At 73.3% G+C, this 97,156-nt stretch carries 81 protein-coding genes; 57 read left to right on the top strand and 24 right to left on the bottom strand.

All coding sequences use genetic code 11. The features are described 5' to 3' along the window. Positions 1 to 205: 205 nt before the first annotated feature. The 8 genes from glmS to ACIGW4_RS11580 all read left to right on the top strand — a co-directional run bounded on the left by glmS (position 206) and on the right by ACIGW4_RS11580 (position 8,787). The gene (glmS, locus tag ACIGW4_RS11615) at positions 206 to 2,053 is read left to right on the top strand and encodes a glutamine--fructose-6-phosphate transaminase (isomerizing) (protein WP_123454709.1); all 1,848 of its coding nucleotides are present in this window, start codon (positions 206 to 208) and stop codon (positions 2,051 to 2,053) included. A gap of 7 nt (positions 2,054 to 2,060) precedes the next feature. Next, positions 2,061 to 2,429 (top strand): holo-ACP synthase, encoded by a 369-nt coding sequence (locus ACIGW4_RS11610; RefSeq protein ID WP_123454711.1) that lies wholly within the window; start codon positions 2,061 to 2,063, stop codon positions 2,427 to 2,429. Between the two features lie 692 nt (positions 2,430 to 3,121). After that, positions 3,122 to 4,573 (top strand): NAD(P)H-hydrate dehydratase, encoded by a 1,452-nt coding sequence (locus tag ACIGW4_RS11605; RefSeq protein ID WP_123454713.1) that lies wholly within the window; start codon positions 3,122 to 3,124, stop codon positions 4,571 to 4,573. A gap of 138 nt (positions 4,574 to 4,711) precedes the next feature. Further along, complete coding sequence (locus ACIGW4_RS11600; protein ID WP_398710183.1) at positions 4,712 to 5,605, top strand: L,D-transpeptidase; 894 nt, start codon at positions 4,712 to 4,714, stop codon at positions 5,603 to 5,605. Positions 5,606 to 5,625: 20 nt separating this feature from the next. Then, positions 5,626 to 6,774: an alanine racemase gene (alr, locus tag ACIGW4_RS11595; RefSeq protein ID WP_399579916.1), complete on the top strand. Its 1,149-nt coding sequence runs from the start codon at positions 5,626 to 5,628 to the stop codon at positions 6,772 to 6,774. Positions 6,775 to 6,780: 6 nt separating this feature from the next. Continuing rightward, the gene (locus ACIGW4_RS11590; RefSeq protein ID WP_398710187.1) at positions 6,781 to 7,944 is read left to right on the top strand and encodes an alpha/beta fold hydrolase; all 1,164 of its coding nucleotides are present in this window, start codon (positions 6,781 to 6,783) and stop codon (positions 7,942 to 7,944) included. A 10-nt stretch (positions 7,945 to 7,954) separates the two neighbouring features. Beyond that, on the top strand, positions 7,955 to 8,518 hold the full coding sequence (gene tsaE / locus ACIGW4_RS11585) for a tRNA (adenosine(37)-N6)-threonylcarbamoyltransferase complex ATPase subunit type 1 TsaE (protein WP_359590974.1): 564 nt from the start codon (positions 7,955 to 7,957) through the stop codon (positions 8,516 to 8,518). 110 nt (positions 8,519 to 8,628) lie between these two features. Continuing rightward, on the top strand, positions 8,629 to 8,787 hold the full coding sequence (locus ACIGW4_RS11580; RefSeq protein ID WP_185094609.1) for a hypothetical protein: 159 nt from the start codon (positions 8,629 to 8,631) through the stop codon (positions 8,785 to 8,787). Positions 8,788 to 8,887: 100 nt separating this feature from the next. Here the strand turns inward: ACIGW4_RS11580 and ACIGW4_RS11575 are convergent, their stop codons facing one another. Continuing rightward, positions 8,888 to 9,430 (bottom strand): hypothetical protein, encoded by a 543-nt coding sequence (locus ACIGW4_RS11575; RefSeq protein WP_123454723.1) that lies wholly within the window; start codon positions 9,428 to 9,430, stop codon positions 8,888 to 8,890. 120 nt (positions 9,431 to 9,550) lie between these two features. Between ACIGW4_RS11575 and tsaB the strand changes: the two genes are divergently transcribed. From tsaB to ACIGW4_RS11535, 8 genes are all read left to right on the top strand, one after another. Next, entirely contained in the window at positions 9,551 to 10,207 is a 657-nt protein-coding gene (gene tsaB, locus ACIGW4_RS11570) for a tRNA (adenosine(37)-N6)-threonylcarbamoyltransferase complex dimerization subunit type 1 TsaB (RefSeq protein WP_123454725.1), read from the top strand. A gap of 32 nt (positions 10,208 to 10,239) precedes the next feature. Continuing rightward, complete coding sequence (gene rimI, locus ACIGW4_RS11565; protein WP_185094776.1) at positions 10,240 to 10,704, top strand: ribosomal protein S18-alanine N-acetyltransferase; 465 nt, start codon at positions 10,240 to 10,242, stop codon at positions 10,702 to 10,704. Further along, on the top strand, positions 10,704 to 11,804 hold the full coding sequence (gene tsaD, locus ACIGW4_RS11560; RefSeq protein WP_123454727.1) for a tRNA (adenosine(37)-N6)-threonylcarbamoyltransferase complex transferase subunit TsaD: 1,101 nt from the start codon (positions 10,704 to 10,706) through the stop codon (positions 11,802 to 11,804). The genes rimI and tsaD overlap by 1 nt, the downstream gene beginning before the upstream one ends. Positions 11,805 to 11,815: 11 nt before the next feature. After that, a complete protein-coding gene (locus ACIGW4_RS11555; RefSeq protein WP_185094777.1) occupies positions 11,816 to 12,070 on the top strand; it encodes a hypothetical protein in 255 nt (84 codons plus the stop codon). Between the two features lie 46 nt (positions 12,071 to 12,116). Then, entirely contained in the window at positions 12,117 to 12,965 is an 849-nt protein-coding gene (locus ACIGW4_RS11550) for a polysaccharide deacetylase family protein (RefSeq protein WP_123454731.1), read from the top strand. A 98-nt stretch (positions 12,966 to 13,063) separates the two neighbouring features. After that, positions 13,064 to 13,429 carry a YciI family protein gene (locus ACIGW4_RS11545; protein WP_123454733.1) on the top strand — a complete coding sequence of 122 codons (366 nt, stop codon included), beginning with the start codon at positions 13,064 to 13,066 and terminating at the stop codon, positions 13,427 to 13,429. A 64-nt stretch (positions 13,430 to 13,493) separates the two neighbouring features. Beyond that, a complete protein-coding gene (locus ACIGW4_RS11540; protein WP_123457443.1) occupies positions 13,494 to 14,717 on the top strand; it encodes an RNA polymerase sigma factor in 1,224 nt (407 codons plus the stop codon). Between the two features lie 70 nt (positions 14,718 to 14,787). Then, complete coding sequence (locus ACIGW4_RS11535) at positions 14,788 to 15,453, top strand: hypothetical protein (RefSeq protein WP_123454735.1); 666 nt, start codon at positions 14,788 to 14,790, stop codon at positions 15,451 to 15,453. On the opposite strand, the gene ACIGW4_RS11530 is transcribed toward ACIGW4_RS11535, so the two are convergent. Beyond that, complete coding sequence (locus ACIGW4_RS11530; RefSeq protein ID WP_399579908.1) at positions 15,392 to 16,582, bottom strand: SAM-dependent methyltransferase; 1,191 nt, start codon at positions 16,580 to 16,582, stop codon at positions 15,392 to 15,394. The two genes, ACIGW4_RS11535 and ACIGW4_RS11530, sit on opposite strands and share 62 nt — an antisense overlap. A 100-nt stretch (positions 16,583 to 16,682) precedes the next feature. On the opposite strand from ACIGW4_RS11530, the gene ACIGW4_RS11525 reads away from it, so the two are divergent. The 4 genes from ACIGW4_RS11525 (at position 16,683) to groL (ending at position 20,143) form a co-directional block, all read left to right on the top strand. Further along, entirely contained in the window at positions 16,683 to 17,630 is a 948-nt protein-coding gene (locus ACIGW4_RS11525; RefSeq protein WP_185094611.1) for a polysaccharide deacetylase family protein, read from the top strand. Continuing rightward, on the top strand, positions 17,627 to 17,941 hold the full coding sequence (locus ACIGW4_RS11520) for a hypothetical protein (RefSeq protein ID WP_398710192.1): 315 nt from the start codon (positions 17,627 to 17,629) through the stop codon (positions 17,939 to 17,941). Before ACIGW4_RS11525 ends, ACIGW4_RS11520 begins: the two co-directional genes overlap by 4 nt. 146 nt (positions 17,942 to 18,087) lie before the next feature. Next, complete coding sequence (gene groES / locus ACIGW4_RS11515) at positions 18,088 to 18,396, top strand: co-chaperone GroES (protein ID WP_017239619.1); 309 nt, start codon at positions 18,088 to 18,090, stop codon at positions 18,394 to 18,396. A gap of 118 nt (positions 18,397 to 18,514) precedes the next feature. Beyond that, on the top strand, positions 18,515 to 20,143 hold the full coding sequence (gene groL, locus ACIGW4_RS11510; protein ID WP_123454743.1) for a chaperonin GroEL: 1,629 nt from the start codon (positions 18,515 to 18,517) through the stop codon (positions 20,141 to 20,143). A gap of 66 nt (positions 20,144 to 20,209) precedes the next feature. Here groL and ACIGW4_RS11505 read toward each other — a convergent pair whose 3' ends face one another. From ACIGW4_RS11505 to ACIGW4_RS11480, 6 genes are all read right to left on the bottom strand, one after another. Further along, the gene (locus ACIGW4_RS11505; protein ID WP_399579902.1) at positions 20,210 to 20,908 is read right to left on the bottom strand and encodes an ester cyclase; all 699 of its coding nucleotides are present in this window, start codon (positions 20,906 to 20,908) and stop codon (positions 20,210 to 20,212) included. 222 nt (positions 20,909 to 21,130) lie between these two features. Next, on the bottom strand, positions 21,131 to 22,150 hold the full coding sequence (locus ACIGW4_RS11500; protein WP_399580014.1) for a hydroxyacid dehydrogenase: 1,020 nt from the start codon (positions 22,148 to 22,150) through the stop codon (positions 21,131 to 21,133). 18 nt (positions 22,151 to 22,168) lie between these two features. Beyond that, positions 22,169 to 23,023, bottom strand: a complete 855-nt coding sequence (locus ACIGW4_RS11495) for a carbohydrate ABC transporter permease (RefSeq protein WP_399579899.1) — start codon at positions 23,021 to 23,023, stop codon at positions 22,169 to 22,171. Beyond that, positions 23,020 to 23,964, bottom strand: coding sequence for a carbohydrate ABC transporter permease (locus ACIGW4_RS11490; protein WP_399579896.1), 945 nt, complete (start codon positions 23,962 to 23,964; stop codon positions 23,020 to 23,022). Before ACIGW4_RS11490 ends, ACIGW4_RS11495 begins: the two co-directional genes overlap by 4 nt. Before the next feature lie 4 nt (positions 23,965 to 23,968). Continuing rightward, a complete protein-coding gene (locus ACIGW4_RS11485; RefSeq protein WP_399579893.1) occupies positions 23,969 to 25,285 on the bottom strand; it encodes an ABC transporter substrate-binding protein in 1,317 nt (438 codons plus the stop codon). Positions 25,286 to 25,385: 100 nt separating this feature from the next. After that, the gene (locus ACIGW4_RS11480) at positions 25,386 to 26,495 is read right to left on the bottom strand and encodes a substrate-binding domain-containing protein (protein WP_399579890.1); all 1,110 of its coding nucleotides are present in this window, start codon (positions 26,493 to 26,495) and stop codon (positions 25,386 to 25,388) included. A 264-nt stretch (positions 26,496 to 26,759) separates the two neighbouring features. On the opposite strand from ACIGW4_RS11480, the gene ACIGW4_RS11475 reads away from it, so the two are divergent. Together ACIGW4_RS11475 and ACIGW4_RS11470 are read left to right on the top strand one after the other, a co-directional pair. Then, the gene (locus tag ACIGW4_RS11475) at positions 26,760 to 28,589 is read left to right on the top strand and encodes a DUF2264 domain-containing protein (RefSeq protein ID WP_399579887.1); all 1,830 of its coding nucleotides are present in this window, start codon (positions 26,760 to 26,762) and stop codon (positions 28,587 to 28,589) included. Continuing rightward, a complete protein-coding gene (locus tag ACIGW4_RS11470; protein ID WP_399579886.1) occupies positions 28,586 to 30,109 on the top strand; it encodes a right-handed parallel beta-helix repeat-containing protein in 1,524 nt (507 codons plus the stop codon). Before ACIGW4_RS11475 ends, ACIGW4_RS11470 begins: the two co-directional genes overlap by 4 nt. 25 nt (positions 30,110 to 30,134) lie before the next feature. On the opposite strand, the gene ACIGW4_RS11465 is transcribed toward ACIGW4_RS11470, so the two are convergent. Beyond that, positions 30,135 to 30,908, bottom strand: coding sequence for an SDR family NAD(P)-dependent oxidoreductase (locus ACIGW4_RS11465; protein ID WP_398710201.1), 774 nt, complete (start codon positions 30,906 to 30,908; stop codon positions 30,135 to 30,137). Between the two features lie 62 nt (positions 30,909 to 30,970). Beyond that, positions 30,971 to 31,645 (bottom strand): MOSC domain-containing protein, encoded by a 675-nt coding sequence (locus ACIGW4_RS11460; protein WP_359590991.1) that lies wholly within the window; start codon positions 31,643 to 31,645, stop codon positions 30,971 to 30,973. Positions 31,646 to 31,725: 80 nt separating this feature from the next. Here ACIGW4_RS11460 and ACIGW4_RS11455 point away from each other — a divergent pair, with 80 nt between their 5' ends. Continuing rightward, positions 31,726 to 32,619, top strand: a complete 894-nt coding sequence (locus ACIGW4_RS11455) for a LysR family transcriptional regulator (protein WP_123454763.1) — start codon at positions 31,726 to 31,728, stop codon at positions 32,617 to 32,619. Positions 32,620 to 32,742: 123 nt separating this feature from the next. Here ACIGW4_RS11455 and ACIGW4_RS11450 read toward each other — a convergent pair whose 3' ends face one another. After that, positions 32,743 to 33,108, bottom strand: a complete 366-nt coding sequence (locus tag ACIGW4_RS11450) for a WhiB family transcriptional regulator (protein WP_123454765.1) — start codon at positions 33,106 to 33,108, stop codon at positions 32,743 to 32,745. A 433-nt stretch (positions 33,109 to 33,541) separates the two neighbouring features. Here ACIGW4_RS11450 and ACIGW4_RS11445 point away from each other — a divergent pair, with 433 nt between their 5' ends. From ACIGW4_RS11445 to ACIGW4_RS11430, 4 genes are all read left to right on the top strand, one after another. Next, positions 33,542 to 34,153 carry a response regulator transcription factor gene (locus tag ACIGW4_RS11445; RefSeq protein ID WP_003948568.1) on the top strand — a complete coding sequence of 204 codons (612 nt, stop codon included), beginning with the start codon at positions 33,542 to 33,544 and terminating at the stop codon, positions 34,151 to 34,153. Positions 34,154 to 34,396: 243 nt separating this feature from the next. Then, on the top strand, positions 34,397 to 34,999 hold the full coding sequence (locus ACIGW4_RS11440) for a sigma-70 family RNA polymerase sigma factor (RefSeq protein ID WP_030211429.1): 603 nt from the start codon (positions 34,397 to 34,399) through the stop codon (positions 34,997 to 34,999). A 187-nt stretch (positions 35,000 to 35,186) separates the two neighbouring features. After that, positions 35,187 to 36,689, top strand: coding sequence for an IMP dehydrogenase (gene guaB / locus ACIGW4_RS11435; protein WP_399579881.1), 1,503 nt, complete (start codon positions 35,187 to 35,189; stop codon positions 36,687 to 36,689). A gap of 106 nt (positions 36,690 to 36,795) precedes the next feature. Then, positions 36,796 to 37,920, top strand: coding sequence for a GuaB3 family IMP dehydrogenase-related protein (locus tag ACIGW4_RS11430; RefSeq protein ID WP_093874493.1), 1,125 nt, complete (start codon positions 36,796 to 36,798; stop codon positions 37,918 to 37,920). An 82-nt stretch (positions 37,921 to 38,002) separates the two neighbouring features. Here the strand turns inward: ACIGW4_RS11430 and ACIGW4_RS11425 are convergent, their stop codons facing one another. The 3 genes from ACIGW4_RS11425 to ACIGW4_RS11415 form a co-directional block, all read right to left on the bottom strand. Then, positions 38,003 to 38,494 (bottom strand): hypothetical protein, encoded by a 492-nt coding sequence (locus ACIGW4_RS11425; protein WP_123454769.1) that lies wholly within the window; start codon positions 38,492 to 38,494, stop codon positions 38,003 to 38,005. A 48-nt stretch (positions 38,495 to 38,542) separates the two neighbouring features. Beyond that, positions 38,543 to 38,809 carry a hypothetical protein gene (locus tag ACIGW4_RS11420; RefSeq protein ID WP_399579878.1) on the bottom strand — a complete coding sequence of 89 codons (267 nt, stop codon included), beginning with the start codon at positions 38,807 to 38,809 and terminating at the stop codon, positions 38,543 to 38,545. A gap of 104 nt (positions 38,810 to 38,913) precedes the next feature. Beyond that, on the bottom strand, positions 38,914 to 40,155 hold the full coding sequence (locus tag ACIGW4_RS11415) for a nucleotide sugar dehydrogenase (protein ID WP_123454773.1): 1,242 nt from the start codon (positions 40,153 to 40,155) through the stop codon (positions 38,914 to 38,916). 365 nt (positions 40,156 to 40,520) lie between these two features. Here ACIGW4_RS11415 and ACIGW4_RS11410 point away from each other — a divergent pair, with 365 nt between their 5' ends. From ACIGW4_RS11410 to ACIGW4_RS11385, 6 genes are all read left to right on the top strand, one after another. Then, on the top strand, positions 40,521 to 42,257 hold the full coding sequence (locus ACIGW4_RS11410; RefSeq protein WP_123454776.1) for a glycerol-3-phosphate dehydrogenase/oxidase: 1,737 nt from the start codon (positions 40,521 to 40,523) through the stop codon (positions 42,255 to 42,257). 189 nt (positions 42,258 to 42,446) lie between these two features. After that, positions 42,447 to 44,984, top strand: coding sequence for a protein kinase (locus ACIGW4_RS11405; RefSeq protein ID WP_399579875.1), 2,538 nt, complete (start codon positions 42,447 to 42,449; stop codon positions 44,982 to 44,984). A 147-nt stretch (positions 44,985 to 45,131) separates the two neighbouring features. Continuing rightward, positions 45,132 to 48,164 carry a protein kinase gene (locus tag ACIGW4_RS11400; RefSeq protein ID WP_399579874.1) on the top strand — a complete coding sequence of 1,011 codons (3,033 nt, stop codon included), beginning with the start codon at positions 45,132 to 45,134 and terminating at the stop codon, positions 48,162 to 48,164. Positions 48,165 to 48,276: 112 nt separating this feature from the next. Beyond that, positions 48,277 to 50,103: a protein kinase gene (locus ACIGW4_RS11395; protein WP_399579872.1), complete on the top strand. Its 1,827-nt coding sequence runs from the start codon at positions 48,277 to 48,279 to the stop codon at positions 50,101 to 50,103. A 152-nt stretch (positions 50,104 to 50,255) separates the two neighbouring features. After that, complete coding sequence (locus ACIGW4_RS11390) at positions 50,256 to 51,923, top strand: succinic semialdehyde dehydrogenase (protein WP_399579870.1); 1,668 nt, start codon at positions 50,256 to 50,258, stop codon at positions 51,921 to 51,923. A gap of 48 nt (positions 51,924 to 51,971) precedes the next feature. Beyond that, a complete protein-coding gene (locus ACIGW4_RS11385) occupies positions 51,972 to 53,798 on the top strand; it encodes a GMC oxidoreductase (RefSeq protein WP_399579869.1) in 1,827 nt (608 codons plus the stop codon). Between the two features lie 748 nt (positions 53,799 to 54,546). Here the strand turns inward: ACIGW4_RS11385 and ACIGW4_RS11380 are convergent. Continuing rightward, a complete protein-coding gene (locus tag ACIGW4_RS11380; protein WP_398710211.1) occupies positions 54,547 to 54,849 on the bottom strand; it encodes a chorismate mutase in 303 nt (100 codons plus the stop codon). A gap of 375 nt (positions 54,850 to 55,224) precedes the next feature. On the opposite strand from ACIGW4_RS11380, the gene guaA reads away from it, so the two are divergent. The 4 genes from guaA to ACIGW4_RS11360 all read left to right on the top strand — a co-directional run bounded on the left by guaA (position 55,225) and on the right by ACIGW4_RS11360 (position 59,942). Then, complete coding sequence (gene guaA / locus ACIGW4_RS11375) at positions 55,225 to 56,817, top strand: glutamine-hydrolyzing GMP synthase (RefSeq protein ID WP_123454790.1); 1,593 nt, start codon at positions 55,225 to 55,227, stop codon at positions 56,815 to 56,817. A 111-nt stretch (positions 56,818 to 56,928) separates the two neighbouring features. Further along, positions 56,929 to 57,717, top strand: coding sequence for a class II aldolase/adducin family protein (locus ACIGW4_RS11370; RefSeq protein ID WP_123454793.1), 789 nt, complete (start codon positions 56,929 to 56,931; stop codon positions 57,715 to 57,717). A 196-nt stretch (positions 57,718 to 57,913) separates the two neighbouring features. After that, the gene (locus ACIGW4_RS11365) at positions 57,914 to 59,146 is read left to right on the top strand and encodes a hypothetical protein (protein ID WP_399579867.1); all 1,233 of its coding nucleotides are present in this window, start codon (positions 57,914 to 57,916) and stop codon (positions 59,144 to 59,146) included. A 334-nt stretch (positions 59,147 to 59,480) separates the two neighbouring features. Beyond that, complete coding sequence (locus ACIGW4_RS11360) at positions 59,481 to 59,942, top strand: DoxX family protein (protein WP_093878672.1); 462 nt, start codon at positions 59,481 to 59,483, stop codon at positions 59,940 to 59,942. Positions 59,943 to 60,098: 156 nt separating this feature from the next. Here the strand turns inward: ACIGW4_RS11360 and ACIGW4_RS11355 are convergent, their stop codons facing one another. Further along, positions 60,099 to 61,439: a PspC domain-containing protein gene (locus tag ACIGW4_RS11355; RefSeq protein ID WP_399579865.1), complete on the bottom strand. Its 1,341-nt coding sequence runs from the start codon at positions 61,437 to 61,439 to the stop codon at positions 60,099 to 60,101. 156 nt (positions 61,440 to 61,595) lie between these two features. On the opposite strand from ACIGW4_RS11355, the gene ACIGW4_RS11350 reads away from it, so the two are divergent. Together ACIGW4_RS11350 and ACIGW4_RS11345 are read left to right on the top strand one after the other, a co-directional pair. Next, positions 61,596 to 62,858: an ATP-binding protein gene (locus tag ACIGW4_RS11350; RefSeq protein WP_123454803.1), complete on the top strand. Its 1,263-nt coding sequence runs from the start codon at positions 61,596 to 61,598 to the stop codon at positions 62,856 to 62,858. Beyond that, on the top strand, positions 62,855 to 63,571 hold the full coding sequence (locus ACIGW4_RS11345) for a response regulator transcription factor (RefSeq protein ID WP_359591008.1): 717 nt from the start codon (positions 62,855 to 62,857) through the stop codon (positions 63,569 to 63,571). The genes ACIGW4_RS11350 and ACIGW4_RS11345 overlap by 4 nt, the downstream gene beginning before the upstream one ends. An 8-nt stretch (positions 63,572 to 63,579) precedes the next feature. Here ACIGW4_RS11345 and ACIGW4_RS11340 read toward each other — a convergent pair whose 3' ends face one another. Next, a complete protein-coding gene (locus ACIGW4_RS11340) occupies positions 63,580 to 64,695 on the bottom strand; it encodes an NlpC/P60 family protein (protein ID WP_398710220.1) in 1,116 nt (371 codons plus the stop codon). A 342-nt stretch (positions 64,696 to 65,037) separates the two neighbouring features. On the opposite strand from ACIGW4_RS11340, the gene ACIGW4_RS11335 reads away from it, so the two are divergent. Beyond that, entirely contained in the window at positions 65,038 to 65,391 is a 354-nt protein-coding gene (locus ACIGW4_RS11335; RefSeq protein WP_398710222.1) for a hypothetical protein, read from the top strand. 122 nt (positions 65,392 to 65,513) lie between these two features. Then, positions 65,514 to 67,961: a DNA helicase PcrA gene (gene pcrA, locus ACIGW4_RS11330; RefSeq protein ID WP_123454812.1), complete on the top strand. Its 2,448-nt coding sequence runs from the start codon at positions 65,514 to 65,516 to the stop codon at positions 67,959 to 67,961. Between the two features lie 85 nt (positions 67,962 to 68,046). Here pcrA and ACIGW4_RS11325 read toward each other — a convergent pair whose 3' ends face one another. After that, positions 68,047 to 69,648: a M23 family metallopeptidase gene (locus tag ACIGW4_RS11325; RefSeq protein ID WP_399579861.1), complete on the bottom strand. Its 1,602-nt coding sequence runs from the start codon at positions 69,646 to 69,648 to the stop codon at positions 68,047 to 68,049. A gap of 221 nt (positions 69,649 to 69,869) precedes the next feature. Then, positions 69,870 to 70,661 carry an alpha/beta fold hydrolase gene (locus ACIGW4_RS11320; protein WP_123454816.1) on the bottom strand — a complete coding sequence of 264 codons (792 nt, stop codon included), beginning with the start codon at positions 70,659 to 70,661 and terminating at the stop codon, positions 69,870 to 69,872. A gap of 300 nt (positions 70,662 to 70,961) precedes the next feature. Here ACIGW4_RS11320 and ACIGW4_RS11315 point away from each other — a divergent pair, with 300 nt between their 5' ends. Next, entirely contained in the window at positions 70,962 to 71,369 is a 408-nt protein-coding gene (locus tag ACIGW4_RS11315; RefSeq protein WP_123454818.1) for a cobalamin B12-binding domain-containing protein, read from the top strand. 117 nt (positions 71,370 to 71,486) lie between these two features. On the opposite strand, the gene ACIGW4_RS11310 is transcribed toward ACIGW4_RS11315, so the two are convergent. Together ACIGW4_RS11310 and ACIGW4_RS11305 are read right to left on the bottom strand one after the other, a co-directional pair. Further along, positions 71,487 to 73,172, bottom strand: a complete 1,686-nt coding sequence (locus tag ACIGW4_RS11310; RefSeq protein ID WP_399579858.1) for a DUF5691 domain-containing protein — start codon at positions 73,170 to 73,172, stop codon at positions 71,487 to 71,489. 38 nt (positions 73,173 to 73,210) lie between these two features. Then, complete coding sequence (locus ACIGW4_RS11305; protein WP_399579856.1) at positions 73,211 to 74,557, bottom strand: SWIM zinc finger family protein; 1,347 nt, start codon at positions 74,555 to 74,557, stop codon at positions 73,211 to 73,213. Between the two features lie 148 nt (positions 74,558 to 74,705). On the opposite strand from ACIGW4_RS11305, the gene ACIGW4_RS11300 reads away from it, so the two are divergent. The 6 genes from ACIGW4_RS11300 (at position 74,706) to sucD (ending at position 82,509) form a co-directional block, all read left to right on the top strand. Then, a complete protein-coding gene (locus tag ACIGW4_RS11300; protein ID WP_359591019.1) occupies positions 74,706 to 75,119 on the top strand; it encodes a hypothetical protein in 414 nt (137 codons plus the stop codon). A gap of 108 nt (positions 75,120 to 75,227) precedes the next feature. Continuing rightward, positions 75,228 to 76,385 carry an AAA family ATPase gene (locus ACIGW4_RS11295; protein ID WP_260174458.1) on the top strand — a complete coding sequence of 386 codons (1,158 nt, stop codon included), beginning with the start codon at positions 75,228 to 75,230 and terminating at the stop codon, positions 76,383 to 76,385. Next, the gene (locus ACIGW4_RS11290) at positions 76,382 to 78,868 is read left to right on the top strand and encodes a DUF5682 family protein (protein WP_399579854.1); all 2,487 of its coding nucleotides are present in this window, start codon (positions 76,382 to 76,384) and stop codon (positions 78,866 to 78,868) included. Before ACIGW4_RS11295 ends, ACIGW4_RS11290 begins: the two co-directional genes overlap by 4 nt. Next, positions 78,865 to 80,028, top strand: coding sequence for a VWA domain-containing protein (locus ACIGW4_RS11285; protein ID WP_399579852.1), 1,164 nt, complete (start codon positions 78,865 to 78,867; stop codon positions 80,026 to 80,028). Before ACIGW4_RS11290 ends, ACIGW4_RS11285 begins: the two co-directional genes overlap by 4 nt. Before the next feature lie 396 nt (positions 80,029 to 80,424). Then, positions 80,425 to 81,603 carry an ADP-forming succinate--CoA ligase subunit beta gene (gene sucC / locus ACIGW4_RS11280; RefSeq protein WP_123454825.1) on the top strand — a complete coding sequence of 393 codons (1,179 nt, stop codon included), beginning with the start codon at positions 80,425 to 80,427 and terminating at the stop codon, positions 81,601 to 81,603. Positions 81,604 to 81,624: 21 nt separating this feature from the next. Next, on the top strand, positions 81,625 to 82,509 hold the full coding sequence (gene sucD, locus ACIGW4_RS11275) for a succinate--CoA ligase subunit alpha (RefSeq protein ID WP_086823933.1): 885 nt from the start codon (positions 81,625 to 81,627) through the stop codon (positions 82,507 to 82,509). Between the two features lie 139 nt (positions 82,510 to 82,648). On the opposite strand, the gene ACIGW4_RS11270 is transcribed toward sucD, so the two are convergent. Continuing rightward, the gene (locus ACIGW4_RS11270) at positions 82,649 to 84,010 is read right to left on the bottom strand and encodes a sigma factor-like helix-turn-helix DNA-binding protein (protein ID WP_399579850.1); all 1,362 of its coding nucleotides are present in this window, start codon (positions 84,008 to 84,010) and stop codon (positions 82,649 to 82,651) included. 119 nt (positions 84,011 to 84,129) lie between these two features. On the opposite strand from ACIGW4_RS11270, the gene ACIGW4_RS11265 reads away from it, so the two are divergent. Beyond that, entirely contained in the window at positions 84,130 to 85,854 is a 1,725-nt protein-coding gene (locus ACIGW4_RS11265; RefSeq protein ID WP_399579849.1) for a DUF6350 family protein, read from the top strand. A 10-nt stretch (positions 85,855 to 85,864) separates the two neighbouring features. On the opposite strand, the gene ACIGW4_RS11260 is transcribed toward ACIGW4_RS11265, so the two are convergent. After that, positions 85,865 to 86,590: a hypothetical protein gene (locus tag ACIGW4_RS11260; RefSeq protein ID WP_123454833.1), complete on the bottom strand. Its 726-nt coding sequence runs from the start codon at positions 86,588 to 86,590 to the stop codon at positions 85,865 to 85,867. 310 nt (positions 86,591 to 86,900) lie between these two features. Here ACIGW4_RS11260 and purN point away from each other — a divergent pair, with 310 nt between their 5' ends. The 3 genes from purN (at position 86,901) to ACIGW4_RS11245 (ending at position 90,648) form a co-directional block, all read left to right on the top strand. Continuing rightward, positions 86,901 to 87,530 carry a phosphoribosylglycinamide formyltransferase gene (purN, locus tag ACIGW4_RS11255; RefSeq protein ID WP_123454835.1) on the top strand — a complete coding sequence of 210 codons (630 nt, stop codon included), beginning with the start codon at positions 86,901 to 86,903 and terminating at the stop codon, positions 87,528 to 87,530. Continuing rightward, entirely contained in the window at positions 87,505 to 89,070 is a 1,566-nt protein-coding gene (purH, locus tag ACIGW4_RS11250; RefSeq protein ID WP_399579847.1) for a bifunctional phosphoribosylaminoimidazolecarboxamide formyltransferase/IMP cyclohydrolase, read from the top strand. The genes purN and purH overlap by 26 nt, the downstream gene beginning before the upstream one ends. Positions 89,071 to 89,214: 144 nt before the next feature. After that, on the top strand, positions 89,215 to 90,648 hold the full coding sequence (locus ACIGW4_RS11245; RefSeq protein WP_398710330.1) for a DUF2079 domain-containing protein: 1,434 nt from the start codon (positions 89,215 to 89,217) through the stop codon (positions 90,646 to 90,648). A 106-nt stretch (positions 90,649 to 90,754) separates the two neighbouring features. Here ACIGW4_RS11245 and ACIGW4_RS11240 read toward each other — a convergent pair whose 3' ends face one another. Beyond that, positions 90,755 to 91,342 carry a hypothetical protein gene (locus ACIGW4_RS11240; protein ID WP_123454842.1) on the bottom strand — a complete coding sequence of 196 codons (588 nt, stop codon included), beginning with the start codon at positions 91,340 to 91,342 and terminating at the stop codon, positions 90,755 to 90,757. A gap of 251 nt (positions 91,343 to 91,593) precedes the next feature. Here ACIGW4_RS11240 and ACIGW4_RS11235 point away from each other — a divergent pair, with 251 nt between their 5' ends. The 5 genes from ACIGW4_RS11235 to ACIGW4_RS11215 all read left to right on the top strand — a co-directional run bounded on the left by ACIGW4_RS11235 (position 91,594) and on the right by ACIGW4_RS11215 (position 96,670). After that, positions 91,594 to 92,454, top strand: a complete 861-nt coding sequence (locus tag ACIGW4_RS11235) for a bifunctional methylenetetrahydrofolate dehydrogenase/methenyltetrahydrofolate cyclohydrolase (protein ID WP_398710239.1) — start codon at positions 91,594 to 91,596, stop codon at positions 92,452 to 92,454. Position 92,455: 1 nt separating this feature from the next. Continuing rightward, positions 92,456 to 92,989 (top strand): DUF3017 domain-containing protein, encoded by a 534-nt coding sequence (locus ACIGW4_RS11230; RefSeq protein ID WP_359591027.1) that lies wholly within the window; start codon positions 92,456 to 92,458, stop codon positions 92,987 to 92,989. A 357-nt stretch (positions 92,990 to 93,346) separates the two neighbouring features. Continuing rightward, positions 93,347 to 94,336, top strand: a complete 990-nt coding sequence (locus ACIGW4_RS11225; RefSeq protein WP_123454849.1) for a malate dehydrogenase — start codon at positions 93,347 to 93,349, stop codon at positions 94,334 to 94,336. A 149-nt stretch (positions 94,337 to 94,485) separates the two neighbouring features. Continuing rightward, on the top strand, positions 94,486 to 96,303 hold the full coding sequence (locus ACIGW4_RS11220; RefSeq protein WP_399579843.1) for a hypothetical protein: 1,818 nt from the start codon (positions 94,486 to 94,488) through the stop codon (positions 96,301 to 96,303). Then, positions 96,296 to 96,670, top strand: coding sequence for a hypothetical protein (locus tag ACIGW4_RS11215; RefSeq protein WP_399579841.1), 375 nt, complete (start codon positions 96,296 to 96,298; stop codon positions 96,668 to 96,670). The genes ACIGW4_RS11220 and ACIGW4_RS11215 overlap by 8 nt, the downstream gene beginning before the upstream one ends. The last annotated feature ends 486 nt before the right edge of the window (positions 96,671 to 97,156 follow it).

Below are 97,156 nucleotides of genomic sequence, written 5' to 3'. Positions count from 1 at the left end.
GGCTGACCGGCTGACCGGCTGACCGGCTGACCGGCTGACCGGCTGACCGGCTGACCGGCTGACCGGCTGACCGGCTGACCGGCTGACCGGCTGACCGGCTGACCCCGGGCCCGTCCGGCGCGCCCCGCTCCCCTCGCGACACGGGCGGGGGCGCGCCCCGCGCCGACTCCGGCCGGTGGGAGGGGTTCCGGCGTAGCCTGCCGTCATGTGCGGAATCGTGGGTTACGTCGGCGGGCAGTCGGCGCTTGATGTGGTGGTCACGGGCCTCAAGCGGCTCGAATACCGGGGCTACGACTCGGCCGGTGTCGCGGTGCTCTCCGACGGGGGGATCGCCGCGGCCAAGAAGGCGGGCAAGCTCGTCAACCTGGAGAAGGAGCTCGTCGACCGGCCGCTGCCCGGCGGCTCCGTCGGCATCGGGCACACCCGCTGGGCCACCCACGGCGGGCCCACCGACGCCAACGCGCACCCGCACCTGGACAACGCCGGGCGCGTCGCCGTCGTCCACAACGGCATCATCGAGAACTTCGCCGCCCTCCGGGAGGAGCTCGTCGAGCGCGGCCACACGCTGCTCTCCGAGACCGACACCGAGACCGTCGCCCACCTCCTCGCCGAGGAGTTCTCCTCCGTCGGCGACCTCGCCGAGGCCATGCGGCTCGTCTGCCGCCGCCTCGACGGGGCCTTCACCCTCGTCGCCGTCCACGCCGACCAGCCCGACGTCGTCGTCGGCGCCCGCCGGAACTCGCCGCTCGTCGTCGGCGTCGGCGAGGGGGAGAACTTCCTCGCCTCCGACGTGTCCGCGTTCATCGCCCACACCCGCTCCGCCATCGAACTCGGGCAGGACCAGGTCGTCGAGCTGACCAGGGACGGCGTCACCGTCACCGACTTCGACGGCGCGCCCGCCGACGTCCGGGCCTACCACGTCGACTGGGACGCCTCCGCCGCCGAGAAGGGCGGCTACGCCTCCTTCATGCTCAAGGAGATCGCCGAGCAGCCCAAGGCCGTCACCGACACCCTCCTCGGACGGATCGACGGGGCCGGCCGGCTCAGCCTCGACGAGGTGCGCATCCCCGACGCCGTGCTCCGCGAGGCCGACAAGGTCGTCATCGTCGCCTGCGGCACCGCCTTCCACGCCGGACTCATCGCCAAGTACGCCATCGAGCACTGGACCCGCATCCCCTGCGAGGTCGAACTCGCCAGCGAGTTCCGCTACCGCGACCCGATCCTGAACCGGCGCACCCTCGTCGTCGCGATCTCCCAGTCCGGCGAGACCATGGACACCCTCATGGCGCTCCGGCACGCCCGGGAACAGGGCGCGAAGGTGCTCGCCGTGTGCAACACGAACGGCTCGACGATCCCGAGGGAATCGGACGCCGTCCTCTACACCCACGCCGGGCCCGAGGTCGCCGTCGCCTCGACGAAGGCCTTCCTCACGCAGCTGGTGGCCTGTTACCTCCTCGCCCTCTACCTCGGCCAGGTGCGCGGCACCCAGTGGGGCGACGAGATCCACGCCGTCGTCCGCGACCTCGCCCGGATCGGCGACGACGTCGAACGCGTCCTGGAGACCATGGAGCCGGTACGGGCCCTCGCCCGGTCCCTCGCCGACAAGGACACCGTGCTGTTCCTGGGGCGCCACGTCGGCTACCCGGTGGCCCTGGAAGGCGCGCTGAAGCTGAAGGAGTTGGCGTACATGCACGCCGAGGGCTTCGCGGCCGGCGAGCTCAAGCACGGACCGATCGCGCTCATCGAGGAGGGCCTGCCGGTCGTCGTGGTCGTGCCCTCGCCGCGCGGCCGCTCCGTCCTCCACGACAAGATCGTCTCCAACATCCAGGAGATCCGGGCCCGTGGGGCGCGGACCATCGTCATCGCGGAGGAGGGCGACGAGGCCGTCGTCCCGTACGCCGACCACCTCGTCCGCATCCCCGCCACGCCTACGCTGCTCCAGCCGCTGGTCGCCACCGTGCCGCTCCAGGTCTTCGCCTGCGAGCTCGCCACCGCGCGGGGCAACGAGGTCGACCAGCCGCGCAACCTGGCCAAATCCGTGACCGTGGAGTGAGTGGGAAATGATCATTGGGGTGGGGATCGACGTGGCGGAGATCGACCGTTTCGCCGCGTCCATCGAGCGGACACCGGGGCTGGTCCAGCGCCTCTTCGTCGAGCGGGAGGTGCTCCTCCCGAGCGGCGAACGGCGCGGACCCGCCTCGCTCGCGGTCCGCTTCGCCGCGAAGGAGGCCCTCGCGAAGGCGCTCGGCGCGCCGGGCGGACTGCACTGGACCGACGCCGAGGTGTACGTCGAGGGCAGCGGGCAGCCGCGGCTGCGGGTACGGGGGACGGTGGCGGCGCGGGCGGCGGAGCTGGGGGTTCGGCACTGGCACGTGTCGTTGAGCCATGACGCGGGGGTGGCCTCGGCGGTGGTCATCGCCGAGGGCTGACCCCTCCGGCCCCGAGGTGGGCGCCCTGCGGTTGTGGGCCACGCCCGCCGGGACGACGCCCGCCCCCGTCGCGGGCTGCGCCCACCGGGGCGGTGCCCCCGCCGATGCGGGCCCGCGCCCGCGGGACGGTGCCCACCGCGCCCCCGTTGTGGGCGTCGCCCCGCCGGGCGGTGCATCCGCCCACCCCGTCGCGGGCTGCGCCCGCCGGGGCGGTGCCCACCCCGTTGTGGGCAGTCGTTCCGCTGGGGCGGAACGGGTGGGCACAACGGACCCGCGCCCTGCCAGCGCCAGAGGCTTCTGTGCCTGGACCCGCACCGGGCTGTGCGCCGCGCACGGGGTGCGGGTCAGGGCGCGGAACGCGGAGGCGCCGCTCAGGGCGCCGTCCCGTGTGCCCACCCGTCCCGCCCCAGCGGGACGATTGCCCACACGGCAGGTGGGCAGGGGCACCGCCCACCCGGGCGCGGCCCGCACGGGCAGGGGCAACGCCCAGCACGGGCGCGGGCAACGCCCAGTACGGGCGCGGGCCCGCACGGGCAGGGGGCGCCGTCCAGCAAGGCGCGGGTCCCACACGGGGCACCGCCCCGCCGGGCGTGGGCCACGTGGGCGGTGGGCGCCCCGGGGCGCGAGTGCGCACGGGGTGCGGGCCCGTGCAGCGGGGGCGGTGGGGCGTGGGGCGGGGGAGACTGCTGGGCATGCGTATCGCTTATCGCGTGGAGACCGTCCGGACCGCCGAAGCCGAACTCATGGCCCGCCTGCCCCCCGGCACCCTCATGCAGCGCGCCGCCGCCGGCCTCGCCGCCGCCTGTTGTTCGCTGCTCGGGAAGGGGCGGGTGTACGGCGCCCGGGTCGTCCTGCTCGTCGGCAGCGGCGACAACGGCGGCGACGCCCTGTACGCCGGCGCCCGCCTCGCCCGGCGCGGCGCCGGCGTGACGGCCGTGCTGCTCGGGGCACGCGCGCACGAGGGCGGACTCGCCGCGCTGCGGGCCGCCGGCGGGCGCGTCGCCGAGGAGCCGTTCGGGCCCCTCGCCGCCGCCGACCTCGTCCTCGACGGCATCACCGGCATCGGAGGGCGCGGCGGCCTGCGCCCCGAGGCCGTGCCCGTCGCCCGTGCCGCGCGCGGCTCGGACGCCGTCGTCGTCGCCGTCGACCTGCCGAGCGGCGTCGACGCCGACACCGGCGAGGTCCACGGCGAGGCGCTGCGGGCCGACGCGACGATCACGTTCGGGGCGTACAAGCCGGGTCTGCTCGTCGACCCGGCCCGGGAGTACGCGGGGGCGCTGCGGCTCGTCGACATCGGGCTCGGCGACGTCCTTCCGGGCGTGCCGGACCTGGAGGCCCTCCAGCACGAGGACCTGGCGTGGCTGCTGCCGGTGCCGGGCGCCGAGAGCGACAAGTACCGGCGGGGCGTCGTCGGCGTCCTCGCCGGGTCGGCACGTTATCCGGGTGCCGCCGTGCTCGCCGTCGCCGGTGCGCTGAGGGGCGGTGCCGGGGCCGTGCGGTACGTGGGGCACGCCGGTGACGCCGTGATCGCCGCGCACCCCGAGACGCTGGTGCACCCCGGTCCCCCCGACAAGGCGGGGCGGGTCCAGGCGTGGGTCGTCGGGCCCGGTATCGGGGAGGGGCCGGGCGCCGGGGTCGCCGTCGGGGAGGTCCTGGCCTCGGACGTTCCGGTGCTCGTCGACGCGGACGGCCTGCGGGGGCTCGTGCCGGACGCCGTCCGGGCCCGTACGGCTCCGACCCTGCTGACCCCGCACGCCGGCGAGGCGGCGGCGCTGCTCGGCGTCGCGCGCGAGGAGGTCGAGGCGGGGCGCCTCGCGGCGGTGCGCGAACTGGCGGGCCGCTTCGGGGCGACGGTCCTCCTGAAGGGTTCGACGACGGTGGTGTGCGGGGCGGACGGCGGACCCGTACGGGTGAACCCGACCGGGACGTCCTGGCTGGCGACGGCGGGCAGCGGCGACGTGCTGTCGGGACTCGCCGGGTCGCTCCTCGCGGCGGGGCTTCCGGCCCTCGACGCGGCCTCCTGCGCGGCGTACCTGCACGGGCTCGCCGCCCGCCGGGCGTCGGAGGGGGGTGCGCCGGTGACGGCCACGGAGGTGGCGGACTCGCTGCGGGGGGCGTGGCGGGACGTGACGGCCGGGGCGTAGTGGACGACGCCGGGTTCACCTCCACTCCTTCGCCCTCACTCCTTCGTCCCCCTCGTTCACCCCACTCGGACGAACACCGTTGACCCAGCCGTGGGTTACCGCGCGCTGCCGGGGCGGCGGGCGGATTGGGTGGGTGGGGTGACCAGTTGGAGAACCCGTACCGCGTCCTTGTCGTTCGTCCTCGCCGCCTCCCTCGCGTGGGGGCCCGTCGCCCTCGCCGCCCCTCCCGATCCCGGGACCCCGGTCCTTGCCGCCCCGCAGGACCCCGCCGGCGATCCCGATCCGCTCGTGCCCGGTGTCGTCGGGGCCGGGTCGGCCGAGTATCCGATGGACACGCCCGATCAGGTGCTGCCGCCCCTTCAGCCGGAGGGCGACGTCCCCGTGCCCGAGCCCGAGGAGGAGGTCGACGAGCTGGTCGAGTACCTGCCGCGCAGCGCCGTCGGTGCCGCCTGCACCGCGAAGGCGAGCACCTACCAGCGGCGGGTGGAGCGGCTGCTGGGGCTGCGGGTCGACGGGAAGCAGTCCGCCGCCGACTGCCGGGCGATCCGTGCCTTCCAGGTGAAGGAGAAGATCAAGCCGGCCGCCGGGTACGCCGGGCCCGTCACCTGGGCCCGCGCCGAGCTGCTCGCCGCCCGGAAGAACCTCGACCCGGGCCGGCGCTGCCCGGTGAAGACGTATGCCGTCGCCTGCGTCGACCTCGACCGTCAGCTCATGTGGGTGCGGAAGGGGAAAAAGGTGACATATGCGGTCGTCAACGTGCGGACCGGGCGGCCCGGTTACGCCACCCGCACCGGCTGGCACACCGTCTACTGGCGCCACAAGGACCACTGGTCCTCCATCTACGACACCCCCATGCCGTACGCCCAGTTCTTCAGCGGCGGCCAGGCCTTTCACGCCGTCTACGGGCAGCTCGCCACGCCCGGCGGCAGCCGTGGCTGCGTCAATCTGAGCTACGCCGACGCGCGGAGACTCTGGGGTGTCCTCCGTAAGGGTGACCGGGTCTACATCTGGGGAAAGCGGCCCGGGCACTGACACCTGAGAGACTGGGCGCGATGACTGAGACACCTCCGCCCCCCAGGGCCCGCGCCGAGATCGACCTCGGCGCGCTGCGTGCGAACCTCCGCGCGCTGCGCGCCCGCGTCGCCCCCCACGTCCGGATCATGGCCGTGGTCAAGGCCGACGCGTACGGACACGGAGCCCTGCGCTGCGCCCGCGCCGCCCTGGACGCGGGCGCGGACTGGCTCGGCACGGCCACCCCGCACGAGGCGCTCGCACTGCGCGCCGCCGGGATCACGGACGTGCCCGTCCTGTGCTGGCTCTGGACCCCCGGGGACCCCTGGGACCAGGGCATCGAGGCCGGTCTCGACATGTCGGTGAGCGGCATGTGGGCCCTGGACGAGGTCGTCGAGGCCGCGAAGGCCGTCGGGAGGACCGCCCGGATCCAGCTCAAGGCCGACACCGGCCTCGGGCGCAACGGCTGTCAGCCCGCCGACTGGCCCGAGCTCGTCGGGGCCGCCCTGAAGGCCGAGGTCGACGGGCACGTGAAGGTGACCGGCCTCTGGTCGCACTTCGCCTGCGCCGACGAGCCGCACCACCCCTCCATCGCCGCCCAGCTCGACGTCTTCCGCTCGATGCTGGACCACGCCGAGCGGGCGGGCGTCCGGCCCGAGGTCCGGCACATCGCGAACTCCCCGGCCACGCTCACCCTGCCCGAGTCCCACTTCGACCTGGTCCGGCCCGGCATCGCGATGTACGGCGTCTCGCCGAGCCCCGAGCTCGGCACCTCCGCCGAGCTCGGCCTGCGGCCCGTCATGTCGCTCAAGGCGAGCGTGGCGCTGGTCAAGCACGTGCCCGCCGGGCACGGGGTGAGCTACGGGCACCACTACGTCACCGAGGGGGAGACCACCCTCGGGCTCGTCCCGCTGGGATACGCCGACGGGGTTCCCCGGCACGCCTCCGGGCGCGGGCCCGTCCTCGTCGGCGGCCGCGTCCGCACCGTCGCCGGGCGCGTCGCCATGGACCAGTTCGTGGTCGACCTCGGCGGGGACGCCCCCGAGCCCGGCACCGAGGCCGTGCTCTTCGGGCCCGGCGACCGGGGCGAGCCGACCGCCGAGGACTGGGCGGTGGCAGCCGACACCATCGCGTACGAGATCGTCACCCGGATCGGGGCGCGCGTCCCGCGCGTCTACCTGGGGGAGTAGCCCGCCATGGCGGAGTCGAACGGGAGCAGCTGGAGGCGCGCCGGGTTCGCCGGCGCCGCGATAGGCGTCCTCGCCGCCGGAGCGGCCGCCGGGGTCGCCGTCGAGCGGCTCACCGTCGGCCGTTCCGTACGGCAGAAGGCGCGGCTCGCCCTGGACGCCACCGGCCCGTACGGCGGGCTGCGCGGCACGCCCGGCCGGGCGCTCGCCGACGACGGGACCGTCCTGTACTACGAGGTGGACGAGGTCGAGGCGGACACCCCGCCCGCCCGCCGCCGACGGCTCTTCGGGCGGAAGGAACCCGCCCCCGTCACCGTCGTCTTCAGCCACGGCTACTGCCTCAACCAGGACTCCTGGCACTTCCAGCGGGCCGCCCTGCGCGGGCTCGTCCGCACCGTCCACTGGGACCAGCGGGGCCACGGCCGCTCCGGCGGCGGGGCCTCCCAGGCCGGGCCCGACGCGGTGCCCGTCTCCATCGACCGGCTCGGCCGCGACCTCAAGGCCGTCCTCGACGCCGCCGCGCCCGAGGGGCCGCTCGTCCTCGTCGGGCACTCCATGGGCGGCATGACGGTGATGGCGCTCGCCGAGCAGTACCCGGAGCTGATCCGCGACCGGGTCGCCGGCGTCGCCCTCGTCGGCACCTCGGCGGGGAAGCTGGCGGAGGTGACGTACGGGCTGCCGCTCGCCGGGGTCAACGCCGTCCGGCGGGTCCTGCCGGGCGTCCTGCGGGCCCTGGGCTCCCAGGCGGAACTGGTCGAGCGCGGGCGGCGGGCGACCGCCGACCTCTTCGCGGGGTTGATCAAGAAGTACTCGTTCGCGTCGAAGGACGTGGACCCGGCGGTCGCCCGCTTCGCGGAGCGGATGATCGAGTCGACCCCGATCGACGTGGTCGCCGCCTTCTACCCGGCCTTCGCCGAGCACGACAAGGCCGCCGCCCTCGCCGTCCTGCGCGAGCTGCCGGTGCTCGCGCTCGCCGGGGACAACGACCTGGTCACCCCCAGTTCGCACACCGAGGCCATCGCCGCCCTGCTGCCGGACGCGGAGCTCGTCATCGTCCCGGACGCGGGCCACCTGGTGATGCTGGAGCACCCGGAGGCGGTCACCGACCGGCTGGCCGACCTCCTGGTGCGGGCCGGTGCCGTCCCGGCGGGGGAGCCGTTCCGCACGAGCTAAGTTTGCGGGTATGGAAGCAGCGCACCAGCCCGTCCCCGGCGCCGACCAGCCCGTCTCCGGCGCCACCTCGTCCGTCTCCGGCGCCGCCCCGTCCGTCTCCGGCGCCACCCTCTCCGTCGACTCCCCGCAGCAGATGCAGGAGCTCGGCCGTCGGCTCGCGAAGGTCCTCCGTCCCGGTGACCTCGTCATGCTCACCGGTGAGCTCGGCGCCGGGAAGACGACCCTGACCCGCGGCCTCGGCGAGGGGCTCGGCGTGCGGGGCGCCGTCACCTCCCCGACCTTCGTCATCGCCCGCGTCCACCCGTCCCTGGTCGGCGGCCCGGCGCTGGTCCACGTCGACGCGTACCGCCTCGGCGGCGGGCTCGACGAGATGGAGGACCTCGACCTGGACGTCTCGCTGCCCGAGTCCGTGGTCGTCGTCGAGTGGGGCGACGGCAAGGTCGAGGAGCTGACCGACGACCGGCTGCACCTCCTCATCCACCGGGTGACCGGCGACACCGACGACGACCGGCGCACGGTCGTGCTGCGCGGGATCGGCGCGCGCTGGGCCGAGGAGGACCTCGCGCTGGTCTGAACGCACGTAGATTCCGACAACGTGTCGGGAAGGTGTTGCGTGGGTCCCACGAGCCGTGGTGACATGGATGCACGAACTGGTTAGGTGTACCTAACCTACGGGAGGCATGCATGGCGACGCCCGAACGCGCGGAAACCGCCCGGGACCACGTCCCGATGAGTGAGCTGCTCGCGTCCTGCGCGGCCGCCCGGACCCTCTCGACCCCGCCGCCGGAGCCGTCCGAGCCGGGGGAAGGGGACGGCGACGCCGTGCGGGACGAGGCGGCGTAGAGCCCGGACACGCCTCACGGCCGGGCGGCGCGGGCCGGACGTACGGGTCGGACGCGCGGGTCGGACGTACGGGCCTGACGTACGGGCCTGGTCGTACGCCTCAGGCGACGACGACGACCTTCGCGCCGATCACCGCGAACGTCCACATCACGTCGCCGTCGGCCCGCTTCATCCGGATGCCGCCGGTCTTCCGGGCCGGGTCCGGGGACGGCGTCGAGCCGTCGACCGCCGCGCTGAAGCCGATCGCCACGTCCTGGGCCGTCGCGAACCGCACCACGTGCTCGATCTGCACGCCGTCCGAACCGCGCACCGAGCCCGAGCGCGAGGTCACCGTGTACGCGCCGGGGACCGGGTCGACCGTGCTCGGCCACACCTTGAACGTGCGGGTCGCCCGGCCCTTCTCGTCCACGAGCCACACCCGGCGGTCGGCGAGCGAGTACACCACCCGCTCGCCGCTGCCCGAGCCGGCCGGGACGGCGAGGGGGTCCTTGGCGGGCTGCTTCGGGCCGCCGCTCGGCGAGGCCGAGGGGGCGGCCGTGCCCGGCGTCCGCGGCTTCACCGACAGATCGGCCGGCGCGTTCGCCGAGGCCTGGTAGGCGAGGAAACAGACCGCGGCGACGGCCGCCGCCGTGAGCCCGGCCACGAATCCCGAGCTGCTCCTTGCCACCGTGTCCACCTCTCGTACGTACGTATCGAAGGGTGACGGTAGCAGCCGCCGCCCCGAGGTTCGGGGCAGCGTGCCCGGGAGCCGTAGGCTGTTCGCGTGCTGTTGCTCGCCATGGATACCGCCACCCCCGCCGTCACCGTCGCCCTCCACGACGGCGAGGCCGTCGTCGCCTCGTCGAGTCAGGTCGACGCCCGCCGCCACGGGGAGCTGCTGCTGCCCGCCGTCGACCGGGTCCTCTCGGAGGCCGGGCTGAAACTCGACGCGGTCACCGGGATCGTCGTCGGCGTCGGCCCCGGCCCGTACACCGGCCTCCGGGTCGGCCTCGTCACGGCCGCGGCCTTCTCGTCGGCGCTCGGCGTGCCGGTGCACGGCCTGTGCACCCTCGACGGCCTCGCGTACGCCTCCGGGATCGAGGGGCCCTTCGCCGTCGCGACGGACGCGCGCCGCAAGGAGGTCTACTGGGCGCGGTACGCGGACTCCCGCACCCGTGTGGGCGACGCGGCCGTCGACCGGCCCGCCGACATCGCCGAGTCCCTCGCCGGGCTCCCCGTCGTCGGATCCGGCGCCCGCCTCTACCCCGAGGCCTTCCCGGACGCCCGCGACCCCGAGCACCAGTCGGCCGCCGCGCTCGCCGGGCTCGCCGCCGAGCGGCTCGCGGCCGGCGGGGACGGCTTCCTCGACCCGCTGCCGATGTACCTGCGGCGCCCCGACGCGCAGGTGCCGAAGAACTACAAGGTGGTCACCCCCAAGTGAGCGCCGCCGTGACCGGGGCCGTGCTGCGCGAGATGCGCTGGTGGGACATCGAACCCGTGCTGGCGCTCGAAGCCGAGCTGTTCCCCGAGGACGCCTGGTCCGAGGGGATGTTCTGGTCGGAGCTCGCGCACGCCAGGGGACCGCGGGCCACCCGCCACTACGTGGTGGCGGAGGACCCGTCCGACGGCCGGCTCGTCGGGTACGCCGGGCTCGCCGCAGCCGGCGGACTCGGCGACGTGCAGACGATCGCGGTCTCCCGCGACCAGTGGGGCACGGGCCTCGGCGCCCGGCTCCTCACCGACCTGCTCAAGGAAGCCACCGCCTTCGAGTGCGAGGAGGTCCTCCTCGAAGTGCGCGTGGACAACACCCGGGCCCAGAAGCTCTACGAGCGCTTCGGCTTCGAGCCCATCGGGTTCCGGCGCGGCTACTACCAGCCGGGCAATGTCGACGCGCTCGTGATGCGACTGATCGTTCAAGGAACTGGGACTGAGATCTGATGGCTGCTGACGAACCGCTGGTACTCGGCATCGAGACCTCCTGCGACGAGACCGGCGTCGGCATCGTCCGCGGGACCACGCTCCTCGCCGACGCCGTCGCCTCCAGCGTCGACACCCACGCCCGCTTCGGCGGCGTCGTGCCCGAGATCGCCTCTCGCGCCCATCTGGAGGCCATGGTCCCGACGATCGAGCGCGCCCTGAAGACGGCCGGGATCTCCGCGAAGGACCTCGACGGCATCGCCGTCACCGCCGGACCCGGCCTCGCGGGCGCCCTGCTCGTCGGCGTCTCCGCCGCCAAGGCGTACGCCTACGCCCTGGGCAAGCCGCTCTACGGCGTCAACCACCTCGCCTCGCACATCTGCGTCGACCAGCTGGAGCACGGCAAGCTGCCCGAGCCGACGATGGCCCTGCTGGTCTCCGGCGGGCACTCCTCGCTGCTGCTCTCCAGCGACATCACCTCCGACGTGCGGCCGATGGGCGCCACCATCGACGACGCGGCCGGCGAGGCCTTCGACAAGATCGCCCGCGTCCTCGACCTCGGCTTCCCCGGCGGCCCGGTCATCGACCGGCTCGCCAAGGAGGGCGACCCCGAGGCGATCGCCTTCCCGCGCGGCCTCAGCGGCTCCCGCGACCCCGCGTACGACTTCTCCTTCTCCGGCCTCAAGACCGCCGTGGCCCGCTGGATCGAGGCCAAGCGGGCGGCCGGCGAGGACGTGCCCGTGCGGGACGTCGCCGCGTCCTTCCAGGAGGCGGTCGTCGACGTGCTCACCCGCAAGGCCGTCCGGGCCTGCAAGGACGAGGGCGTCGACCACCTGATGATCGGCGGCGGCGTGGCCGCCAACTCGCGGCTGCGGGCCCTCGCCGAGGAGCGCTGCGAGCGCGCCGGGATCCGGCTGCGGGTGCCCCGGCCGGGCCTGTGCACCGACAACGGCGCGATGGTCGCGGCCCTCGGCTCCGAGATGGTCGCCCGCAACCGGCCGGCCTCGGACCTGGAGCTGTCGGCGGACTCCTCCCTGCCGGTGACGGACCCCCACGTGCCGGGTCACTCCCACGACCACGACCACGTGCACGAGGTCAGCAAGGAGAACCTGTACTCGTGAGGCTCACGCTCATGTGGGAGGCCAGGGCCGCCCAGGGCCGGGGCGCCGAGCTCCTGGAGTGGGCGCGGGCCCAGGTCCTCGCCCGTGAGCCGGTCCGCCGGGAGCTCTTCCGGGCCCCGCAGGACCGGGTCCTCGTCCTTACCTGGTGGGAGGCGGAGGGCTTCGACGCGGAGCTGCCCGAGCTGCCGGAGCCGGACGCGGAACTGATCACCCGTCCGGTCCACCGCTGGCGATTCGAATCGATCGAACAAGAATCGGTCGAATAAGCGAGGATCGGGCAACCTTTCGACCCGCTGGGGCATCCCACAGCGCGTGAAGAAGACGATCGCGCTGTGGGCGGCCCTGACCACCGTCGCCCTCCTGGTGACCGGCTGCACGGTGGAGGAGCCCTCCGCGGCCGCCGCCCCGACGGCTTCCCCGTCCGCCCCGCCCACCAGGGAAGCCGGGCGCAAGGCGCCCGAAGCCCCGGAGGCCGCCGCTGCCGCCGCGTACCGGAGATGGGGCCTGAAGCCCTTCGCCGCCCCGCCCGCCCCGCCCGCGGTCAAGCCGGTGCGGCGCACGGCCGGCGGCCCGGTGCCCGTCATCAGCGAGATACCCACCCGCGAGAAGATCGTCTTCATCACGATCGACGACGGGGCCGAGAAGGACCCCGAGTTCGTCCGGATGACGAAGGACCTCAAGGTCCCCTTCACGATGTTCCTCACGGACGCCGCCATCCGCGCCGACTACCCGTACTTCGAGCCCCTGCTGGCCCAGGGCCACGGCCTCGCCAACCACACCCTCACCCATCCCGACCTGCGCACCCTCTCCCCGGAGGCCCAGCGCCGGGAGATCTGCGGCCAGCAGACGAAGCTGAAGCAGCGGTACGGGAAGACCCCGCGGCTCTTCCGGCCGCCGTACGGCAACTGGAACGAGGCCACGCGCGCGGCGGCGGGGGAGTGCGGCCTCGACGCGATCGTGCTGTGGCGCGAGTCCATGCAGATCAAGAACATGCAGTACCAGCGCGGCGACCGGAAGCTGCACCCCGGCGACATCGTCCTGGCCCACTTCCGGGGCCCGTCCGAGCTCAAGGGCCGGACGATGACCGAGATGACGGCGACCCTGCTGCGGAAGATCCAGGAGCAGGGCTTCACGGTGGCGCGCCTGGAGGACTACGTCTGAGAAATTCCTTCCGCGCGGTGTCGATGCGCGCCCGGCCCGTTCGACGTATGTGTGGACGGCGGGGAACGGCCCCGCCCACCGCACACCGAGGAGTCGTCATGCCCCGCTTCCTGTCCCTCGTCCGCATCGAGGAGAACACCATCGACATGGAGAGCGCCGACCCCGGCTTCGAGCAGCGGATGGGCGAGCTCTTCGAGGAGATCACCAAGGCCGGAGCCATGGTGGACACGGCCGGACTGAAGCCGACCGCCGAGGCCACCCGGATCAGCTGGTCGGACGGGAAGCTGTCGTTCACCGACGGCCCGTTCACCGAGACCAAGGAGGTCGTCGGCGGCTACGCGATGCTCCAGTGCAAGGACATGGCCGAGGCCGTCGAGTGGGGCAAGCGGTTCCTGGCCGTCCACCCGCCGCACTGGAAGGTCGGCCTGGAGGTCCGCGAGGTCGAGGAGATGCCGGAAGGCTGACCCGCGTCGTGCTGTCATGTGAGACGTGACGGTGGTGGAGAGCACGCTGGAGACGGTCTTCCGGATGGAGTCGGCGCGGATCATCGCCACGGTGACGCGGATCGTCCGGGACGTCGGCATCGCCGAGGAGCTCGCGCAGGACGCGCTCGTCTCCGCGCTGGAGCAGTGGCCGCGGTCGGGCGTCCCGGACAGCCCGGGGGCCTGGCTGACGGCCGCCGCGAAGCACCGCGCCGTCGACCTCGTGCGGCGCCGGGAGACGTACGCCCGGAAGCTCGCCGAGGTGGGCCGGACGCTCACGGAGGAGTCGTACGACCCCGAGCCGTCCGGCCCCGGCGACATCGACGACGACGTGCTCCGGCTCGTCTTCACCACCTGCCACCCGGTGCTCTCCGCCGACGCCCGCGCGGCGCTCACCCTGCGGCTCGTCGGCGGCCTGCGGACGGACGAGATCGCCCGCGCCTTCCTCGTGCCCGAGGCGACGGTCGCGGCGCGGATCACCCGGGCCAAGCGGACGCTCGCGAAGGCGGGCGTGGAGTTCGAGGTGCCGTACGGGGAGGAGCGGACGGCCCGCCTCGGCTCCGTCCTGGAGGTCGTCTACCTGATCTTCAACGAGGGGTACGCGGCCACCGCCGGCGACGACCTGCTCCGCCCCGGCCTGTGCGAGGACGCCCTGCGGCTCGCCCGGGGCCTGGCCGCCCTGATGCCGGGGGAGAGCGAGGTGCACGGCCTCTGCGCGCTCCTCGAACTGCAGGCCTCCCGCATCCCCGCCCGCACCGGGCCCGACGGGCTGCCGGTGCTCCTCGCCGAGCAGAACCGCAGCCGCTGGAACCGGCTCCTGGTGCGCCGCGGGTACGCCGCCCTCGCCCGCGCCGGGGACGGCCGCGCCTACGGGCCGTACGCCCTCCAGGCCGCGATCGCCGCCTGCCACGCGCGGGCCGCCTCGTACGAGGAGACGGACTGGGCGACCATCGCCGCCCTCTACGGGCGGCTCGGGGCCCTCGCGCCCTCCCCGGTGGTCGAGTTGAACCGCGCGGTCGCCGTGTCGATGACCGAGGGGCCCGAGGCGGCCCTCCGGATCGTCGACGCCCTCGCCGCCGAACCGTCCCTCGCCCGCTACCACTTGCTCCCGAGCGTCCGCGGCGACCTGCTCGTCCGCCTCGGCCGGACGGACGAGGCCCGCGCGGAGTTCGAACGCGCCGCCGCGCTCACGAGGAACGAGAGCGAGCGGGAGCTGCTGCTGGGGCGGGCCCGCACCTCGGGCCGGGCACAGGGGAGTCGGGGGCGGTGAGGGAAGGCCGTGCGAGGAGATCCCGGGGGCGTCCGGTCGCCCCGGCGGGGCGCGCCTTAGGGTGCTGGGCATGTCCCCGCGCACCCCGCTCCCCCCTCCGCCCCCGCCGGCCGAACTCCAGAGCTGGCCCGACCGGGAGGCGCGGCTCGCCGACCGGGCACTGGCCCTCGACGAGCTCGGCAGGAGGCTGCTCGGCGGAGGGCGGCTCGTGCTGTTCCTGCTCTGGTTCCTCCTGCTCCAACTGGGCTGGTCGCTGATCGGCGTGCTGCTCATCGCGATCGGCGCGCCGCTCTCCGACCCGATGACGACGATGTTCGGTGTCCTCACGGCGGTCCCCGGCATCGGGATCCTCGTCCCGGCCGTGTGGCTGACCGTCCGCAGCCTGCGGCGCGACCGGACCGTCCGGGAGCGCCTCGTGCAGTGGGCGCTCCTCGACCGGCACGGTCCGACGGACGCCCGGCTGCGCGCCCCCGTCCTCAGCGCCTGCTGGCTGCTGCTGTCCTTCGCGATGTGCGCGACCGGCCTCTGGATGGGCTTCGCGGTTCCGGCGGGCGTCAGCCGCGACGACGGGTACGGCCTGGTCGCGTACGGCATGGGCGTCGCCCTGATCCTCTGGGTCACCGGGCTGACCGGCCTGGCGAAGGCCGTCGGCCACTACCGCTTCGCGGTGCGGCTCACCGCCCACCGCCCGCGGGGCGGCCGATCAGCATCGTCGGGGCTCCCGCGACCCGAGTGAGCAGGACCGTCGCCGCGTGGGGGCCCTTCGGCTTCACCTTGCGGCGGATCTCCTCCGGCTCGACCGCCGAGCCGCGCTTCTTCACGGTGAGGGTGCCGACCTCGCGCTCCCGCAGCAGGGACTTCAACTTCTTCAGGTTGAAGGGGAGTTCGTCGGTGATCTCGTAGGCGGCGGCGTACGGGGTCGGGCGCAGCTCGTCCGCCGTGACGTACGCGATCGTCTCGTCGATCAGGCCGCCGTCCAGCTCCTCCGCCACCTCGGCGACCAGGTGCGCCCGGATCACGGCGCCGTCCGGCTCGTACAGGTAGCGGCCGACCGGGCGGACCGCCGGATCGGGCAGCCCCCGGCCGGTGAGCCCGGCGCCGGAGGGCAGCAGCGTGGCCCGGCGGGCGCCCGGCTCCGTGCCGAACCAGAGCACGGCCTCCTTCACGTCCCCGCCGTCCGAGATCCACTCCGCCTCGGCCTCCTCGGGGACCGCCTCGTGCGGGATGCCCGGCGCCACCTTCAGCGCGGCGTGCGGCGCCCGGCGGGCCGCGTCGATCGCCCAGGAGAGCGGCGGGGAGTACGCCTCGGGGTCGAAGATCCTGCCCCGGCCGCCACGCCGCGCCGGGTCGACGAAGACCGCGTCGTACGGGCTGGTGTCGATCTCGGTGACGTCGGCGCAGCGGACCTCGATCAGGTCGGCGAGGCCGAGCGCCGCCGCGTTGGCGCGGACCGCCTCGGCGGTCAGCGGGTCCCGGTCGACGGCGAGGACGGAGATCCCGGCGCGGGCGAGGGCGATCGCGTCGCCGCCGATCCCGGAGCAGAGGTCCGCGACGCTCCGGACGCCGAGCGCCTTGAGCCGGGCCGCCCGGTACGTGCCGACCGAGGCGCGGGTCGACTGCTCGACGCCGTTGGGCGTGAAGTACATCCGGTACGCGTCCTCGGCGCCGAACTTCGCGACCGCCCGCTGCCGCAGCCGCGCCTGGCCGAGGGCCGCGGTGACGAGTTCGGCGGGGTGGTCGCGGCGCAGCCGGGAGGCGACCGCCAGCTCCTGGGCGGGGTCGTAGTCGCGCAGGGCGGCGAGGAGCGTCTGCCCCTCGGGGCTGAGCAGGGCGGCGAAGGAGGCGAGGTCGGTCACCCGTCCCATTCTGGCCCCTGGGGGGCTGTGGGCCGCCCGGGGGACGGCGGGTGCGGTACGGCGGTGTCGCGGCCCGGAAGGGGCTCCCGCGCTGACAGGATGCGGCGCCATGCAGCTCGTACGACAAAAGGACCAGATGATGGCAAAAGGTGTGCACCGCTCCCGCCGGACGCTGGGGGCGGCGCTCGCCGTGGCCGCCCTCGCCTCCGCCGCCACGGCCTGCTCCGGCAGCGCCGAACCCGAGCGCGGCGCACCCGCCCCTGCCGCCGCCGCCGAACAGCAGGCCCCGGCCGCCGGCGCCCTCAACGCGTACGTCGAGCGGGTCCGCGCGCAGCGCGCCGCCCGCGTGCTCGCCGCCAAGAAGTGGGGGCTCGCCAAACCCCCGCTCGAAGCCCCCGCCCCGCCTGCCGTCAAACCGAAGATCACCACCCGCAAGGGCTTCGAGACGGACGGAGAGGGCCTGCCGCCCGTCTTCACCACCGTCCCGACCAAGCAGAAGGTCGTCTTCCTGACGATCGACGACGGCGCGGAGAAGGACCCCCGGCTGCTCACGATGATGAAGGAGCTGCGGATCCCCTACAGCGCCTTCCTCAGCGACTACCTCGTCAAGGACGACTACGGCTACTTCGCGAAGATGCAGAAGTCGCAGGAGTCCGGCGTCTCCCTGCACAACCACACCCTCCACCATCCCTACCTGCCCGCCCTCTCGTACGGCGAGCAGAAGCACGAGATCTGCGGCATGCAGGACGTCATCGAGAAGCGGTTCGGCAAGCGGCCCCCGCTCTTCCGCCCGCCGTACGGCAACTACAACGAGGACACCCTGCGCGCGGCCAGGAGCTGCGGCGTCAAGGCCGTCCCGCTCTGGGCCGCCGAGGCCTTCCCCGACCACATGGAGTGGCGCGAGTGGGACCGGGACCTGCACCCCGGCGACATCGTGCTCACCCATTTCCGCGGCAAGGAGGACTGGAAGGGCACCATGCCGGACATGATCCGCCGTGTGATGAACGTGATCACGTCCAAGGGGTACGCGGTGGCGAGACTCGAGGACTACGTATGAGAGAACCGCGTACGAGGTGGGTCGCCGCCCTCGCCGTGACCGGCGCGCTCCTCGCCCTCCCGGCCTGCGCCTCCTCGGTCGACCCGATCGAGCGGCTCGGCCGGAAGGCGGCGGAGCGGGTGCACCCCCGTCCCTCGCCGGTCCAGCGCGTACGGGCGGCGGTGGACGCGAAGCGCTGCGAAGAGGCCCGGACGCCCCGTACGGACACGCCCGTCGCCGGGCCCGTCCTCATGCCCGTCGCCGGGCCCGCCGTCACGCCCGCTCTCACGCCACGGAGCGATGAATTGGCACTCCGCTTGACCGAGTGCTAATCGCGGTCATAGTCTCGGCTCTGGCACTCCCCACTGGAGAGTGCCAACACAGCGACGGGCAGGTCCGGCACCCGCGACGACGGATCCACCTGGTCGCCACCTCAGACAGTTAACCCCGTGAGATCTCCGAAGGGGGAGGTCGGATCGTGACGACCACCAGCTCCAAGGTTGCCATCAAGCCGCTCGAGGACCGCATCGTGGTCCAGCCGCTCGACGCCGAGCAGACCACCGCCTCTGGCCTGGTCATTCCGGACACCGCCAAGGAGAAGCCCCAGGAGGGCGTCGTCCTGGCCGTGGGCCCGGGCCGCTTCGAGAACGGCGAGCGCCTGCCGCTCGACGTCAAGACCGGCGACATCGTGCTGTACAGCAAGTACGGCGGCACCGAGGTGAAGTACAACGGCGAGGAGTACCTCGTCCTCTCGGCTCGCGACGTGCTCGCGATCGTCGAGAAGTAATTCACCAGGTAACCCAGGTATCTGAAGCAGATGCTTTGAGCTGCGCCCCTTGACCCCGCACAGGGCGTCCGGGGGCGCAGTTCGTTCCACCAGAATCCGAGAGGGCTGAACCGCTCCCATGGCGAAGATCCTGAAGTTCGACGAGGACGCCCGTCGCGCCCTTGAGCGCGGCGTCAACAAGCTTGCCGACACGGTGAAGGTGACGATCGGCCCCAAGGGCCGCAACGTCGTCATCGACAAGAAGTTCGGCGCCCCCACCATCACCAACGACGGTGTCACGATCGCCCGCGAGGTCGAGATCGAGGACCCGTACGAGAACCTCGGCGCCCAGCTCGTGAAGGAGGTGGCGACCAAGACCAACGACATCGCGGGTGACGGCACCACCACCGCCACCGTGCTCGCCCAGGCCCTGGTCCGCGAGGGTCTGCGCAACGTCGCCGCCGGCGCCTCCCCGGCCGCCCTGAAGAAGGGCATCGACGCCGCCGTCAAGGCCGTCTCCGAGGAGCTCCTCGCCACCGCGCGCCCGATCGACGACAAGTCCGACATCGCCGCCGTCGCCGCGCTCTCCGCGCAGGACCAGCAGGTCGGCGAGCTCATCGCCGAGGCGATGGACAAGGTCGGCAAGGACGGTGTCATCACCGTCGAGGAGTCCAACACCTTCGGCCTGGAGCTCGACTTCACCGAGGGCATGGCCTTCGACAAGGGCTACCTGTCCCCGTACATGGTGACCGACCAGGAGCGCATGGAGGCCGTCCTCGACGACCCGTACATCCTGATCCACCAGGGCAAGATCTCCTCGATCCAGGACCTGCTGCCCATCCTGGAGAAGGTCATCCAGGCCGGCGCCAGCAAGCCGCTCCTGATCATCGCCGAGGACGTCGAGGGTGAGGCCCTCTCCACCCTCGTCGTCAACAAGATCCGTGGCACCTTCAACGCCGTCGCCGTCAAGGCCCCCGGCTTCGGTGACCGCCGCAAGGCGATGCTCGGCGACATGGCCACCCTCACCGGTGCCACCGTCATCGCCGAGGAGGTCGGCCTCAAGCTCGACCAGGCCGGTCTCGACGTGCTGGGCACCGCCCGCCGCGTGACCGTCACCAAGGACGACACCACCATCGTCGACGGTGGCGGCAACTCCGAGGACGTCGCGGGCCGCGTCAACCAGATCAAGGCCGAGATCGAGTCCACGGACTCCGACTGGGACCGCGAGAAGCTCCAGGAGCGCCTCGCGAAGCTCGCCGGCGGCGTCTGCGTCATCAAGGTCGGCGCCGCCACCGAGGTGGAGCTGAAGGAGAAGAAGCACCGTCTGGAGGACGCCATCTCCGCGACCCGCGCCGCGGTCGAGGAGGGCATCGTCTCTGGTGGTGGCTCCGCGCTCGTCCACGCCGTCAAGGTCCTCGAAGGCAACCTCGACAAGACCGGCGACGAGGCCACCGGTGTCGCCGTCGTCCGCCGCGCCGCCGTCGAGCCGCTGCGCTGGATCGCCGAGAACGCCGGACTCGAGGGCTACGTCATCACCTCGAAGGTGGCGGAGCTGGAGAAGGGCAACGGCTTCAACGCCGCCACCGGCGAGTACGGCGACCTGGTCAAGGCCGGCGTCATCGACCCGGTGAAGGTGACGCGCTCCGCCCTGGAGAACGCCGCCTCCATCGCCTCCCTCCTCCTCACCACCGAGACCCTCGTGGTGGAGAAGAAGGAAGAGGAGCCGGCGGACCACGGCCACGGCCACGGTCACGGCCACTCCCACTGAGGCAGCTGACTGACAGCCGAGGCCCGGTGCTCCCGTCGCGGGAGCACCGGGCCTCACTGCTTTCTCCTACGGCTCCACGGCCCCGAGCTGCCCCATCAGCCCGAGCATGTCGTACTGCCACCACCCCTCCACGGCCTTCCCGTCCTCCCGGAAGCGGTGGACGACCATCCCGGTCATGCTCACCTCCATCCCGGTCGGCTGGAGCCCCATGAAGTCGCCGACGTGGGTGCCGTTCCAGGTCCAGCGCGTGCAGACCCGGCCCCCGTCCGCGATCTGGTCGTCGATCGTGAACGTGAAGTCGAAGGCCGCCCGCCACATCTCGGCCTCGCGCCGCAGCGCGTCCATCCCGACCGCGTCCGTCGGATTGCTCGGATCGTGGTCGTGGTACCCCTCGGCGAACACCTCGTCGAGCGGCGGCAGCTCCCCGGGCATCGACACCAGCTCGAAGAACCGCCGCGAGGCCGCCTTGTACATCTGCTCGTCCCGGACCACGTCCAGGTCGGTGAAGGTCGGCATCTCGTCACAGAGCGCGACCATCTCCCGGAAGATCCGGTCGGTCTCGGGAAGCTGCGAATTCCGCATGGCCACGTCGTACGAGGGGAACTCGACGATCTCCACCACGTGGGCCGCGTCGGAGCGGTCCTTGCCGACGATGCTGTGCGTCGCGGTCCGCTTGCCCTTGGTCTGCTCGACCCACCGGTCCATGAGCCGGTTCAGGTCGTCGATCCGGCTCGTCTTGCAGTCGATGATCTGCACGAATGTCATGACGCCTCCCGACCCAGGTAGGACCTTTCCAGTCTAGGTCGGTGGGGCTCGGATGCCCTGGCAGCACGGGGCGTGGAGCGGGGACCGGCGCGTCCCGGCTCCGCGCGTGCCCGGGAGCACGCCGCGCTCGCCCTGCGGCCCGGGCCCCGGCACGAGGCCCTGCCCGCCGTCCTCCACTGCGCCCCCGACGCCGTCCCCCTCGTCCTCGAAGAGGCCGAGCGGCTACGCCGAGCGCTGGAGGTCCGAGGCCCTCACCTCTTCCGCCAAGGGCTCGCCGCGGGTGTACCGCGCCACCTCTTCGAGGGCCTGGTCCGCCATGCGGTGGAGTTCGTTGCCGAGGGAGCCGGCGACGTGGGGGGTGAGGAGGACGTTCGGGAGCGTCCACAAGGGGGAGTCGGGCGGGGGGAGTTCCGGGTCCGTCACGTCGAGGACCGCGTGCAGGCGGCCCGTGACGAGGTGGGGGAGCAGGGCCTCCTCGTCGACGAGGGAGCCGCGGGCCGTGTTGATCAGGGTCGTGCCGGCCGGCATCGCGGCGAGCTGTGCCGCGCCGATCATGTGGTGCGTGGCGGGGAGTTGCGGCGCGTGGACCGAGACGACCGTGCTGCGGGCGCAGAGGTCGTCGAGGGCGGTGAGTTCCGTGCCGGGGGGCGGGACGTCCACGTACGGGTCGTACAGCAGGATCTCGAAGTCGAAGGGGCGGAGGAGTTCGACGACCCGGCGGCCGATGCGGGAGGCGCCGACGATGCCGATCGTGCGGCGGTAGTTGCCCCAGGGGGCGGATTCCGTGAGCCAGGTGTCGTCGGTGCGCAGTTCGGCGTACCGCTGGGCCGAGCGCAGGACCCGCTTCCCGGCGAAGAGGATCGCGGCGAGCGTGTACTCGGCGACCGGCAGCGCGTTGGCGGCGGCGGCCGAGGTGACGCGCAGGCCCCGCTCCCAGCAGGCGTCGGTGACGTGGTGCTTGACGGAGCCGGCGGCGTGGACGACCGCCTTGAGGCGCGGGGCGCGGGCCAGGACCTCGGCCGTCAGCGGGGGTGCTCCCCAGCAGGTCAGGAGGATCTCGGCCTCGGCCAGGGCGGCGGCGACCCGCGGGTCCGGGGCGGTCAGGTCGTGGGCGACCAGGTGGGGGTCGGTCCGGGCGAGGCGGGCCAGGCGGGTGCGGTGGGCTTCCGTGAGGAGGCGTCCGTCGACTCCGGGACCCATCGCGAGCAGGAGCGCCGGGCGATTGTCAGTGGTGGGGTGCATGGTGGTCACGGGCCTTCCTCACTTGACGCTGCCGGCCGTCAGGCCGGCCTTCCAGTGGCGCTGGAGGGAGACGAAGGCGATGACGAGGGGGAGGACGGCGAGCAGGGATCCGGTGACGACGAGGGGGTAGTAGTCGGGTTCGGCGTGGGCGTTGCTGTTCCATGCGTACAGGCCGAGGCTCAGCGGATAGAGCTTCTGGTCGGAGAGCATCACCAGGGGGAGGAAGAAGTTGTTCCAGACGGCGGTGAACTGGAAGAGGAAGACGGTCACGAAGCCGGGCATGACCATGCGCAGGCCGATGGACCAGAAGACGCGCATCTCCCCGGCGCCGTCGATACGGGCGGCTTCGAGGGCCTCGTCGGGGATGTACCCGGCGCAGAACACCCGGGAGAGGTAGACCCCGAAGGGGTTGACGAGGACCGGGAGCAGGACCGCCCAGTAGGTGTTGACGATGCCGACCTCGCTGGCGAGGAGGTACATCGGCAGGGCGAGCGCGGTGGTGGGGACGAGCACGCCCAGGAGGACGAGGCCGAAGAGCTTCTCCTTGCCCCGGAAGTCGTAGACGTGGAAGGCGTATCCGGCGGCGACGCTGACCAGGGAGCAGGCGAGGGCGCCGAGGCCCGCGTAGAGGAGGCTGTTGGCGTACCAGTGGAAGTAGATGCCGTCGTTGTACTCGGCCAGCCGGGAGAGGTTGCCGCCGAGGTCGAAGCCCTCGAAGGAGAAGGCGTTTCCGGCGAGGAGGCCTCCGGCGTCCTTGGTGGCGGCGGTGAGCAGCCAGACCAGCGGGAAGAGCATGTAGACGACGGCGAGGACGAGGGCGCCGTTGACGGCCGTCCCGGAGAGCCAGCGGGAGGGGGTGCGGGGCTTGCTCATGCCGGCTGCTCCTTCCGGGCCCGGCGTGCCTTCGGTGCCGGGGCCGTCGCGCTCGCCGTGCCCGCCTTCCGGCGCCCGGCCAGCCGGGTCACGGCGAAGGAGAGCAGCGCCGCCGTCAGGGCGAGGAGTACGGAGGCCGCGGCGGCGAGTCCGTAGTCGTTGCGGTCGAAGGCCGCGGTGTAGGCGTACATGTTCGGCGTCCAGGTGGAGGTGACGGCGGAGCCGGTGCCCTTGTTGAGGATGAGCGGCTCGGTGAAGAGCTGGAGGGAGCCGATGACCGTGAAGAGGCCGACCATCGCCAGTGAGGACCTGATGAGCGGGACCTTGATGGCGAAGGCGACGCGCCAGGCGCTCGCGCCGTCGACGGTGGCGGCTTCGAGGACGGAGCGGTCGATGGCCTGGAGGGCGGCGTAGAAGATGACCATGTTGTAGCCGAGCCACTCCCACAGGGCGATGTTGACGACGGAGGGCAGGGTGCCTTCGGGTGAGAAGAAGTCGAAGCCGACGCCTCCGGCGTCCATGGCCTGCACGACCGGGCTGAGCTGGGGCGTGTAGAGGTAGACCCAGATCAGTGCGGCGATGATGCCGGGGACGGCGTGCGGCAGGAAGAGCGCGAGCTGGAAGAAGCGGCGGGCGCGGGCGAGCGCCGAGTCGAGCAGGAGGGCGAGGCCGAGGGCTCCGGCGAGCAGCAGCGGGATGTAGAGCAGGCAGTACCCGAGCAGGACGCCGAAGCCTTCGAGGAAGGCCCGGTCACCCAGCGCCGCGGTGTAGTTGTCGAGGCCGGTGAAGACGGTCTCGGTGCCGCCGAAGCCCAGTCCGGACTGCTTCTCGGTGAAGAGGCTGAGCCAGACCGCGTATCCGATCGGCACCACCATCACCGCGGTGAACAGGACGAAGAAGGGGGTCAGCAGGAGCGTGGCGGCGCGGGTGCGGGCCTTCATCCGGTCAGCCCTCGACCTTCAGGCCGCGCTTGGTGAGTTCGGCGACGGTGGCGTCGTGGCCGGCTTTGACGGCGTCGGCGATGGACGGGCCGCCCTGGGCGATCTTGCCGAACCCGTCCTTGATCGCGGTGTTGGTGGTGCCGGTGGTCGGGCCCCAGGACCAGTTCGGGTTGATGGAGGCGCCTGCGGACTCGAAGAGGGCGTAGATGTCCTGGCCGCCGTAGTAGCCGGCGTCGAAGGCCTTCTTGGCGACCGGGCGCAGGGACGCGGCGGCGGGGAAGGCGGAGGAGGTGCCGGAGGCGATCCGGGCCTTCACGCCCGCCTCGGTGGTGGACATCCATTCGGCGAAGGCGACGGCGGCGGCCTTCTGCCTGCTGTCCTTGGTGACGGCGAAGGAGGTGCCGCCGAGCATGCCGCTGGCGGGCTTGCCGTCCCAGGTGGGAACGGGGGCGACGGCCCACTTGCCGCTCAGTTCGGGGGCGTTGCCCTTGAGGACGCCGGCTCCCCAGGAGGCGCCGAGATAGCCGATGGTGGTGCCGTTCTTGAGGGAGCCGACCCATTCGGGGCTGAAGGAGGCGTCCTTGTGGACGAGGTCGGCGTCGAGGAGCCCCTGCCAGTAGGCGGTGACCTTGGTGGTGGCCGGGTCGGTGGTGTCGATCTTCCAGGTGTCGTTCTCGGCCTTGAACCACTGGGCGCCGGCCTGCCAGGCCATGGCCTCGAAGGTGGTGGGGTCGTCGGGGAAGAAGGTCGCGATGCGGGCCTTGGCGTCGGCCTTCTTGACCTGCTCGGCGGCCTTCTTGAACGCGTCCCAGGTGGTGGGGACCTGGAGCTTGTACTTGGCGAAGAGGTCCTTGCGGTAGAAGAAGGCCTGCGGGGCGGCGTCGAAGGGGACGGCCCAGGACTTCCCGCCGAGGGTGGTGAGTTCGACGGACTGCGGGAGGAGCTTGGCGCGGTCGGCCTCGGTGAACTGGTCGCCGATGTCCTGGAGGGCGCCGGAGCTCACGAACTCGGGGAGCGAGGCGTACTCGATGGAGACCAGGTCGGGGGCGTTGCCCGCCTTCACGGCGTTGGAGATCTTGGCGTAGCCGCCGGCGGTGCCGGAGGGGATCTCCTCGAACTTCACCTGGATGTCGGTGTGGGAGGCGTTGAAGGCGTCCACGACGTCCTTGGAGCCCTTGGCCCAGCCCCAGAAGGTGATGGTCACGGGCCCGTTCGGCTTGCTTGCGGTGTCGTCACCGCCCCCGCCGCAGGCCGTGAGGACGGCCAGGGCGGTGGCGGTGCCGGCTATGACGCGGGACGTTCTGCTCCAAGTACGGGTCACGGCACGGCTCCTGAGGGCGGGCGGCTGGAGGTTGTGGCCGTGATCCTGTGACCGTTCATGACCGAAGTCAAGAGCGAAAGATTGATTGATCGAAAAAAGATCAAACCGAAGGTGTCGTGCCCGCCCCGCCGTCCGCCCCGCACGAGGCCCGCACCCGCAGCCACGGCAGCAGGCTCAGATGCCGCCGCGCGGCCTCCTCCCCGGCCCCCTCGGTGAGCCGCTCCACGAGCAGCTCCGCGGCGTGCCGCCCCACCTGCCGCTTCGGCGGCGCGACCGCCGTCAGCGGGGTGTCGGCGAGGGCGGCGACCTCGTCGTCGTACGCGATCAGGGCCAGGTCCTGCGGCACCCGCACGCCCAGCTCGGCCAGACGCTGCACGATCTCGATCGCGTCCACGTCGTTGTGGACCAGGGCCGCGCTCGCCAGGCCCGAACCGACGGCCTCGTGCAGCGCCCGCACCGCCCGCTCGAAGCCCTCCGGGTCCGCCTCGGCCGGTACGGAGTCGATGACCGGGCGCGGCTCCGCCAGGCCCAGCGTCCCCAGCGCCTCGGCGTAGCCCGCGCGCACCGCGAGCGCGGTCGGGGAGTCCCGGCGGGCCACGAGCAGCGGGGTCGCGTGGCCGAGCGAGAGCAGGTGGCGCAGGGCGAGCAGCACGCCGTGGGCATGGTCGGAGGAGACCCGGTCCAGGCCGTCGAGCGGACTGCCGGGCTCGGCACGGCGCTCCAGGAGCACGGCCGGCACGGGCAGTTCGGCCAGCCAGCCGCCGTACGCGAGCCGGTCCTCGGGCCCCCGCCAGCCGGGCGCGACGAGGACGCCCTCGGCGCCCGCCGCGAGGAGCCCCTCGGTGCGGGCGCGGTCCTCCTCCGGCCGGTAGTCGGAGATCCGCAGCACGAGCCGCGCCCCGGCGCGGGCCGCCGCCTCGTGCGCCCCCCGGATGACCTCGGCGAAGTAGTACGTGGCGGAGGGGGCGAGCAGCCCGAGGACCAGGCCCTCGCCGGGGCGTCCGCCGCCGGGGGCGGCCCCTCGCCGGGGCCAGGAGACCTGGCCGTGCACCCGGTCGAGCAGGCCCCGGCCGGCCAGGACCTCGACGTCGCGGCGGGCGGTGACGGGGGAGACCCCGAGGCGTTCGGCCAGTTCGGAGACGCGGGCGGTGCCGCGCTCGCGCACCAGGGCCAGCAGTCGGTCGTGTCGTTCGGCAGCACTCTCGCGCACGGCGCGGTTCCCCCTCGCGGTGGTGGTGGTCCGTCGGCCCCAGCGGTCCGTGGACTCCGGTGGTCCGTCGACCCCGGTGGTCCCTGGACTCCGGTGGTGCGTCGGCTCCGGCGGTCCGTGACCCCGGGGTGGGTCACCCTAACCCAGAAATGATCGAACGACGGGAGTTTCGATCATTCGCTCCGATTCCCTTGACGTTCGATCGGAGTCTGTTCAGGATTCCCGGCGACGCAGAGGTCGTCGCAGGGAGCCCCAGGGAGCATCATGCCCACGCCGCCCGAGAACCGTGAGCTCAGCCCGTACACCGGCTGGACCCGTGCCCACTGGGAGGCCGCGGCCGACCGACTCCTCCTGGACGTCCGCCCGTTCGCCTCCCCCCGGGGCGGCCTCGTCGACCTCCCCGGCCCCCGCCCCAGCTGGTCCGGACCCCGCTCCGACGGCCTGGAGGGCTGGGCCCGCACCTTCCTCCTCGCCGCCCTCCGCGTCGCGGGCGCCCACGGCGAGGACCCGCGCGGCCACCTCGACCGGTACGCCGCGGGACTCGCCGCCGGCACCGAGAAGCCGGGCCGGGACGACCAGGACTCCTGGCCCCTGATGGCCGGCACCCGCCAGGCGATCGTCGAGTCCGCCTCGATCGCCCTCGGCCTCCGCCTCACCCGCCCCTGGCTCTGGGACCGCCTCGACGACCACGTCCGGCAGCGGACCGCCGACTGGCTCCTCCCCGCCCTCGGACCGTCCCCCGTCGACAACAACTGGTGGCTCTTCGGCCTCACCGTCGCCGGCTTCCTCCAGGACGCCGGCGTCGAGACCGACCGCGCCGCCGCCACGATCGACCGCTCCCTCGCCCGCGTCGAGGACTGGTACCTCGGCGACGGCTGGTACAGCGACGGCGACAACCGCGCCTTCGACCACTACAACGCCTGGGCCCTGCACTTCTACCCCGCCCTCCACGCCCACCTCGCCGGCGACCGCGAGCTCCTCGACCGGTACGGCCCCCGGCTGCGGGCCCATCTCGACGCGTACGTCCACCTCTTCGACGCGAACGGCGCCCCCGTCCCGTACGGACGGTCCCTGATCTACCGCTTCGCCGCGGCCGCCGCCCCCTGGCTCGGCACCCTCACCGGCCACACCCCGCTCACCCCCGGCGCCACCCGCCGCCTCGCCTCCGGCACCCTGCGGTACTTCCTCGACCGCGGCGAGGGGCGCGGCGCCACCGACGAACGCGGGCTCCTCACCCTCGGCTGGCACGGCCCGTACCCGCCGCTCGTCCAGGAGTACTCGGGCCCCGGCTCCCCCTACTGGGCGTCCAAGGGCTTCCTCGGCCTCCTCCTGCCCGCCGACCACCCCGCCTGGACCGACCCCGAGGAACCCCTGCCCGCCGAACGCGCCGATACGGTCCGCGCCTTCGCCCCCGCCGGGCTGCTCGTCCAGACCACCGCCGCCGACGGGCTCGTACGCCTCCACAACCACGGCAGCAACCACGTCCACAGCGCGCCCGGCGAGGAGGACGACCCCGGCTACGCCCGCCACGCCTACTCCACCCGTACGGGGCCCACCACCGCCCCCGCCCCCGCCGACAACCACTTCGCCCTGATCCCCTACGGGAAGGCCACCACCCGCGGCCCCGCCGTCCCGGCCGGCACTGGCCCCGACCGGGCCGTCTCCCTCCACCACCCGCTGCCCGGCGTCCGGGTCCTCTCCGCGACCCTCGTCCACGGCCGTGCCGAGCTCCGCGCCCACCTCGTCCTCGGAGCCCCGGAGGGGACCCCCGTACGGCAGACAGGCTGGGCCGTCACCCCCGACGGCCCGCACGCCCAGCTCCACCCGGTCCACGGCTACCGGCCCGGCGCCACGGAACTCCCCACCGGGGAGACCCTCCAGGGCCCCGGCAGCCGCACCCTCGCCCTGCACGGCACCACGAGCGGCCCGGCCTCGCTCTTCGTCGCCCTCGCCTCCCTCACCGCCGAACCCGACCCCGCCCCCGTCTCCGACCTCGCGAACGTCCGGGTCGACGGACACCTGTTGACCGTGACCTGGCAGAACGGCACCACCGCACACCTCGCACTCGAAGCCCCCGATTCGGAGGATCAGTGACCCAGCGCCGTACCCGCACCGCCCTCGCCGCCGCCCTCGCGCTCCCCCTGCTCGCGGCCGTCCCCGCCCAGGCCGCACCCCCGCCCGGTGACCGCCACCACGTCGACTGCTCCGCGAGCGGAGCGGGCGACGGCACCGTCCAGCACCCCTGGACCACCCTCGCCGAGGCCAACGCCCACCCCTACGGGCCCGGCGACCGGCTCCTGTTCAAGCGCGGCACCACCTGCACCGGCACCCTCGCCCCCCGGGGCTCCGGCTCCGCCGCGCACCCCTTCACCATCGCCGACTACGGCGACGCGGCCGGCCGCGCGGTCATCGACGGCGACGGCGCCCACGATGCCGTACTCCTCGCCAACAGCCGGTACCTGCGCCTCACCCGCCTGGAGATCGCCAACGCGGCCTCCCCCGGCACCGAGCGCAACGGCGTCCGGCTCCGCCTCGCCGACTTCGGCGCCGCGCCGGGCATCACCCTCGACCACCTGTCGATCCACGACGTGCGCGGCGGCGACTTCAAGACCCTCACCGGCTCCAGCGCGATCCACGTCGCGGTCGAGGGGACGACCGTCCCCAGCTGGTACGACGGCCTGGAGATCCACCACAACGACATCCGGGACGTCGACCGGGAAGGCATCTACTTCAAGTCGCGCTTCTCCAAGCGCGACCTGGTCGGCAACCAGCAGGACCCGAACGCCTACCCCGGAGCCTGGACGCCCAGCCTGAACGTCCGGATCCACCACAACACCCTGACCTCGCTCGCCGGCGACGGCATCAAGATCGACACGACCAGCGGGGCCCGCGTCGACCACAACCGGCTCGACGGCTTCCAGCTCCGCTCCCAGGCCGCCAACGCCGGCATCTGGACCTTCAACACCGACGACACCGTCGTCGAGTACAACGAGGTCTCCGGCGGCGGCAACACCAAGGACGGCATGTCCTTCGACGCCGACGGCGCCTCCCGGGGCACCGTCTTCCAGTACAACCACAGCCACGACAACGCCGGCGGCTTCCTGCTGATCTGCCCCTACAGCGGTGCCAAGACCCTCGGCACGGTGGTCCGTTACAACCTCAGCGTCGACGACGGCGCCCGGCTGGTCCAGAACTGCTGGGGCCCCATCCTCGACACGCGGATCTACAACAACACGTTCGTGAACCGGAAGGTCCGGCCCGGACACCTCGTCCAGGACGACGCCGGCAGCCCCGCCACCACCCGGCACGAGCTGTCGATCCGCAACAACGTCTTCGTGAACGAGGGCGCGAGCGGCGGCTACGCCTTCAAGAACCCCACGCCCGGGCTCTCCTTCTCGCACAACCTCTTCCACGGCATCGCCATGACCCGGCCCAACCCCGGCGGCGTCGACGCCGATCCGCTGCTCCTGCCCGACCTCCGTCTCGCCGCCGGCTCCCCGGCCCTGTCCGCCGGAACGCCCGTCGCGGACAACGGCGGCAGGGACTGGTTCGGCAACGCCGTGTCGGCGACGGAGGCCCCGAACATCGGGGCGTACGAGGGACCGGGCCTGTAGCGAGCGCCACCGCGGGTGGCGAGTTCTACTGCGGCCCGTACTTGCGGCCCGCCTTCGACGACACCCCGCCGAGCAGGCCGCGCGGCGCCAGCTTCACCACACCCATGAGGGCCTTGTAGCGGGGGTCCGGGATCGACAGCGTCTTCCCCCGCTCCAGGTCGGTGAGCGCCGCCGCCACCAGCTTGTCCGCGTCGAGCCACATCCAGCCCGGGATGTTGTCCGTGCCCATCCCGGCCCGCTCGTGGAACTCGGTCCGCACGAAGCCGGGGCAGAGCGCCATCAGCCGCACTCCGCTGCCCGCGAGGTCCCGCGCCGCGCCCTGCGTGAACTGCACGACCCAGGCCTTCGAGGCGCCGTAGGTGCCGCGGGGCACGAAGGCCGCCACCGAGGCGACGTTCACCACGGCGCCCCGGCGGCGGTCCTTCATCGAGGCGGCGGCCGCCGAGGTCAGCCGCAGCACCGCCTCGCAGTGCACCGTCAGCATCTTCAGCTCGTCGGCCATGGAGACCTCGAGGAAGCGGCCCCTGTTGCCGAAGCCGGCGTTGTTCACCAGTACGTCCACCGGCTGCTTCCGGTCCGAGAGCCGGGCCTCGACGGCGGCGATCCCGTCCTCCTCGGAGAGGTCCGCCGCGAGCACCTCGGCCTCGACGCCGTGCCGGTCGTGCAGTTCGGTCGCCTGCTCCCGGAGCCGCTTCACGTCCCTGGCCACGAGCACGACGTCATGGCCGTCCGCCGCCAATCTCCGTGCGAAAGCGGCCCCGATGCCCGCGGTGGAGCCCGTAATCAGTGCAGTCGTCATACGGGCAACCTAGTGCCTGTCCTCCGGGCCGGCCCGGGCCCGCCGGGCCCCCGCTCGCGCGGCTACGCCGTGGCGTACTTCTCCGTGTACCGGCGGGCGAGCGCGAGGAGCCCGGACTCCATCCACTCGGCGGCGGCCAACGTGGAGGGCAGCAGGGCGCGTTCGGTGGTCGCGGCGCGGTGCAGGAGCGCCACCGTGACGGCGTGGTCCGGCCGGTGCAGCACCGTGATCGGGTCGCCGGCCCGCACCTCGCCCGGCACGATCACCCGCAGCAGCGCGCCGGGGCCGGCCTCCGACTGCGTGAACCGCTTCACCCAGCCCTTCTCGTCGAGGAAGCCCGCGAAGGTGCGGCACGGGATGCGGCCGCCGGTCACCTCCAGGACCACCTCCTCGCCGATCCGCCACCGCTCGCCGATCAGGGCCCCGTTCACGTCGAGGCCGCGGGTGGTGAGGTTCTCGCCGAAGGAGCCGTTGGCCAGTTCGCGGCCGAGTTCCCGCTCCCACAGGTCCATGTCCTCCCGGGCGAAGGCGTACGCCGCCCGGTCGTCGCCGCCGTGGAAGCGCAGGTCGCAGACCGCGTCCCCGGCGACCCCGCTCGCACCGACGCCGGGCGCCCCCGGTGCCTCGATCCGTACGGGCCCCTCCACCGGACGCTTGTCGATGCCCGTCATCCCCGAGGCGGCGTCCGTGTACTCCACGGACCTGGCGCGGCCCACATTCACACTCAGCAAGGTCATGCGGGCACTGTAAGGGCGATGATCTCAAAGGCGTCCGTGAGAACAGGCTTCTTCACCCAAGAGCCGCTTATGCTGGACGCATGATCGAGGCCCGCCACCTCCGCGTCCTGCGCGCCGTCGCCGCCACCGGCTCCTTCTCGGCCGCCGCGCGCGAACTCGGCTGCACCCAGCCCGCCGTCAGCCAGCAGATGAAGGCCCTCGAAGCCTCCGCCGGCACGCCGCTGCTGATCCGCACCGGACGCGAGATGCGCCTCACCCAGGCCGGCGAGGTCCTGGTCCGCCACGCCTCCGGCATCCTCGCCGGGCTCACCGCCGCCGAGGAGGAGGTCGCCGCCATCGCCGGGCTCCGGGCGGGCCGGGTCCGCCTGGTCTCCTTCCCGAGCGGCAGCTCCACCCTCGTGCCCACCGCGCTCGCCGCGCTGCGGGCCGCGCACCCCGGCACCCGGGTCTCCCTCGTCGAGGCCGAACCGCCGCGCTCGATCGAGATGCTCCGCGAGGGCGACTGCGACATCGCCCTGGCGTTCCGGTACGGGGGCGGGCAGGCCGAGTGGGACGACCTGGTGGTCCGTCCGCTCCTCGCCGACCGGCTCGTCGGCCTGGTGCCCGAGGGGCACCGGCTCGCCGGCGCCGAGGCGGTCGGCATCGCGGAGCTCGCGGACGAGTCCTGGATCGCGGGCTGCCCCCGCTGCCGCCGCCAGCTCGTGGACGTCTGCGAGGACGCGGGCTTCATCCCGCGCATCGACTTCGCCACCGACGACTACCCGGCCGTGGTGGGCCTGGTCGGCGCCGGTCTGGGCGTGGCCGTCCTGCCGGAGCTGGCCATCGAGTCCGTACGGCCCAAGGGCGCGCGGACCGTGGCCGTCGAGCCGGCCGTGGAGCGGGAGATCGTGGCCCTGACGCTGCCGGACCTCGCGCAGGTCCCGGCCGTCGCCGCCACGCTCGACGAACTGATGCACGCCGCCAAGCGCGCGTAGCCGGGTCGGACCGGGGCGAGCCGGTCCGTGCCGCCACGCGGGCGCGGCCGAGTCACGGCGTACGCGGGCGCGTGGATCCCTTCATCGTCCCACTGGCGCTCGGCGCAATAGAGAAACGTTCCTTCACATACGTTCCCCGAGCGATGTCATGGATGTCGCGGACGCGCCGGACGTGGCCGACGCGGAGGCCGGCGCCGTCGCGATCAGGCGATTGCGCGCGCGTCCCATGAGTTCTTCGCGTTCGTCCTCGGTGAGGCCGCCCCAGACGCCGTAGGGCTCCCGCACGGCGAGTGCGTGTGCCGCGCACTCCGCGCGCACCGGGCACCGCATGCAGACCTCTTTCGCCGAGTTCTCACGCGCACTCCGTGCCGCGCCGCGCTCTCCCTCGGGGTGGAAGAACAGGGAGCTGTCGACCCCGCGGCAGGCCGCGAGGAGTTGCCAGTCCCACAGATCGGCGTTGGGTCCGGGAAGGCGGGAGAAATCTGCCATTGCGCTTGTCCCCTTGAAACCGTGTCGAACGGATAGGTGGGCGGGTGGATGGCTGATGGCCGGGGTTCCTCGTCTTCCCCGACAGGTCCGGGCGATACACCTACTGTCGAAGTAGATGTAAATATGACTCATTGCGAATCTAGTCACAGACACCGCGAAAAGGGAAGAAAACCCGCCAAATGGGGCAGACCTTGCGATGTTTGGGCGAACGGGCCGCGCCGCTCTCCTCCGCGCACGCCCCCTCACGTAGAGTGCCGAAGACGCCGTCCGACCCGTAACTCTTTCGAGTGACCGTCGTTGAGAGTGCGGAGGCGGTTGAAGGAACAAGCGATCGGGCAAATGTCCGAGAGCGTCAACCGCACAGGTGACGATACGTACAGCCCTGGAGGCTCAAGGTGACGCGCAACAGCTGCGAGAGCCACGGAGGTCAGGCATGACATCCGTCCTCGTCTGCGACGACTCCCCGCTTGCCCGAGAGGCGCTCCGCCGCGCGGTCGCGACCGTGCCCGGCGTCGAGCGCGTGACCACCGCGGCCAACGGCGAGGAAGTCCTCCGCCGCTGGGGCGCGGACCGCTCGGACCTGATTCTGATGGACGTGCGCATGCCCGGCCTGGGCGGCGTGGAGACCGTCCGCCGGCTGCTCTCCGCGGACCCCGGCGCCCGCATCATCATGCTCACGGTCGCCGAGGACCTCGACGGCGTCGCGCTCGCCGTCGCCGCGGGCGCCCGCGGCTATCTGCACAAGGACGCCTCGCGCGCCGAACTGCGGGCCACGGTCACGCAGGCGCTCGCCGACCCGACCTGGCGGCTCGCCCCCCGCCGCCTCCGTTCGGCCGAGATGGGCGCCGCGCCCACCCTCACCGCGCGCGAGATCCAGGTCCTCGAAGGCATGAGCCACGGCCGGTCCAACGCGGAGATCGGGCGCGAGCTCTTCCTCTCCGAGGACACGGTCAAGACGCACGCCCGGCGCCTCTTCAAGAAGCTCGGCGCCTCCGACCGGGCGCATGCCGTCGCGCTCGGATTCCGCTGGGGCCTGGTCCGCTGAATCGCAGGTCACCTGCCGTCTCCCCGTCCTCGCCCGCGTCCGTCGTGGGGTGGACGGGGTGGGCTTGTGTCACTTCCCCGCGGGATGCCGCATCCTTGAGATGTGGAGTTCCTCGGGGACGAGTCGATCGAGCGGGAGGGGAGGGCGCGGGAGATGAGTGCCGGCGCACCTGCTCATAACGCTTCGGTGCACAACTACGGACGCGGTGCCGCGAACCGGGAGGCGTCGGGGCACCATGGAGCGATGCGCGACGACGAGACCGTGGGTTCCCCCATGCCTGCCGGGCAGGGGGAGATCGGCGCGCTCGTGCACCGCGCGGTCGACGGCGACGCGCAGGCCACCCACGACCTGCTGGCGCGCGTCCATCCGCTCGCCCTGCGGTACTGCCGCACCCGCCTCAACCGGCTGCCGGGCGACGCCCGGCACTTCGTCGAGGACCTCGCCCAGGAGGTCTGCGTCGCCGTCCTGATGGCGCTGCCGCGCTACAAGGACACGGGCAGGCCCTTCGAGGCCTTCGTCTTCGCCATCGCCGGACACAAGGTCGCCGACCTCCAGCGGGCCGCCATGCGGCACCCGGGGTCCACCGCCGTGCCCTCCGACGAGATGCCCGAGCGGCCCGACGACTCCCTCGGCCCCGAGGAGCGGGCCCTGCTCAGCGACGACGCCGAGTGGGCCAAGAAGCTGCTCGCCAACCTCCCGGAGAACCAGCGCGAACTGCTCGTGCTGCGGGTCGCGGTCGGGCTGACCGCCGAGGAGACCGGCCAGATGCTCGGCATGTCCCCGGGCGCCGTCCGGGTCGCGCAGCACCGCGCCCTCAGCCGGCTGCGCGCGCTCGCCGAGCAGTGAGCCCGGTGCCCGCCGGGCGCCGCCCGGCCGCACTGGCCGAGCAGTAAGCCTTGCCGGGCGCGGTCATCCCTTTCGTACACGTGCGAACGTCCAAAGCTGCCCGCTGATCTTGATCGTGGAATGAGACACCGCTCCAGGCCGTTAGCATGGACATCCCGCACCGATCAAGGCCATTTGGGAAGGTGTCATGACTGCCAACGTCGACGGAGTGCCCGAGAAATTCGCGACACTCGGGCTGACCTACGACGACGTGCTGCTGCTGCCCGGCGCGTCCGACATGGCGCCCGACCAGATCGACACCGCCTCGTACATCTCGAAGAACGTGCGGGTGAACATCCCGCTGCTCTCCGCCGCGATGGACAAGGTCACCGAGTCCCGCATGGCGATCGCCATGGCGCGGCAGGGCGGTGTCGGTGTGCTGCACCGCAACCTCTCCATCGCCGACCAGGCCAACCAGGTCGACCTGGTGAAGCGGTCCGAGTCCGGGATGGTCACCGACCCGATCACGGTCCACCCCGACGCCACGCTCGCCGAGGCCGACGCGATCTGCGCCAAGTTCCGCATCAGCGGCGTCCCCGTGACCGACCCGGCCGGCAAGCTCCTGGGCATCGTCACCAACCGCGACATGGCCTTCGAGTCGGACCGCGAGCGCCGGGTGCGCGAGGTCATGACCCCGATGCCGCTGGTCACCGGCAAGGTCGGCATCTCCGGCGTGGACGCCATGGAGCTGCTGCGCCGCCACAAGATCGAGAAGCTGCCGCTGGTCGACGAGGCGGGCATCCTCAAGGGCCTCATCACGGTCAAGGACTTCGTCAAGGCCGAGAAGTACCCGAACGCCGCCAAGGACAAGGAAGGCCGGCTGATCGTCGGTGCCGCCGTCGGCGTCGCCGGTGACGCGTACGAGCGCGCCCAGGCCCTGATCGAGGCGGGCGTCGACTTCATCGTCGTCGACACCGCGCACGGCCACTCCCGCCTGGTCGGCGACATGGTCGCCAAGATCAAGTCGAACTTCTCGGTCGACGTCATCGGCGGAAACGTCGCCACCCGCGACGGCGCCCAGGCGCTGATCGACGCCGGTGTCGACGGCATCAAGGTCGGTGTCGGCCCGGGCTCCATCTGCACCACCCGTGTGGTCGCCGGCATCGGCGTCCCGCAGGTCACCGCGATCTACGAGGCCTCCCTCGCCGCCAAGGCGGCCGGCGTCCCGGTCATCGGCGACGGCGGTCTGCAGTACTCCGGCGACATCGCGAAGGCCCTCGTCGCCGGCGCCGACACGGTGATGCTCGGCTCGCTGCTCGCGGGCTGCGAGGAGTCCCCGGGCGAGCTGCTCTTCATCAACGGCAAGCAGTTCAAGTCGTACCGCGGCATGGGCTCGCTCGGCGCCATGCAGTCCCGCGGCGAGCAGCGCTCCTTCTCCAAGGACCGCTACTTCCAGGAGGGCGTCGCCTCCGACGAGAAGCTCGTGCCCGAGGGCATCGAGGGCCAGGTGCCCTACCGCGGCCCGCTCGCGGCCGTCGTCCACCAGCTGGTGGGCGGTCTGCGCCAGTCGATGTTCTACGTCGGCGGACGCACGGTGCCGGAGCTCCAGGCGAACGGCCGCTTCGTCCGGATCACCTCGGCGGGCCTCAAGGAGAGCCACCCGCACGACATCCAGATGACGGTCGAGGCGCCGAACTACAGCAGGAAGTAACACAGCGCGACGCGTGGGGGCGGTTCCGGCATGTGGCCGGAGCCGCCCCTCACGCTTGTGTCGGGGATACTGGTAGGCGCAGACGTAGAGGGAAAGGCCACACATCGTGACTGAGATCGAGATCGGGCGCGGCAAGCGCGGCCGCAGGGCGTACGCGTTCGACGACATCGCCGTCGTGCCGAGCCGGCGCACCCGGGACCCGAAGGAGGTCTCGATCGCCTGGCAGATCGACGCCTACCGCTTCGAGCTGCCGTTCCTGGCCGCCCCGATGGACTCGGTCGTCTCGCCGCAGACCGCCATCCGCATCGGCGAGATGGGCGGCCTGGGCGTGCTGAACCTGGAGGGTCTCTGGACCCGGTACGAGGACCCGCAGCCGCTCCTCGACGAGATCGCCGAGCTGGACGAGGCGACCGCGACCCGCCGCCTCCAGGAGATCTACGCCGCGCCGATCAAGGAGGAGCTGATCGGGCAGCGCATCAAGGAGGTGCGCGACTCCGGTGTCGTCACCGCCGCCGCGCTCTCCCCGCAGCGCACCGCGCAGTTCTCCAAGGCCGTCGTCGACGCCGGCGTGGACATCTTCGTCATCCGCGGCACGACGGTCTCCGCCGAGCACGTCTCGGGCGCGGCCGAGCCGCTGAACCTGAAGCAGTTCATCTACGAGCTGGACGTCCCGGTCATCGTCGGCGGCTGCGCCACGTACACCGCGGCCCTGCACCTGATGCGCACCGGCGCGGCCGGCGTCCTGGTCGGCTTCGGCGGCGGCGCCGCGCACACCACCCGCAACGTCCTGGGCATCCAGGTCCCGATGGCGACCGCGGTCGCCGACGTGGCCGCGGCCCGCCGCGACTACATGGACGAGTCCGGCGGCCGGTACGTGCACGTCATCGCCGACGGCGGCGTGGGCTGGTCCGGCGACCTGCCGAAGGCGATCGCCTGCGGCGCCGACGCCGTGATGATCGGCTCCCCGCTGGCCCGTGCCACGGACGCGCCCGGCAAGGGCCACCACTGGGGCATGGAGGCCGTCCACGAGGACGTGCCGCGCGGCAAGCTGGTCGACCTGGGCATCGTCGGCACCACCGAGGAGATCCTCGCGGGCCCGTCGCACACCCCGGACGGCTCGATGAACTTCTTCGGCGCCCTGCGCCGCGCGATGGCCACCACGGGCTACAGCGAGCTCAAGGAGTTCCAGCGCGTCGAGGTCACGGTCGCGGACGCCCAGCACAAGCGCTGATCTTCCGTACGTACGCGGAGGGGCCCCGCACCGGGTGGTGCGGGGCCCCTCCGCGTACGGCTGCGCGGTCCTCGGCGTACGGCTACGCGGCGGCCTTCTTGGCGCCGGAGAACGCGGCGAACGCGGCGAGGCCGAAGAACAGGAAGGTGAGCGGGTCGAGGTCTTCCTTCCACGCCGCCGTGAGGACGTCGAAGTGGTCGAAGAAGATCGTGGTGGCGGAGACGCTCAGCTCCTTGCCGCCGATGATCGCGAGGGCGATCAGCTGGCCGAGGTACACGGCGCCGAGCGAGAACACGGCACCGACCACGGGGAGGGCGGGGTTGCGGCCGCCGGCCTTGCCGGCCGCGAAGCCGGTGACGAAGCCGACGCCCACGGCAGCCCAGCCGATCTCCCGCTCGATGCCACCGGCGATGCCGCCGTAGGCACCGGCGGCGACGAGCGCCGCGACCAGGGCGGCCACCAGACCGAGCCCCACGTTCTCGCGCGCGGGGGCGGGCGGCGGGGAGGCCGGGTACGGGCTGGGCGCGGCGCCCTCGGCGAACGGGTTGCCGGGCGGTGGAACGGGCTGAGACATGCGGTGATCCCCCCAGGGAACAGAGAAGTGCGGTCGGCGTGAACGGCGTCAGCCGAGGAGCGCCGCGGTCAGCGGCGCGAGGATCATCCCGAACCCGATCAGGGCCGTTGCCCCGCCGACCACGCGGAAGCCGGTGGCGGTGAGGATCCGGTCGTGCGGGCCGAGGTGCCCGGCGGCCTGGGCGCGCAGGTCGAGGTTGCGCAGGTGCCACCGTTCCAGCCGGACGGCGGAGTCCCTCACGTTGAGCGCGACCCAGAGGCCGCAGACTCCTCCGGTCAGGAAGAACGTGAGGAGCAGGAGGATGATGCCGAACATGAAGGGGCCCCCGGGACGGTGCGCGCGTGGAACGGTGCGCGCTGAGGTCCCGGAGGCTAGCAGCTGTACATGACAACGGCACAGGGATTTCCGCCGGGCCGCCCTCAGAGGCGGTGGGCCGCTCCGGCGGGGGTGGCGCCCCGCGTGTCCAGGAGGAGCTGCGCCTTCACCGAGAGGCCCTGGAGGTCGTACGTGCGGTGGTGCTGGAGGAGGACCGTCAGGTCGGCGTGGGCGGCGGCCTCGTAGAGGGAGTCCGCGCGGGGGACGGGCAGGTCGCGGACGCGCCAGTCGGGGACGTGGGGGTCGTGGTAGCTGACGGCCGCGCCCAGGTCCATGAGGCGGCGGGCGATCTCGTCGGCGGGGGAGCCCTGCCGGTCGGGGAGGTCGGGCTTGTACGTGATGCCGAGGAGCAGGATCCGGGCGCCGCGGGCCGACTTGCCGTGCTCGTTGAGGAGGGTGGCGGCGCGCTGGACGACGTACTGGGGCATCCGTTCGTTGACCTGGCCGGCGAGTTCGACGAGACGGAGCGGGCGGTGGGCACCGACCGTGTCGACGGGGACGCCGTGGCCGCCGACGCCGGGTCCGGGGCGGAAGGCCTGGAAGCCGAAGGGCTTGGTCTCGGCGCAGCGGATGACGTCCCACAGGTCGACGCCGAGTTCGTGGCAGAGGACCGCCATCTCGTTGACGAGGGCGATGTTGACGTGCCGGAAGTTGGTCTCCAGGAGCTTGACCGTCTCCGCCTCGCGGGGGCCACGCGCGCGTACCACCTTGTCGGTGAGCCGGCCGTAGAAGGCGGCCGCGGACTCGGTGCAGGCCGGGGTGAGGCCGCCGATGACCTTGGGGGTGCCGGCGTAGCCGCGGGTGCGGCTGCCGGGGTCGAGGCGGCCGGGGGAGTACGCGAGGTGGAAGTCGCGTCCGGCGCGCAGGCCGGAGCCCGCCTCCAGGGTCTCGCGGAGGAGGCCCTCGGTGGTGCCCGGGGGAACCGGGGACTCCAGCAGGACGGTGGTGTGCGGGCGCAGCCGGGCGGCGAGCGCGCGGGCGGCGTCGGTGACGGCGGTGAGGTCGAGGGTCCGGTCGGGGCCGAGGGGGGTGGGGGCGCAGAGGACGGCGGTGCGCACCCGGCCGAGTTCGGCGGGGTCGGTGGTCGGCCGGAAGCTTCCCGAGAGCATCCGGCGGATCTCGGGGGCGGTGAGGGAGCCGTCGACCGGGGAGCGGCCCGCGGCGAGTTCGGCGGCGGGGCGGGGGTCGGTGTCGTAGCCGATGGTGTCGATGCCTGCGGCGGTGGCGGCCTGGGCCAGGGGGAGTCCGTGGTGGCCGAGGCCGATGACGGCGAGGTCAGCGGGCATGGGGGTGGGCCGTCCTTTCCAGTAGCCGGAGGGGACGCGAGGCGCAAGCCCGGTGGCCAGAACGGGTCGAGCGCAATGTCAGACTAGGCGTAAATATGACCGATCTGCGGCATTGTGGAGCCGAAGATCGCCGAGTGTTATCCACAGGTCGGCGGCGAGGCGGTGGCTGAAGTCGCGGGAGCGGGCCAGAATCGAGCTGTGAGCCGGACCACACGGGCCCGGTTCACGGCTTGCGCACGACGGGCCGGTTCACGGTTCGTGTGCGACGGGCCCGGTTCACGGCCCGTGCGCGTCCCGCCCACCGAAAGGGGCGGCGGCGCACGGAGCCCGTGCGGGACAGACGGGGGACGACGGGAGGCAGCAGCGTGAGGACAGCGACACTGGGACCCGCCGAGCGCGCCGAGGCGCTCGCGGCCATGGCCGAGCGAGAGCTGGACGTACTGGTCGTCGGCGCCGGAGTGGTCGGCGCCGGGACCGCCCTCGACGCCGCCACCAGAGGGCTCTCCACCGGCATCGTGGAGGCCCGCGACTGGGCCTCCGGCACCTCCAGCAGGTCCAGCAAGCTCATCCACGGCGGCCTGCGCTACCTGGAGATGCTGGACTTCGCCCTGGTGCGGGAGGCGCTCAAGGAGCGCGGACTGCTCCTGGAGCGGCTCGCCCCCCACCTGGTGAAGCCGGTCCCCTTCCTCTACCCCCTCCGGCACAGGGGCTGGGAGCGGTTCTACGCCGGCTCGGGAGTCGCGCTGTACGACGCGATGTCGCTCTCCTCCGGCCACGGCCGCGGGCTCCCCGCCCACCGGCACCTCTCCCGCCGGGGCGCCCTGCGCGTCGCGCCCTGCCTGAAGAAGGACGCCCTGGTCGGCGCCCTGCAGTACTACGACGCCCAGATGGACGACGCCCGCTTCGTCACCACCCTCGTGCGCACCGCCGCCTCCTACGGCGCCAAGGCCGCCAGCCGGGCCCGCGTCACCGGCTTCCTCCGCGAGGGCGAGCGGGTCGTCGGCGCGCGCGTCCAGGACGTGGAGGCCGGGATCGCGTACGAGATCCGGGCCAAGCAGATCGTCAACGCCACCGGCGTGTGGACGGACGACACCCAGGCCCTCATCGGGGAGCGCGGCCAGTTCCACGTCCGCGCCTCCAAGGGCATCCACCTCGTCGTGCCCAAGGACCGCATCCACTCCACCACCGGACTGATCCTGCGCACCGAGAAGTCCGTGCTCTTCGTCATCCCCTGGGGGCGCCACTGGATCGTCGGCACCACCGACACCGACTGGGACCTCGACAAGGCGCACCCCGCCGCCTCCAGCGCCGACATCGACTACCTCCTGGAGCATGTGAACACCGTGCTCGCCACCCCCCTCACCCGGGACGACGTCCAGGGCGTCTACGCCGGCCTGCGCCCCCTCCTCGCCGGCGAGTCCGACGCCACCAGCAAGCTCTCCCGCGAGCACACCGTCGCCCATCCGGTCCCCGGCCTCGTGGTCGTCGCCGGCGGCAAGTACACGACGTACCGCGTGATGGCGAAGGACGCCGTCGACGAGGCGGTGCACGGCCTCGGCCCCGGGGCATCCCCTGCGCGAAGCGCTTGGGGAAGGGTCGCCCCCTGCGTCACCGAGGACACCCCGCTCCTCGGCGCCGAGGGCTACCGCGCCCTGTGGAACGCGCGGGCGAGGATCGCCGCGAGGACCGGGCTGCACGTCGTCAGGATCGAGCATCTCCTCAACCGCTACGGCTCCCTGACGGAGGAGGTCCTCGACCTCGTCGAGGCCGACCCGAGCCTCGGCGAACCGCTCGCGGCGGCCGAGGACTACCTGCGCGCCGAGATCGTCTACGCCGCCTCGCACGAGGGCGCGCGCCACCTCGACGACGTCCTCACCCGGCGGACCAGGATCTCCATCGAGACCTTCGACCGGGGCACGCTCAGCGCCCGCGAGTGCGCGGAACTGATGGCTCCGGTGCTCGGATGGGACGAGCGCCAGATCGAGAAGGAGGTCGAGCACTACGAGAAGCGGGTGGAGGCGGAGCGGGAGTCGCAGCGGCAGCCCGACGACCTGACCGCGGACGCCGCACGGCTCGGAGCGCCGGACATCGTGCCCATCTGACAGGGCGTCCGGGGGGTCCGCGTCCGGCGGGAACCTCGGGGGCGCGCGGAGGCGTCGTATCCCGGAGTGCGGACCCGGGGGCGTCACCCGCCCCGAGGTGAGAGACAATGGCCTCTCTTCCAGGGCGGGTTACCGCATCGCGCGGGAAGCGGCAGACGCGGCGCAGATCAGGGATCGCAGAGGGGACGCATGTCGGAGGCGGAGCAGTCGCGGGACAGGGCGAGGGACCCCAGGCGGGACGCCGCCGCGGGGGCCGCGACCGACGGCGACCGAGGAGCGGTTCCGGCCGCGCGTGAATCGGCGCGAGACGCGAAGGACGCGCAGGTCAGCCGGGGTGTGCAGGGTTCGGAGGACGGGCGGGAGGCGGGCCAGGGCGTCGAGGACGCGAAGCCCGCGGAGCCCGTCGGACCGGTGGGATCCGTGGAGTCCGCGAAGTCCCCGGAGGCTGCGGAGCCCGGGCGGGACGCCGCGGTTCCGGAGTCCGTGAAGTCCCGGAAGTCCGTGGAGTTCGCGAAGGCCGCGGAGTCCGCGAAGTCCGTCGAGTCCGTGAAGTCCGCGGAGTCCGTGAAGTCCGCGCCGGGCGCTGCGGTCCCGGCGGCCCGGGAGGCCGAGCCGGACGTGAAGGAGCCTCAGGACGCGTCTCCCGCCCGGGTGACGGCTCCGGGCGCGACGGGGCCCGGGGCCGGTGGCGGCGACGCCGCCGCGGGCGGGCGACTGCGCGGCACCGAGCCCTCCACCGGACGCGCCGGCTTCGGAGCCGGTGACGGCGACGGCGAGAGCGACCGCCGGACCGGCCCGGCCACCCCGCGCGGCGGCGACGGGTTCCGCAAGGAGCCGGTCGGCGAGGGACGACTCCTCGCGGGCCGCTACCGCCTCGGCGCGGTCCTCGGACGCGGCGGCATGGGCACCGTGTGGCGCGCCGTCGACGAGACCCTCGGCCGCACCGTCGCCGTCAAGGAGCTCCGCTTCCCCACGAGCATCGACGAGGACGAGAAGCGACGCCTCATCACCCGGACCCTGCGCGAGGCGAAGGCCATCGCCCGGATCCGCAACAACGGCGCCGTGACCGTGTACGACGTCGTCGACGAGGACGACCGCCCGTGGATCGTCATGGAGCTCATCGAGGGCAAGTCGCTCGCGGACGCCATCCGCGAGGACGGCACGCTCACGCCCCGGCGCGCCGCCGAGGTCGGCCTCGCCATCCTCGACGTGCTGCGCTCGGCGCACCGTGAGGGCATCCTGCACCGCGACGTGAAGCCGTCCAACGTCCTGATCGCCGAGGACGGCCGGGTCGTCCTCACCGACTTCGGCATCGCCCAGGTGGAGGGCGACCCCTCCATCACCTCCACCGGCATGCTCGTCGGCGCCCCCTCGTACATCTCCCCGGAGCGCGCCCGCGGCCACAAGCCCGGCCCGGCCGCCGACATGTGGTCGCTGGGCGGCCTCATCTACGCGGCGGTCGAGGGCAGCCCGCCGTACGACAAGGGCTCCGCCATCGCCACCCTCACGGCCGTGATGACCGAGCCGGTCGACCCGCCGAAGAACGCCGGCCCCGAGCTGGAGCAGGTCATCTACGGCCTGCTCGCCAAGGACCCGGCGCAGCGGCTCGACGACGCCCGCGCCCGGGTCCTGCTGCGGGCCGTCCTCGACGCGCCCGACCCGGAGCCCGCGGCCTCGCCCGAGGCCACCACCGTCATACCGCTGCCGCCGCGCCCCCGGGCGACCCCGCCGGTCCCCGCGGCCGAGAAGGGCCCCGACGCCGCCGCCGAGCGGATGCTGGGCGCGCTGAAGTCCGTGCGGAACGCGGCGGCCTCCGTGAAGGCCGAGCCGGCGCCGGGCCCGAAGCTCGCGACCGAGCCGCTGCGGGGCGGCGGGAAGCCCGCCCCCGCCCGTGCGCCGCTGACCGACGTCGTGCCGCGCCGCACCCTGGTGATCATCGCCGCGGTCGCCGTCCTCGCCGTGCTCGGGACGATCCTCGCGGTCTCCCTCGGCGGAGGCGACAAGGGCGACCAGGGCAAGGGCGACGGGGGCACCACCGCCACGGCCGGTGCCACGGCCGGCGGCGACGGCTCCGGCGGAGCCGACGGTTCCACCGGTTCCGGCGGGGCCCAGGGCCAGTCCACGGGCGGCACCGGCCGGCAGGACGGCGTGCAGCCCGGCGACAACGGCAGCACGGGGGCGACGGGCACCGGCAGCACGACGGGGTCCACGGACGGGCGGAACGGCACCACCCCCTCCGGCAAGCCCGGCGGCGGCACGGGCACGCAGCTGCCCGCCGGCTACACCCTCGTCACCAACGGCCCGCTGCACTTCACGATGGCGATGCCGGCGTCCTTCGAGCAGAGCTCGATCCCGGGATACTCGCTCGGCGCGATCTTCAGCGAGAGTGGCGGCTTCCCGCGCGTCCAGGTCGACTACAACGACAGCCCGAAGGACAACGCGGCGACCGCCTGGGAGCTGGCCAGGTACGGCGTCGCCGCCACCAGCCAGGACTACAAGCACCTCGGCATAAGGCCCGTCTCGTACAAGGGATACCCGACGGTCGCCGACTGGGAGTTCGAGCGCACGCAGAAGGGCATCCGCGTCCACGTGCTCAACCGCGGCTTCAAGGTGGACGCCACGCACGGCTACTCCATCATGGTCAGCTGCGCGGCGGACGAGTGGAACGGCGCGGAGTGCAAGACGCTTCGGGAGACGGCGTTCGCCACGTTCAGCCCCAAGGACTGACCGGTGCCACGTATCGTGAGGTTCGCGGACCGAACGCAGCCGAACAGAGCCGACAACTGCGCGGTGCCGGACCGAAACTGACAGGCCCGCGCGATCCCGAGGGATCCGCGGGTCCACGGGGACATCGTGCGCGCGTGGGGAGGCGTCGTGGACGACTACGCGGGAAGGGTGCTCGCCGACCGCTACCGCCTGCCGCTGCCACCGGCGGACGCCGACGCGTACGACCTGGTGGAGACACGCGCGTTTGACACCTACAGCGGGCAGGAGGTCCTGGTCCGCCAGGTGCCGCTGCCGGAGTTCGTCGACGCCGAGGTGCTCGACGGACGGGGCGGTCCCCCCGATCCCCACGGCGGATCGGGCGCGGCCACCCGCCGACCGGCCGAACCGGTCGTGCGCCGGGCCATCGAGGCGGCCCAGGCCGCCGCGCAGATCCCCGACCACCCTTTACTCGACCAGGTCTTCGACGTCTTCGCGGAGGCCGGCTCGCTGTGGATAGTGAGCGAGCGCGTGGCGGCCAGACCGCTGGCCGCGCTGCTCGCCGAGCGGCCCCTCAACCCGTACCGCGCGGCCGAGATAGGTGCCGACGTCCTCACCGCCCTGCGCGCCCTCCACGCCCACGGCTGGGTGCACCGGAACATCACCGCCCGGACCGTGCTCGTCTGCGACGACGGCCGCGTGGTCCTCAGCGGCCTCGCGGTGGGCGCCGCCGAGGAGGCCCTCTGCGGCTACGCGGCGGTCCCGGAACCGCCGGACGCGTTCGCACCGCCCCCGTCGCCCGAAGACGAGGAACACGAGGAACACGAAGAGCAGGGAGGACGCGAGGTCCACGAGCCGGCGGTGCCCGGGCAGGGCGCTTACCCGGCTGATCCGTACGTCGCCGATCCGTACGCACTGGAGGAGTACGGGCCTGAGGAGTACGGCGCCGAGGGGTACGTGACGGAGGGGGACGGCTCCGAGGAGTACGGCTCCGAAGGGTACGGATCGGACGGGTACGCGCCCGACGGGTACGGCTCCGAGACGTACGAGGTGGAGGTGTACGAGGAGGACGGCGGGTTCGACGGCGAGCCGTACGCGGACGGCACCGACACCGGCCACGACACCGACAGCGGCACCGGCAGCGGCACCGGTCACGGTCCCGACGCCCCCGACTCCTACGGTCCCGACGCCCCCGACTCCTACGGTGCCGACCCCTACGGGCGGGCCACGCCCGCCGCCGCCGAGACGCGGCCCGTGGTCGCGCCGCCCACCGCCGACGTGCGGGCCGCGCGGGCCGGGGCCATCGCCGCGTACCGCGCCGGTGCGCGCGCCGCCGCCCGGCTCGGCGAGACCGGGGCGCTCCCGGTCCAGCGCCCCGCGCCGCCGGAGCCGCCGGGGCCGCCCCCGCCGCCGACGTCACAGGCGTCCGGCGCGCCCGAACCGCAGTGGTGGGCGCGGGTGGCCGAGGACGAGGACGACGAGGACGACGGCGACGAGCCGTACGGCGGCGGCCCGCAGGCCGGCCCGCCGCCGCGCGTGATGCTGGCCGGCAGTTGGAGCGACGGCCCGCACGCCTCGCGCGACGGCTCCGGACCGATCCCGGCCGGTGGCGGCCCCCTGCTGCCCGGTTCGGGCCGTCCGGCCCTGCCCGCCGGGTACACCGCGGCGACCCCGGAGCCCGCGCCGCTCCCGGTCCCCGCCGGCGCCCGGGAGGAAGCGCCGGTCGCGATCCCGGCCCAGGCGCACCGGGGGCCGACCACGCGGCTCGCCGCCGAGCGCGCCCGCCAGACCCGGATCGCGGTCGTCGGCGCCGTGACCGAGCGCTGGGCGCCCGAGCAGGCCGGGCCCGTGCACGAGAACTGGCGCCTCGCCCCTCCGATCGGTCCCGCCACCGACCTGTGGGCGCTCGGCGCGCTCCTCTACCGGGCCGTCCAGGGACATGCCCCGTACCCCGAGGACAGCGCGACCGAGCTGGTCCAGCTGGTCTGCGCCGAGCCGCCGGCCTTCGCCGAGGAGTGCGGGCCCCTGCGCCCGGTCGTGGAGTCCCTGCTGCGTCAGGACCCCACCGAGCGGCCCGACTTCGAGGAGCTGCGCGGCTGGCTGCGCTCCCTCGTCCGCTCGGCGCCGGAGCCGGACGCCGGGCTCGGAGTCGTACCGCTGCCGTCCTTCGACGAGGCGCGGCTGCCGATCGTGCGCCGGCGCGGCGAGCTGGTGCGCCGGTGGCGCGGGGGAGCGGGGGCGGGCCGCCACCGCCACAAGCGCGGCAAGGACCCGCGCCCCGCCGCCCGGCAGGAGGCCCCGCACGACCACGAGTACAGCCACGCGCGCGTACAGCCGGATGACCGCGAGGAGTTCCGCGAGGAGCCCCGGGGCGGCTTCCACGAGGAGCCCAGGGACGGCTACCGCGAGGAGTTCGACGGGGAGATCCCGCAGCGCGCCCCGCGCGCCCCCCGGTCCTCCGCGCGCGCGTCGTCCTCCCGGACCCCGGGCTCCCCCCGCTCCCTGGGCCGTACGCTCCTGGTCCTCGTCCTCCTGCTGCTCGTGGGTGCCGTCGCGTACGCCGTCCTGTTCATGCCGGGGAAGGAGGAGCGGCCCGCCGCGCCGGCCACGCCCACGACCGCGACGGGCTCCGCGTCCGGCCCGCCCGCGACCACGAAGCCGTCCGCCGAACCGACCGTCGAACCGACCGCGAAGCCGACCACCAGACCGGCCACCACCCCGCCCCCGGCGGATCCCCCGGCTCCCGCCCTCGCCGCCGGGTACGAGCTCCGCCAGGACCCGGAGGGCTTCCGGATCGGGGTCCCGAAGGGGTGGCGGCGCAGCCCGATCAACGACGCCGGGCAAGTGCGCTACAGCGGCGGCGACTTCACGCTGATCGTCGTTCCCGGCCGGGACAGCGTCCGCGACAACGGCGCGGATCCGCTGGAATACCAGAACGCCAAGGAGCGCGAGCTGGCGCCGTACCGGTCCTCCAGCTGGTCGCAGGTGGTGAGGGCACGCCGGGTGGACATCGGCCGGACGCCGACGGCGGAGGGCGACTACACCTGGCTGGACAGCACGGGCCGCGAGGTGTTCGTGCGCAACCTCGCCCTGATCGACGGCGGTCGGTACCACGTCGTCCAGGTCATCGGGCCGGAGAGCGAGCGGGACAAGGTCTCCGAGGTCTACGAGCAGGCGACGAAGGGGTTCCGTCCGGGACGCTGATACGAATGTCCCACCGGCCCCCGGTCACAGTGCTGTTCCTATGACCGCCCCGAGGTTCCGTCGGCCGCGCCCCCCTCCGTAACCTGGCATCAGAAGGAACGGGCGGGGGCAAGTGGAACATTCTCAGAGCGCTTCTCAGGGCACAGGATCGGGGCTGCTGCTCGCCGGTCGCTACCGGCTGGGCGAGTCCATCGGGCGCGGCGGCATGGGCAAGGTCTGGCGCGCGCACGACGAGGTGCTGCACCGCGTGGTGGCGGTGAAGGAGCTGACGGCGGGTCGCTTCGTGGCCGAGGCCGACCGGCTCGTTCTGCACGCCCGTACGCAGAAGGAGGCGCGGGCCGCCGCGCGGATCACGCACCCGGGCGTGGTGACCGTCCACGACGTCCTGGAGCACGACAACCGGCCGTGGATCGTGATGCAGTACGTCGACGGGCCCTCGCTCGCCGACGCCGCCAAGGAGGCCGGCACGATCGAGCCCCGCGAGGCGGCCAGGATCGGGCTGCACGTCGTCGGCGCGCTGCGCGCCGCGCACGCGGCCGGGGTGCTGCACCGGGACGTCAAGCCGGGCAACGTGCTGCTCGCGCGGGACGGGCGCGTCCTCATCACCGACTTCGGGATCGCGGCGATCGAGGGGGACTCGACGATCACGCGGACCGGCGAGATCGTCGGCTCCATCGACTACCTGGCGCCCGAGCGGGTGCAGGGCGGCGACCCGGGGCCCGCCTCCGACCTCTGGTCCCTCGGCGCCACGCTGTACACGGCGGTGGAGGGCACCTCGCCGTTCCGCCGCACCTCCCCGATCAGCACCATGCAGGCCGTGGTGACCGAGGAGCCGCCGCACCCGGAGAAGGCGGGGCCGCTGGCCTCCGTCATCGTGGCACTGCTGCGCAAGGACCCGGCGCAGCGCCCGCGCGCGGACGAGGCCGAGCGGATGCTGCTCGACGCGATGGAGGGGCGCGCGCCGGCGGCGGCACAGGCGTACGTGCCGACCCAGCGCGTGGCCAGGGAGGACCTGGACTCGGCGGCGGGCGCGCACGGGCCGGGCGGCGACGCGCGTAGCGCGGACGCCGTCGGCACCGGTACGGGCACCGGCACGGAGAGCCTGGCGTCCGGCGAGCCGGGGAAGGCCACCGCGCGGTGGCCCCATCCGCCCCACCAGGCGCACCTGCCTCACCAGTCCAGCCAGCCCAGCCAGTCCTCTCTGCCTCACCAGACTCACCAGACTCACCAGGGACACCAGCCTCACCAGAGCCATCAGTCCCAGCCGTCACCCGTCCCCCCGCAGCACCCCACGCTCGTCCCCGCCTCCCCGGCCGCCTCCGGTCGCGGCCGCTGGCGCACCGCCGTGCTCGCGGCGCTGCTCGCCGGGGTCGTCGCGGGCGGCGCCGTCTTCGCCGCCATGAACTACGCGGGCGGCGACCGCGACCATGCCCGCGACGGCGGGCGGACGACGACGTCCCCCGCCACCGAGGGCGCGAGCGAAGACATCCCGGCCGGCTGGCACCGCGTCAAGGACCGGGAGGGCTTCAGCCTCCTCGTGCCGGACGGCTGGAAGCGCCAGACGGAGGGCGACCAGATCGACTACACCCCGGACAACGGCCGCCACCGCATCCGCATCAGCATCGACCGCAGCCCCGACTTCGAGAACCCGTACGTGCACGCCCTCGACCTGGAGCGCCAGTTGGGGAAGCGCATGAACTACAACCGGGTCAAGCTCGACCAGGTCACCTACCGCGACCAGGTCCGCTCCTGTCTGTGGGAGTTCACCTGGACCGAGAAGAAGAACTTCCCGGGGCCGCGGCACGCGATCGACCAGATGTACTACGAGGACGACGGCACCGAGTACGCCATCTACATGTCCTCGCCGGAGTCCAGCTGGGAGACCACCCGGGAGCAGTTCGACATCGTCGTCCGGCACTGGCGCGCGCCGGGGGACTGAGGGGCGGAAAAATCTCCACGGGCGGCCTCCAGGGGCCGTAAGCCCCTGATCAGGGCTTATGTGCCAGTGATCGCTGGCGTGATGTGTGTGGACGGTGAAAACGCGTTACCGACGGGTACCCAAAGGTCGGAACGCGGCCTACGCTCGGCCCCATGACGGACTCGCAGGCCCCCGCCGCCCTCACGGTTCCCGCCGACACCGCCGCCGAGTCGGCCCGCCCGGCCGTGCCCGCCGGCGCGACCAACCCGGTCGCGCCCGCGCCCGTCGGCGCGCGGACCGCCGCCGACGTCGTGACGCCCGAGTTGGTCGCCCGGCTCACGCGCGGAGTCGTCGGCTCCGGCCGGACCGCCAACCACACCCCCTTCACCGGGGAGAAGCTGGCGGACCTGCCCGAGTCCACCCCCGAGGACGTCGCCGAGGCCTTCACGCGCGCGCGTGCCGCCCAGGCCGCCTGGGCCGCCACCCCGGTCAGGACCCGCGCCGCCGTCCTCCTGCGCTTCCACGACCTCGTCCTCCAGCGGCAGGCCGAGGTCCTCGACCTCATCCAGCTGGAGACGGGCAAGGCCCGCCTGCACGCCCACGAGGAGGTGCAGGCGGTCGCCGTCGCCGCCCGCCACTACGGTCGCAAGGCCGCCTCGTACCTGCGCGCCAAGCGCCACACCGGCGTCGTGCCGACCCTCACCAAGGTCACCGAGCTGCGCCAGCCCCGCGGGGTCGTCGGCCAGATCGCCCCCTGGAACTACCCCCTGGAGCTCTCCGTCGGCGACGCGCTCCCCGCCTTCGTCTCGGGCAACGCCGTCGTCATGAAGCCCGACACGGAGACCGCGCTCACCGCCCTCTGGGCCCGAGACCTGCTCATCGAGGCCGGACTGCCCGCCGAGGTCTTCCAGGTCGTCCTCGGCGAGGGCCCGGTCGTCGGCCCCGAGGTCGTCGCCCACGCCGACTACGTCTCCTTCACCGGCTCCACCCGCACCGGCCGCGAGGTCGCCCGGGGCGCCGCCGCCCGGCTCGTCGGCGTCTCCCTCGAACTCGGCGGCAAGAACGCCATGCTCGTCCTCGAGGACGCCGACATCGAGAAGGCCGCCGCCGGAGCCGTCCGCGCCTGCTTCTCCTCCGCCGGACAGCTCTGCATCTCCATCGAGCGGCTGTACGTGCACGAGTCGATCGCCGACGCCTTCCTCGACCGCTTCGCCACCCGCACCAAGGCCATGCGCCTCGGCAACTCCCTCGCGTACGGGGCGGACATGGGCTCCCTCGTCGGCGAGCGGCAGCTGGAGACCGTCACGAAGCACGTCGAGGAGGCCGTCGCCAAGGGCGCCACGCTCGTCGCCGGCGGCGTCGCCCGCCCCGACATCGGCCCCCTCTTCTACGAGCCGACCATCCTCGACGGCGTCGAGGCCCCGATGGCCGTCTGCGGCGAGGAGACCTTCGGCCCGGTCGTCTCCGTCTACCGCTTCACGGACGAGGACGAGGTCGTCGAGCTCGCCAACGCCACCCCGTACGGCCTCAACTCCTCCGTCTGGACGAAGGACTCGCGCCGCGGCCACGCCGTCGCGGCCCGGCTGCGCACCGGCACCGTCAACATCAACGAGGGGTACGCCCCGGCCTACGGCAGCGTGCAGTCCCCGATGGGCGGCATGAAGGACTCCGGGCTCGGCCGCCGCCACGGCTCCGAGGGCATCCTCAAGTACACCGAGGCGCAGACCGTCGCCCAGCAGCGGCTGATCCCGCTCGCGCCCTCCTTCGGGATGGACGACGAGAAGTACGCCGCGTTCATGAGCGCGTCCCTGAAGGCGATGAAGGCCCTGCGCCTGCGCTGACGTCCAGTCCCTCCCGCCCTTTTCACACCTTTCCGCACGAGGAGAGCCATGGCCGCGGTACCCCCTACCCAAAATCAGGAGCTCGCGGACGACACCGCGTACGACTACGACGTCCTGGTCGTCGGCTCCGGCTTCGGCGGTTCGGTCACCGCCCTCCGCCTCACCGAGAAGGGCTACCGGGTCGGCGTCCTGGAGGCCGGGCGCCGCTTCACCCGCGCGACCCTGCCCAAGAACTCCTGGGACCTGAAGAACTTCCTGTGGGCCCCCGCCCTCGGCCTGTACGGCCTCCAGCGCATCCACCTGCTCGGCAACGTCATGGTGCTCGCGGGCGCCGGCGTCGGCGGCGGCTCCCTCAACTACGCCAACACCCTCTACGTGCCGCCCAAGCCCTTCTTCGACGACCCGCAGTGGAAGGACATCACGGACTGGCAGGACGAGCTGCGGCCGTACTACGACCAGGCGAAGCGGATGCTCGGCGTCCGGCTCAACCCGACGATGACCCCCTCCGACGTGCACCTGAAGTCCGCCGCCCAGGCCATGGGCATCGGCGACACCTTCCACATGGCGCCCGTCGGCGTCTTCTTCGGGGACGGACTCGACGCCGTCGACGGGGACGGGGTCGGCACGTCGAGGGCGAAGCCCGGCGAGGAGGTCGCCGACCCCTACTTCGGCGGCGCGGGCCCGGCCCGGCGCGCCTGCACCGAGTGCGGCGAGTGCATGACCGGCTGCCGCCACGGCGCCAAGAACACCCTCAACGAGAACTACCTGTACCTCGCCGAGAAGGCGGGTGCCACCGTCCACCCCATGACCACGGTCGTCACCGTCACCGAGGACTCGCGGGGCGGCTTCGCGGTGAAGACCCTGCCCACCGACAACCGGAAGAAGGGCAAGGGCCGGACCTTCACCGCCCGCCGCGTGGTCATCGCGGCCGGCACGTACGGCACGCAGACCCTGCTGCACCGGATGAAGGACAGCGGACTGCTGCCCCGGATCTCGAACCGGCTCGGCGAGCTCACCCGCACCAACTCCGAGGGCCTGGTCGGCGCCCAGACCACCGACCGCCGCTACCGCAAGCGGCACGGCAAGGAGAAGGCCGACTTCACCAGGGGCGTCGCCATCACCTCGTCCGTCCACCCGGACGAGAACACCCACATCGAGCCGGTCCGGTACGGCAAGGGCTCCAACTCCATGGGCAGCCTCACCGTCCTCCAGGTGCCCTACGGCGCCCACCGGGTGCGGAACTGGTTCCTCAACCTGCTCAAGCACCCAGCGCTCGCCGTCCGCTCGCTCTCCAACTGGCACTGGTCCGAGCGGACCATCATCGGCCTGGTCATGCAGTCCCTCGACAACTCCCTCACGACCTACCGCAAGCCCGGCGGCCTCGGAAAGGGCCTGCTCACGGCCCGCCAGGGGCACGGTGCGCCCAACCCGGTCCAGATCCCGGAGGCCACCCAGGCCGCCACCCTCCTCGCCGAGGAGATCAACGGCTTCGCCGGATCCAACGTCGGCGAGCTGATGGGCACCCCGCTCACCGCGCACTTCCTGGGCGGCTGCCCGATCGGCGCCGACGGCGAGACCGGCGTCATCGACCCGTACCACCGGCTCTTCGGCCACCCGGGGATCTCCGTCGTCGACGGCGCGGCCGTCTCCGCCAACCTCGGCGTCAACCCGTCCCTGACGATCACGGCCCAGGCGGAGCGCGCCATGTCCTTCTGGCCGAACAAGGGCGAGGAGGACCCGCGCCCGCGGCAGGGCGAGGTGTACGTACGGCTCTCGGCGATCGAACCGAAGTCCCCCGCCGTCCCCTCCGAGGCCTTCGGCGCCCTGCGGCTGCCGTTCCTGGGGATCCCGGCGGTCCCGCCGAAGAAGGACTGACGGCCGCCACGCGTGGACGAGCAGATGAAAGGGCGCTGCACCCCCCTCCGAGTGCAGCGCCCTTCCAGCTCTGGTGTTGCTGCATAGATGACCCGCGACCGGTGGGATTGGTTGTAGCGGTTGCACAGGTTCTTCGTGTGACGCGCGTCACGTCTGATGGGTGCTGTCGGGGGGCTGCGCCGTCGGGCATGGGGGAGGGCCCCGCGCTCGCGATTCCGGTCGCGGCGCGGGGCCCTCGGGGTCGGCACCGGTGTCAGGGCAGCTGCGGTGCCGAGCGGGGCGGCGCCGGGGGGTTGCGCCGCGGGGGAGGGGATCGGGGATCAGGGGGACGGGGAGGATCGGGGGATCGGCCGGTTGCGGCCGGCCCCGGGCGTCCCCGGGACCGACCGCCCTTTCTGGGTGACCGGGCTGCTGTCCCCTGCTGTCCGGTCACGCGCGCTGGTGCGAGGTCCCACGACGTACCCGAGAGGTACGCCACACGCTCCAGCGAAGCCACGCGTGGTTTCTTTCGGGCCCGCCCCTGGCTGGCACGGACAACCGGACCAACGAAGCCCGGCCGGAGCCGGTCACGCGCCGTACGGGTGAGAGCCGTACCGAACTCGGGTACGGGCACGCACCCGGATGCGCCCCGGCGCGGGTCGGTCGGACATGCCCCCCGGCACGGCCAGGTCGGATACGGCCCCGGCACGGCCAGGTCGGATACGGCCCCGGCGCGGATCGGGTCAGACGTGGCCCCGGCGCGCGTCGGTCAGATGCGGCCCCGGCACAGCTCCAGCATCGTCATCGCCAGCGCCGTGCCCGGCTTGCCCAGCGCGTCCCTGTAGTGGCCGAGGACCTCCATCTCGCGGGCCAGGTTCACCCGGCGGCCGCCGGAGGAGATCCGGGCCTCCTGGATGACGGTCGAGATGGCCATCCGTTCCTGGATGAGGCCGATGATCCGGTCGTCGAGGGCGTCGATGCGCCCGCGGGCGTCGCCGATCAGCGTCGCCGCCTCGTCGGTGCGGGCGCCGGTCTGCTCGGTGAGGGTCTTCGCGGTGGTGGTGGTCGTCATGGCGGGGCTCCTTGGGGTGTCGGGTCCGGGAGCCCCGGGGCGACATCGCCCGGAGACAAGCAGAACGCCCCGGGCCTTGTCGGCCCGGGGCGCCTGGGAAGTCGCTTGTCAGTTGCTCAAGCAGCACGACCATGGCAGCCGGTGGGCCGGTTGCCATAGGTAAAGACGAAGGTCGAGTGCTTGCGCATGGCGACAGTATGGCCCCCTTCGCGCACCCCGTCACAACCCGGGTTCGGATGGTGAGACGAAAAGAGTCACCGGCGCGCCGGTAGAATCGACAAATAGCCCCCCTTTCGAGGGAACCCTCAGGGCTCCTCGGAACCCCTCAGGAAACCTCGCCAGGGAAACCTCTCCTACCGCCGGAAGGCCGCCGTAGTGTCATCAGCGACTCCCGCTGCCGCGCCCGACGTCTCCAACCCGGACGTAGTCCTCGTTGTCGACTTCGGCGCCCAGTACGCCCAGCTCATCGCCCGTCGCGTCCGTGAGGCGCGGGTCTACAGCGAGATCGTCCCGTCCACCATGCCGGTGGCCGAGATGCTGGCCAAGAACCCGAAGGCGATCATCCTCTCCGGCGGCCCGTCCTCCGTGTACGCCGAGGGCGCCCCGCGTCTCGACCGCGAGATCTTCGAGGCCGGCGTCCCCGTCTTCGGCATGTGCTACGGCTTCCAGCTGATGGCGACGACCCTCGGCGGCACCGTCGACAACACCGGCGCCCGCGAGTACGGCCGGACCCCGCTGCACGTCTCCAAGGCCGGCTCCACCCTCTTCGAGGGCACCCCGGTCGAGCAGTCCGTGTGGATGTCGCACGGCGACGCCTGCTCCGCCGCCCCCGAGGGCTTCGCCGTCACCGCCTCCACGGACGTCGTGCCGGTCGCCGCCTTCGAGAACGACGAGAAGAAGCTGTACGGCGTCCAGTACCACCCCGAGGTGCTGCACTCCACGCACGGCCAGCAGATCCTGGAGCACTTCCTCTACCGCGGCGCCGGCATCGAGCCCAGCTGGACCACCGGCAACGTCATCGAGGAGCAGGTCGCGGCCATCCGCGCCCAGGTCGGCGACAAGCGCGCCATCTGCGGTCTGTCCGGCGGCGTCGACTCCGCCGTGGCCGCCGCGCTCGTGCAGAAGGCCATCGGCTCGCAGCTGACCTGCGTCTACGTCGACCACGGCCTCATGCGCAAGGGCGAGACCGAGCAGGTCGAGAAGGACTTCGTGGCCGCCACCGGCGCCAACCTGGTGGTCGTCGACGCGCAGGAGCGCTTCCTGAACGCGCTCGCCGGCGTCTCCGACCCGGAGACCAAGCGGAAGATCATCGGCCGCGAGTTCATCCGCGTCTTCGAGCAGGCGCAGCTGGAGATCCTCCAGGAGGAGGGCCCCGAGGTCGCCTTCCTGGTCCAGGGCACGCTCTACCCGGACATCGTCGAGTCCGGCGGCGGCACCGGCACCGCCAACATCAAGTCGCACCACAACGTGGGCGGCCTCCCCGAGGACATCGAGTTCCAGCTCGTCGAGCCGCTGCGCCAGCTGTTCAAGGACGAGGTCCGCATGGTCGGCCAGGAGCTCGGCCTGCCCGAGGAGATCGTCCAGCGCCAGCCGTTCCCCGGCCCCGGCCTCGGCATCCGCATCGTCGGCGAGGTCACCAAGGAGCGCCTGGACCTGCTGCGCGAGGCCGACGCCATCGCCCGCGAGGAGCTCACCGCGGCCGGTCTCGACCGTGAGATCTGGCAGTGCCCGGTCGTCCTCCTCGCCGACGTCCGCTCCGTGGGCGTCCAGGGTGACGGCCGCACCTACGGTCACCCGATCGTGCTGCGTCCCGTCTCCTCCGAGGACGCCATGACGGCCGACTGGTCGCGCCTGCCCTACGAGGTGCTCGCCAAGATCTCGACCCGCATCACCAACGAGGTCGCCGACGTGAACCGCGTCGTCCTTGACGTCACGAGCAAGCCGCCGGGCACCATCGAGTGGGAGTAGACGCTCCCGCCCGCGCGTGAAGCCGTCGTCCCGGTCCTCCGGGGCGGCGGCTTCGTCGTGTTCCCGTCCGGACTCTGGTGACTTGACCGGCCGGGCGTTACCTTCCGGCGCATGAGCGTGACACCGGATCCCGTCCCCGTCGAACGGCTCCACTTCGCCCTGCCGCCCGTCCACGCGACGGCCGAGGAGGAACGCGTCCACCGCAAGCAGCGGCTCGCCGGCGCGCTCCGGATCTTCGGGCGGCTCGGGTACGAGGAGGGCGTCTCGGGCCACATCACCGCCCGCGACCCGGAGTACCCCGACTGCTTCTGGGTGAACCCCTTCGGCGCCCCCTTCGAGGAGCTCACCGCGAGCGACCTCATCCTGGTCAACGGCGACGGGCAGGTCGTCCGGGGCGGCCACCACGTCAACCAGGCCGCCTTCACCGTCCACGCCCAGGTCCACCGCGCCCGGCCCGACGCCGTCGCCGTCGCGCACACCCACTCCGTCCACGGCCGGGCCCTCGCCGCGCTCGGCGAACTCCTCGACCCGATCACCCAGGAGGCCTGTGCCTTCTACCAGGACCACGCCCTCTACGACGCCTTCACCGGCGTCACCGTGGATCCCGAGGAAGGCCGCCGGATCGCCGTCGCCCTCGGCACCTTCAAGGCGATCGTGCTCCGCAACCACGGCCTGCTCACCGTCGGCACCTCCGTCGACGCGGCCGCCTGGTGGTTCATCGCCCTCGAACGCTGCGCCCAGGTGCAGCTCACCGCCCGGGCGGCCGGCAAACCGGTGCTCATCGACCACCGCGAGGCGGTCGCCACCCGGGAACAGCTCGGCAGCGACCTCGTCGCCTGGATCAACTACCAGCCCCTGTGGCGCAGGATCAGCCGCACGGAACCCGAACTCCTGTCGTAACACCATCGCTTCACCCTTCTGTACGTCAATGAGATGGCGCGGCAATCACTCTCCGGCGGGGCGCACGCGACGGGCGCGGAAGCCGCCGGTACGGCACAATTCCGTGGAATCAACGGCTGGTTGGCCCTTCGGGCCGCGCCCGGACGCGTCGAAGCGGATCGAAGCGTGCCGTGCAGTGAGCTCGGGAGTGAGCACCGTGGCGGTTCAAGAGGCGAGACACTACGGCGAGCACGCGACGGCCTGCGCCGGCTGCGCCCACTGCGGGCAGGCCGGGCACCGGCGCGCCGTCGCCGCCTTCCTGGCCCGGCGCGACGAGCTCGCCGCCGGGCACGGCGTCCCCGCCGCCGTCGCCCACTCGCCGGTCGCCGCCCGCCAGTGGGTCTCCGACGAGCTCGCCCAGTCCGCCCGCGCGGTGGCCGTACGCGGCCGGGAAGCCGGACTCGCCTGGCTCGACCGCGTACGCCGCGGCGGCCTCGGCGCCGTCTGGGGCGCCGTCCTCGCCCTCCTCCTCGGTCAGGCCCTCACCGCCATCGGCGGCGGCTGGACCGGCGCCCGCACGGCCGGCCTCTGCACCGCCCTGGTCCTCGCCGTCCTCCTCAGCGCCGCCGCCCACGCCCATCGCGCCCGGGGCGGCCTCCTCGCCCCGCTGATCGGCGAGGACAACCGGCTCTCCACCACCCGCGCCGTCGCCGCCGGCTGGCTGCTGCTCCTCGGCTTCACCCTCCTCTTCCTGGTCTTCCGGTCGCCTGGCGCGACCGCCTTCGGTCTGAACCGGGGTGCCGGTCTGCTGACCGTCCTCGCCCTCGTCGCCTCCGTCACCGTCACCGCCCGTCTCGTCGTCGCGCGGGGGATCGCGGCCGGCCGCCTCCAGAAGGTGCGGGCCGACCGTCCGCGCGCCGCCGACCTGGTCTGCGACGACAGCGGCCGGGCTGCCCTCGCCGACGTGCAGTACCTCCTCGTCTCCGGTGCCGTCCTCGCCCTGGCCGCCGTCGGCCTGGCCCGCGACCCCGACCGACTGCCCGAGGTGCCCTGGTCCCTGGTGCTGCTCGTCGGCGTGTCGGCGGCCTGGCACCTCGCCGCGAAGGTCACCGAGGGCGTCCGCCCCACGATCCACTCCGTGGTCCGGTCCCGTGAGGCGGGCGACCTCGACGCCCCGATCCGCACGGGCGACGACATCGAGATCCGCGGCTGCGGCTTCGTCCCGCCCGGCGCCGGCGCCCCCGATCCGCTGACCCGCCTGGTCGTCCGCATCGGTGCCGTCCACGCCCATGTGCCGCTGGTCCCCGTCCCGGGCGGCTTCGCCAACCCCACCGACGCGACCCTGACCGTCCCCCTCCCGGCGGACGTGGAACCGGGCCGGGTGGAGGTCTCGGTCGTCACGGCGGCCGGTGTGGAGACCAACCGGGTCACGATCGACGTCGTGGACTGAACGTCCGGGCCCCCTTCCCGTGTTTCCGACGGCAGGTGCGAGGAGAATCGTTCCGCGAACAGTCGTCCGGGGCGTGGAGAGGTGACCGACGATGACGGGACAGACGAACCGACGACACGACACGGGCGACGACCCGAACCGGACCGACGGCACTGGAGCCTCGGGCGGGACAGGCGGCGCCGGTGCCTCGGGCGGGACCGCTGGTACCGGTGGCCGGGGTGGGGCCGCTGGTACCGGTGCCTCGGCCGGGCCGGGTGGTATCGGTGGCCCGGGCGGGGCCGGTGACCCGGACGGGGCCGGTGAGCGTTTCGGTGAGCGGAAGGCCACCTTCGACCTGTGGAAGGCGACCGCCTCCCGCTATGCCCTCCTTCCGTTGCGGATCTTCCTCGGGGTCACCTTCATCTACGCCGGACTCGACAAGCTCACCGACTCCGCCTTCTTCGCCGACACGGGAAGCGGCTCCATCGGCGAGATGATGCGCGGCGTCCGCGACAGCTCCGCGATCCCCGCCCTCGTCGACCTCGCCCTCAAGAACCCGGCCGGCTTCGGATACGCCATCGCCTTCGGCGAGCTCGCCGTCGGGCTCGGGACGCTCTTCGGTCTCTTCGCCCGACTGGCGGCGCTCGGCGGCGCCCTGATCTCGCTGAGCCTCTGGCTGACCGTGAGCTGGCAGGTGCACCCGTACTACCTCGGCAACGACCTGGCCTACCTGATGTCCTGGCTCCCGCTGCTGCTGGCCGGGGCCCCGGTGCTCTCACTGGACCGGCTCCTCGCCGAACGACGCCGTATTCGATAGGCGACCCAGGTCGCGAGGGCGGCGGTGCCGAGGCCGCCGCCGAGCACGGGGATCACCGCGTACCACGGGGTCGTCCAGGCGTCGGCGGCGTCGCCCGCGTAGGCCGCGGCCAGGGCGAGGGCGGTCAGGCCGACGAGCAGCCGGCCGGGGCGGAACTCATGAAGCAGCACGGGTGACCTCCACCTGTCCGAGTCCGACCTCCAGCGAGAGGTCCAGGGTGCCCGCCGGGGCGGTCCCGGCCGGCGGGTCGAGCGTCCGGGTCACGTCACGGTCCGGCGCGATGTCGATGTCGCCGGCGGGCGCCCCCGGCAGCTGCAGATCGCCCAGGCTCACCTGGGCGTGCAGCTTCACCACCGCGCTCTTCGGGACGATCACCTTCAGCCGCCCGGCGCCCACGGAGGCGCGCGTCGTCACCGTCGTGCCGGCCGGGAGCGGGAGCCGGGACAGGTCGAGCGTGCCGACCCCGGTGCCCAGCTCGTAGTCCGGCCGCACGGCGGCGACCGAGGCGGGCCGCCAGGTCTCGCGGACCCAGTCCGTGGTGATGCGATCGGGCAGCGCCGACGTCAGGGCCAGCAGGCTCGCCGTGATCACGGTCAGGAAGACCGTGCCGAAGCCGGTCCGTCCGACGAGGCTGCTGACGACGAGGCCCAGGCCGAACACCGCGAGCGCGGCCGCCAGACCGATCTGCAGGCTGGTGCCCAGCGGGTGGGTGTCCCACGTCAGGCCCGTGCCGAGACCGCCCGCGATCAGAGCGAGCAGGAAGACGAGCCCTCCTATGGAGAGCGGGCTCCGGCGGACGGAGGGTGCCGGGCGCCCGGGCGCCGCCGGGTCGGGGCCCCACTGGCTGCCGGGCTTCGGCACCTCGCCGTTCACCCGGCCGTCCTCGTCCAGGATCCCGTGCGGGCCCCACAGATAGCCGACGGCGATCTTGCCCGTCGAGCCGTCCTTGACGATCGGGTCCTTCCACCAGGAGGGGGACTCGAAGAGCGGCGGCGCCTTGGTCTCGGGCGGTGCCTCGGCGACCGTGAGGACGGTCGGCGCGTCCGGCCTGCCCTCGGTCTCGCCGCCGACCCGACGCCGCTGCGACCAGACCGCCGCCCCGCACACCGCGAGCGACAGCATGAGTGTGAAGCCCAGCATCTCCCCGCTGTGCAGGGTCGACAGGAAGATCCCGCAGCCGATCAGCGCCATCAGCAGGGCCGCCAGGGAGGCCCCGGACACCCGGCCCGTCAGCAGCCCGCGCCCTTCGCTCTCCTCCTCGCCCGCGAGCGGGATCAGGAGCCACGCGAAGCCGTAGAACACCAGCCCCAGGCCGCCCGTCACCGACAGCACGCCGATCACCACCCGGAATATCACCGGGTCCAGGTCGAAGCGCCGCCCGAGACCTCCGCAGACGCCGCCCACGACGTTGCTTCCGCGCGAGCGCCGGAGCGGCGGGGCGGGATCGGCCTCCGCCGGCGGCGGGGCCTCGTGCTGCGAAGGCGTCGAACTCGTCATGCCTCCATGGTGACGGCCCGTGACGTTCCGCGGCACCGGGTCCGACCCTGGCCCGACCCTGATATTCACGGGGCCTCCGTCCCCGAGTCCGTACCAGGGACGATCTCAGGGCCGACCCTGATGTCCGGGGCGGGCCGAACGTGTGACGATCGGTGCATGTCCGCAACCGCTCGTGTCACCGAGACCGACGAACCGCCCGTGCGCAGGCTCTACCGGAGCGCCGACGGGCGGTGGCTCGGCGGTGTCGCACGCGGTCTCGCGGGCCACCTCGGCCTTCCGGTCGTCTGGGTGCGGGCGCTCTTCGTGGTGCTGTCGTTCTCGAACGGCCTGGGCATCGTGCTCTACGCGGTCTTCTGGATCGTCGTCCCGCTCGGCGTCGGCGGAAGGTCCGCCCCGCGCTCCCTCTTCGAGACCACCTCGGACGGCCGCCGCAGACTGCGCAAGCCCGACCGGGGCCAGGTCGTCGCCCTGATCGCGCTCGGCATCGGCCTCGCGGCCCTCGTCGGGAACGTCAGCGTGGACAACGACACCGGGCGCTACATATGGCCGCTGATCCTCATCGCCGTCGGCGTCGTCCTCGTCTGGAGACAGGCGGACAACGCCCGCCGGGCCAGCTGGACCGACACCGGGCGCAGCAAGCGCGCGTTCCAGCTCGTCCGCGGCCTCGTCGGCGTCGGCCTCGTCGGCACCGGTCTCGCGGTCTTCGTGGTGGTCCGCGGCTCCGTCGCCCAGTTCGGCACGGCCGTCACCGCCGCCGTCGCCGTCCTCACCGGCATAGCGCTCCTCGCCGGCCCCTGGCTGGTCCGCATGTCGCAGGACCTCAACGACGAGCGGACCATGCGCATCCGCGCCCAGGAGCGCGCCGAGGTCGCGGCCCACGTCCACGACTCCGTGCTGCACACCCTGACCCTGATCCAGCGCAACGCCGACGACCCCGGCGAGGTGCGCCGCCTCGCCCGCGCGCAGGAGCGCGAGCTGCGGAACTGGCTCTACAAGCCCGAGGGCACCGGTCGGGACGAGGAGCCCGAGACCCTCGCGGAGGCGGTGAAGAGAGCGGCGGCCGAGGTCGAGGACAAGCACGGGGTTCCGCTGGAGGTGGTCGTCGTCGGGGACTGCCCGCTCGACGAGAAGCTGGCCGCGCAGATGCAGGCCGCGCGCGAGGCGATGGTCAACGCCGCCAAGTACGGTGGCGAGGGCGGGGCCGTGCAGGTGTACGCCGAGGTGGAGGGCCGTACGGTCTTCGTCTCGGTGCGGGACCGTGGGCCGGGCTTCGACCTGGATTCGGTGCCCGAGGACCGGATGGGCGTACGAGAATCGATCATCGGCCGTATGCAGCGCAACGGCGGTACGGCCCGGCTGCGGTCACCGCAGGGCGGGGGCACCGAAGTGGAGCTCGAGATGGAGAGGGCGGACGGATGAGCGACGAGACCGGAGCGACGACCGGAGCCGATGCGGAAGCGCCGGGCACGGGACGCCGGGTGCGGGTGGTGCTCGTCGACGACCACCGGATGTTCCGCACCGGGGTGCAGGCCGAGATCGGCCGGACCGAGGTCACCGGCGTCGAGGTGGTCGGCGAGGCCGCCGACGTCGACCAGGCGGTCACGGTCATCACCGCGACCCGCCCCGAGGTCGTCCTCCTCGACGTGCACCTGCCGGGCGGCGGCGGGGTCGAGGTGCTGCGGCGCTGCGCGAGCCTGATGGGCGCGGCCGAGGACCCGGTCCGTTTTCTGGCCCTGTCGGTGTCGGACGCGGCCGAGGACGTCATCGGGGTGATCCGGGGCGGCGCCCGCGGCTATGTCACCAAGACGATCACCGGGACCGACCTGGTCGACTCGATCTTCCGCGTCCAGGAGGGCGACGCCGTCTTCTCGCCGCGCCTCGCCGGTTTCGTCCTGGACGCCTTCGCCTCGACGGACGCGCCGCCGGTGGACGAGGACCTGGACCGGCTCACCCAGCGGGAGCGCGAGGTGCTGCGGCTGATCGCCCGGGGATACGCGTACAAGGAGATCGCCAAGCAGCTCTACATCTCGGTGAAGACGGTCGAGTCGCACGTCTCGGCGGTGCTGCGGAAGCTCCAGCTCTCCAACCGCCACGAGCTGACCCGCTGGGCCACCGCCCGCCGTCTGGTCTGAGCGGGGTCTCAGCCGACCCGGGTGGCCCCGGCGAAGGGCATCTCGTCGATGGGGGCGATGCGCACCGGGGCGCCCGGCCGGGGGGCGTGGATCATCTGGCCGCCGCCGATGTAGAGCCCGACGTGGCTGATCCCGGAGTAGAAGAAGACCAGGTCACCGGGGGCGAGCTGGGAGCGGGAGACGCGCCGGCCGGCGTTGATCTGGGTGTACGTGGTGCGGGGCAGGGAGACGCCGGCGGCGCGCCAGGCCGCCTGGGTGAGGCCGGAGCAGTCGTAGGCGGAGGGGCCGGTCGCCCCCCACACGTACGGCTTGCCGAGCTGGGCGTGGGCGAAGGAGACGGCCGCGGCGGCCCGGCCGTCGGGGGCGGTCACCGGTTCGCGCTCGCCGCCCGAGGAGCGGTCGGCCCGTACCGTCGGGGACGCGCCGGCCGTGCCCGTACCGCTCGGGCCGTCGGTCCGCGTCGAGGAGCCGGAGCCGTCCCGGGCCGCGGCGGCCGCCTCGTACCGCGCGCGTTCCTCCGCGGTCAGCCGGGCGAGCAGCGCCCTGGCCTCCGCCAGCTTGCCGACCACGGCCGCCTTCTGCCGCCGCAGTTCCGCCTCGTGTCCGCGCAGTGCGGTCAGTTCCCCCGCCGACTCGCCGCGCAGCTGACGGATCGCGGCGAGCTCGCGCCGTACGGCCGTGACGGCGGCCGCCTGCCGGTCCCCGGCCTTCTCGGCGAGCGCGGCCCGCTCCAGGTACTGGTCGGGGTCGGAGGTGAGGACGAGCTGGACGGCGGGGTCGAGCCCTCCGGAGCGGTACTGGGCGGCGGCCACGGCCCCGAGCGCGTCCCGGGCGGTGTTGAGGCGCTCGGTCCTGCGGGCGGCCTCGTCGCGCAGCCGGTCGAAGGCGGTGCGCGCCTCGTCGGCCTTCTCCTTCGCCCCGTTGTACCGCTCCGTCGCGACCTCGGCCTCCTCGTAGAGCCGGTCGACCTTCGCCCTGACCTGGGCGGTGGTGAGCCGGGGGTCCGCGTGTCCGGACCCTTCGAAGAGCGTCGCCGTCGCCGCGGAGGCGAGGGCGAGGGTGGCGGCGGTGCGGACCGCCGAGCTGCCGAGGGGGGACTGTTTGGACTTTCGGTGCGCTGCCACGAGGGCGGGTCACATCCTCTTCCCTGGGGGACGGTGGCCGCCGGGCCGGCGGCGGACCGCACAGGGGAGACGGACCGCCGCCGGGTTTTCTCGGCGGGGGTGACCGACGCCGCCGGAACACCGGCGGTGGTGGGGAGCCGGTCACCTGGTGGAGGACGCTAAACCTGGGGTCACGGCCGGGCGGGGAGTTGACCGCTATTGACGACAGTTGACGTGTCGGGGACCGATCCCTTTCGCCCGGAGTGAGGGGACGGGGTCATTCCGGCAGCCGTCCGACCGAAGCGGCGAGGGGAGTGGACCCGGCCGGAGAGCGGTGGTAGGGCCCCGATTAGGCTCCGCCCCATGGACGTACTCATCAATGTCTTCGTCGCCCTGCACATCATCGGTATCGCCTCCCTCCTCGGCGGCTTCCTCACCCAGATGAAGGCGATGGGCGCGGGTACGGCCCGCTTCAGCCCCGCGATGCTGCACGGTGCGCTGACCATGCTGATCACGGGCATCGCGCTCGTCGGCCTCAACCAGGCCGACGACCACACCGTGAACAACCTCAAGATCGGCATCAAGCTGGCGATCCTCGTCGTGGTCCTCGGCCTCGTCTACGTCAAGCGGGACGAGGAGAGGGTCGACAAGGGCCTCTTCGCCGCCGTCGGCGGCCTGACCACGGCGAACATCTTCATCGCGACCCTCTGGGTGTGAGCCGCCGGGCCGCCGGGTGCGGGCCGCCGGGGCCACCGGGGCCGCCCGGTGTGAGCCCTTCCACAGGCTCCGTCCCCAAGGCGGACCCGGATGTCCGCGGGGCGTCCTAGACTCGTGAGGCGATGAGCAGCCTCTTTGACGACAGCTTCCTGGCCGGCCTCCAGAACCACTCGGAGGAGCCGCCGCCCCACCCCGAGGACGAGGAGCACGGCTCCCCGGCCGACGAGGAGGTCCCGCACGACCTCTTCGGGGAGCACTTCGACGCGCCTCCGCCCGCCCGGGAGACGCACTACCGCGACGGCCACCCCCGGCCCGTCGTGGACCCCGCCGCGCTCCTGGAGGGGCTGAACGAGCAGCAGCGCGCCGCCGTCGTCCACACGGGCACCCCGCTGCTCATCGTCGCCGGCGCCGGCTCGGGCAAGACCCGGGTGCTCACCCACCGCATCGCCCACCTCCTGGGCACCCGGCACGTCCACCCCGGGCAGATACTGGCGATCACCTTCACGAACAAGGCCGCCGGCGAGATGAAGGAGCGCGTCGAGCAGCTCGTCGGACCGCGGGCCAACGCGATGTGGGTGATGACCTTCCACAGCGCGTGCGTGCGCATCCTGCGCCGCGAGTCGAAGAAGCTCGGCTTCACCTCCTCCTTCTCGATCTACGACGCGGCCGACTCCAAGCGGCTGATGGCGCTGGTCTGCCGGGACCTGGACCTCGACCCGAAGAAGTTCCCGCCGAAGTCGTTCAGCGCCAAGGTCTCGAACCTGAAGAACGAGCTGATCGACGAGGAGACCTTCGCCGACCAGGCCGCCGACGGCTTCGAGAAGACGCTCGCCGAGGCGTACCGGATGTACCAGGCGCGGCTGCGCGAGGCCAACGCCCTGGACTTCGACGACATCATCATGACGACGGTCCACCTGCTCCAGGCGTTCCCCGACGTCGCCGAGCACTACCGGCGCCGCTTCCGCCACGTGCTCGTCGACGAGTACCAGGACACCAACCACGCCCAGTACACGTTGGTGCGCGAGCTCGTCGGCACCGGCTACGAGGACCTCGGCCCGGCCGAGCTGTGCGTGGTCGGCGACGCCGACCAGTCGATCTACGCCTTCCGCGGCGCGACCATCCGCAACATCCTCCAGTTCGAGGAGGACTACCCGGACGCGACGACGATCCTCCTGGAGCAGAACTACCGCTCCACCCAGACGATCCTCTCCGCCGCCAACGCCGTCATCGAGCGCAACGAGTCCCGCCGCCCCAAGAACCTGTGGACCAACGCGGGCGCGGGCGCGCAGATCACCGGTTACGTCGCCGACACCGAGCACGACGAGGCCCAGTTCGTCGCCGACGAGATCGACCGGCTCACCGACGCGGGCGAGGCCAGGGCCGGGGACGTCGCCGTCTTCTACCGGACCAACGCCCAGTCCCGCGTCTTCGAAGAGATCTTCATCCGCGTCGGACTGCCCTACAAGGTCGTCGGCGGCGTGCGCTTCTACGAGCGCAAGGAGGTCCGGGACGTCCTCGCGTACCTCCGCGTCCTCGCCAACCCCGAGGACAACGTCCCGCTGCGCCGCATCCTCAACGTCCCCAAGCGCGGCATCGGCGAGCGCGCCGAGGCGATGATCGACGCCCTGTCCCTGCGCGAGAAGATCACCTTCCCGCAGGCGCTCAAGCGGGTCGACGAGGCGTACGGCATGGCCGCCCGCTCGGCGAACGCGGTGAAGCGGTTCAACGCGCTCATGGACGAGCTGCGCACCATCGTCGAGTCCGGCGCCAGCCCCGCCGTCGTCCTGGAGGCAGTCCTGGAGCGGACCGGCTACCTCGCCGAGCTCCAGGCCTCGACCGACCCGCAGGACGAGACCCGCATCGAGAACCTCCAGGAACTCGCCGCGGTGGCCCTCGAGTTCGAGCAGGAGCGCGGCGAAGAGCCCGCGACCCTGGCCGAGTTCCTGGAGAAGGTCGCCCTCGTCGCCGACTCCGACCAGATCCCCGACGAGGACGAGGAGGGCTCCGGGGTCATCACCCTGATGACCCTGCACACCGCCAAGGGCCTGGAGTTCCCGGTGGTGTTCCTGACGGGCATGGAGGACGGCGTCTTCCCGCACATGCGCGCCCTCGGACAGACGAAGGAGCTGGAGGAGGAGCGGCGCCTCGCGTACGTCGGCATCACGCGCGCGCGTGAGCGGCTCTACCTCACCCGCTCGTCGATGCGCAGCGCCTGGGGCCAGCCCTCGTACAACCCGGCCTCGCGCTTCCTGGAGGAGATCCCGCCCGCGTACCTGGAGTGGAAGCGGACCGGTCCGATGGTCAAGCCCGCCGGGCCGACCTCGGGGATCACCTCCTCGCTCTCCTCCTCCCGCGCGCGCTCCGGCCCCTCCGGCTTCGCCACCCGGCGCGCCGGCGACAAGCCGGTGATCTCCCTCCAGGTCGGCGACCGCGTCACGCACGACCAGTTCGGGCTCGGCACGGTCATGGCGGTGCAGGGCGAGGGCGACAAGGCCCAGGCGACGATCGACTTCGGCGACGAGAAGCCGAAGCGGCTGGTGCTGCGGTACGCGCCGGTCGAGAAGCTGTAGCGGGGCGGTACGGGAGCGGGCGGTACGGGAAGGGGCCCCGGCAGCGGATGCCGGGGCCCCTTCCCGTACGCGTACGGGGGAAGGCTCAGCTGAGCGGGTTGAGACCGTGGCTCAGCAGCCAGGGCAGCGGGTCGATCGCGGAGCCGCCGCCGGGCCGGACCTCGAAGTGGAGGTGCGGGCCGGTGGAGTTGCCGGAGTTGCCCGAGTAGGCGATGACGTCGCCGGCCTTGACGTAACCCGAGCGGATCTTGGTGCTGCTGAGGTGGCAGTACCAGGTCTCGGTGCCGTCGGGGGAGGTCACGATCGCCATGTTGCCGTAGGCGCTGTTCCACTGCGTGCGGACGGTGCCGTCGGTGGCGGCCATGACGGGGGTGCCGTACTGCACGGGGAAGTCGATGCCGGTGTGCAGCGACATCCAGTTGACGCCGGCCTGGCCGAACCGGGCGCTGAGCTGGTGGAGCTTCACCGGCAGCAGGAACTTGGGGCGCAGCGCCTCCTTGCGGGCCGCCTCCTCCTCGCGCTTCTTCTTCTCGGCGGCCTGGCGGGCGCGGAGGTCGATGCGCTCCTGGGTGCGGCTGGCGCGGTCGCCGAAGTCGCGGGCGTCGGCGCTGAGCGCGGCGAGCTGGGTGTCGAGCGCGCTGTTGGCGGCGACCTGCTTGACGGAGGCCGGGTCGGCGGCGGCCAGCGTGGTCGTGTCGTCCTTCTGCGCGCCGGTCGTGTCGGAGCCGGTGAGGCCGCCGACGGAGGCGGCGGCGATGCCGGCGACTCCCATGACGCAGGCGGAGGGGACCGCGACGGTCAGCAGCGCGGACCGTTTGGCGGGGGTGCGGCGACGGGCGCGGCCGCCACCGGAGGAGCGGCGCACGGAGCGGCCGGCGAGGGGCGGTTCCGTACGGAGCTCGACGGCCGGTCCGGCGGTCGGCTCGGCGTGGTCGTGGGCGTCGTCCTCGAAGTCCTCGCCGTCGAGGTCCTCCGGAGCTCCGGCGTCGGCCTCGGCCGGGTCGTAGGTCTCGTCGGCCTCGTAAGCGGGGTAGGTCCCGTCGGCCTCGTCGGAGGAGAGCTCCTGGTGTCCAGGGTGTCCCTCGTGTCCCTCGTGTTCCGAGGGGGCGTACTCGAAGGCGAACTCGGCCGTGTGCTGCTCGGCCTGCGGGGTGTACTGGTGGGGCACGACCGGCTCGGGCTCCGGGGCCGCGTGGTTCCACGCGGTCGCGTCGAAGGCGCCGGTCTCGGTCGCGAAGGCGGGGGCGGCCCACTGGCCGGTGGCGTCGTAGGCCTCGTAGCCGTACGTGCCCTGGGCGGCGTACGCGCCTGCGTGGGCGGTCTCGTACTGGCCGGTGTGCTGGGCCTCGGTCCAGGCGGAGGCGTCCCACTGCCCGGTGGTGTCGTACTGCGTCGCGGTGGTCTCGTACGCGCCGGCGGTCTCGTACGCGCCGGTCGTGTCGTAGGAGCCGGTGGTGTTCCACTGGCCCGTGGTGTCCCACTGGCCGGTCGTGTCGTACTGCCCGGTGGTGTCGTACTGCCCCGTCGTCGCGTACGTGCCGGTGGCCGCGTACTGACCGAGGTCCCACTGGCCGCTGTGGTCGGCCTGACCGCCGGGGTAGGCGCCGAACAGCGGGTCGATGGCGAAGCTGCCGGTGGTGTGGGCGCCGTCGCCGGCGTACCCGGCGTGGGGGTGCTGGTCGTTCACCAACGTCTCTCTCGCCTCGGCAGCAGGAGCAGTCCGGGGCGGGCCCGTGAGGGGTGTCCCGGGGGTAAGCAGTGGCGCGACTGTACCCGGCGGTACGCGCGGCGGACAATCTTCGGAGGGGTTTGGGCCCGCAGGAAACGGGCAATCGACCGCGTTTTGCCAGCCGGGTGGAGAGCTTTGGCCCTGTGTTCGATGAATGTTCGAAGAGTGGTGTCGTGCGGTCAGGCGACGGAGGTGGCGCCGGGCTCCTCCTCCCGCGTCCCGGCGGCCACCGGGCCGCCCGCGTCGAGGGCCTCCCGGACCCCGGCGGCCACCGTCGGGTGCACGGGCAGCGCGAGATGGCCGATGCCGCTCACCCGCACGTTGTGCACGAGCAGGTCGGGATGGTCGAGACGGGCGGTCTCCGCAGGCACCATCACCTGGTCCAGATCGCTCCAGAAACTCACGAACCGGGTCCGGCAGCCGGGCGCGGGCCCGGCGAGCTCCCGCAGCACCTCCGAACCGGGCCGCATCTGCCGCACCAGCGGATGCGCGTCGGCGAGCGGGGCCACCGTGGTGCCCGCGTGCGGGGTGCCGAGCGTGACCAGGGTGCGCACCCGGGAGTCACCGTCCAGTCGCTGCACGTAATAACGGGCGATCAGGCCGCCGAGGCTGTGCCCGACGATGTCGACCTCGGCGTGCCCGGTGCGGGCGCGCACCTCGTCCACCCGGCGGCCCAGCAGCTCGGCGGCGGCCCGCAGGTCGCAGGTGAGCGGGGAGTAGTTGAGCGACTCGACGCAGTCGCGGCCGTTCCGGAGGAGGGAGCGGCGGAGCATGACGAAGACCGACCGGTTGTCGACGAAGCCGTGCAGGAGGATCACCGGCCGGTTGCCCGGGGCGATCGTCGTGGGCCGCGGGGCGGGGGAGAGCCGCTCGGCGAGCATCCCGGACGGGTAGAGGACGAGATGGCCGGTGAGGATCGCGACTTCCAGCGCGGTGGCCTTCATGAGTGCGGTGACCTTGCCGAGCTCCATGGTCGGCCTCCCGAACGGCACGCGGGGCCGAACGGTACGCCGGTCCGCCATGCGCCGCGCCGCCCGGATGGCGGCACGGGGCGTGACGACCTCGTCACGGCTCCCTTCGCGAACGTCCCCGCCGGCGGCTGGTGGGCCCAGGAGGAGGACCCGAGGCGGGGACGGCGCAGAGCGAACATGTCCCACGTGTGATTTCCCCCTCGGAGGCCGTCGCGAAACGGCCCCGGTGCGGGATGCTGGGGATAGCGTTCGTTCACCTCCCCGGCGGTCAGGCGCGGGGGGTCGCATGTGGAGGCAGTGATGGGTGTGAGCGGTCCGATCCGTGTGGTCGTCGCCAAGCCGGGTCTCGACGGCCACGATCGCGGCGCGAAGGTGATCGCGAGGGCGCTGCGCGACGCGGGCATGGAGGTCATCTACACGGGGCTCCACCAGACCCCCGAGCAGATCGTCGACACCGCGATCCAGGAGGACGCCGACGCGATCGGCCTCTCGATCCTCTCCGGGGCGCACAACACGCTGTTCGTGAAGGTCCTGGAGCTCCTCAAGGACCGCGACGCGGAGGACATCAAGGTCTTCGGCGGCGGCATCATCCCCGACGCGGACATCCCGCCGCTCAAGGAGAAGGGCGTGGCGGAGATCTTCACGCCGGGCGCGACGACCGCGTCCATCGTGGAGTGGGTGAACGCGAACGTCCGCGTCACCGCGTAGTCCGCTGCGCGGCGCGCCCGCACCCGCCCGACAGGGCCCTCCCCGCCCGGGAGGGCCCTGTCGGCGTCCGGAGCGCGCCGCCCGGACCGCCACGCCACCTCAGGAGGCCACGCCACCTCAGGAGCCGGGCGGCGGTGCGGAGCCGGACGGCGGTGCGAGTTCGGCGTGCATCGCGGCGCGGAGTCCGAGGGTGGAGACCAGGCGCTGGAAGGCCTCCGCCCAGTAGTCGCCCGCGCCGGGGGAGCTGTCCTCCGTCTCGTCGGGACGGGACGTCAGGGACTCCAGTCGGCGCGCCGCCTCCGGGGCGAGGCAGCGCTCCGCCAGGCCCATCACCCCGCTGAAGCTCCACGGGTAACTGCCCGCCTCGCGCGCGATGTCGAGCGCGTCGATCACGGCGGCGCCGAGCGGCTCCGCCCACGGGACGGCGCAGACGCCGAGCAGCTGGAACGCCTCCGACAGCCCGTGGGCCGCGATGAACGAGGCGACCCAGCGCGCCCGTTCCTCCACGGGCAGCATCGACAGGAGCTGGGCGCGCTCGCCCAGCGACGAGGTGCCGGGGCCCGTGGCGGGCGGGGCGGCGGGGGAACCGAGCAGCGCGCGCGACCACGCCGGGTCCCGCTGGCGCACGGCGGCCCGGCACCAGGCCGCGTGCAGTTCGCCCTGCCAGTCGTCGGCGACCGGCAGGGCCACGATCTCCTCCGGGCCCCGTCCGCCGAACCTGGCCGGCCAGGAGGGCAGCGGCGTCGCCTCGACGAGCTGGCCCAGCCACCAGGAACGCTCGCCCCGACCCGCCGGGGGCGTCGCCACCAGGCCGTCCCGCCGCATCGCCGCGTCGCACTCGTGCGGCGCCTCGACGGCGATCGTCGGCGTCGGGGCCGTCCGGTCCAGGCCGACGCAGGTGGCGGCCCGGGCCGCCATCCGGCCCGCGAGGGCGGAGGACGGCAGGGCGGAGAGCAGCTCGGCGGCGGTGGCCCGGACGTTGCGGCTGCGGTCGTCGAGGGCCTCCTCCAGGAACTCCTCGTCGGCGTCGGAGAGCCCGGCCCGCAGCGAGTCCAGGAACATCAGCCGGTCCTCCGCCCGCTCGGCGGACCAGGTCGAGGCGAGCAGCGCGAGACCGGCGGCCGGGTCCTCGGCCCGTACGGCGGAGAGCAGGGCGACCCGCTCGGCGAACAGGCCCTCGTCCCACAGCGCGCGGACCCCCTCGGCGTCCTTCGGGGACGGGAGACGGCCGCCCGCGCCACGACCCCGGAGGGCGAACCTCCACTCGGGGTTGAGCCGGGCCAGCCACAGGCCGCGCGGACCCGCCAGACGCAGCGCCCGGGGGCGCAGATCGGTGCGGGCCCTGGCCGCGTCGAGCAGCGCGGGCAGGGCCGCGGGCGGGGCCTTGTAGCCGTACCGGTCGGCGAGGGCCAGCCACTGGGGGAGGAGTTCGGCCAGGTCGGGGGCGGCCCCGCGCCGCCCGGCGGGCGAGGGCGCGGTCCGGCCGGCGAGCAGCTGGTCGAGGCGGAGCCGGGCGGCCTCGGGCAGCGGTGCGCGCGGGTCCTCCGGCGCGGGCTCCGGCAGGGGCGCGGCGGGTCCGGGCCGCAGGCCCGCCCTGCGCCGTACGGTGTGCAGCGCGGCCGCGTCGAGCAGCGCGCCCGGCAGGTCCCGGGCCGTGGCGGAGCCCGCGGACGCGACGGGGGGCCGACGGTCCGTCCCCAGCGTCGCCGAGCCGACGAGCTCCTCCCAGGACGGGGCGGACGCCCCGTCGTCGGCGGTCGTTCCCGCCGCCGGCGCGGCGGGGGTGGTCGCGGTCGTGTCCATCGGGCTCCTCCGGTGGGTCGGTGCGCGGTGGCCGGGCGTCATACGAGGGGGACCGTCTCGCCCGGGTCCTCCGGGGACCAGGCGGCGAGCGGGGTGAAGCCGCGGTGCCCGACCTCCCCGAAGACGGTCACCGGGGCGCCGCCGGACAGGGCGACCAGGCGCCAGAGACCGGGCCGTGACTGGGCGGCGGGCGTCAGGGGCAGTGCCTCGCGGCCGTCGGCGTCGGCGAGCTGCCAGCCGTACTCCGCGGGCACCGGGACGACCTGACCCAGCGTCACGGGCCAGGAGTCCAGCCACGGGTCCTCGCCGAGCGCGCGGCCGTACGCGTCGAGCGCCGCGCCGACCGGTCCGCCCGCCGGCGGGGCGACGGGGCCGGCGACCGGGACGAACCGCTCGCCCGGCTCCGCCCGCACCTGGCCCGAGCCGGTGTGCGGCGTCAACTCGCCGTCCAGCAAGGCGCCCACGGGGAGCGTGAGCTGCGGCGCCCGGCCCGCCGCCCCGAAGGACAGGAGGAGCGCGGTGCGCCCGGTCGTCGTGCCGTGCAGCCAGATCCGCCGGGTCGTCAGCCGGGCGTCGGCCGCGTCGTACTGCGCGAGGACCAGCCAGTGGTCGCGCACCGGGGTGCCGTCGGCCGGGGCGGTGAGGCCCACCCGGGTCCGTACCGTCGTCGCGAACGGGGCGGGCAGCCGGTCCGCCGCCAGCCACGCCCGGCCGAGGAGGTGCGTCAGCGCGCACTCCTCCAGGAGCCGCACCGGCCAGCCCGGCCCCGAGCCGGGTATCGCCCCCAGCTCCCGGACCCGCCCGGCGAGCCCCGGCGCCTGGGCGTCGACCATGCGGGCCGCCGTCTCCTCCCACAGCCCGTACCCCGCCTGTCCGGCCACCGCCAGACCGCCGCGCAGCAGGTCGGCGAGCCGCTGCTCCAACTCCCGCACGCCCGCGGTGATCCGGGCCGCCCTGCGCTCGGCCCGGCGGCGCGCCGCCTCCGGATCCGCCGGTGCTCCCGGGGCCTTGTCGCCGGCCGGAAGGGCCGCGCTCGCCGCCCGGCCGCGCCGTGCGGCGAGCCACCGCGCGGCCCAGTCGGGCGCGGAGCACCCCTCGGCGGCGATCCCGTCCGCCGCCCGGAGCAGCAGCAGGCCCAGCGCGTGCTTGCAGGGGGACTTCCGGCTGGGGCAGTCGCAGGAGTAGGCGGGCTCCGTGGTGTCGACGACCGTCCGGTACGGCGTGCTTCCGCCGCCCTTGCACAGACCCCAGACGGCGCCGTCGCCGCAGCCCGTCTCCGACCAGGGCCCGGCCGTGCCGAGCCTGCTCCCCGCTCTGCGCGACGCGTCGTCAGGAGCCAGCGCAAGCACCTGTTCCGACGTCCGGCCCACCCCCATGGCATTCATGTCGTCGACGGTAGAGGCCGCCACTGACAACGCCCCGGGCCCGGTGGTTCCGGGAGGTGGGGGCGGAGACGGGAGATTTGACTTTACCCTTCCTTTACGGTTCTCTGCGGCGACCGACGCACCGCACCACACCGTCCAGGGGGACCCCATGAAGCGCACCGTCCGCACCGCCGTCTCGGCCCTCGCCGTCGCCGGACTCGCCCTCGGCCTCGGGGCCTGCTCCGAGGCCGCCGAGAAGGCCGTCGACCAGGTCGACAAGTCCGTGAACGAGACCTACGAGGTCACGTACGAGGTCACCGGCAAGAACATCGAGTCGATCGACTACCACGCCGGCGGCGGCACCGCGATGGAGCCGAAGATCGAGTCCGAGAAGAAGCCCACCACGCCGTGGAAGAAGACGGTGACGCTGAAGGGCATCATGCCGCCGGCCGTCATGCCGATCTCGCTCGACCCCGCCGACCTCACCTGCAAGGTCATCCACAACGGCAAGGTCATCAAGGAGGCCAAGGGCCAGGAGGCGACGGCGGGCGGCTGCGTCGCCGTCTCCCCGATCGTCGGCTGACCCTCCCTCAGCCTCCTCAACCGGCCCTGACCAGCGGCGACATCCGATTGTCAGTGGCATGGTGCACGGTGGATCGCACAGCAGGTCGAACGATCTGGAGGGGGATCCATGCCCGTGCCCGAAACCATCGCGAAGCCCGGTTCCGGTGTCGAGACGGACACCGGACCGGGACGGCCGCAGACCGCCGGCGAGGCCCTGCGACCGCACGCCGAGCACGCCTTCGCCCACGAACTCGCGGCCCTCGCCGCCGCCGACGACCGGCCCCGGCCCGCCCGCTGGCGCCTCTCCCCGTGGGCCGTCGCCACCTACCTCCTCGGCGGCACGCTCCCCGACGGCACCCTCGTCACGCCCAAGTACGTGGGGCCTCGCCGCATCGTGGAAGTCGCCGTCACCACGCTCGCCACCGACCGGGCGCTGCTCCTCCTCGGCGTCCCCGGCACCGCCAAGACCTGGGTCTCCGAGCACCTCGCCGCCGCCGTCAGCGGTGACTCCACCCTCCTCGTCCAGGGCACCGCCGGCACGCCCGAGGAGGCCATCCGGTACGGCTGGAACTACGCGCGACTCCTCTCCCACGGCCCCAGCGAGGACGCCCTCGTCCCCAGCCCCGTGATGCGCGCGATGTCCCAGGGCATGACCGCCCGGGTCGAGGAGCTCACCCGCATCCCCGCCGACGTGCAGGACACGCTCATCACGATCCTGTCCGAGAAGACCCTGCCCGTCCCCGAGCTCGGCCAGGAGGTGCAGGCCGTCCCCGGCTTCAACCTGATCGCCACCGCCAACGACCGCGACCGCGGCGTCAACGAGCTCTCCAGCGCCCTGCGCCGCCGCTTCAACACCGTCGTCCTGCCGCTGCCCGCGACCCCCGAGGCCGAGGTCGACATCGTCGCCCGCCGGGTCGAGCAGCTCGGGCGCTCCCTCGAACTCCCCGTCCTGCCCGACGGCGCGGACGAGATCCGCCGGGTCGTCACCGTCTTCCGCGAACTGCGGGACGGGGTCACCACCGACGGCCGGACGAAGGTCAAGTCCCCCTCGGGGACGCTCTCCACGGCCGAGGCGATCTCCGTCGTCACCGGCGGGCTCGCCCTCGCCGCCCACTTCGGCGACGGCGTCCTGCGCCCCGGCGACATCGCCGCCGGCATCCTCGGCGCGGTCGTCCGCGACCCGGCGGCCGACCGGGTCGTCTGGCAGGAGTACCTGGAAACGGTCGTGCGGGAGAGAGACGGCTGGAAGGACTTCTATCGCGCCTGCCGCGAGGTGAGCGCATGACCACCACGACCACGGCCTCCCACATCTCCCGCCCACCGGACCCGCCCCGGGAGACGCCCCCGGCCTCCGGCCCCCTGGGGACCCCGACCTCCAGCCCCCTGGGGACCCCGGCCTCCGGCTCCTTGCGGGCTCCGGCCTCCGGCCCCTCGCGGACCCCGGTCTCAGGCTCCCTGCGGGCCCCGGCCTCCGGCCCCCTGCGGGCCCCGGCCTCCGGCCCCCTTCGGGGAGGGCCCCTGCTGCTCGGGGTGCGGCACCACGGGCCCGGGTCCGCGCGCGGGGTGCGGGCCGCGCTGGAGGCGGCGCGCCCCGCCGCGGTGCTCGTGGAGGGACCCGCCGAGGCCGACGCCCTCGTGACGCTCGCCGCGGACCCGGACATGCGGCCGCCCGTCGCGCTGCTCGCCCACGCCGTCGACGACCCCGGACGGGCCGCGTTCTGGCCGATGGCCGAGTTCTCTCCCGAGTGGGTCGCGATCCGCTGGGCCCTCGACCACGGCGCCGCCGTCCGCTTCGTCGACCTGCCCGCCGCCCACACCCTCGCCGCCGCCGACCCCACCTGGAGGGACGAGGGGGACGGCGAAGAGGAGGTCGGCGGCGACCCGCGGATCGACCCGGTCGCCGAACTCGCCGGAGCCGCCGGGTACGAGGACGCCGAACGCTGGTGGGAGGACGCCGTCGAACTGCGCGGGGACGGCGACCCCACCGCCCCCTTCGAGGCCCTCGCCGAGGCCATGGGCGCCCTCCGCGAGACGTACGGACACGGCGGCCACCCCCGCGACCTGGTCCGCGAGGCCCATATGCGGCTCCAACTGCGCGCCGCCCGCAAGGAGTTCGGCGACTCCGTCGCCGTCGTCTGCGGCGCCTGGCACGTGCCCGCCCTCACCCGCGGGACCACCGTCGCCGCCGACAAGGCCCTCCTCAAGGGCCTGCCCCGGGTGAAGGCCGAACTGACCTGGGTCCCCTGGACCCACCGCAGACTCGCCCGCCGCTCCGGCTACGGCGCCGGGATCGACGCGCCCGGCTGGTACGGACACCTCTTCGCCGCCCCCGACCGGCCCGTCGAGCGCTGGATGACGAAGGTCGCCGGGCTCCTCAGGGCCGAGGACCACCCCGTCTCCTCCGCCCACGTCATCGAGGCCGTCCGGCTCGCCGAGACGCTCGCCGCCCTGCGCGGCCGTCCGCGCCCCGGCCTCGACGAGACGACCGACGCCGTCCGCGCCATCCTCTGCGAGGGCTCCGACGTGCCGCTCGCCCTCGTCCGCGACCGCCTCGTCGTCGGCGACGTCCTCGGCGAGGTGCCGGCCGGCGCCCCTGCCGTGCCCCTCCAACGCGATCTGGACCGCCGCCGGCGCGCCCTGCGCCTCAAGCCCGAGGCCCAGGAGCGCGAGCTCGGGCTCGACCTCCGCAAGGAGACCGACGGCGAGCGCAGCCGTCTGCTGCACCGGCTGCGCCTCCTCGGCGTCCACTGGGGCGAACCGGCCGCCGGGCGGGCCGGCACCGGCACCTTCCGGGAGACCTGGCGGCTGCGCTGGGAGCCCGAGCTGCACGTCCGGGTCGCCGAGGCCGGCGTCTGGGGCACCACCGTCGAGGCCGCCGCCACCGCCAGGGCCGAGGCCCGCGCCCTCGCCGCGACCGCCCTCGGCGACATCACCGCCCTCGCCGAGCAGTGCCTCCTCGCCGGACTCACGGACGCCCTGCCGGTCGTCATGCGGGCGCTCGCCGACCGGGCCGCGCTCGACACCGACGTCGCCCACCTGGCGCAGGCCCTCCCGGCCCTGGCCCGCGCCCTGCGCTACGGCGACGTCCGCGGCACCGGCACGGCGGCCCTCGGCGAGGTCGCCGCCGGGATCGCCGAGCGGATCTGCGTCGGCCTGCCGCCCGCCTGCGCCGGACTCGACACGGACGCCGCCGCGCAGATGCGGGACCGGATCGACGCCGTCCACACGGCGATCGGCCTCCTCCCGGACCGCCCCGACCTCGTCGACCGGTGGGCCGGGGTGCTGCGCCGGCTCGCCGACCGCGACCGGACGCCGGGCGTCCTGCGGGGGCGGGCCGCCCGGCTGCTGCTCGACGAGGGCCGCCTCGCCGACGGGGAGGCCGCCCCGCTCATGAGCCGCGCCCTCTCGCCCGGCACCCCGCCGGCCGACGCCGCCGCCTGGATCGACGGCTTCGTCGGCGGGGCCTCCGGCGGCGGACTGCTCCTCGTCCACGACGAGCGGCTCCTCGGACTGGTCGACGCCTGGCTGACGTCCGTCCCGGCCGAGGCGTTCACCGACGTCCTGCCGCTGCTGCGGCGCACCTTCTCCGGTTACGAGCAGGGCGTGCGCCGCACCCTCGGGGAGCTGGTCGCGCGGGGGCCGCGCGCCGGCGGCCCGGGACCCTCCGCACCCGGCGTGCCCGGCTTCGCCCCGGACCCCGACCCCGAGCGGGCGGACGCCGTGCTGCCGCTCCTCCACCTCATCCTCGGAACGGAGGCCCGCACATGACGCACACGACGCCCACCGACGACGAGCGGCTGCGGCGCTGGCGGCTGGTCCTGGGCGGCGGGGAGGCCGACGGCACCGGCCGGGCGCTCACCGGCACCGACGCCGCCGTGGACGGAGCCCTCACCGCGCTCTACGACCAGCCGGGCGGGAGGGGCCCCCGCACCGGGCGGGACCGCTCGGCCGGACTCGGCGCGTCCGCGCCCTCCGTCGCCCGCTGGCTCGGCGACATCCGCACGTACTTCCCGAGCTCCGTCGTCCAGGTCATGCAGCGCGACGCCATCGACCGGCTCGGGCTCGCCACCCTCCTCCTGGAGCCGGAGATGCTGGAGGCCGTCGAGGCCGACGTGCACCTCGTCGGCACCCTCCTCTCCCTCGGCAGGGCGATGCCCGAGACGACCCGGGAGACCGCCCGGGCCGTCGTCCGCAAGGTCGTCGACGACCTGGAGAAGCGCCTCGCCACCCGCACCCGCGCCACCCTCACCGGCGCCCTCGACCGCTCCGCCCGGATCAGCCGCCCCCGCCACCGGGACATCGACTGGGACCGCACGATCCGCGCCAACCTCAAGCACTACCTGCCCGAGCGGCGCACGGTCGTCCCCGAGCGGCTCGTCGGCCACGGACGCGCCTCCCGGGGCGTCAGGAAGGAGATCGTGCTCTGCGTCGACCAGTCGGGCTCCATGGCCGCCTCCGTCGTCCACGCCGCCGTCTTCGGCGCGGTGCTCGCCTCGATGCGGTCGCTCGCGACCCGCCTCGTCGTCTTCGACACCTCCGTCGTCGACCTGACCGAGCAGCTCGACGACCCGGTCGACGTCCTCTTCGGCACCCGGCTCGGCGGCGGCACCGACATCAACCGCGCCCTCGCCTACTGCCAGTCGAGGATCACCCGCCCCGCCGACACCGTCGTCGTCCTCGTCAGCGACCTCTACGAGGGAGGCATCCAAGACGAGATGCTGAAGCGGGTCGCGGCCATGAAGGCCTCCGGCGTCCAGTTCGTCGCGCTGCTCGCGCTCTCCGACGAGGGCGCCCCCGCCCACGACCGGGACCACGCGGCGGCGCTCGCCGCGCTCGGCGTCCCGGCCTTCGCCTGCACCCCCGACCTGTTCCCGGAGATCATGGCGGCCGCCCTGGAGAAGCGCCCGCTGCCGATACCCGAGGACTGAGGGGCTGCGGAATCCGTCGCCGCAGGACCACCCACACGGGCGCGCCCGACCCCACTGAGGTCCATATCACACTCGTGGCGGAACGACCCTCACCCCGGCCCCCGGCGCGTCGTGAGAACCCCGAAGGCCCGTCCCCGCCTGCCGCGAGGGGGTTCCGGGCCCACTCCGCCGCCCCTACGGACAGCCCCCCGATCCATACGTTCTGTGACCCGTATCACCGCTCTGGTGTGACCTGCGATTTAGGGACCCACGGCCCACGGGGATAACCTGCGAGACGGACATGCCGCGTCCACGGACTCCGTGAACGCCTCCCTTGTGACAGCGCAGTCACGTTGCCCTCCGCGGCACGCCCACGCAGACAACGAACCGCGATCATCAGAAAAGGGACGGACGCGCGTGGACCTGTTCGAGTACCAGGCGAGGGACCTCTTCGCCAAGCACGGTGTACCGGTGCTGGCCGGTGAAGTCATCGACACGCCTGAGGCGGCGCGCGAGGCCACCGAGCGTCTTGGCGGCAAGTCGGTCGTCAAGGCGCAGGTGAAGGTCGGCGGCCGCGGCAAGGCCGGCGGCGTCAAGCTGGCCGCCACCCCGGACGAGGCCGTCGCCCGCGCGACGGACATCCTCGGGATGGACATCAAGGGCCACACGGTCCACAAGGTGATGATCGCGGAGACCGCTCCGGAGATCGTCGAGGAGTACTACGTCTCGTACCTCCTCGACCGCACCAACCGCACCTTCCTCGCCATGGCGTCCGTCGCCGGTGGCATGGACATCGAGGAGGTCGCCGCGACGACCCCCGAGAAGCTCGCGAAGGTGCCGGTCGACTCCAACAAGGGCGTCGACATCGAGAAGGCCCGCGAGATCGTCGCCCAGGCGAAGTTCCCGGCCGAGGTCGCCGAGAAGGTCGCCGAGGTCCTCGTGACCCTGTGGAAGACCTTCGTCGCCGAGGACGCCCTCCTCGTCGAGGTCAACCCGCTGGCCAAGGTCGCCTCCGGCGAGGTCATCGCCCTCGACGGCAAGGTCTCCCTGGACGCCAACGCCGACTTCCGCCAGCCGGAGCACGAGGCGCTCGAGGACAAGGCCGCAGCCAACCCGCTCGAGGCTGCCGCCAAGGCCAAGGGCCTCAACTACGTCAAGCTCGACGGCCAGGTCGGCATCATCGGCAACGGCGCGGGCCTCGTCATGTCGACGCTGGACGTCGTCGCGTACGCCGGTGAGAACCACGGCGGCGTGAAGCCGGCCAACTTCCTCGACATCGGCGGCGGCGCCTCCGCCGAGGTCATGGCGAACGGCCTGGAGATCATCCTCGGCGACCCGGACGTCAAGTCCGTGTTCGTCAACGTCTTCGGTGGCATCACCGCCTGTGACGAGGTCGCCAACGGCATCGTGCAGGCCCTGGAGCTCCTCGCCTCGAAGGGCGAAGAGGTCACCAAGCCGCTGGTCGTCCGTCTCGACGGCAACAACGCGGAGCTGGGTCGCAAGATCCTGTCGGACGCCAACCACCCGCTCGTGCAGCGCGTGGACACCATGGACGGCGCGGCCGACAAGGCCGCCGAGCTCGCGGCTGCGAAGTAAGGGACAGGGGAAACCACAGCCATGGCTATCTTCCTCAACAAGGACAGCAAGGTCATCGTCCAGGGCATGACCGGTGCCACGGGCATGAAGCACACCAAGCTCATGCTCGGTGACGGCACCAACATCGTCGGCGGCGTGAACCCGCGCAAGGCCGGCACCAAGGTCGACTTCGACGGCACCGAGGTCCCGGTCTTCGGCACCGTCGCCGAGGCGATGAAGGAGACCGGCGCCAACGTCTCGGTCCTCTTCGTCCCGCCGGCCTTCGCGAAGGCCGCCGTGGTCGAGGCGATCGACGCCGAGATCCCGCTCGCCGTCGTCATCACCGAGGGCATCGCCGTCCACGACTCGGCCGCGTTCTACGCGTACGCCGTCGAGAAGGGCAACAAGACCCGCCTCATCGGCCCGAACTGCCCCGGTCTCATCACCCCGGGCCAGTCCAACGCCGGCATCATCCCGGGCGACATCACGAAGCCGGGCCGCATCGGCCTGGTCTCGAAGTCCGGCACGCTGACGTACCAGATGATGTACGAGCTCCGTGACCTCGGCTTCTCCTCCGCCGTCGGCATCGGTGGCGACCCGGTCATCGGCACCACGCACATCGACGCCCTCGCGGCGTTCGAGGCGGACCCCGACACCGACCTGATCGTCATGATCGGCGAGATCGGCGGCGACGCCGAGGAGCGCGCGGCCGACTTCATCAAGGCCAACGTCACCAAGCCGGTCGTCGGCTACGTCGCGGGCTTCACCGCCCCCGAGGGCAAGACCATGGGCCACGCCGGCGCCATCGTCTCCGGCTCCTCCGGCACCGCCCAGGCGAAGAAGGAGGCCCTCGAGGCCGCCGGTGTCAAGGTCGGCAAGACGCCGACCGAGACCGCCAAGCTGGCGCGCGCCATCCTCGCGGGCTGAACAGGCTGACACGCACAGCGGCCTGACGGGCAGCACGCGAGCGGGCCCCGCCCCTCCCGGGAGACCGGGAGGGGCGGGGCCCGCTGCGTGTCCGGGGCCCGCTGCGTGTCCGGCGGCCGGGGCCGATCGGGAGACGGGCCTAGCCGATCGCCGGGACCAGCCGCTCCGGGCCCGGGTTGGGCTCGGCGCGCAGCTTGTCGCGGAGCTCCAGGTCCTCCGGGCCGAGCTTCTGCGGGCCGCCGCGCACGGGCACGCCGTTGACGGCCTCGCCGGGGGCGTTCACCGGGATGTAGCGGGTCGGCGCGGTCGCCGCCGTGAAGCCGGTGACCGCGATGAGGGCCGCCGTCACCCCGAGCACCATCCGCGTCCAGCCGCGGGCCCGGCGCTCGCTGCCCGACCGGACCGCGCGGGCGGGCGGCAGCGTCGCCGTCGGCGCCTCCTCGACCAGCGCGCTCAGACACCGGTGCAGGTCCTCCGGCTCGGCGAGCTCGGGGATCCGCCTGCCGAGGACCGCCCGGGCGTGCAGCAGCCGGTTGGCGGCGGCGGGCGTGCTCGCCTCCGTCTCGGCCGCCGTCTCCGGCAGGTCCAGGCCGAGCCCGTCGTAGAGCAGGACGGTACGGCGGTACGGCGGCGGCAGTTCGAGGAGCGCGCCGAGCAGCGCCCGGCGGTTCGCCTCGGCCGGCGGGGCGTCGGGGTGCCGGTGGGTGCGCCGGAGCCGGTGCCAGGGGGAGAGGGCGTACTCGTACGCCGTCGCCCGCACCCAGCCCACCGGGTCCGGGTCCACGGCGACCTCGGGCCAGTGCTGCCAGGCGTGGTGGAAGGCGTACTCGACGGCCTCCCGGGAGAGCCCGCGGCGCCCGGTGAGCAGGTACGTCTGGTGGACGAGGCCGGGTGCGGCGTACGCGTACAGCGCGTCGAAGGCCTCCTCGGGGGTGAAGGCCGGCGGCCCCGTGAGGGCCGCGGGTTCTGCGGGGGCCGAGGGGTCCGCGGGGGCGGCCGGTTCCGCGGGGGCCTCCGCCGTCACCGGTCTCAGCCGCTCCGGCGGCTTCGCGGGGCCTTTGCGGGCGGGGCCCGGTGAGATGACGGGCGCCGGGGAGGGGGCCCGCGGCGGCTTGGCGGCCCGCTTGACGGCGGCCCTGGGCCGCACGTTGCCCGAAGCCGAAGCCGAAGCCGAAGCCGACGGCTGTGGCTGTGGCTGTGGCTGTGGCTGCGGCGGCTGGGCGTGCGTCTGTGCCTGCGCCCGGGACTCCGCGCGGGGCTCGGCCTCGGGAGGGACGAGGTCCGTGGGCTCGGGCGTGCCGAGCAGCTTCGCGTACGCCTCGCGCTTGCGGCCCCGGGGCGCCGAGCGCCCGGTCTCCCACGACCTCACCGTGGCCTTCGTGACGCCCATGGCCTCGGCGACCTGCTCCTCGCTCAGGGCGAGGGCCTCACGCAACCTGCGCCGTTCCTTCGGGGTCGGCAGGGGGACGGAGGATGCGGAATCCGCGGTGCTCCGGCTCATCGGCGTCGACCTCCCGCAGAGCTGCTCTGGGCGGAAAAGAACATAAACGTATCTTGAGCGACACAACGGATGTTTGCCTGTTACGCGGCGAAAGCGCGTGTCGTTGGCAGCATGGCCCCGTGACCCATGTGACCGAGCACCCCCTGGTCCAGGGCGGCCGTTCCGCCGCGCTCGCCACCGCCTGCGTCCGGGGGGCGGTCGCCGCCGGACTCGGGCTCGGCACCCTCGCGGTCCTGGTGATCGCGGCCTGGATCAGCTCCCCGTACCCCGACAGCGGCCCCGCCGGCGCCCTGCACGTGGCCGCCGGCCTCTGGCTGCTCGCCCACGGCGTGGACCTGGTCCGCACGGACACCCTGTCCGGCCTGCCCGCCCCCCTCGGCATCGCCCCGCTGCTGCTCGCCGCCCTGCCCGTCTGGCTGGTGCACCGGACCGCCCGCGACACCCTCGACCCGGGGGACGACGGCACCCGGCCGCGCCCCTCGCCGGGCGGCGCCGTCACCGCCGTCGCCGGGGGATACCTGCTGGTGGCGGCCGCCGTCGTGGTCTACAGCGAGAGCGGTCCGCTGCCCGCCGACCTCGTCACGGCCGGACTCTGGCCGCCCGCCGTCGTCACCGGTGCGGCGGGCGCGGGCGTCTGGACGGCGCTCGGCCGCCCGCTGCCCGGCCGGCGGCAGGCCGCCGTCGCCCTACGCGCCGCCGGGCTCGGGACGCTGACGCTGCTCGGCGGCGGCGCGGTGGCCGCGGCCGGTTCGCTCGCCTGGCACGCGGGCCGGGCGCAGGCCTCGTTCGAAGGCCTCGCGGGGGAGTGGTCCGGTCGGGTGACGGTCCTGCTGCTCGTCCTGGCACTGCTGCCGAACGCGGCCGTCTGGGGAGCCGCGTACGGCCTCGGGCCCGGCTTCGCCCTCGGCACGGGAGCGCTCGCGACCCCGCTGGGCCTCGTCGGCGACCCGGCCGTGCCGCCCTTCCCGCTCCTGGCCGCGCTGCCCGCCGAGGGGCGCGGCACCTGGGCCCACTGGGCGGCCGCCGCGGTCCCGCTGGTCGCGGCGGTGGTCCAGGGGCACCGGGTGGGCCGGGCCGCCCGGACCTGGGCGGCCCGGGAGGCGGCCCTGGCCGCGCTGGGCGCGGCCGGCGGGTGCGGGGCGGTCGTCGCCGTCCTGGCGGCTGCGGCGGGCGGCCCGCTCGGCACCGGCCGCCTCGCGGCGTTCGGCCCCGTGTGGTGGCAGACGGGTGCGGCGGCGGTGCTGTGGGGGATCTGCGCGGGGCTGCCGGTGGCGCTCGGGGTACGGGCCTGGGGCCGCCGGGTCCCGCGCTCCAGGGGGCTCCGGCCCTCGCCCGCGCCCGCCGTCCCGGCACCCGCGGGAGTACCCGCGCCCACCACGAAGGAGGGCCCCCTGGCGCCCCCGTCCCGGCTCAAGGCGGCCTCGGCCGGGCTCGTGGCGGCCCCCTCCCGCCTCGTGGCGGCCCTGTCCGGCCTCCTGCCGTCCCCGCCCGGGTCCGCGGAGACCCGACCGGAGGCGGCCGTGCCCGGGGCGGCGCCGACGGCCGAGACCGACCGAGGCGCCGGGACCGGCACCGGGGCAGGCACCGGAACAAAGACCGGCACCGGGGCAGGCGCCGGAGCGAAGACCGCGACCGGGACCGGAACGGGCACCGGGACGGCATCGGACCCGCAGGGCGAGGCCCCCGCCGTCCCGGGCGCCCCCGCCCCCCGCACCGCCGCCCCGCCCGCCGTCCCGTACACCGCCCCGTATGCCGATCCCTTCGGCGACGACCCCGGATACGAGCCGTACGACTACCTCCCGGCGGCCTGGGAGCCCTCCCCGCCGCCGCCCGCCACCGACTGACGCCTGCCGGCTACTCCCGTACCCCGAAGCCCGCGCGCAGCGGCTTCGGCAGGAGGTCGTTGCAGGCGAGCTCGCCCGCGTGGGTCAGGGCGTCGTCGCGGCACTCGTAGAAGTCGCGGTAGACGACCTGCATGGTGAAGCCCACCGCGACGATCATCAGCGCCAGGCTCGCCGCGACGAGACCGCTGATCGCCGCCGTCCGCATCGAGCGGAGCGGCACGGTCGAGGCGGTCGCCCCCTGCTCCGAGGGCCGGCCCGGAGCGGGCTGCGCCGACGGAGGCTGTGATGTCGGCGACAGTTCCCCGGCCGTCCTCGGCTTGGCGCGCAGCGAACTGATCGCCCAGTAGAGGCCGAGGGCGCCGAGCAGCAGCGCCAGCTGCGGGATCTCGAAGATGGCGAAGAAGAAGCCCCACATGCCGGAGAGGATCGCGTACCGCGCCCTCCGCTGCGCCGGGTCCGTCGGGTCCCAGCGGATCCCAGGGCCCCGCCCGGGCCCGCCCTGTCCGGGGCCGCCCTCCGGCCCGCCCTGCCGCTCCGGCCCCCGGCCGAAACCGTCCTGCGAGGGGCCCGGCTGGCGCGGGCTCCAGCGGCCGTCGGACGGCCCCGACGAGTCCGGGGCGCCGGACGCGTCGTCGTCCGAGCCCTCCGGTCGCCGCGGCTGCCACGGCTGGTCCGGCCTGCCCTCGGGCGGTGGCGCGAACGGGTTGTTGTCGTCCGTGGACTGGCGTTCCGGCATCTGCTGAACGTCTTCCCTCTGTCGTCTCGACCACGACCGCACCCGTGGTCTCCGCTGCTGTCTCGTGCTGTCTCGTCTGCTGCTCGTCCGCCGAGCCGCCCGCCGTCCGAACCGGCTCCGACCCCCCGTCCGGCCCGGTGCGCGCCCGGCATCGGCCCTGACGCTACCGCCCTGCCCCGCCCCCGTCCCGTGGGGGCCGCCCCGTGTGCCGGTATCGTTGCTGACGGTCGAGCCATTCGTAGGGTTCCCCGTATCGAGGGGCACGATTAGTTCGTACGACCGCACAAACACCACGGAAAGAGTGACCCCAGTGGCTGCCGCCCGCCTCGTCGTCCTGGTCTCCGGGTCCGGTACCAATCTGCAGGCCCTCCTCGACGCCATCGCCGCCGACCCCGAGGGTTACGGCGCGGAGGTCGTCGCCGTCGGCGCCGACCGCGACTCCATCGTCGGCCTGGAGCGCGCCGAGCGCGCCGGGCTGCCGACCTTCGTGTGCAGGGTGAAGGACCACGCGACCCGCCAGGAGTGGGACCACGCGCTGACCGAGGCCACCGCCGCGTACGAGCCGGACCTCGTCGTCTCGGCCGGTTTCATGAAGATCGTCGGCAAGGAGTTCCTCGCCCGCTTCGGCGGCCGGGTCGTCAACACACACCCGGCGCTCCTCCCCAGTTTTCCCGGTGCCCACGGGGTGCGCGACGCCCTCGCCTACGGCGCGAAGGTCACCGGATGCACCGTCCACTTCGTCGACGACGGTGTCGACACCGGCCCGATCATCGCCCAGGGCGTGGTCGAGGTGCGGGACGAGGACGATGAAGCCGCTCTGCACGAGCGCATCAAGGAAGTCGAGCGCTCGCTGCTCGTCGACGTCGTGGGGCGCCTCGCCCGGCACGGCTACCGCATTGAGGGACGAAAGGTTCATGTCGGTGAACACGGACACCGTTAAGCCCATCCGCCGCGCGCTGGTCAGCGTCTACGACAAGACGGGGCTCGAGGAGCTGGCCCGCGGTCTGCACGAGGCCGGTGTCGAGCTCGTCTCCACCGGCTCCACCGCCGGGAAGATCGCCGCCGCCGGTGTCCCGGTCACCAAGGTCGAGGAGCTGACCGGCTTCCCCGAGTGCCTCGACGGGCGCGTCAAGACGCTGCACCCGCGCGTGCACGCCGGCATCCTCGCCGACCTGCGCCTGGAGTCGCACCGCGCGCAGCTCGCCGAGCTCGGCGTGGAGCCCTTCGACCTCGTCGTCGTGAACCTCTACCCGTTCCGCGAGACCGTCGCCTCCGGCGCCACCCCGGACGAGTGCGTCGAGCAGATCGACATCGGCGGCCCGTCGATGGTCCGCGCCGCGGCCAAGAACCACCCGTCGGTCGCGATCGTCACCAGCCCCGACCGGTACGCCGACGTGCTCGCCGCCGTCAAGGCCGGCGGCTTCGACCTGACCGCCCGCAAGCGGCTCGCCGCCGAGGCCTTCCAGCACACCGCCGCGTACGACGTGGCCGTGGCCTCCTGGTTCGCCGACGACTACGCCGCCGCCGACGACTCGGGCTTCCCCGACTTCCTCGGCGCCACGTACGAGCGCAAGAACGTCCTGCGCTACGGCGAGAACCCGCACCAGGGCGCCGCGCTGTACGTCGACGGCACCGGTGGTCTCGCCGAGGCGGAGCAGCTGCACGGCAAGGAGATGTCGTACAACAACTTCACGGACACCGACGCCGCGCGCCGGGCCGCGTACGACCACACCGAGCCCTGCGTCGCGATCATCAAGCACGCCAACCCCTGCGGCATCGCGATCGGCGCCGACGTCGCCGAGGCGCACCGCAAGGCGCACGCCTGCGACCCGCTGTCCGCGTTCGGCGGCGTCATCGCCGTCAACCGCCCGGTCTCCGTCGCGATGGCCGAGCAGGTCGCCGAGATCTTCACCGAGGTCATCGTGGCCCCCGGCTACGAGGACGGCGCGGTCGAGATCCTCGCCAAGAAGAAGAACATCCGCGTCCTGAAGGCCGAGGGCGCCCCGGCCAACCCGGTCGAGGTCAAGCCGATCGACGGCGGCGCCCTCCTCCAGGTGACCGACCGCCTCCAGGCCGAGGGCGACGACCCGGCGAACTGGACCCTCGCGGCCGGCGAGGCGCTCTCCGCCGAGGAGCTCGCCGAGCTCGCCTTCGCCTGGAAGGCCTGCCGCGCGGTCAAGTCCAACGCGATCCTGCTCGCCAAGGACGGCGCCTCGGTCGGCGTCGGCATGGGCCAGGTCAACCGCGTGGACTCCGCGAAGCTGGCCGTCGAGCGGGCGGGCGAGGAGCGGGCGCGCGGCTCGTACGCCGCGTCCGACGCGTTCTTCCCCTTCCCCGACGGCCTGGAGATCCTCACCGCGGCCGGCGTGAAGGCGGTCGTGCAGCCGGGCGGTTCGGTGCGCGACGAGCTGGTCGTCGAGGCGGCGAAGAAGGCGGGCGTGACGATGTACTTCACGGGCACGCGCCACTTCTTCCACTGACGGTGAGCGCCGTGTAGCGGTCCGTCGGCACCTCACGGTGCCGACGGGCCGTTCCCGTTCCCGGGCCCGCGGCGGATCCGCCGAACGAGTGGACTCTGGTCTAATGGGTTGCTCTTTTGTCGGCCGCCGTTAGTGGGGGACGTGGTGTTGGACGTACTGAACAGGCCCCCGGCGGACACCACCGACACGGAGCCGTCCGAGGGCCTCGCCCCGGCCCCGCTCCGCCCGTACCTGATCCTCGCGGGCGTCCTCTGCGGCCTGTACTTCCTGTACTCCTGGGTGCAGTACGCGCACTTCCGCACGCCCTCCTGGGACCTCGGGATCTTCGGGCAGTCGGTCCGGGCGTACGCCGAGTTCCGCGCCCCCGTCGTCGACATCAAGGGCCCCGGCTTCCAGATACTCGGCGACCACTTCAGCCCCGTCACCGCGCTGCTCGCGCCGCTCTACTGGATCTGGCCCTCGCCCGCCGCGCTGCTCCTCGGCCAGGCCGCGCTCTTCGCCGCCTCCGCCGTCGTCGTCGGCCGCACCGCGCAGCAGATCCTCGGCAGCCGGGCCGCCGGCATCGGCCTGACCGTCGCCTACGGCCTCTCCTGGGGGCTCCAGGAGGCCGTCAAGTCCGACTTCCACGAGATCGCCTTCGCCGTCCCGCTGCTCGCCCTGGCCTGCCGGGCCCTGCTCCTCGGGCGCTGGACCGCGGCGGCCGCCTGGTCCGCTCCGCTCGTCCTCGTCAAGGAGGACATGGGCCTCACCGTCGCCATGGTCGGAGCGGTTCTCTTCCTGAAGGGACGCAGGCGCCTCGGCGCCGCCCTGGCCGGCTTCGGCACGGCGGCCTTCGCGCTGACGGTCCTCGTCCTGATCCCGGCGGCGAGCCGGCTCGGCCAGTACGACTACTGGGCCAAGATCGAGAAGACCGGCCAAGGGGCCGACACCTCCTTCGGGCAGGTCATCGGCGACGCCCTCGCCTCGGGCGAGCGCTGGGAGATGGTCTTCTACCTGCTCGCGATCACCGGCTTCCTCGCCCTGCGCTCCCCGCTGGTCCTGCTCGTCCTGCCGACCCTGGGCTGGCGCTTCCTCTCCCAGGACGCCAACCACTGGGGGATGCACTGGCACTACAGCGCGGTCCTCATGCCGGTCGTCTTCCTGGCCCTCGTGGACGGCGTCCGCTCGGTCCGCACCTCGCCGCGCGAGTGGCTCGTCTCGTACGGCAGGGTCGTCGTCCCGGTCGCGACGGCGGTCGCGCTCGTCCTCGCCGCGAACCTGCCGCTGCGGGATCTGATGAAGTCGGAGACGTACCGGACGGACAGCCGGACCCTGGAGGCGCGGGCGGCGGTCGACGCCGTGCCGGAGGGGACGAGCGTCGAGGCGGACGTCTCGCTCCTCGCGCACCTCACGGCGGACCACCGGGTCTACTGGGTGGGCACGTCGAAGGGCGCCACCCCGGACTACCTCGCCTTCGACCTGCGGGGTTGGGGTCAGCAGGTGTCGGATCCGGCGCAGTTGGCTTCGCAACTGCATCCGGAGGCGCGGTACGAGATCACCTACCGCTCGGACGGCTTCGCGGTCCTGAAGCGGTCCTGAGGGGGGCCTGAAGCGGTCCCGAGGCGGCGCTGACGGCGACGACGACGGCGGTACGCGCGAGGGGCGGGACCCGGTACGGATCCCGCCCCTCACATGCGTGTCGGGCTCAGTACTGCTGGCGGTTCCGCTTGAACCAGGCAGCGGCGTCCGACTTCGCGTAGAAGACGATGATCAGGATGCCGAGGGCGAGGCTGACCAGGGCGAAGACGTTGCCACCGACGAGGTTGACGAGGCTGCCGAGGGTCGAGAGCGAACCGTAGACGATCGCCGAGATGCGGACGCCGTTGCCGCCGGTGGCGGACTTGACGGCCATCATGATCGCCCACACGCCGAAGGCGAGGACGAAGATGCCGATGACCACGAAGATGCCCGTGACCGCGGCGGCGGCGCCGTCCGTGTTGTCGAACTCGGACGAGCTGCTGGAGAGCTGGTCGGCGAACCAGCCGCCGGCGAGGGCCATGAGGATGCCCATCAGGATCTGGAGGACGCCGAAGATCCACAGCATCACGCGCGCGGCCTTCACTCCGCCCGGCATCTGCATGGCCGCGCCCGGGTAGCCGCCGCCGTACGGCGGGGCCGCCGGGTAGCCGTAACCCTGCTGCGGAACGCCCTGCGGGGCCTGCTGCGGGTAGCCGTAGCCCGGCTGCTGTCCCTGCGGCTGGCCGTAGGGGTTGTTCGGTTCGCCGAAGCTCATCGCGGGATTCCTCCGTGAAATTTCTCTGTGCGGGGACGACGCGGCCCGCGCGGAGGACTTTCACGGCATTTGAGCGGATTTCCCCCCGGCACTTTCCGCGCTGCTACGCCGGTCATCGTCGTCGCAATGGCGAGATTTTGTCCAGTCGATACGCAGCGGAGTTGTGCAAGTGCAACCTCCGGCTCCGTGTCGCCGCCCGCTCCTCGTCGGCGAATTGGAACAAGGCGGGGGTCATCCGGGAGGATGTCTCCATGAGCGCCCAGATTCTCGATGGCAAGGCCACCGCAGCCGCGATCAAGTCCGATCTGACCGTCCGTGTGGCGGCCCTCAAGGAGAAGGGCGTCACGCCCGGCCTCGGCACGGTCCTGGTCGGCGACGACCCGGCCAGCCAGAAGTACGTGGCGGGCAAGCACCGCGACTGCGCGCAGGTCGGCATCGCCTCCATCCAGCGCGAACTCCCCGCGACCGCCACGCAGGAGGAGATCGAGGCGGTCGTGCGGGAGCTCAACGAGGACCCGGAGTGCACCGGTTACATCGTCCAGCTGCCGCTGCCCAAGGGCATCGACGAGAACCGCATCCTGGAGCTGATGGACCCGGCCAAGGACGCGGACGGCCTGCACCCGACCAACCTCGGCCGGCTCGTCCTCAACGAGCCCGCCCCGCTGCCCTGCACGCCGAACGGCATCGTCACCCTGCTCCGCGCCCACGGCGTGGAGATCAACGGTGCCGAGGTCGTCGTCGTCGGCCGCGGCGTCACCATCGGTCGTCCGATGCCGCTCATCCTGACCCGCCGCTCCGAGAACGCGACCGTGACCCAGTGCCACACCGGCACCCGGGACCTCGCGGCGCACCTGCGCAACGCCGACATCATCGTCGCGGCGGCCGGCGTGCCGCACCTCATCAAGCCGGAGGACGTGAAGCCGGGCGCGGCCGTCCTCGACGTCGGCGTCTCCCGCAACGGCGAGGGCAAGATCGTCGGTGACGTGGACCCGGGCGTCGCCGAGGTGGCCGCCTGGATCTCCCCGAACCCCGGCGGCGTGGGCCCGATGACCCGTGCGCAGCTCCTCGTCAACGTCGTCGAGGCCGCCGAGCGCGCGGCCGCGGCGCTCTGAGGTGACCTCCGGGACCCCGGGGACGCCCGGCAACCCGGACGGCGCGGACGCCGTGGAGGACGCGACCGCCGCGGGCGGCACGGAGACCGCCGACGGCGCGGACACCACCGCCGCGGACGGCGCGACGGAGGACGCGGCGGCGCTCGGTCCGCGCCAGCGGCTCACCACCGACACCGCGCGCCCCGAGGGCGGCGGCCGGGCGGCCCCCGGCGACGCGCCGGCGCCCGCGCGCCAGTGGCCGCTGCTCACCGTCCTCGTGCTCGCGGGGCTCGGCCTGCTCGTGGTGGGGACGGACCCGTTCCCGCAGTCCTTCCGGATCGGCGCGATCCTGGTCGGCGCGGCGCTCCTCACGGGCGCGGCGATCCGGCGGGCGCTGCCGTCCGTCGGCATGCTGGCCGTCCGCTCCCGCTTCACGGACATGATCACGTACGGGGTGATGGGCGGCCTGATCGTGCTGCTCGCGCTCATGGTGCAGCCGGGGCCCTGGCTGCGGATCCCGTTCCTGGAGGACGTGCTCCACCTGACGGTGACGTAGCCGTCCGGCACGTGGGCACGGCGCCCGCCCTCTCCCCCGTGGGAGGGCGGGCGCCGTCACGATCAAGGGTCATGTACGCACCAAGGTGGTTCAAGTCCCGTCGGAGCGCTGTGGCACGGAAGTGACCATTCCGCTACCTCGGCCGGGCGTCGGGGCGCACGGCGGTGCCCGGACGGGTGGCAGTGAGCCGGACCACAAGGGGTTGGGGATTCGGGAGGGCCCGGGTCGGATAGCCTGACCGCTGGATATCTCTTCACATCGAGACACCGATCGATCAGGTGATCGATCGTCGATCAGGGGAGCCGTCCAGCACCAGGGGCAGGGACCCCCACCGCCAGCTGTCTTACGGAGATCGCCATGACCCGCACTCCCGTGAATGTCACCGTCACCGGCGCGGCCGGCCAGATCGGCTACGCGCTGCTCTTCCGCATCGCCTCCGGCCACCTGCTCGGCGCGGACGTGCCGGTCAAGCTGCGCCTCCTCGAGATCCCCCAGGGCGTCAAGGCCGCCGAGGGCACCGCCATGGAGCTCGACGACTGCGCCTTCCCGCTGCTCAAGGGCATCGACATCTTCGACGACCCGAACAAGGGCTTCGAGGGCGCCAACATCGGCCTGCTCGTCGGCGCCCGCCCGCGCGGCCCGGGCATGGAGCGCGGCGACCTGCTCGCCGCCAACGGCGGCATCTTCAAGCCGCAGGGCGAGGCCATCGCGGCCCACGCCGCGGACGACATCAAGGTCCTCGTCGTCGGCAACCCGGCCAACACCAACGCCCTGATCGCCCAGTCCGCCGCCAAGGGCGTCCCGGCCGAGCGCTTCACCGCGATGACCCGCCTGGACCACAACCGCGCCCTGACGCAGCTGGCCCAGAAGACCGGCTCCTCGGTCACGGACATCAAGCGCCTCACCATCTGGGGCAACCACTCCGCGACCCAGTACCCGGACATCTTCCACGCGGAGATCGCCGGCAAGAACGCGGCCGAGGTCGTCAACGACGAGGCGTGGCTGGCCGACACCTTCATCCCGACCGTCGCCAAGCGCGGCGCCGCGATCATCGACGCCCGTGGCGCGTCCTCCGCGGCCTCCGCCGCCAACGCCGCCATCGACCACGTCCACACCTGGGTCAACGGCACCGCCGAGGGCGACTGGACCTCCATGGGCGTCCCGTCCGACGGCTCCTACGGCGTCCCGGAGGGCCTCATCTCCTCCTTCCCCGTCACCTGCAAGGACGGCAAGTACGAGATCGTCCAGGGCCTGGAGATCAACGACTTCTCCCGCAAGCGCATCGACGCCTCGGTGAAGGAGCTCTCCGAGGAGCGCGACGCGGTGCGCGAGCTCGGCCTGATCTGAGCGGGCTCGGCCTGATCCGAAGCCGAGCGGCGCGGCCTCGTCCGAGGCCGGCCGCGGCTTCACGTTCCCGGCGCCCCCGGGCCGTACGACCGACCGTACGGCCCGGGGGCGCCGTCTTTTCGGGCCGACAACGAACTGCCGCCTCCCCTATGCTGTCCCCCCGGTTTCCCGCCAACTGGGGCCGAAGACAAGGACAGTCACCTGAAAACGGGGGAATCTTGGCGCAGCCGTCCGTACCTCACCAGCCCGGCGGACCGTCGCCCGCGGTCGACCCGCGCCGCTTACCGGCCGCCAGCGAGGCGACCCGGCTGCTCTGCGCCGGCACGTACCTCGACGACGGGTTCCGTGACGCGGTCATCGACCAGCTGTACGTCCACGAGGAGCGCTTCGCCGCCCCCTCCCTCGGCTACGACGCGAGCCGCGTCCTCGCCCACGCGCTGCGCGCCCGCCGCGTCGAACTCGCCTGGGCCGCCGGCGTCCTCGCCCTCTGGATCGTCGCGATCCCCCTCACCAAGGGCCTGATCGCGCTCCTCATCACCCCCTTCCTGGTGCTCGGCGTCGCCCGCTGGGTGCGCGGCCGGTCCGCCACCGCCCCCGTCTACCGGATCGTCCTCGCGTTCCTGCTGCGCTGGTACGGCCGGCTGATGTTCCTCCAGTCCGCGCTGCTCCTCTTGTTCCTCGCGTTCGGCGACGACGAGTCCGACGGCGGGTTCCTCGGCGATCTCCTCGGCGGGGTCCACGAGACCACCGGCTCCCTCGACCTCGCCGTCAGCCTCGCCGCCCAGGAGATGTGGGGCATCGGCCCGCTGGAGGTGTGGATCACCATCGCCGTGCCGCTCCTCGTGGCCTGGGCGGTGGCCACCCAGCGCGGCCAGTTCGCCCGCGCGCTCACCCAGGAGCTCTCCCGCGAACGCTTCGCCGACCAGCGCACCGACCCGGCCGAACTCGCCGAGGGCGCCCGCTTCCGCCGGCTGCGCGACCGGATCCGGATCGAACAGCACTCCCGGCTGATCATGTACGACGCCGACGTCCCGTTCTGCGGCGCCGGCTCCCCGTACGAGCCCTGGTCGCTCTCGGTCGAGCTGCGCCCCCGCAAGAACCTCGACGGCAAGGCGCCCGAACCGCTCGACAACAGTGCCGTCCTGCGGCACGTCGTCCCGCTCCTGGAGGCGCTCCGCGTGCCCTCCCCGCACGGCTCGCCGCAGCTCCAGGCGGCCGTACGGGACCGGCTGCGTGAGCTGGAGATCGACGAGGTCGTCTTCCTGCCCGTCGACGGACTGCCGGCCCGCACGGCCGCCCCGTACACCCCCGAGGGCTTCGAGGCACACCGCTCGCGCGCCATCGAGGAGGGCGGCGAGACCCGCCGGCACTTCCTCCGCATCCGGGTCGGCGGCTGGGGCGAGGAGATCGTCACCACGGTCTTCGTCCGCGTCCACACCCAGGGCGGCATGCTGATGCTGGAGGTCGCCCCGCACGTCCTGCGGCCGGTGCGGCCGCTCTACCGGTACGCCGACCGGATCGCCCACCGCTACCGCCACAACCACCACTTCGGCAAGGCCGTCTGGGCGCTCGGGCAGACCCCGCGCTCGGCCGGGCAGGCCGTGGTCACGATCGGGCGCGCGCTCGTCCAGGTGTGGCGGGTGCTCACCGCCGGCCACACCAACGCGCTGCCCGAGGGGCCGTGGATCTCGGTCCGCGAGCTCGGCTCCGACGACGAGGCCTCCCTCTTCCAGGAGATGGACGTCAGCCGCTACCTGAAGAGCGTGCAGGACCGCGTCGCGAACGGCGTGACGCTCGCGCTCCGCGAAGCCGGTTACGAGACCGCCGAGTTCGAGCAGAAGATCGTCCACGTGGCCGAGGGCGGCACGTTCATCGAGAACACCAAGGGGAACGTCACTGTCGGCCACCACAACACCGTCACCAGCAAGACCTTCACCACTTCCACGACCGGAGGCGACCGTGGCTGAGAACTCCCGCGACCGTGGTGGCGTTCACGTCACCAACACCGGCGGCAACGTCACCATCGGCGACAACAACACCGTCACCAGCACGGTGAACGGCACCCAGCCCGTCCGCGACGCCCGGCAGGAGGAGCTCCTCCAGGCCATCCGCCGGCTCCGCGCCGACCTGGAGGGCGTCGTCCCCACCGAGCAGACGACCGCGCTCGACGCCGAACTCTCCGACGCCGAGGACGAGATCGAGGGCACCGGACGCGCGGGCACCGGCCGGCTCACCGCCCTGCGCCGCGCCCTCAGGGACGCGGGCGCGGTGACCGGGATCCTCGCCTCGGGCGTGGCCGTGGGGCAGGCCGTCGGCGCCCTGCTCGGAGGATGAGATGAGCGGTCAGGGGGGCGTTCCGGCGGGCGGGGCCCGCTGGAACGACGAGACGCAGAGCTGGGAGAGCGGGCCACCGGAGACCCCGCCCGCCTCCACGTGGCCGGGGTCCCTGCCGGGGCCGGTGGTTCCGGAGGGCGCCGGGGCCGGCGGGCCCGTGGCCGCGGAGGGCACGGGGGGTTCCGGGGGCGCCGAGGTCACCGGGGCCCCCAAGGCTCCTGGGGTCGTCGGGACCCCCGAGGCTCCCAAGGCTCCCGTGGTCGCCGGGACCCCCGAGGCTCCTGGGGTTTCCGTGGTCACCGGGGCCCCCGAGGCTCCCGGGACCGCCGGGCCCCCCGGCCCCGTCGCTCCTCCTCCGCCGCCTCCTCCTGAGTACGCGCCGGACCACAGCCCCGGGTACCCGCCGGGGCACTTCCCGGGACCCCCGGGATACGCCCCCGACGCGGGTGGTGCGGGTGGATGGCAGTACCCCGCGCCGCCCGCCCC

This window comes from Streptomyces sp. NPDC053513 (assembly GCF_044544765.1).
GTDB lineage: Bacteria > Actinomycetota > Actinomycetes > Streptomycetales > Streptomycetaceae > Streptomyces > Streptomyces litmocidini.
The sequence above is the reverse complement of the archived record's forward strand: the minus strand, read 5'-3'. Positions and strand labels throughout refer to the sequence as shown.

Coding starts and splice junctions, on each gene's coding strand:
- tsaD (WP_123454727.1), top strand. CDS start 10,704: ATGGCTGCTGACGAACCGCTGGTACTCGGCATCGAGACCTCCTGCGAC.
- ACIGW4_RS11580 (WP_185094609.1), top strand. CDS start 8,629: ATGGCGACGCCCGAACGCGCGGAAACCGCCCGGGACCACGTCCCGATG.
- ACIGW4_RS11315 (WP_123454818.1), top strand. CDS start 70,962: ATGGGTGTGAGCGGTCCGATCCGTGTGGTCGTCGCCAAGCCGGGTCTC.
- ACIGW4_RS11350 (WP_123454803.1), top strand. CDS start 61,596: ATGTCCGCAACCGCTCGTGTCACCGAGACCGACGAACCGCCCGTGCGC.
- ACIGW4_RS11490 (WP_399579896.1), bottom strand. CDS start 23,964: ATGAAGGCCCGCACCCGCGCCGCCACGCTCCTGCTGACCCCCTTCTTC.
- ACIGW4_RS11295 (WP_260174458.1), top strand. CDS start 75,228: ATGCCCGTGCCCGAAACCATCGCGAAGCCCGGTTCCGGTGTCGAGACG.
- ACIGW4_RS11225 (WP_123454849.1), top strand. CDS start 93,347: ATGACCCGCACTCCCGTGAATGTCACCGTCACCGGCGCGGCCGGCCAG.
- ACIGW4_RS11345 (WP_359591008.1), top strand. CDS start 62,855: ATGAGCGACGAGACCGGAGCGACGACCGGAGCCGATGCGGAAGCGCCG.
- ACIGW4_RS11270 (WP_399579850.1), bottom strand. CDS start 84,010: ATGAGCCGGAGCACCGCGGATTCCGCATCCTCCGTCCCCCTGCCGACC.
- glmS (WP_123454709.1), top strand. CDS start 206: ATGTGCGGAATCGTGGGTTACGTCGGCGGGCAGTCGGCGCTTGATGTG.
- guaB (WP_399579881.1), top strand. CDS start 35,187: ATGACTGCCAACGTCGACGGAGTGCCCGAGAAATTCGCGACACTCGGG.
- ACIGW4_RS11460 (WP_359590991.1), bottom strand. CDS start 31,645: ATGACCTTGCTGAGTGTGAATGTGGGCCGCGCCAGGTCCGTGGAGTAC.
- tsaE (WP_359590974.1), top strand. CDS start 7,955: ATGGAAGCAGCGCACCAGCCCGTCCCCGGCGCCGACCAGCCCGTCTCC.
- ACIGW4_RS11605 (WP_123454713.1), top strand. CDS start 3,122: ATGCGTATCGCTTATCGCGTGGAGACCGTCCGGACCGCCGAAGCCGAA.
- ACIGW4_RS11440 (WP_030211429.1), top strand. CDS start 34,397: ATGCGCGACGACGAGACCGTGGGTTCCCCCATGCCTGCCGGGCAGGGG.
- rimI (WP_185094776.1), top strand. CDS start 10,240: ATGCGCTGGTGGGACATCGAACCCGTGCTGGCGCTCGAAGCCGAGCTG.
- ACIGW4_RS11525 (WP_185094611.1), top strand. CDS start 16,683: ATGCAGCTCGTACGACAAAAGGACCAGATGATGGCAAAAGGTGTGCAC.
- ACIGW4_RS11390 (WP_399579870.1), top strand. CDS start 50,256: ATGACGGACTCGCAGGCCCCCGCCGCCCTCACGGTTCCCGCCGACACC.
- ACIGW4_RS11610 (WP_123454711.1), top strand. CDS start 2,061: ATGATCATTGGGGTGGGGATCGACGTGGCGGAGATCGACCGTTTCGCC.
- ACIGW4_RS11335 (WP_398710222.1), top strand. CDS start 65,038: ATGGACGTACTCATCAATGTCTTCGTCGCCCTGCACATCATCGGTATC.
- alr (WP_399579916.1), top strand. CDS start 5,626: ATGACTGAGACACCTCCGCCCCCCAGGGCCCGCGCCGAGATCGACCTC.
- ACIGW4_RS11535 (WP_123454735.1), top strand. CDS start 14,788: ATGTCCCCGCGCACCCCGCTCCCCCCTCCGCCCCCGCCGGCCGAACTC.
- ACIGW4_RS11475 (WP_399579887.1), top strand. CDS start 26,760: ATGCCCACGCCGCCCGAGAACCGTGAGCTCAGCCCGTACACCGGCTGG.
- pcrA (WP_123454812.1), top strand. CDS start 65,514: ATGAGCAGCCTCTTTGACGACAGCTTCCTGGCCGGCCTCCAGAACCAC.
- ACIGW4_RS11415 (WP_123454773.1), bottom strand. CDS start 40,155: ATGCCCGCTGACCTCGCCGTCATCGGCCTCGGCCACCACGGACTCCCC.
- ACIGW4_RS11380 (WP_398710211.1), bottom strand. CDS start 54,849: ATGACGACCACCACCACCGCGAAGACCCTCACCGAGCAGACCGGCGCC.
- ACIGW4_RS11540 (WP_123457443.1), top strand. CDS start 13,494: ATGGAGTCGGCGCGGATCATCGCCACGGTGACGCGGATCGTCCGGGAC.
- ACIGW4_RS11420 (WP_399579878.1), bottom strand. CDS start 38,809: ATGTTCGGCATCATCCTCCTGCTCCTCACGTTCTTCCTGACCGGAGGA.
- ACIGW4_RS11425 (WP_123454769.1), bottom strand. CDS start 38,494: ATGTCTCAGCCCGTTCCACCGCCCGGCAACCCGTTCGCCGAGGGCGCC.
- ACIGW4_RS11405 (WP_399579875.1), top strand. CDS start 42,447: ATGTCGGAGGCGGAGCAGTCGCGGGACAGGGCGAGGGACCCCAGGCGG.
- ACIGW4_RS11355 (WP_399579865.1), bottom strand. CDS start 61,439: ATGACGAGTTCGACGCCTTCGCAGCACGAGGCCCCGCCGCCGGCGGAG.
- ACIGW4_RS11300 (WP_359591019.1), top strand. CDS start 74,706: ATGAAGCGCACCGTCCGCACCGCCGTCTCGGCCCTCGCCGTCGCCGGA.
- ACIGW4_RS11445 (WP_003948568.1), top strand. CDS start 33,542: ATGACATCCGTCCTCGTCTGCGACGACTCCCCGCTTGCCCGAGAGGCG.
- ACIGW4_RS11235 (WP_398710239.1), top strand. CDS start 91,594: ATGAGCGCCCAGATTCTCGATGGCAAGGCCACCGCAGCCGCGATCAAG.
- ACIGW4_RS11590 (WP_398710187.1), top strand. CDS start 6,781: ATGGCGGAGTCGAACGGGAGCAGCTGGAGGCGCGCCGGGTTCGCCGGC.
- ACIGW4_RS11220 (WP_399579843.1), top strand. CDS start 94,486: ATGCTGTCCCCCCGGTTTCCCGCCAACTGGGGCCGAAGACAAGGACAG.
- ACIGW4_RS11450 (WP_123454765.1), bottom strand. CDS start 33,108: ATGGCAGATTTCTCCCGCCTTCCCGGACCCAACGCCGATCTGTGGGAC.
- sucD (WP_086823933.1), top strand. CDS start 81,625: ATGGCTATCTTCCTCAACAAGGACAGCAAGGTCATCGTCCAGGGCATG.
- ACIGW4_RS11555 (WP_185094777.1), top strand. CDS start 11,816: ATGTGGGAGGCCAGGGCCGCCCAGGGCCGGGGCGCCGAGCTCCTGGAG.
- ACIGW4_RS11285 (WP_399579852.1), top strand. CDS start 78,865: ATGACGCACACGACGCCCACCGACGACGAGCGGCTGCGGCGCTGGCGG.
- ACIGW4_RS11240 (WP_123454842.1), bottom strand. CDS start 91,342: ATGAGCTTCGGCGAACCGAACAACCCCTACGGCCAGCCGCAGGGACAG.
- ACIGW4_RS11545 (WP_123454733.1), top strand. CDS start 13,064: ATGCCCCGCTTCCTGTCCCTCGTCCGCATCGAGGAGAACACCATCGAC.
- ACIGW4_RS11310 (WP_399579858.1), bottom strand. CDS start 73,172: ATGGACACGACCGCGACCACCCCCGCCGCGCCGGCGGCGGGAACGACC.
- ACIGW4_RS11305 (WP_399579856.1), bottom strand. CDS start 74,557: ATGAATGCCATGGGGGTGGGCCGGACGTCGGAACAGGTGCTTGCGCTG.
- ACIGW4_RS11455 (WP_123454763.1), top strand. CDS start 31,726: ATGATCGAGGCCCGCCACCTCCGCGTCCTGCGCGCCGTCGCCGCCACC.
- ACIGW4_RS11260 (WP_123454833.1), bottom strand. CDS start 86,590: ATGCCGGAACGCCAGTCCACGGACGACAACAACCCGTTCGCGCCACCG.
- groL (WP_123454743.1), top strand. CDS start 18,515: ATGGCGAAGATCCTGAAGTTCGACGAGGACGCCCGTCGCGCCCTTGAG.
- ACIGW4_RS11320 (WP_123454816.1), bottom strand. CDS start 70,661: ATGGAGCTCGGCAAGGTCACCGCACTCATGAAGGCCACCGCGCTGGAA.
- ACIGW4_RS11530 (WP_399579908.1), bottom strand. CDS start 16,582: ATGGGACGGGTGACCGACCTCGCCTCCTTCGCCGCCCTGCTCAGCCCC.
- ACIGW4_RS11500 (WP_399580014.1), bottom strand. CDS start 22,150: ATGCACCCCACCACTGACAATCGCCCGGCGCTCCTGCTCGCGATGGGT.
- ACIGW4_RS11465 (WP_398710201.1), bottom strand. CDS start 30,908: ATGACGACTGCACTGATTACGGGCTCCACCGCGGGCATCGGGGCCGCT.
- ACIGW4_RS11505 (WP_399579902.1), bottom strand. CDS start 20,908: ATGACATTCGTGCAGATCATCGACTGCAAGACGAGCCGGATCGACGAC.
- ACIGW4_RS11290 (WP_399579854.1), top strand. CDS start 76,382: ATGACCACCACGACCACGGCCTCCCACATCTCCCGCCCACCGGACCCG.
- ACIGW4_RS11370 (WP_123454793.1), top strand. CDS start 56,929: ATGAGCGTGACACCGGATCCCGTCCCCGTCGAACGGCTCCACTTCGCC.
- ACIGW4_RS11385 (WP_399579869.1), top strand. CDS start 51,972: ATGGCCGCGGTACCCCCTACCCAAAATCAGGAGCTCGCGGACGACACC.
- ACIGW4_RS11495 (WP_399579899.1), bottom strand. CDS start 23,023: ATGAGCAAGCCCCGCACCCCCTCCCGCTGGCTCTCCGGGACGGCCGTC.
- ACIGW4_RS11520 (WP_398710192.1), top strand. CDS start 17,627: ATGAGAGAACCGCGTACGAGGTGGGTCGCCGCCCTCGCCGTGACCGGC.
- purH (WP_399579847.1), top strand. CDS start 87,505: ATGTCGGTGAACACGGACACCGTTAAGCCCATCCGCCGCGCGCTGGTC.